Raw genomic sequence first — 113189 nt, 5'->3', positions numbered from 1 at the left:
AGGCGGACATTGAGGCGCTGGATGCCTTGCTGGCAGGTCACGCCGCATTCGACTGGATCATCGCCGACCACTACGGCCTTGATCATCACTGGCAAACCGCTGCCCGTCGTTGGGCGCCACGGATTGCGGCGGTGGACGATCTCGCCACCCGCCGTTACAGCGTTGATCTGCTGCTCAATCAGAACCTGTCCGGCCTCAGCGCAAACTATGCGCCGCTGCTGCCCGAAGACTGCCGCACCTTGCTCGGTCCGCGCTACGCCATGCTGCGCGAGGAGTTCGTCTGCCCGGCCATTGCGATCAAGCCCAAGGCGCGCCGGGTGCTGGTGAATTTCGGTGGTTTCGATGCGGCGATGCAGACCCATCACGCGATGTGGGCGCTGCAGGACTTCGCAGAGCTGGAAGTGGATTTCGTCGCCGGTGCAGACAATCCTGCGTGGGCGCAAATGCAGGCACTGGCCGCAACACGGCCGCATTGGCGTCTGCACAGTTTCGTCAGCGATTTCCAACAACGCATGACCGAAGCCGATCTGTTTATCGGCGCCGGCGGCGGCACCAGTTGGGAGCGTGCAGCCCTCGGCCTGCCGACCCTCTGCATCGCGGTATCGAACAATCAGCAGGCCAACGGCGAAGTGATGGCGGCGGCGGGGGCGCATGTGTTCATGGGCGCCCGCGAGCAGGTCAGCGTCGAACAAATGCGCAACGCCATCGGTTTTGTCGTCGACAATGTCTATCTGCGCCAGAGTCTGGCCGAGCGTTCACGGCAACTGGTCGATGGGCGCGGTGCGTTGCGCGTGGCGGCGGCGCTGGCCGGTGCGGTGCTCAAGCTGCGCCCGGCGACCCTCGATGATGCGCAATTACTGTTCGACGGGCGCAATGCCGAGGCTGTGCGGCGCTGGTCACTGGACACGGCTGCAATCGAATGGCCGCAGCACCTGAACTGGCTGAATGCGAGCCTGCGCAATCCGCAGCGTCTGCTGTTGATTGCGCAGGCCGATGACGGCGCGGTCGGCGTCTTGCGTTATGACCTGCGCGGCTTTGAAGCCGAAGTGTCGCTGTATCTGCTGGAAGGACGGCTCGGTCTCGGCTGGGGCAGGGCGCTGCTGGCGCGAGGCGAGGCGTTCGTCCGCGAGCACTGGCCGCAGATGACCGTTATCACCGCTCAGGTGCTGCCGGGCAATCGTTCGTCTTTGAATGTGTTTCGTGACGCCGGATTCACCCAGAATGCCTGCGCGTTCACCAAGGTTTTGAAGGATCACCGCGATGAGTAGTTTCAAGATTGGCGAGCGTCTGATCGGTGCCGATGCGCCGCCGTTCATCATTGCCGAGATGAGCGGCAACCATAACCAGTCGCTGGAGGTGGCCCTGCAGATTGTCGAAGCCGCCGCCAAGGCTGGCGCGCACGCCTTGAAGTTGCAGACTTACACCGCGCAGACCATGACTCTGGATCTGGCCGAGGGCGAGTTTTTCATCAAGGACCCGAACAGCCTGTGGGCCGGCACTTCGCTGTTCGACCTGTATGAGAAAGCTCATACCCCATGGGAGTGGCACGCGCCGATTTTTGCCCGGGCCAAAGCGTTGGGCATGCTCGCGTTCTCGACGCCGTTCGATGACACGGCGGTGGACTTTCTCGAAAGCCTCGATGTGCCGGCGTACAAGATCGCCAGTTTCGAAAACACCGACCTGCCGTTGATCCGCCGTGTGGCCGCGACCGGCAAACCGCTGATCATCTCCACCGGCATGGCCAGCATCGCCGAGCTCGACGAAACCGTGCGCGCCGCCCGCGAGGCAGGGTGCAAGGATCTGGTGCTGCTCAAATGTACCAGCACTTACCCGGCAACGCCGCTCAACAGCAATGTGCGCACGATCCCGCATCTGCGTGAACTGTTCGGTTGCGAGGTAGGTCTTTCCGATCACTCCATGGGCGTTGGCGTGTCCGTGGCCGCTGTGGCGCTCGGGGCGACGGTAGTGGAGAAACACTTCACTCTCGACCGTTCGGCGGGCGGGGTCGACGCCAGTTTTTCGCTGGAACCTGCGGAGCTGGCCAGTCTGGTGGTGGAAACCGAACGCGCCTGGCAGGCCATGGGCCAAGTGCATTACGGCGTCACCGAGGCCGAGCGCAAGTCGCTGGTCTATCGCCGTTCGCTGTACGTCACTGCCGACATGGCGGCCGGTGAAGCCTTTTCCGGGGACAATCTGCGCGCCATTCGCCCAGGTCTCGGTCTGCCGCCCAAGCACACCGATGCCGTCCTCGGTCGCCGCGCTCGTCAGGCGATCAAACGTGGCACGCCGCTGGACTGGTCGTTGGTCGAATAACCCGATCTGCAACCGATTCGGCAAAATAGCGTGACCTGCGAGTCATAACGCGCATCTTCACTGTATTGTATTGACCGGGGAGATGGCGCCTGGCCGTGTAATCGGTTCCAGTGATAGCCCTTTGCGCTCCCCGTGGCTGCCCTTTGTGGCGGCCGTTTTCTGTTTGTCGGCGCCCCTCGAATCCTTGCGAGCGGTGGTTTTGGGCTGTTTTTTATTGGGAAGCCGTAATGATTGGCATAAAAAGCATTGCGAGCTACGTTCCTGTAGCCGGCGTGGACAATTACGCACAAGGTGCAAAATTCGAGAAGGATGAAGAATTCATCCTCGGCAAAATCGGTTCGGCCTTCCTGCCGCGCAAAGACGCTGAACAGGAAACCTCCGATCTGTGCGTGGAAGCGGCCAATGCGCTGTTTGCCAGCAACCCTGAACTGAAGCGTGAATCGATCGACGCGCTGATCGTCGTCACCCAGAACGGTGACGAAGAAGGTCTGCCGCACACCGCTGCCATCGTCCAGGACAAACTCGGTCTGCCGACTAATGTCGCGGCGTTCGATATTTCCCTGGGCTGCTCCGGTTACGTCTACGGCATCTACGCGATCAAGGGCTTCATGGAAGCCGCCGGCCTGAAGAACGGCCTGCTGATCACCGCTGACCCGTATTCGAAAATCGTCGACCCGGAAGACCGCAACACCACCATGCTCTTCGGCGATGCCGCCACCGCGACCTGGATGGGCGAAGATCCTTCATGGGCGCTGGGCAAGGCCAAGTTCGGCACCGACGGTTCCGGCGCACCGCACCTGAAAGTCACCGATGGCGTGTTCTTCATGAACGGCCGTCAGGTGTTCAACTTCGCGCTGCTCAAAGTCCCGGCGCACTTGCACGAATTGCTCGACGACTCCGGCCTGAAGGCTGACGACATCGACGCCTTCTGCATTCACCAGGGCAGTGCGGCGATTGTCGATGCGGTGGCCCGCCGTTTCGAAGGCGAGCCGGAGAAGTTCATCAAGGATATGGTCGAGACCGGCAATACCGTCTCGTCGAGCATTCCGTTGCTGCTGGAAAAACACGTACTCGATTCCGACTGGCAGCGCATTGCCCTGAGCGGTTTCGGTGTCGGTCTGTCGTGGGGCTCGGCGATCATCTATCGTCCTTGAGTCGGTCAAAAACGGCGGATACAAAAATAGCGTTCAAGGTTACCCTTGAGCGCTATTTTTTTTGCCTGAATGGAGCGCTAGGCGGCATGAGCGAGTTTTTCCAACCCAACGCCCAGGTCATCCAGCAACGCTGGCCGGCGTTGTTCGAGCGGTTGCTGGCTGAAGACACCTCAGTCGTTCAAGCCGAACTAGTGCAGGGCTTGGGCTCGACGCTCAGCGTCAATGGCATTCAACTGACCAGTCGCCACGACCGCCTCCATGAAGCCCGCATCCAGGCGGCCAGCCTGGCGGAAAAATCGCAGTTGCATGTCTACGGCACTGGCCTCGGCGATTTGCCAACGGTGCTGCTGGAGCGCGCTGGCCTTGAGCGGTTGTACGTGCATATCCTCAATGGCGCGGTGTTCGCGCTGGTGCTGCAACTGCTCGATCAGCGCCCGTGGCTGGAAGATCCGCGTGTGCAGCTGTTCTATGCCGGTGATCTGTCAGACATCTGCACACCGTTCTTCGCCCTGCCGGCCGAGATGCTGCTGGCTGATGATTTCAACGCGAAGATCCGCGATCGGCTGGTCAGCGAAGTGCACCTGAGCTTCAACAATCGCGAGTTCGATCCAAACTTGCCGTTCATTCAACAGCGTTTGCAGGACTGCCTGCCGGTGTTGCTCGGCGATGATGATGTGGCGCAGTTGTTCGGCAGCGCCAATGGCCGGGAAATCTATGTGATCGGCACCGGGCCGACGCTGGAAGGGCATTTCCAGCGTCTGGCGGCGGTGCATGCGCAGGCTGAACGTCCATTGTTGATGTGCGTCGATACCGCTTACCGGCCACTGCGCGAACACGGCATCGTCCCGGATCTGGTGGTCACCATCGATCAGCGCATCAGCTTCCGGCATTTGCCGTTCGAGGACTCCGCTGGCATCCCGCTGGTGTATCTGCCTATGAGCGATCCTGCGGTGCTGACCGCCTGGAAGGGCAAGCGTTACGGCGGTTACTCGGCCAGCCCGGTGTATGCCGCGTTGCGTGAGCAATACCCGCGCGGACAACTGCATGTCGGTGGCAGCGTGATTCATCCGGCGGTGGATCTGGCGGTGAAGATGGGCGCGTCGCGCATTACCCTGTTTGGCGCCGACTTCGCCTTCCCGATGAACAAGACCCATGCTGGCTGGAATGACGGTGATCTGGGGCCAGGGGTCGATCAGGCGCGGCATTGGGTGCAGGACGGCCATGGCCAGCGGGTCAGCACCCAACTGAACTTTCGCGGCTATCTGTGTGTGCTGGAGCGCTATATCGCCGCGCATCCGCAGGTGCAGTTTTTCAACAGCAGTCGCGCGGGCGCACTGATCGCCGGGACGCAGTTCAATCAGGAGTTTGTGCAATGACAACGATTGAGCAGTGCGTCGACGAGTGCCGCCACTGCGCCGGGCTGTTTCGTCTAGGGCGTGATGTCGAGGCGGCGCTGGATATGGTCGATGTGTTCGAGGGCGCGCAGCAGTTGCTGATAACTGCGCCTGCGCCGATTCAGCAGGACTGGTCCTTTGTACTCACGCACATGCTCGATTGTCAGGAGCGTCAGGACTGGTTGGGGCTGGCTGACTGGATGGAGTACGAGCTGATCGAAGTGTTGCAAAAAGCACGATCGGCAAAATGAGCGACCGCACTGGCCCGCGGCTTTGCGCGCGGGTCGGTTTTATGGCGTCATTTTTTCGCAGGTGGGAGGGCGCTAAGCCCTTGTTTTCTCGGGGGTGGCAGGGTGATGGCAAATTTTTTTCAAAAAGCCCTCAAGCAACTTGCCAACCCGACGATAACTATTACGAAGGTTCTCTAGGCCATTCCAGGCGGTTGCCAGGGCCGGAAGCCGCAGTACCCAACCAACGAGGAATTCGTCATGGCTTTAACAGTAAACACCAACACCACGTCGCTGAACGTTCAAAAGAACCTGAACCGCGCTTCCGACGCTCTGTCGACTTCGATGCAGCGCCTGTCTTCCGGCCTGAAAATCAACAGCGCAAAAGACGACGCTGCTGGCCTGCAGATCTCGAACCGTATGTCTTCGCAGATCCGTGGTAACACCCAAGCCATCCAGAACGCCAACGACGGTATCTCCGTTGCTCAGACCGCTGAAGGCGCTCTGCAAGCTTCGACCGACATCCTGCAGCGTATGCGTGAACTGGCTGTTAAAGCACGTAACGGCACCAACGGCACTGCTGACCAGACCGCAACCAACGCTGAATTCGCTCAGATGTCTGACGAAATCACCCGTATCTCGGCTGCTACCAACCTGAACGGCAAAAACCTGCTGGACGGTTCGGCTGGTACTGTAACCCTGCAAGTTGGCGCAAACACCGGTTCGGCTAACCACATCGACCTGGTACTGAGCTCCAAGTTCGACGCCGTCAGCCTGTCCGTAGGTAGCGGTACTGTAGTTCTGACTGGTACCACCGGTACTGGCGCTGGTTCTGCTTCGCAGAACATCGACAACGCGATCACTGCAATCGACGCCGCTATCGCTGCAATCGGTGCAACTCGTGCCAGCCTGGGTGCTTCGCAAAACCGTCTGACCAGCACCATCCAGAACTTGCAGAACATCACCGAGAACACCACTGCTGCACAAGGTCGCGTACAAGATACCGACTTCGCCGCAGAGACTGCTAACCTGACCAAGCAGCAAACCCTGCAACAGGCTTCGACCTCTGTTCTGGCTCAAGCCAACCAACTGCCTTCCGCTGTACTGAAGCTGCTTCAGTAATTTCGGAATGAGTTTGGGCGGGAGGGTGCGCTGGTCGCGCTCTCTCGCTTTTTTACGTTAGGAGGTGATGAGCATGGACATGAGCGTAAAGCTTAACGTGTCTTATCCGGCTCCCAAGCCAGCGACGCCTGTTGCTGATAAGCCGTCGGAGACGCCAAAAGTTGCACCGGTCGACGCTCCGGTCGCTGACAGGAAAAGTCAGCAAACGGATGACGCCAAGTTGAAACTGGCGGTGCAAGAGATCGAGAAGTTCGTTCAATCGATCAAGCGTAACCTGGAGTTCTCGATCGACGAGCACTCTGGCAAGGTCATCGTCAAGGTGATCGCAAGCGAGACGGGCGAGGTGGTACGCCAGATCCCCTCCGCAGAAGCACTCAAGCTCGCAGACAGCCTCGCCAACGCAAGCCATGTGTTGTTCGACGCCAAAGTCTGATAGCTGGCATGAATAGTGTTTGTCTTTCTTGAATGACGCCTGGATGGGTCAAAAGTCTGGCAACAATCTGAAGGGAGATGCACATGGCAAGTCCAATTCTACCGGGTTCCGGACTGGGTTCCGGCCTGGACATCGGCGCGATCGTGACCGCGCTGGTCAACGCCGACAAGTCGCCGAAGCAGACGCAGATCGATTCCGCGACCAAGACCAATACCCTGAAGATTTCCGGTGTCGGCACGTTGAAGAGTGCGCTGACCGCGTACCAGACGGCGATGACCAACCTGGGCAGCAAGACCAACCCGGCGTTTGCCGGTTTCACGGCGACCTCGAGCAACACAGCGATTCTCGGCGCCACCTCCGATAACACCGCGGTGTCGGGGACTTACAACGTTGTTGTCAACCAATTGGCCACTGGCTCGAAAGTTGCCAGCGCTTCTTTCGCCGGCGGTGCTGCCAGTGCCATTCCGAGTGGTACCCTGAAAATCAGTCAGAATGGCACTGATTACAATGTCACGATCCCGGCCAATGCAACCTTGCAGAGCACCCGTGACGCAATCAACACGGCTCAGGGCTCAAATGGTATTTCTGCCAACATCGTGACCGACAGCAGCGGTGCTTCACGCCTGGTGATCAGCTCGAACAAGACGGGCGCCGGTACCGACCTCTCTGTCAGCGGGATTGCCGGTCTGGAGATCGACGGTACTCAGCCGATGGGTACCAATCCGGCGGCAGGCGCCTCTGGCAACGTCAATGGCCCTGCACAAGATGCCAAGGTGACCATCGACGGCCTGCAGGTTTCCAGCAAGAGCAATACGGTCAGTGGTGCAATCAGCGGCCTGACCCTGAATCTGACCACTGTCAGTCCTCTCGTTGGTGGCGTTGTCACGCCGACCGTTGTCAGCGTCGATACCAACACCAAGGGGCTGCAGGCCTCGGTTCAGGCTTTTGTTGACGCCTACAACACCCTGAAGACCACCATCGACACGCTTTCCAAGGCTACGCCTGATGAAGACGGCAAACTGACAGTGCAGGCGGCGTTTACCGGTGACTCGTTGCCGCGTTCGCTGATCGCCGACATCCGTGGCCAGTTGACTGCTCCTGGTGCTGGTGCAAAGGGTTCTTTGTCCTATCTGTCGGAGATCGGTGTGATGACCGACCGCAACACCGGCAACCTGACATTTGATACTGCTGCGTTCACCAAAACCATGGCTCAGCCCGGCAAGGCTGGCCAGGTGCAGCAGATGTTCACCGGGACCGACGACACCAACGGTCTGCTGGCGCGCATGAACAAGGCAGTGGATCCGTATCTGAAGGCGCCTGCCGGTAGCGCCCCTACTGCCGTAGGCCTGCTTGATCAGCGCATGTCCATCCTGAACAACAACACCAAGAGCCTGACCAGCCAGCAATTGGCGCTGGATCTGCGTGTTGCCAACCTGACCAAGACGTTGACTGCAAAGTACAACGCCATGGACTTGCTGGTAGGGCAGATGAAGGCGACGGCGAGCAATATCACGTCGTTCTTCAGCTCGCTGAACGCTCAGCAATCCGCGAAGTAACAGGCAATAACGACAAAAACCCGGCTACGCTTTATCGGCGTGCGCCGGGTTTTTGTCTTTTGATCTAAAGTTCTGTGATTCGTTGGCGATACACTGGGTATACGAGTCATTGTGGCAATGAGGTAGAACATGAACCCAATGTTAGCCCTTCGGCAATATCAGAAAGTCGGCGCGCACGCCCAGACCTCCGAGGCGAGTCCGCACCGTCTGGTGCAAATGCTGATGGAAGGCGGGCTGGCCCGCATCGCTCAGGCCAAGGGTGCCATCGAGCGCAAGGACATTCCTGGCAAATGCACCTCGATCAGCAAGGCCATTGGCATTGTCAGCGGGCTGCGCGAAGGTCTGGATCTGGAAAAGTGTGCCGATGAACTGGCCGATCTGGACGGGCTGTACATCTACATGATGAAGCGACTCGCCGAGGCCAACATCAACAGCGATCCGCGCATTCTCGATGAGGTCGCCGGCTTGCTGAGCACGGTCAAAGAAGGCTGGGATGCCATCGCCCCCGAGCCTGCTCCGCAGTTTTAAAGGAGAGCACCATGAGTCTTGTATTGCAGCGAATCGCCGACACCCGTGAAGCGCTGGTCAGTGCGCTGGCCGAACGCAACTGGGAAGCCATTGGCGAGCTGGATCTGGCTTGCCGTTCCTGCATGGAAGACGTCATGGCCGAGGCCTCGCTGGATGAGGAGGCCTTGCGCAGTAACCTTGAGGAATTGCTCCATGTCTACAAGGAGCTTCTGGAGGCGGCGATGGGTGAGCGGCAGGCGATAGCCAATGAGATGTCGCAGATCACCCAAGCGCAAAAGGCGGCAAAGGTTTACCATCTGTTTGGTTAATTAACCCCCAGTTAATCCAGACATGTGCGCCATAAATTTGACTGTGCACGGTTTTTTGACTTAACTAGTGGCTGTTTTCAGATTTCAGGCGTCTACAGGCACAAGGTGTCCTGCAAGCGTCTCGCTTGCCCCATTTTTCGGGCATTGAGTTGACTAGGGAAGTTGCTATTGCATGTGGCGTGAAACCAAAATTCTGCTGATCGATGACGATAGCGTCCGCCGCCGCGACCTGGCGGTGATTTTAAATTTTCTCGGCGAAGAAAATTTACCCTGCGGCAGCCATGACTGGCAGCAGGCTGTCGGCTCTTTGTCATCGAGTCGTGAAGTCATCTGTGTACTGATCGGGACGGTAAATGCTCCGGGTGCACTTTTGGGCTTGTTAAAGACACTCTCGACGTGGGATGAGTTCCTTCCGGTTTTGCTGATGGGCGATAATTCTTCCGTCGACCTGCCGGAAGACCAGCGCCGCCGGGTGCTTTCGACCCTGGAAATGCCGCCCAGCTACAGCAAACTGCTCGACTCCCTGCACCGTGCCCAGGTCTATCGCGAGATGTACGACCAGGCCCGCGAGCGCGGTCGTCATCGCGAGCCCAACCTGTTCCGCAGCCTTGTCGGCACCAGCCGGGCGATTCAGCACGTCCGGCAGATGATGCAGCAAGTGGCTGATACCGACGCCAGCGTGCTGATCCTCGGCGAGTCCGGCACCGGCAAGGAAGTGGTTGCGCGCAACCTGCATTACCACTCCAAGCGTCGCGACGCGCCTTTCGTGCCGGTCAACTGCGGGGCGATCCCGGCAGAGCTGCTGGAAAGCGAACTGTTTGGCCACGAGAAGGGCGCCTTCACCGGTGCGATCACCAGCCGTGCCGGGCGTTTCGAACTGGCCAACGGCGGTACGCTGTTCCTCGACGAAATCGGCGATATGCCGCTGCCGATGCAGGTCAAGCTGCTGCGCGTGCTGCAGGAACGCACTTTCGAACGCGTGGGCAGCAACAAGACCCAGAGCGTCGACGTGCGCATCATTGCCGCGACCCACAAGAATCTCGAAAGCATGATCGAGATCGGCACCTTCCGCGAAGACCTCTACTATCGCCTGAACGTGTTCCCGATCGAGATGGCGCCGCTGCGTGAGCGCGTCGAAGACATCCCGCTGCTGATGAACGAACTGATCTCGCGCATGGAACACGAAAAGCGCGGTTCGATCCGTTTCAACTCGGCCGCGATCATGTCGCTGTGCCGTCACGGCTGGCCGGGCAACGTCCGCGAGCTGGCCAACCTGGTGGAACGCATGGCGATCATGCATCCGTACGGGGTGATCGGCGTGGTCGAGTTGCCGAAGAAATTCCGCTACGTCGACGACGAAGACGAGCAGATGGTCGACAGCCTGCGCAGCGATCTCGAAGAGCGCGTGGCGATCAACGGTCATACGCCGGACTTTACCGCCAACGCGATGCTGCCGCCGGAAGGCCTGGACCTCAAGGACTACCTCGGTGGTCTGGAACAGGGCCTGATCCAGCAGGCGCTGGACGACGCCAATGGCATCGTGGCGCGTGCCGCCGAACGCCTGCGTATTCGTCGCACCACGTTGGTGGAGAAGATGCGCAAGTACGGCATGAGCCGGCGCGAAGGAGACGAACAGGCGGATGATTGACGCCTGTTTTTCAACGCCTTCATTTATAAGCAGTTTTTTTTAGGCACGGGTATTGCTACAGCCCTCGCAACGTTCCGTTTAACTGACGGTCAGCCAAGCGAGAGAACACAATGCCCCACGCCCAGATGTCATCTGCCTCCCATGCCGAGGGGCAACCGTCGTCCGTAGAGCAGGCGAGCCGTCAGGGTCTTGAGCACGCGTTCGCGCTGTTCAATCAGATGTCCAGTCAACTGACCGATTCCTACAGCATGCTTGAAGCCCGGGTTACCGAGCTCAAGGGCGAGCTGGCGGTGGTCAGTGCCCAGCGCATGCAGGAGCTGGCCGAAAAAGAACGCTTGGCCAACCGTCTGCAAAACCTCCTCGATCTGTTGCCCGGTGGCGTCATCGTGATCGACGGCCACGGCATGGTGCGCGAAGCCAACCCGGCGGCGATCGATTTGTTGGGGCTGCCGCTGGAAGGCGAGTTGTGGCGCCACGTCATCGCCCGTTGCTTCGCCCCGCGTGAAGACGACGGTCATGAAATTTCTCTGAAAAACGGTCGACGCCTGTCGATTGCCACCCGCTCGCTGGATGCCGAGCCGGGCCAGTTGGTGTTGCTCAACGACCTGACAGAAACCCGCCACCTTCAAGATCAACTGGCACGCCATGAGCGTCTGTCGTCGCTGGGACGCATGGTCGCCTCGCTGGCCCATCAGATCCGCACGCCGTTATCCGCCGCGTTGCTCTACGCCAGTCATTTGACTGAGCAGGAATTGCCTGTCGCCACCCAGCAGCGTTTCGCCGGCCGTCTCAAAGAGCGCCTGCATGAGCTGGAGCATCAGGTGCGCGACATGCTGGTGTTCGCTCGTGGCGAGTTGCCGCTGACCGACCGCATCACCCCGAATGCCTTGATGCAGTCGCTGCAAGCGGCGGCGCTGACCCATGTGCAGGATCTGCCAATCCGCTGGCAGTGCGACAGCCATGCCGGCGAACTGCTGTGCAATCGCGACACCCTGGTCGGGGCGATTCTCAATCTGATCGAAAACGCGATTCAGGCCAGCGATGGCAACGTGCGCTTGAAAGTGCATTGCTACACCCGCGACAACAGCCTGCGCCTGTGCGTCAGCGACAGCGGCAGCGGCATCGAGCCGCTGGTGCTTGAGCGCCTCGGCGAACCGTTTTTCACCACCAAAGTCACCGGCACCGGGCTGGGCCTGACCGTGGTCAAGGCAGTGGCCCGGGCGCATCAGGGAGAATTGCAGTTGCGCTCGCGGGTCGGGCGCGGCACGTGCGCGCAGGTGATCCTGCCGCTGTTTTCCGCTGTACACGGAGCTGAGTAAACGTCATGGGCATCAAGGTTTTGCTGGTCGAGGATGACCGCTCGTTGCGCGAAGCGCTGGCCGACACACTGTTGCTGGCGGGCCACGACTACCATGCAGTCGGCAGCGCCGAAGAGGCGTTGCAGGCGGTCGAGCGCGAAGCGTTCAGTCTGGTGGTCAGCGACGTCAACATGCCCGGCATGGATGGCCATCAACTGCTCGGTTTGCTGCGTGCGCGGCAGCCGCAATTGCCGGTGTTGCTGATGACTGCGCATGGCGCGGTCGAGCGCGCAGTGGATGCGATGCGTCAGGGCGCAGCGGATTATCTGGTCAAGCCGTTCGAGCCAAAGGCTCTACTGGACCTGGTGTCGCGACATGCCTTGGGCAGCATCAGCACCACAGATTGCGAAGGTCCGGTGGCGGTCGAGCCGGCCAGCGCGCAGTTGCTCGAACTGGCGGCGCGGGTGGCGCGCAGTGATTCCACAGTGCTGATCTCCGGCGAGTCCGGCACCGGCAAGGAAGTGTTGGCGCGTTATATCCACCAGCATTCCCATCGTGCCAATCAGCCGTTCATCGCGATCAACTGCGCGGCGATTCCCGACAACATGCTCGAGGCCACGCTGTTCGGCCACGAGAAAGGCTCGTTCACAGGCGCCATCGCGGCGCAGGCCGGCAAATTCGAGCAGGCCGATGGCGGCACCATTCTGCTCGACGAGATTTCCGAGATGCCCTTGGGCCTGCAAGCCAAGTTGTTGCGGGTGCTGCAGGAGCGTGAAGTCGAGCGCGTCGGTGCGCGCAAGCCGATCACCCTGGACATTCGCGTGGTCGCCACCACTAACCGTGATCTGGCCGGCGAAGTGGCGGCGGGGCGTTTCCGTGAAGACCTTTTTTACCGTCTGTCGGTTTTCCCCCTGGCCTGGCGTCCACTTCGCGAGCGCACTGCCGATATCTTGCCGCTGGCCGAGCGGTTGCTGAACAAACACGTCAATAAAATGAAGCATGCGGCGGCGAAACTTTCGCCAGAAGCCCAGGCTTGCCTGACCCACTACCCGTGGCCGGGCAACGTGCGTGAGCTGGATAACGCGATTCAACGCGCGCTGATTCTGCAGCAGGGCGGTTTGATCCAGCCGCAGGATTTCTGCCTGACCGGCGCAGTGACCTACACCGCGGCGCCGGTGCAACCGCTGGTGCGCGAAATCGAAGTCGAGGCTGAATCCGCCGGGGCGCTGGGCGATGACCTGCGGCGCCGGGAGTTCCAGATGATCATCGATACCCTGCGCACCGAGCGTGGCCGGCGCAAGGAGGCTGCGGAAAAGCTCGGTATCAGCCCGCGTACCCTGCGCTACAAACTGGCGCAAATGCGTGATGCCGGGATGGACGTCGAAGGGTATCTGTTCGCTACCTGAAAGTTGACGCGAATAACGGTGGGAGGGGGCTTGCTCCCGAAGAGGTCAGGTCTGTCACATCATTGTTGAATGACACGCCGCCTTCGGGAGCAAGCCCCCTCCCACAGTTGTTTTGCGGTGATCCCGACATAGCGCACAGACCACAGCGGCATTTATGAAACAAGACCAGCCGAGCTGGCACCCTTGTTGCTAACACCTGTGTACCCGCCGAGTGAGTGTCAAAAAATTGCGGGCCGCCCAAGAGAGTAGACCATGAGCCAAGGTATTGAATTCAATCGGTTGATGATGGACATGAAGGCCATGAAAATGGACGCCATGGCCACGCCGAAAACGACTGCCGCCGTCCCTGAACTGGCAGGCAGCAGCTTTTCCGACATGCTCGGTCAGGCCATCAACAAAGTCAGCGATACCCAACAGGCGTCGACTCAGTTGGCCAACGCATTTGAAATCGGCAAGAGCGGCGTCGATCTGACGGACGTGATGATCGCCTCGCAGAAAGCCAGCGTGTCGTTCCAGGCTCTGACCCAGGTGCGCAACAAGCTGGTTCAGGCTTATCAAGACATCATGCAGATGCCGGTTTAAGGACGAGATTGAGTCATGGCAGAAGCAGTCGCCGATAACGTTCCGGCCAAGGCCACCCCGATAGACGGCAAACCGCCGCTGTTCGGCCTGTCCTTCCTGGAAAACCTCTCCGAGATGACCATGCTGCGTCAGGTGGGCCTGTTGGTCGGCCTGGCTGCGAGCGTGGCGATTGGCTTTGCCGTGGTGCTGTGGTCGCAGCAGCCGGATTACCGTCCGTTGTACGGCAGCCTTGCCGGCATGGACGCCAAGCAGGTCATGGACACCCTGGCCTCCGCCGACATCCCTTACACCGTCGAGCCGAACTCCGGCGCCTTGCTGGTCAAGGCTGACGACCTGTCCCGTGCGCGGATGAAACTCGCGGCCGCTGGTGTCACTCCCAGCGACGGCAACATCGGTTTCGAAATCCTCGACAAGGAACAGGGTCTGGGCACCAGCCAGTTCATGGAAGCGACCCGTTACCGTCGCGGTCTCGAAGGCGAACTGGCGCGCACCATCTCCAGCCTGAACAACGTCAAGGGCGCTCGCGTGCACCTGGCGATTCCGAAAAGTTCGGTGTTCGTGCGTGATGAGCGCAAGCCAAGCGCTTCGGTACTGGTCGAGCTGTACTCCGGGCGTTCGCTGGAGCCGGGTCAGGTGGTCGCGATCATCAACCTGGTGGCGACCTCCGTGCCTGAGCTGAGCAAATCGCAGATCACCGTCGTCGATCAGAAGGGCAACCTGCTCTCCGATCAGGCGGAGAACTCCGAAATGACCATGGCTGGCAAGCAGTTCGATTACAGCCGCCGCATGGAAAGCATGCTGACTCAGCGCGTGCACAACATTCTGCAGCCGGTACTGGGCAACGATCGCTACAAGGCTGAAGTGTCGGCCGACATCGATTTCAGTGCCGTCGAATCAACTGCCGAGCAGTTCAACCCGGACCAGCCGGCATTGCGCAGCGAGCAGTCGGTCAACGAACAACGCACCGCCAGCAATGGCCCGCAAGGTGTGCCGGGTGCCCTGAGCAACCAGCCGCCGGCGCCGGCTTCGGCACCGCAAACCACCGGTGGCGCGCAAGGCTCTACCGGCATGATTCAGCCAGGTCAGCCACTGGTCGATGCCAACGGTCAGCAGATCATGGACCCGGCCACCGGCCAGCCGATGCTCGCGCCGTACCCGGCGGACAAGCGTCAACAATCCACCAAGAACTTCGAGCTCGACCGTTCCATCAGCCACACCAAACAGCAGCAGGGTCGCCTGAATCGTCTGTCGGTGTCGGTGGTGGTCGACGATCAGGTCAAGGTCAATGCGGCCAACGGCGAAACCACCCGCGCGCCGTGGAGCGCCGATGAGCTGGCGCGCTTCACCCGTCTGGTGCAGGACGCGGTCGGTTTCGACGCCAGCCGTGGCGACAGCGTCAGCGTGATCAACATGCCGTTCTCCGCCGAACGCGGTGAAGTGGTTGCCGATATTCCGTTCTACTCCCAGCCATGGTTCTGGGACATCGTCAAACAAGTGCTGGGTGTGTTGTTTATCCTGGTGCTGGTGTTTGGTGTGCTGCGTCCGGTGTTGAACAACATCACCGGCGGCGGCAAAGGCAAGGAGCTGGCCGGTTTGGGCAGCGACGTGGAACTCGGTGGCATGGGCGGCCTGGACGGCGACCTGGCCAACGACCGCGTGAGCCTCGGTGGTCCGCAGAGCATTCTGTTGCCGAGCCCGAGTGAGGGTTACGACGCACAACTGAATGCAATCAAGAGCTTGGTGGCCGAGGATCCGGGTCGCGTGGCTCAGGTCGTGAAAGAGTGGATTAACGCAGATGAGTGATAACCGAGCCGCAACCGTCAAACTGAACAAGGTCGACAAAGCCGCGATTCTGCTGCTGTCCCTGGGTTCGACCGATGCAGCCCAAGTGCTGCGCCACATGGGCCCGAAAGAGGTTCAGCGTGTGGGTGTGGCCATGGCCCAGATGGGCAACGTCCATCGCGAGCAGGTCGAGCAGGTCATGAGCGAGTTCGTCGACATCGTCGGCGACCAGACCAGCCTCGGCGTCGGCTCCGACGACTACGTGCGCAAAATGCTCACCCAGGCCCTGGGCGAAGACAAGGCCAACGGCCTGATCGACCGCATCCTGCTCGGTGGCAACACCAGCGGCCTCGACAGCCTGAAATGGATGGAGCCACGCGCGGTTGCCGACGTGATCCGTTACGAACACCCGCAGATCCAGGCGATCGTGGTGGCGTACCTCGACCCGGATCAGGCCGGTGAAGTACTGGGCAACTTCGACCACAAGGTGCGTCTGGACATCATCCTGCGCGTGTCGTCGTTGAACACCGTACAACCGGCTGCGCTGAAAGAGCTGAACCAGATTCTCGAGAAGCAGTTCTCCGGCAACTCGAATGCCTCGCGCACCACCCTGGGTGGCATCAAGCGTGCGGCGGACATCATGAACTTCCTCGACAGCTCGATCGAAGGCCAGCTCATGGACTCGATCCGCGAAGTCGACGAAGACCTGTCCGGTCAGATCGAAGACCTCATGTTCGTGTTCAACAACCTCGCCGACGTCGACGACCGCGGCATCCAGGCGCTGTTGCGCGAAGTGTCCTCCGACGTGCTGGTGCTGGCCCTCAAGGGTTCGGACGAAGGCGTCAAGGAGAAGATCTTCAAGAACATGTCCAAACGTGCGGCCGAACTGTTGCGCGACGACCTCGAGGCCAAAGGCCCAGTGCGCGTCAGCGACGTGGAAACCGCGCAGAAAGAAATCCTCACCATTGCCCGTCGCATGGCCGAAGCCGGCGAAATCGTGCTCGGTGGCAAGGGCGGCGAGGAAATGATCTAAGCCCATGGACAAGCATGAAGAGTCAGTAACGGATCTGATCCGCGCCCGCGATGTCCGTGGTTTCGAATCCTGGGCACTGCCCAGCTTCGATCCGCCGAAACCGGAACCCGAGCCGGAACCGGAGCCCGAACCGCCGGAAATGGAAGAAGTGCCGCTGGAAGAAGTCCAGCCACTGACCCTGGAAGAACTCGAAAGCATCCGTCAGGAGGCTTACAACGAGGGCTTTGGCATCGGCGAGAAGGAAGGTTTTCACAGCGCCACGCTCAAGGTGCGTCAGGAAGCCGAAGTGGCGCTGGCGGCGAAACTGGCCAGCCTCGAGCAACTGATGACCCATCTGTTCGAGCCGATTGCCGAGCAAGACACGCAGATCGAAAAGTCGCTGGTCGACCTCGTGCAACACATCACCAGACAGGTGATCAAGCGCGAACTGGCCATCGATTCCAGCCAGATCGAACACGTCATGCGTGATGCGCTCAAGCTGCTGCCGTTGGGCGTGGAAAACGTGCGTCTGTACGTCAATCCGCAGGACTTCGAGCAGGCCAAGGCCTTGCGCGAGCGTCATGAGGAATCCTGGCGCATCGTCGAAGACGACTCGCTGCTGCCGGGCGGTTGCCGGGTTGAAACCGAGCACAGCCGCATCGACGCCAGCATCGAGACCCGCGTGACCCAGGTCATGGCCAAACTGTTCGACCAGTTGCACGAACAGGCTCTGCACCCGGCGGCGCCGGACCTGAGCCTGGACATTCCTGAAGAAAGCCAACTGGCGGCTGCGCCGCAAGAGCCGCTCGCGGACACCCCCGATGCGCCTTGAACGCACCAGTTTCGCCAAGCGCCTCAGCACCTATGCCGACGCCACTGAAATCGCCGGCGCGCCGATTCTCGAAGGCCGCCTGCTGCGTATGGTCGGCCTCACCCTCGAAGCCGAAGGCCTGCGCGCCGCCATGGGCACGCGCTGCCTGGTCATCAATGACGACAGCTATCACCCGTCCCAGGTGGAAGCGGAAGTCATGGGCTTCTCGGGCAGCAAAGTCTTTCTGATGCCGGTCGGCAGCGTCGCCGGTATCGCCCCGGGTGCCCGTGTGGTGCCGCTGGCCGAAACCGGGCGCCTGCCGATGGGCATGAGCATGCTCGGTCGCGTACTCGATGGCGCCGGACGCGCGCTGGACGGCAAGGGCGGGATGAAGGCTGAAGACTGGGTGCCGATGGACGGCCCGACGATCAACCCGCTCAACCGCGACCCGATTCACGAACCGCTGGACGTCGGCATCCGTTGCATCAACGGTCTGCTGACGGTCGGGCGCGGTCAGCGTCTGGGCCTGTTCGCCGGTACCGGTGTCGGTAAATCGGTGCTGCTGGGCATGATGACCCGCTTCACCGAGGCCGACATTATCGTCGTCGGTCTGATCGGTGAGCGGGGTCGAGAAGTTAAAGAGTTCATCGAGCACATTCTCGGTGAAGAAGGCCTCAAGCGTTCGGTGGTCGTCGCCTCGCCGGCGGACGATGCGCCGCTGATGCGTCTGCGCGCGGCGATGTATTGCACGCGGATCGCCGAGTATTTCCGCGACAAGGGCAAGAACGTTCTGTTGCTGATGGATTCGCTGACCCGTTTCGCCCAGGCCCAGCGGGAAATCGCCCTGGCCATCGGTGAGCCGCCAGCGACCAAGGGCTATCCGCCCTCGGTGTTCGCCAAACTGCCGAAACTGGTGGAGCGCGCCGGTAACGCGGAGAAGGGCGGCGGTTCGATCACTGCGTTCTACACCGTATTGTCCGAAGGCGATGACCAGCAGGATCCGATTGCCGACTCGGCGCGGGGCGTGCTCGACGGCCACATCGTGTTGTCCCGGCGTCTGGCCGAAGAAGGGCACTACCCGGCCATCGACATCGAAGCGTCGATCAGCCGGGTGATGCCGGCCGTGGTCTCGGCGGAGCACATGCAGCGCGCGCAGTACTTCAAGCAGCTGTGGTCGCGCTATCAGCAGAGTCGCGACCTGATCAGCGTCGGCGCTTACGTTGCCGGTGGCGACCGCGAAACCGATCTGGCGATCTCGCTGCAACCGCAACTGACCCGCTACCAGCGACAGGGCCTGAACGACAAGATCAACATGGGCGAGAGCCAGGCTTACCTCGAAACCCTGTTCGCGCCTGCGGCGGGCGGGTAACCGGCCATGGCCGTGAGCCGAGCTGCGCGTCTGGCACCGGTGGTGGAAATGGCCGAACAGGCCGAGAAAACCGCCGTGCAACGCCTGGGTTACTTTCAGGGTCAGGTCAAAGTCGCTGAAAGCAAACTCGCCGACCTCGACGCCTTTCGTCTGGATTATCAGGAACAGTGGATCGTGCGCGGCAGCGACGGAGTTTCCGGGCAATGGCTGCTGGGTTATCACGGCTTCCTCGCGCAACTGGACACCGCGATCGACCAGCAGCGCCAGAGTCTGGTCTGGCACCAGAACAACCTGATCAAGGCGCGCGATGCCTGGCAGCAGGCGTTCGCCAAGGTCGAAGGCTTGCGCAAACTGGTGCAGCGCTACCGCGAAGAGGCGCAACGCCTCGAAGACAAGCGCGAGCAGAAGCTGCTGGACGAGTTGTCGCAACGCTTGCCGCGGCACGATCCGTATTAACGTGCCGCAGCAGTGGTGCTAGAGGATGGTCTGAGTCATTGGGCTAATATTTCGAACCTGAGCATTGCGGAGAAACCCACTAATGTAGAGTCACGGGTTACGACGAAGAACGCATGTACTTGTTTGCCCTCAAGTTCCGAAAACCTGGTGCGGTCGACGTCCGTGCCCCATAGCTCCTGCTCACGATAGATCTCAATAACATCCAGGCTGGGGTAGGGGGTGTCGGCTATAAGGTAAAGCGTAAGTGTTTCGCCTATTTTATTAGGGTAGCGCGCCACCACGGTGCATTTACGATTTCTACCCAGGAATTCATCGTAGGTCATGATGTGTGGTGACTGGGTGTTATGCAGGAACGGTGCTTCGAAAAATCCAACTTTAGGCGAGTTCATGATGCAGTCCTTTGACCTGAGCGCAGCGAAATTGCTGCCGCTTGATTAAGGTCTATGCCTCTTTCCTCGGTCTACTGTCAGATCTGACAGTGGCGACAAGCGGCAGTCGCGGAGTGGCTGCAGCTCACTGTTTCTCCTTCGCAAACGGGTGCAGCGCTACGGCGAAGAGGCGCAACGCCTCGAAGACAAGCGCGAGCAGAAGTTGCTGGACGAGTTGTCGCAGCGCCTACCGCGACACAACCCTTTTCAAATTGCCCAAAAACTCCCTGTGGGAGCGGGCTTGCTCGCGAAGGCGGTGTGTCAGAGACACCAATGTTGACTGACACACCGCTTTCGCGAGCAAGCCCGCTCCCACATTTGCTTCTGCGCTGAGCCTTGCCCCAACCCTGTCCAGGTGCTAAACCTTGTACACGTTCGTCAATGACAAGGAAGCCAGTCAATGTCAGTCGTTACAGAAGTCTCTCCGGATGGTCAAAAACTGACGATTTCGGTCAAGGGGCGGTTCGATTTTGGGCGCCATCAGGAGTTTCGCGAGTCCTATGAGCGACTTAACCAGAAACCCGACTCCATCGTGGTTGATCTGAAAGATGCCACCTACCTCGACAGCTCCGCGCTGGGCATGCTGCTCCTGCTGCGTGATCACGCCGGCGGCGACGAGTCGGACGTGCGCGTGATCAACAGCAACTCCGACGTGCGCAAGATTCTCGCCATCTCCAACTTCGACAAACTGTTCGACATCAGTTGACGGCCATGCAGGCGCAAGAGCCGCTGACGATCCTGATCGCCGAAGACAGCGCCGCCGACCGGTTACTGTTGTCGACCATCGTCCGCCGCCAGGGGCACGAAGTGCTGACCGCCGCCAATGGCGCCGAAGCGCTCGAGGTGTTCAAGCGTCAGCCACCGCATCTGGTGCTGATGGACGCGATGATGCCGGTGATGGACGGCTTCGAAGCGGCGCGGCAGATCAAGGCGCTGGCGGGGGAAACCCTGGTGCCGATCATCTTTCTGACTTCGCTGACCGAAAGTGAAGCGCTAGCCCGTTGTCTGGAGGCGGGTGGCGACGACTTTCTGGCGAAGCCTTACAACCAGGTGATCCTCGCCGCCAAAATCAAGGCGATGGATCGCTTGCGCCGCTTGCAGGCCACGGTGCTGCAACAGCGTGACCTGATCGCCAGACATCACGATTACCTGCTCAACGAACAGCGTGTGGCCAAAGCCGTTTTCGACAAGGTCGCGCATTCCGGTTGCCTGAGTGCACCGAATATTCGTTATCTGCAATCGCCCTATGCGTTGTTCAACGGCGACCTGCTGCTGGCGGCCTACACCCCGGCCGGCGACATGCATGTGCTGCTCGGTGATTTCACCGGTCACGGATTGCCGGCGGCGGTGGGGGCGATGCCGCTGGCCGAAGTGTTTTACGGTATGACCGCCAAGGGTTACGGCCTGGCCGAGACCCTGCGCGAGATGAACGCCAAGCTCAAGCGCATCCTGCCGGTGGACATGTTCTGCTGCGCGACCATGCTTTGTCTGAGTTTTCAGCGGCGTTCGGTAGAGGTGTGGAACGGCGGCATGCCTGACGGTTATCTGCACCGGATCGCCACCGGCGAACGGGTGCCGCTGGCGGCGCGCCATTTGCCGCTGGGGGTGCTCAGTCCGCAAGCGTTTGATGATCGCACCGAAGTACAGGCCATGGCCGTGGGTGACCGAGTGTTCCTGCTTTCGGACGGGGTGATCGATACCACTGACGCGGACGATCGCTTGTTCGGTGTCGAGCGTTTGCAGCAGCTGTTCGCCGCCAATCGTGAGCCGGACAACCTGTTCGCCGAGATCGAGCAGGCCTTGCACGCCTTTCGCGGCGAGCCCCGCGACGATGTGAGCATGGTCGAGATCAGCTTGCTTGAAGCGGCGCATGTCGTGCCGTCGGCGCCGGTGTATTCCGACAGCGGCCAGTCGAGCCCGCTGGACTGGTCGGTAAGCTTCGAGTTTCGCGGGGCTACGCTCAAGCGCTTCAATCCTTTGCCGTATCTGCTGCAGTTGTTGCAGGAAGTGCACGGTTTGCGCACCCAGGGCGGGGCGATCTACAGCGTGCTCGCCGAGCTGTACTCCAACGCGCTGGAGCACGGTGTTCTTGGTCTGGATTCCAGCCTGAAGCGTGATGCCAGTGGCTTCGCTCGTTACTATGAACAGCGCAACGAGCGGCTCGAAGCCCTGCAGGACGGTTACGTGCGCGTGCATCTGCAGGTCAAGCCGCAAGGTGCCGGGGGCCGTCTGGTGATCCGCGTCGAGGACAGCGGCAAGGGTTTTGACGTGGCGCGGGTGATGGAGCGGCCGCTGGACGGTGTCCGTCTGTCGGGGCGCGGGGTCAGCCTGATCCGGCAGTTGGGGCATAACGCCAGTTGGTCGGACGAAGGTCGCAGTGCTTGCGTGGAGTTTTTCTGGGAGGGTTGAGGCATAATTCGCCGATTCTTGATCAAGGAGTGAACAAGTGACTGACACACATATTGATCGCGAGGCGCTGAGCGTACTGCGCGAAGTCATGGAGGAGGGTTATCCGGAGCTTCTGGATACCTTTCTGGCCGATTCCGAAAGTCGCTTGGCTGAGCTGCAGAACACGGCGGATGCCAAGGCTTTGTCTGAAGTTGCCCACAGCTTCAAGGGCAGCGCCAGCAACATGGGAGCTGTCCGGTTGGCGGCGCTCTGCCAGGAGCTGGAATCGGAAGCCAAAAATAAAATCCCCTCGGACATTGCCAGGCTGGTGGCTGACATCAGTCGCGAGTTCGCCGATGTTCGCCCGATCTACGAAGACGAACGCCAGCACGCCCTGACCCATTGAACCCTGCCGTCCGGCGCTTTTCGCAAGCGCCGGACAAATCTGGCCCGACACTTGCAATAATCCCCGTCAACTGTACCTACGATCCCAGTGCAGCGGAGACCGTGTCATGCCTGCGACCCCCAATGTTCTTCTTCAATCTGCCGCCCAGGCCAAGGCGCAAGCCGCCGCCGCGAAAACGCCGGTCATGGCCGCAGACACCGGGGACAAGGCCTCAAGCTTCGCTCAGGTGTTCGCCGATCAAGGCCCGAAAAAGACTCTTGCGAACTCTGACAGTTCGTTGAAACCGGCGCGCGACAAGGTGGCCGACAACAGCGACAAGAAAGATTTCGCCAAGGATAAGTCTGCCGCCACACAACAGACCGTTGCCGATAGCGGCAATGCCTTGCCTGCCGACAAGACCGCGTCGACCACCTCCGATGATCAGGCCGCCGCTGACAAGGCCGCCGCCGATGCGGCCGCCGACAGCGCGCAGACGCCAGTGGCCGACACCACCCCGGTGGATCCGGCGCTGGATCCGGCACTTGCGCAAACCGTGCAGCCGCTGGTGACCGCGCCGGTGGTGGCAGCGCCAGTCGCTGCAACACCGGAACCGGCCAAAACCGAAACGCCGGTCGTGGCCGCCACCTTGGCGCCAGCCGTGGTCAAAGATCCGGCGGCATCAACCGATAGCGCGTTCGACCCGGCGGCCGATCCACTCGACTCGTTGCCGGCGCTGCGTATGGCGATGGAGCAGGGCGGGCACATTTCCGCCAGTAGCCAGGCCCAACCCAAAGCGACACCGGCCCAGGCTCAGGCCGACGGTGAATTGACTGCGGCGCAGAACTTCGCTGCCGGCATGGCGAGCATGCTCGACGTGCAGGCCGACAAGGACAGCACCAGTCAGAATGGTGAAAAGGCCTTCAGCGGACTGATCGACGATGGCCTGAAAGATCTGAAGGCTGCTACCAGCGACACCCGTGTCGATGATTTCGCCAACCGTCTGGCGGCGCTGACTCAGGCGGCCACTCCGAAAACCGCGAACGCGGTGCCGGTGAATCAACCGATCGCCATGCATCAGAGCGGCTGGACCGAAGAAATCGTCAACCGCGTCATGTACCTGTCCAGCGCCAACCTGAAGGCGGCGGATATTCAATTGCAGCCGGCGGAACTGGGGCGTCTGGATATCCGGGTCAACATGGTGCCGGATCAGCAGACGCAGGTGACCTTCATGAGCGCGCACCCAAGCGTGCGCGAAGCGCTCGACGGTCAGATGCATCGCTTGCGTGACATGTTCACCCAGCAGGGCATGGGCCAGGTCGACGTCAATGTCTCCGACCAGAGCCGTGGCTGGCAGGGGCAGGGTCAGGAACAGGCGCAGCAAGGCCAGAGCGGACGCACCAGCGCTGCAGGTGGTCGACTGGATTCGGCGGAAGAAGAATTGGCGCCTGTGAGCGTGGCTGAAGCCGCTGCACAAACCACCAGCGTGATCGGCAGCAGCGCCGTCGACTACTACGCCTGATACAACGCTGTATCCCCCTGTGGGAGCGGGCTTGCTCGCGAAAGCAGTATGACAGCCAGCATAACTGTTGAATGTTAAACCGCTTTCGCGAGCAAGCCCGCTCCCACATTTGTTTTGTGGTGCTCTCCAGATCAATCCTCCGACACTTCTGGCATAACACTTGCTCTTGCCTTGCCGTGCGACTGTGAAAACCCGATTAGTGACGGATTATTGGCATGGCGAAGAGCGAAGCAGCAGCTGTAAAAGACCCCGCGACCAAAGGCAAACTCAAGATGATCATTCTGATCGTGGTGGCTTTGCTGCTGGCGATCGGTGTGTCCGTGGGCGCGACCTGGTACTTCATGCACAGCGCTCAGAGCAAGCCTGCCGCAGCGGCCGAGGCTGCGCCGGTCGGCAAGCAACCGGCGATCTTCGAGCCGATGGCGCCGGCGTTTGTCGCCAACTACAACCAGAACGGCCGTCAGCGCTACATGCAGGTGAGCATCACCATGCTGGCGCGTAACCAGGCCGATCTGGAAGCGCTCAAAGTGCACATGCCGGTGATCCGCAACAACCTGGTGATGCTCTTCTCCGGTCAGGATTTCGCCACGCTGGCGACCCCGGTCGGCCAGGAGATGTTGCGCCAGAAGGCTACCGCCAGCGTCCAGGAAGTGGCGCAGAAAGAGCTGGGCAAAGTGGTGATCGAACAGTTGCTTTTCACTAATTTCGTACTGCAGTAGGAACACGACATGGCCGTGCAGGATCTGCTGTCCCAGGATGAAATCGACGCGCTGTTGCATGGCGTCGACGATGGTCTGGTACAGACCGATAACGCTGCCGAACCCGGCAGTGTCAAAAGCTACGACCTGACCAGCCAGGATCGCATCGTCCGTGGACGCATGCCGACTCTGGAGATGATCAACGAGCGTTTTGCCCGTTACACCCGCATCAGCATGTTCAACATGCTGCGCCGCTCGGCGGACGTTGCCGTCGGTGGCGTCCAGGTGATGAAGTTCGGCGAATACGTGCACTCGCTGTACGTGCCGACCAGCCTCAACCTGGTCAAGATCAAACCGCTGCGCGGCACCGCGCTGTTCATCCTTGACGCCAAACTGGTGTTCAAACTGGTGGACAACTTCTTCGGCGGCGACGGCCGTCACGCCAAGATCGAGGGGCGTGAATTCACCCCGACCGAACTGCGTGTGGTGCGCATGGTGCTGGAGCAGGCCTTCGTCGATCTGAAGGAAGCCTGGCAGGCGATCATGGAAGTCAATTTCGAGTACATCAACTCGGAAGTGAACCCGGCCATGGCCAACATCGTCGGCCCGAGCGAAGCAATCGTGGTCTCCACCTTCCACATCGAACTCGATGGTGGTGGCGGTGACCTGCACGTAACCATGCCGTACTCGATGATCGAGCCGGTGCGTGAAATGCTCGATGCCGGTTTCCAGTCGGACCTCGACGATCAGGACGAGCGCTGGGTCAACGCCCTGCGTCAGGACGTGCTCGATGTCGATGTACCGATCGGCGCCACTGTGGCCCGCCGCCAGTTGAAGCTGCGCGACATCCTGCACATGCAGCCGGGGGATGTGATCCCGGTGGAGATGCCGGAAGACATGATCATGCGCGCCAACGGCGTACCGGCCTTTAAGGTCAAGATGGGCTCGCACAAAGGCAACCTCGCGTTGCAGGTGATCGAGCCGATCGAGCGTCGCTGAAGCGGCGCTTTTCCCCCACGCATTTAACTGAATTGTTGCCCGCCGAGGACAAATGATGAACGACGAAATGAACGCCCAGGACGATCAGGCACTGGCCGACGAATGGGCTGCGGCCCTGGAAGAGACCGGTGATGGTAGCCAGGCTGACATCGACGCGCTGCTGGCCGCCGACGCTGGCGCCGCAAGCTCCAACCGTCTGCCGATGGAAGAGTTCGGCAGCGTGCCGAAGAATAACGATCCGGTGACCCTGGACGGTCCGAACCTGGACGTGATCCTCGACATCCCGGTGTCGATCTCGATGGAAGTGGGCAGCACCGACATCAACATCCGCAACCTGCTGCAACTGAACCAGGGTTCGGTGATCGAGCTCGATCGTCTGGCCGGCGAGCCGCTGGACGTGCTGGTCAACGGCACCCTGATCGCGCACGGCGAAGTGGTGGTGGTCAACGAGAAGTTCGGCATCCGCCTGACCGACGTGATCAGCCCAAGCGAACGCATCAAGAAGCTGCGCTGAGTGAAACGGTTTCTCTGGGCTTTGCTGGCACTGCCATTGAGCGTGCTGGCCGCCGAGCCGTCGACGGCGACGACCGTGCCTGCTGCCACCGCGCCGATGGTCAGCAGCGGCGTGGCCGGGCAACTGACGCAACTGGTGTTCGGTCTGTTGCTGGTGCTGGGGTTGATCTTCTTCCTCGCCTGGCTGCTGCGCCGGGTGCAGCAGGCAGGGCCGGCGGGCAAGGGCCAGGTGATCGAGCTGATCGGCTCCCGCGCACTCGGTCCGCGTGACCGGTTGATGCTGGTGCAGGTCGGCAACGAGCAGATTCTGCTCGGCCTCAGCCCCGGCACCATCACCGCGCTGCACGTGCTCAAGGAGCCGGTGCAAGTGCCGAGCAGCAGCGAAAAAGCGACCCCGGAATTTGCCCAGCATCTGCTGAAGATTCTCGGCAAGGATCAGAAGGATAAGAAGTAATGGGTGCGCTACGCATCGTCTTGACGCTGGCCTTGATGCTGGCCGCGCCGCTGGCGTTCGCCGCCGATCCGTTGTCGATTCCGGCGATCACGCTGGGCACCAACGCCGACGGCGCGCAGGAGTATTCGGTCAGCCTGCAGATCCTGCTGATCATGACCGCCCTCAGCTTCATTCCGGCGGCCGTGATCCTGATGACCAGTTTCACCCGGATCATCATCGTCTTCTCGATCCTGCGTCAGGCCCTCGGCCTGCAGCAGACGCCGTCGAACCAGATCCTCACCGGCATGGCCCTGTTCCTCACCATGTTCATCATGGCCCCGGTGTTCGATCGGGTGAACAACGATGCGCTGCAGCCGTATCTGGCGGAAAAACTCACCGCGCAGCAGGCGGTGGAAAAGGCTCAGGTACCGATCAAGGACTTCATGCTCGCCCAGACCCGCACCAGCGATCTGGAGCTGTTCATGCGTCTGTCCAAGCGCACCGACATCGCCACCCCGGATCAGGCGCCACTGACGATTCTGGTGCCGGCGTTCGTCACCTCTGAGCTTAAAACCGCGTTCCAGATCGGCTTCATGATCTTCATTCCGTTCCTGATCATCGACCTGGTCGTGGCCAGTGTGCTGATGGCGATGGGTATGATGATGCTCTCGCCGCTGATCATTTCGCTGCCGTTCAAGATCATGCTGTTCGTGCTGGTGGATGGCTGGGCGCTGATTATCGGCACCCTGGCCAGCAGTTTCGGAGGTGTCTCGCCATGACGCCGGAAGTTGCGGTCGATATCTTTCGTGAAGCCCTTTGGCTGACCACATTGATGGTCGCGATTCTGGTGGTGCCGAGCCTGTTGGTCGGTTTGTTGGTGGCGATGTTTCAGGCGGCGACGCAGATCAACGAACAGACCCTGAGCTTCCTGCCGCGTCTGCTGGTGATGCTGGTGACCCTGATCGTCGCCGGCCCGTGGATCGTGCAGACGTTCATGGAATACATCATTCAGTTGTACAAAAACATTCCGATGGTCATCGGCTAAGCCATGCAATCGCTGCTTCAGTTGACCGACACCCAGATCAGTACCTGGGTGGCGTCGTTCATGTTGCCACTGTTTCGCGTCGCCTCGATGCTGATGGTCATGCCGGTGTTCGGCACCACGCTGGTGTCGCGGCGGATACGCCTGTATTTCGCCGTGGCCATTACCGTGTGCATTGCGCCGAGCCTGCCGCCGATGCCAGCGGTCAGCCCGCTGGATCTCAGTGGCCTGCTGCTGATTGCCGAGCAGATTCTGGTCGGTGCGGTGCTGGGGTTTTCCCTGCAACTGTTTTTTCAGGCGTTTGCCGTGGCCGGGCAGATTGTCGCGATCCAGATGGGTATGGGCTTCGCCTCGATGGTTGACCCGGCCAACGGCGTCTCGGTGGCGGTGATCGGGCAGTTCTTCACCATGCTGGTGACCTTGCTGTTCCTGTCGATGAACGGCCACCTGGTGGTCTTCGAAGTGCTCACCGAAAGCTTCACCACGCTGCCGGTCGGCGGCGGCTTGATGACCGCGCAATACTGGGAGCTGGCCGGCAAGCTTGGCTGGGTTCTCGGGGCGGCGTTGTTGCTGGTGCTGCCGGCGGTCACCGCGCTGCTGGTGGTCAACATCGCCTTCGGCGTGATGACCCGCGCCGCGCCGCAACTGAACATTTTCTCCATCGGTTTTCCGCTGACTCTGGTGCTGGGCCTGTTCATCGTCTGGGTCGGTCTGGCGGACATCCTCAATCAGTATCAACCGCTGGCCTCCGAGGCCTTGCAGTTGTTACGCGAACTGGCACGGGCGCGCTGAGCCATGGCAGAGAGCGAAAGCGGTCAGGACAAAACAGAAGACCCCACGGACAAACGCAAAAAAGACTCCCGTGAGAAGGGTGAGATTGCCCGTTCTAAAGAGCTCAACACCCTCGCCGTGATGATGGCCGGTGCCGGTGCGCTGCTGGTGTTCGGCGGCATGCTGGCCGAAGACCTGATGGAGCTGATGCGCCTGAACTTCACCCTCTCGCGCGAAGTGATCATGGACCAGGGGGCCATGGGCAGGTTCCTGTTGCAGTCGGGTCAGATGGCACTGTTGGCGATCCAGCCGATCATGATCACCCTGTTGCTGGCGGCGCTGATCGGGCCGATCTCCCTCGGTGGCTGGCTGTTTGCGGCCGGCTCCATGGCACCCAAATTCAGCCGGATGAACCCGGCCGCGGGCCTGAAGCGGATGTTCTCGTTCAAGGCGGTGGTCGAACTGCTCAAGGCGCTGGCCAAATTTCTGATCACCCTCGGGGTGGCGTTGGCGGTGTTGTCGGCGGATGTCGATGATTTCTTGCGGATCGCCCACGAGCCGCTCGAAATGGCGATCATTCACAGTGTCACGCTGGTCGGCTGGAGTACGTTGTGGCTGGCCTGCGGCCTGATCATCATTGCCGCCGTCGACGTGCCGGTGCAGCTCTGGGAAGCCCACAAGAAACTGCTGATGACCAAGCAGGAAGTGCGCGACGAGCACAAGGATCAGGAAGGCCGGCCAGAGGTCAAGCAGCGCATCCGCCAGACCCAGCGCGAGATGTCGCAGCGGCGGATGATGGCGGCGATTCCCGACGCCGACGTGGTCATCACCAACCCGACCCACTACGCCGTCGCGCTCAAGTACGACTCGGAGAAGGGCGGCGCGCCAGTGCTGCTGGCCAAGGGCAGCGACTTCCTCGCGCTGAAGATCCGCGAAATCGCCGTCGCCAACAACGTCATGCTCCTCGAATCGCCGGGGCTGGCGCGTTCGATCTATTACTCCACCGAGCTGGAGCAGGAAATCCCCGGCGGCCTGTACCTGGCGGTCGCTCAGGTACTGGCCTACGTCTACCAGATCCGCCAGTACCGCGCCGGCAAGGGCAAACGCCCGGATCCACTGAAAGACGATCTGCCGATCCCGCCGGATCTGCGGCGCGATTCCTGACTTGACAGTGACGCAATAAAAACCGCCATCCCGATTGAACGGGGCGGCGGTTTTTTTATGCCTGAAGACATGTGTCGGCTGTGAGGCCGCCTTCGCGAGCAAGCCCACTCCCACAGGTTCGGCGTGCAGGCACAGGTTTGTGATCGACCCCAATCCCTGTGGGAGCGGGCTTGCTCGCGAAGACGTCAGCAGCCACAACGCTTCATTCAAGGCTTGTCACCGATTCCTGCTACTGCGGCAACCCCAGATTATCCAGCGCCCGATTCACCGCCAACTCGCCGAGCATGATCAGTTGCGCGATGCCCAACAGTGTCCTGCGCTGCGACGCCGGTATCAGATGGGCGAAGTCATTGGCGATGGTTCTGGCTGAAGCGAGTGTTTCGCAAGCATCGGCCAGCAGTTCTTCGTTTTTGAAGTCTGCGGTCACGGCGTACATCGAGCGGGTTTCAAGCGCCCCAATTGAGGCGCTTACAGAAATCAGTTGAACATAAAGTTATCGAAAATTACTTGTTCTTCGCCTCCGTTATAAAATTCAATGTAATTGATGTTCGCCGCTGAAAAAATTAACTGTGAAATACCTGCGCTGCTGATTAGTGGTCTTTCGTCTATATATCCATCTGGGCCGTAGAATAAGATTTTGCCTTGGGTGGCTTGAACGTCAGCGTAGTGGAAGCTTAATCTTTGCACGGGGGCTTTGAGCTCTATCCTGAATTTGGTTACAGCGCTCTCGTTAATTAACACGTTTCCTTCTATCGCCCCTGAAGCGCTATCCCTATTAAATGTGACGATTTTCAGTGATCCTGTTGAGCTTTGATTAATGATGCTTATCGCACCAGTATCCAAAGTTTCCAATGGCCCTATAAGTTGAGGCGGGACATTATCAAAGTTTTCATCTCTCTGGGTGCCTCTAAGGCTATAGATTCGAGGTGGGCAGGCTGTCGCGGTCAACTCACTGGCTATTCCGTCAAGATTTACTTTCACGCTGATCGTCAGCTCAGTTCCGTCCTTCAGTTCTTTTAACCACTCAATCGGAGCCGCCAGGGACAATCCATCCGGCGAATCATTGGGCTCTCCCGACCTGACGTCGTTGGTTATCGGCTCGCCGTTCTTGTCAAAGCCTCTACAGGTTGCCCAGATCGGTTGTCCTGGTTCGAACAACGGCCATCTTTCCGCGAGAATCCGTGCGTCTGTTGTGAGGTCTTGAACGCTCAACTCTTTACTGGTGTTGCCGTCGATATTAGGTGTTGGAAGACGCGGGTCTTCATCGATAATTTTCAGCAGTCTCACCTTGATCGCGTCTGATTGGCCAGCGTGGCCACCGTTGCGATACAAGTTCCCGCGCAGCTCGATCACCTTGCCATGTCGCGCCGCCAAAAACGCGGGGCTCAATACTGTATCCACCCGCTTGTTGTCGAACTCCACCAAAGGAAACGGTGGCGTGCCTGCTGGGGGATCGACCTCCACCAGGCATGCCTGGTCGCCGCTCAATGCTTCTGGGTATTCGATGCGCACCGTCACCCCGTTCGGGTAGGCCAGGACATCAATCGGATCGGTGGCCGGTGCTACAAGGAACGGTGGCGGTAGCTCCCCCAGCGCCGTCCCGATGCGCAACGTCAACTCATGAGAATGCCCCAGCGTCTCGCCCGCCCGCTGAATGCTGTAATCGGCGACCACCGTACCGTTCAGGTTGGTGGTCACGTATTTTTTCTCAACGGTAATCCGCACAGGCCTGCCGGCGGTGGCGGGGATGAGGTCGACATGGTCGCTGACGCTACCGCCGCTGGCAGAGCCGCGCCAACGGTAGTTCACACGATCCTTGTCGCGGGTGCCGAGGTACGGCACCACCAGCGTGGCACCGGTGGGTGGCACGTCGTCCGGATCGAGCACGTCGTTGGCATCTGCGCCCTCGACTTCCGGCCGGTCGAACGTCGGCAGTGCCACGCCGACTTGCATCATGAACGGCAGCGACTCGCGAACGCTCAACAGCCCCGTTTCGCTGTTGGTGACGACGTAATAGACCTTGACGTTCAGGCCGTTGAAACGCTGGATTTCGGCATTGCTCACGCTGCGCAGGACGGGCTGATTGTCCGCTACGTTGCCGACCGGGCGGGGATCTTCGTAATAAACGGTGTCGTTACCGGGCGCCTGGGCCCACCAGATCAGGTTGAGCAGGTCGCTGCTGTTGCGACCGGGATACCAAGGGATCTGCACAGTCGCCCAAGGCGTTTCGGGTGGCAACGTTCCGCCCGGTGCCTCGTCGACGGTGGGGGCGACTAACTGGCTGATGTCGCCAATCACGGTGACGCTGGCATTTTTTGAGCGGCGGTCGCTTTCATCGCTGCGACGGCGCACATAGCCGACCGAGGCTGCGCCTTTGGCAATGGCTTTGACGGCGGCGTTGGGGATGGGGAAATCGAGTTGTAAGGGCACGTACGACACCTCTTTCTCCAGCGGCCCGACGATGATCTGCGAGCCTTGCGCCGGGGTGCCGATCCAGGTCAGGAGCACCTTGTCGCCCACCGCAAAATCGTCCTTGGTGATGTAAACGCGGGCGATCACATCGTCATCCCCGAGCTGGTCGAGGTCGATGCTGTCGGTTGGAATGCCGTTGACCAGCACCTGCGGTTCGTCCAGCCGATTGCCCCCCAGGTCCACCAGCAATTCACGCGTCGCTGACCACGGCGCACGTTCGTCCGGGTAATTACCGCAGCGGTCAATGACCTGATAAGCCACCGCGACACGATCACCGTCCCCGGCGGCGTCGATAACGGCGCGGCTGAAGACAACCTCGATCGAGTTTCTGATCGGGTCCTGGGCCTGTTCCGGCGTAACGATATGCACCACTTGCTGGCTGCCCCAGCGGGCGAGAATGCGGTCGTATCGGGTGAGGTTGCGGTAGGGCACGATGTGCATCGTCACCCCGCTGGGCGGCAGGTTTTCATCGACCTCTTTATGGGAGAGGGAGAACTTGAGATCGGAGTGGCCGTCATCGCCGGGAATGTCATCGTACCCCCCGGGACGCGTGAGTTTGACCAGCAGGGTCATGACCGGTTTCGAGTCCTCCGGGGCGCCCTGGTTCTTGCGCGTGATCCGGTAGAACACTGGCGTGGCATCCCCCTCAAGTACCTGGCCCTTGGCAATGGTGAAAACCAGGTCCTGGTTGAGCTCGGCATCGTTCTCGAGGGTCTTGCTCCAGGCCGCTGCCTGGTCATTGCCCCAGAACACCTCGGCCAGATCGCCAACGGACATGGTCAGCCAGGCGGGGATGATGCCTTGCAGATCGCCTTCCACGGCTCTGATGGGTATGCCGCCGTCATAGTGTTCGGCAGGGCTGAGGTTGACCAGTGCCGGAAGATACGGAGGTCTGAGGGCTTGAGGGGTTTGCTTGCTGGACATCTGGCGAACTCCGGTCGGGGGGCTGGGTGACGGAGTTATTGAGCGCGCGTTGGAGGAATTAGGCACCTGTCAGATCTGACAGGTGCTGGCGGGTTTCCGACAAGTGGTCATGTGGGCTGAAGAAAAGAGCCGACAAACCGCAGCCCGGTTAAATGAGGTGGCGGTTTTTTATGCCTGGAGACATGTTTCGGCTGTGAGGCCGCTTTCGCGAGCAAGCCCGCTCCCACCGGTTCGGCGTGCAGGCACAGGTTTGTGATCGACACCAATCCCTGTGGGAGCGGGCTTGCCCGCGAAGACGTCAGCAGCCACAACGCCTCACTCAGGGCTTGTCACAGATCCCTGCTACTGCGGCAACTGCAGATTATCCAGCGCCCGATTCACCGCCAGCTCGCCGAGCATGATCAGTTGCGCGATGCCCAGCAGCGTCCTGCGCTGCGACGCCGGTATCAGATGGGCGAAGTCATTGGCGATGGTTCTGGCCGAGGCGAGTGTTTCGCAGGCATCGGCCAGCAGTTCTTCGTTTTTGAAGTCTGCGGTCACGGCGTACATCGAACGGGTTTTACGTTGAATGGGCGTGGCGCCGGGCGAGCAGAGGTAGTGGTCGAGGGCGCGGTCGGCGGCTTCGTGGAGCTTTTTTGAATCGAGGGATTCGTAGGGGGAGGTGGCGTCGGTTTCGGGTGGGTTGGGTGTTGGTTTGATCATGCTGAGGCTCCTAGAGTCGACGGAGCTGCCACATTTCGCTGCGATACGAAAGGGAGGTGGCAGCTATACGCGGGTCGCAGACCGGGACTCTAGAACCGGCAGACCCAAAGGTCTCCCACGTACAGCCGCCATAAAACGAGGACGGAAGTTGTGCGTCTAGAAATCAGCGGGCTGCGAGACCCGATCGCTGATTCGTCAGCGACCGACCCACAATAGAACCCGCCCCCAAGGCGCACAAGCCGGCGGATTCTGGCGTAGCTGTAGGCAATGGCGCAAGGATGTGTAGCCCGCAAGGCGTGTCTGGAGGTGTCTATCAAACGCCAGCGTTTAAAAGTGCTGCTCATGACTCTGTGGTGTCGCGGATGGCCTCTTCGCGAGCAAGCCGCTCCCACAGGGGATCTGTGTGATACCGCCAATCTGTGTTCATTGCGGCGCGATTCCTGATAAATCAAAAGACCGCGGCCTTCCGTTTATCTGAAAAAGACCTCTACCTGTTAGTTCTGACAGTGGACACAATGGGCATTCAGCTATTCCATGTTCCTTGGCAGGTTTCACGGGCAAGTCGCCTTCTGACCTGTCTTTAACATTCGCCAAGGAGAAGGTCATGCCAGATAACTACAGAAAGCTTGAAGGAATGAGGTTTGAGTTCGTTTCCGGGTCGGTGGTGAAAGAGTCTGATCATATCGCTTGCACGTTCTCTTTTATGGCGATGTTGGACTTCACGCATTTCGTGCACATGAGCGATGCGTATGTGCCGGGCTATCTCGATTCGTATATCAATGCGATCACGCCAAGGTTGGACGGGGTAGCCCACCATGGTCTCTACAACAGATTCAATAGTGCCGCTGGCAACATTGGCACCGTTAAAGAGTTGGTCAGCGTTTTCTCTTCGCCCAACAACTACTACGATATATGGAGCAGCATTGGCGGTGGCCTACTGATGCGTTATCACAAACCACAATTTCACATGGTCGGTGATCAGTTACAGGTCACGGGAGGACAGGACTTTCGATGGGAGATCGAGCCGCGGATCAAGAGGAAGATCGAGCCGCAGGATGTGCCGGACATTTACTTTGTCTGGGCACTGAGTGTGTTGAAGGCAGATCCCGACAATCCTTTTCATGAGCCTGAGAAAATCGTGACTTTGGGCGATTCTGAGGAGGCGCTTGTCGACGTGGGAGGGAAGCAGATCCGTAAGGGTACGCGCTACCTGGTGGGCCGCAATTTGCGTCTTGGTGAGATTAATCCAGAGCAAATTTTGACTGCCGGGTATCCGTGAGTACGCGGGTTTTCTGATTTTTTTCACCTGGGCTAAGGGTGATAGCCGTCTGCGTCTGTTTTGCGGTCGGCTCCATGGCGCCCAGCTTCTGGCAAGACAATTCCCCTGAAGCAAACCTCAATTTCAATCCCCGGCAAAAGTTGGAAGGCTTCTTGCAGTAGCCGCCGTGCGCCTGCTTTGGGCGTCAAAAGTTTGCTTTAAAGGAACGGGGAAAACCGGTGGATCGCTCTCAGTTATTCAACACTGCTCGCTCGAATGTTGCCGACCTCAGTCGAGGCAATCTGGGCGTGCCGTTGTTGCTGCTGGTCATGCTGGCGATGATGATGTTGCCGGTGCCGCCGTTCCTGCTGGACGTGTTTTTCACCTTCAACATCGCCCTGTCGATCGTCGTCCTGCTGGTCTGCGTGTATGCGCTGCGGCCGCTGGATTTCGCGGTGTTCCCGACCATTCTGCTGGTGGCGACGCTGCTGCGGCTGGCGTTGAACGTGGCCTCGACGCGGGTGGTGATGCTCCACGGTCAGGACGGCCACGCCGCTGCCGGTAAGGTGATTCAGGCCTTCGGTGAGGTGGTGATCGGCGGTAACTACGTGGTCGGTATCGTGGTGTTCGCGATCCTGATGATCATCAACTTCGTCGTGGTGACCAAGGGTGCCGGGCGGATTTCCGAGGTGAGCGCGCGCTTCACCCTCGATGCGATGCCCGGCAAGCAAATGGCGATCGACGCCGACCTCAACGCCGGTCTGATCGACCAGAACCAGGCCAAGGCCCGCCGTCAGGAAGTGGCCCAAGAGGCCGAGTTCTACGGTTCGATGGACGGTGCCAGCAAGTTCGTTCGCGGTGACGCCATCGCCGGCCTGCTGATTCTGTTCATCAACCTCATCGGCGGTATGGCCGTCGGTATCTTCCAGCACAACATGACCTTCGCCGACGCGGGCAAGGTTTACGCCTTGCTGACCATCGGTGACGGTTTGGTGGCGCAATTGCCATCACTGTTGTTATCGACAGCGGCAGCGATCATGGTGACCCGTGCTTCCGGTTCGGAAGACATGGGCAAACAGATCAACCGGCAGATGTTCGCCTCGCCAAAAGCGCTGGCGGTGGCCGCTGGTTTGATGGCGGTCATGGGTCTGGTCCCGGGCATGCCGCACTTCTCGTTCCTGAGCATGGCTGCGCTGGCTGCCGGTGGCGCGTACCTGTTCTGGAAAAAGCAGAACGTCGCCAAGGTCCAGGCGCTGCAAGAAGTTCAGCGTCAGCAGGAACTGTTGCCGTCGCCGGCCCGCGCCATGGAAACCAAGGAGCTGGGCTGGGATGACGTGACGCCGATCGACATGATCGGTCTGGAAGTCGGTTACCGCCTGATTCCGCTGGTGGATCGCAATCAGGGCGGTCAGTTGCTGGCGCGGATCAAGGGTGTGCGCAAGAAGCTCTCGCAGGATCTGGGCTTCCTGATGCCGACCGTGCACATTCGCGACAACCTCGATCTGGCGCCGAGCGCCTATCGCCTGACCCTGATGGGGGTGATTCTGGCCGAAGCCGAGATCTACCCGGATCGCGAACTGGCGATCAACCCGGGGCAGGTCTACGGCACGCTCAACGGCATTACCGCCAAAGATCCGGCTTTCGGCCTGGAGGCGGTGTGGATCGAAGTCAGCCAGCGCGCCCAGGCGCAATCGCTCGGTTACACCGTGGTCGACGCCAGTACCGTGGTCGCGACCCACTTGAACCAGATTCTGTACAAGCACTCCAGCGAGCTGATCGGCCACGAGGAAGTGCAGCAACTCATGCAATTGCTGGCCAAAAGCTCGCCGAAACTGGCTGAAGAGCTGGTGCCGGGTGTGGTTTCGCTGTCGCAGTTGCTCAAAGTGCTGCAGGCGTTGCTCGCCGAACACGTGCCGGTGCGCGATATCCGCAGCATTGCCGAGGCTATCGCCAACAACGCCGCCAAGAGTCAAGATACCGCCGCCTTGGTCGCCGCAGTGCGCGTCGGCGTATCCCGCGCCATCGTCCAAAGCATTGTAGGCACTGACTCCGAGCTGCCTGTGATCACCCTGGAACCAAGGTTGGAACAAATATTGCTCAATAGTCTGCAGAAGGCAGGACAAGGCTCTGAAGAGGGCGTTCTGCTGGAGCCAAGCATGGCCGAGAAGCTGCAGCGTTCGCTCATCGAAGCGGCGCAGCGCCAGGAAATGCAAGGTCAACCGGTGATCCTGTTGGTAGCAGGCCCGATCCGCGCGATGCTCTCGCGTTTCGGCCGCCTCGCAGTTCCAGGGCTGCACGTGCTGGCCTACCAGGAAATTCCGGACAACAAGCAAGTGACCATCGTTGCGACAGTAGGGCCCAACGGCTGAGGTAGTGGTTTATGCAAGTTAAGCGTTTTTTCGCCGCCGATATGCGTCAGGCCATGAAGCTGGTTCGTGATGAGCTGGGCGCTGATGCCGCCATCATTGGCAACCGCCGCATTGCCGGCGGCGTCGAGCTGACGGCGGCACTGGATTACAAATTGTCGGCGCTGGCGCCACGGGTTCCGAACATGGAACTCGAGGACGAGCTGCGCAAGACCCAGTCGCGCATCGTTACTGCTCAGGCCGAGCTGAGCCTGCGTGGCGAAGCCGACGGCAACACCAATCGCCAGTTGTTCGCCGGGCTGCCGTTGACGGCCGGCCTGCCGCTGACTGCTGCCGAACCGTTGAGCGAACCGACTTACGCCGCCCCGGCGCGTCCGGCTCCGGCACCTGCACCGGCGGCCGCTGGGGTCGATCCGCGTGCGCTGGATTCGATGCGTTTCGAATTGAACAGCCTGCGTGAGCTGATGGAAGTGCAGCTCGGCACGCTGGCCTGGAATCAGCTGCAAGGCAGCCGTCCGGCACAAGCCAATCTGTATCGTCGTCTGCAACGTATCGGTCTGTCCGGGCCGTTGTCGCGCGATCTGCTGGCGATGATCACCGATATTGAAGAACCACGTCAGGCTTGGCGCATGCTGCTCGCGCACCTGGCGCGGATGATTGCCGTACCGGAAGTCGAGCCGCTGGAAGAGGGCGGGGTGATTGCCATGGTCGGCCCGGCCGGCATGGGCAAGACCACCACCCTGGCCAAACTCGCTGCGCGCTACGTGCTCAAGTACGGCGCGCAGAATGTCGCGCTGGTCAGCATGGACAGTTTCCGCATCGGTGCGCAGGAACAACTGAAGACGCTGGGGCGGATTCTCAACGTGCCGGTGACCCACGTCGATCCGGGCCAGTCGCTGGTGCAGGCGCTCGACCCGCTGCTGCGCAAGCGCGTGGTGCTGATCGATACCGCCGGCTTGCAGGCCAGCGATCCGGCTTTGCGCATGCAGCTGGAAAGTCTGGCCGGGCGTGGCATCCGTTCAAAAAATTATCTGGTGCTGGCAACCACCAGCCAGAAACAGGTTCTAACCGCCGCGTACCACAGTTACAAGCGTTGCGGGCTAGCCGGCTGCATCCTGACTAAACTGGATGAGACGGCCAGCCTTGGCGAAGTGTTGAGCCTGGCGATCAGTCATGAACTGCCGGTCGCGTACCTGACCGATGGCCCACGGATTCCGGATGATCTGCATCTGCCGCGCCGTCATCAACTGGTCAGCCGCGCCGTCAGCGTGCAAATGCAGGAAGAACCCAGCGAAGAAGCCATGGCTGACATGTTCGCTGATATCTACCACAGCCCGACCAAGCAGGTTGGCTGAGGTAATGAACCGTTTTTGTACCTACATCGATGGTCTGCCATGCATTGTTCCGGTTGAGAACGCGCAGCCAGTAATGTGGCCTCCGTCTATGCAAGACAAGGTAAAGAAATAACATGGGCAGCATGCATCCCGTACAGGTGATCGCGGTGACCGGCGGCAAAGGTGGCGTCGGCAAGACTAACGTGTCAGTGAACTTGTCTCTGGCGCTGGCAGAGCTTGGCCGTCGGGTCATGCTGCTGGACGCCGATCTGGGGCTGGCGAACGTCGACGTTCTGCTGGGACTGACCCCCAAACGTACTCTGGCCGATGTGATCGAAGGCCGCTGTGAGCTGCGCGACGTGCTGTTGCAGGGCCCCGGCGGGATCCGCATCGTGCCGGCCGCTTCCGGCACCCAAAGCATGGTGCACCTGAGCCCGGCGCAACATGCCGGTCTGATTCAGGCCTTCAGCGACATCGGCGACAATCTCGATGTGCTGGTGATCGACACCGCTGCGGGTATTGGTGACTCGGTAGTCAGTTTTGTCCGCGCCGCGCAGGAAGTGTTGCTGGTGGTCTGCGACGAGCCGACCTCGATCACCGACGCCTACGCGCTGATCAAACTGCTCAACCGCGACTACGGCATGAACCGCTTCCGCGTGCTGGCCAACATGGCGCAGAGCCCGCAGGAAGGGCGCAACCTGTTCGCCAAGTTGACCAAGGTCACGGATCGCTTCCTCGACGTCGCCTTACAATACGTCGGCGCCGTGCCGTACGACGAAAGCGTACGCAAGGCAGTGCAGAAGCAGCGAGCGGTCTATGAAGCCTTTCCGCGTTCCAAGTGCGCGCTGGCGTTCAAGGCGATCGCGCAGAAGGTCGATACCTGGCCGCTGCCTGCCAACCCGCGCGGCCACCTTGAGTTTTTCGTCGAGCGCCTCGTGCAGCAAACAGCAGGGCCTGTGTTATGACCGCGAGCGGTATGAACTACTACAAGAAGTCGGCACGTGACGCGCAGTACGAGTTGATCGAGCGTTACGCGCCACTGGTCAAGCGCATTGCCTATCACTTGCTGGCGCGCTTGCCGGCGAGTGTGCAGGTTGAAGACCTGATTCAGGCCGGGATGATCGGCCTGCTCGAAGTCTCGACCAAATATGACGCCAGCAAAGGCGCCAGTTTCGAAACGTACGCGGGCATCCGGATCCGCGGCGCGATGCTCGATGAAGTGCGCAAAGGGGATTGGGCACCGCGCTCGGTTCACCGCAATACCCGTATGGTCAGCGATGCCATTCGCTCAATTGAAGCTAAAACCGGCCGTGACGCTAAAGATCACGAGGTTGCGGCCGAACTCCAATTGAGTCTCGACGATTACTACGGGATTTTGAATGACACCCTGGGCAGCCGGCTGTTCAGTTTCGACGACCTGTTGCAGGACGGCGAACACGAAGGGCTGCACGAGGATGGCGCCAGTGCTCATCTTGAGCCGTCACGCGATCTGGAAGATGAACGCTTCCAGGCGGCGCTGGCGGACGCGATTGCCAATTTGCCGGAGCGTGAGCGACTGGTGTTGGCGCTGTACTACGACGAAGAGCTGAACCTCAAGGAGATCGGTGAAGTCCTTGGCGTCAGTGAATCGCGGGTCAGCCAGTTACACAGCCAGTGCGCGGCCCGTTTGCGGGGGCGTTTGGGGGAGTGGCGAGCGCGCTGAAGGCAGTGTGGGGACACTGCGAACGAGGCTGGTGCGGTGAGAACGGCACCGGTCTTGCTCTGTTGTGCTCCAGACAGCCTTCGAGTGCTGCGCCGATTGATTGAAGTGGCGCGTCCAGGTGCTGGGCGCGTTTAAGACTGCTTGGAGGTCGAATTGAACAAAGACATGAAAATCCTCATCGTTGATGACTTCTCAACGATGCGGCGGATCATCAAGAACCTGCTGCGCGATCTCGGGTTCACCAACACCGTCGAGGCCGACGATGGCACTACCGCCATTCCGGTACTCAACAGCGGCAGCATCGACTTTCTGGTAACGGACTGGAACATGCCGGGCATGACCGGTATCGACTTGCTGCGCCACGTGCGTGCCGATGAAAAACTCAAGCATCTGCCGGTGCTGATGGTGACCGCTGAAGCCAAGCGCGAGCAAATCATCGAAGCCGCTCAGGCCGGTGTGAACGGCTACGTGGTCAAACCTTTCACGGCTCAGGCGTTGAAAGACAAAATCGAGAAGATTTTCGAACGCATCGGCTGATGACGCGCGGGGGAGCTATGGAGCATAACGAATCTTCACAGGGCGATTTCGAGTCGACCCTGAAAAAACACGCGGTCGAACTGGTCGAGAGCCTTGAAAAAGGCAGGTTCGGCGACGCTGTGCAACTGATCCATGAGCTCAATCAGACCCGTGACCGCGGCCTGTATCAGGAAGTGGGCAAGCTCACACGCGAACTGCACAGTGCGATCGTCAATTTCCAGATCGATCCGCACATGCCGCAGGCCGAGGAAGTGTCGCAAATCACCGACGCCACCGAACGCCTGGGCTATGTGGTCAAGCTGACCGAAGCCGCGGCCAACCGCACCATGGATCTGGTGGAAAGCGCCACCCCGGTGGTCAATGGCCTGGCTGAAGAAGCCCAGGCGCTGAGCACCGATTGGGGCCGCTTCATGCGTCGTGAAGTCGGAGCTGAAGAGTTCCGCGAACTGGCGCGCCGGGTCGACGGTTTTCTGTCACGCAGCAGCACGGACAACCGTGCGGTGTCGAGCAACCTCAACGACATCCTGCTGGCTCAGGATTACCAGGACCTCACAGGTCAGGTGATCAAGCGTGTGACCCAACTGGTCACCGAAGTCGAAAGCAATTTGCTCAAACTCGTCCTCATGGCCAGTCAGGTTGACCGCTTTGCGGGCATCGAACACGACCGTGCCGCGATGCTTGCAGAAAAAGATCCACAAAAACATCTCTCGCAGGGTGAAGGTCCGCAGATTCATGCCGATAAACGAGAAGACGTTGTGTCCGGTCAGGACGATGTGGACGATTTGTTATCCAGCCTCGGATTCTAGAGTTTTGGAATTTTAGGTTTTTTGGGTTTTTAGACCTGTAGGAGCACCCCATTAATGAGCTTCGGCGCCGATGAAGAGATCCTTCAGGATTTCCTGGTTGAGGCCGGCGAGATTCTTGAGCAACTGTCCGAGCAACTGGTCGAGCTGGAAAGCCGCCCGGATGACGCAGATCTGCTCAACGCAATTTTTCGCGGTTTCCACACTGTAAAAGGGGGCGCCGGCTTCCTTCAGCTCAACGAGCTGGTGGAGTGCTGTCACATCGCCGAAAACGTGTTCGACATCCTGCGCAAGGGTGAGCGGCGCGTTGATGCAGAACTGATGGACGTGGTGCTTGAAGCGCTGGACGCGGTGAACAGCATGTTCAGCGAAGTCCGTGAACGTGCACCGATCACGGCGGCCACCCCGGAACTGCTGGCCGCGCTGGCGCGTCTGGCCGAGCCGCAAACGGCCGACGAAGCCCCGGCTTCGCCAGTGGCCGAGATGATCGAAGAACTGGTCGTCGAAGGCGATTCGAGCGATTCGGGCGACATCACCGATAACGAATTTGAACAGCTGCTGGATTCGCTGAACGCCGTCAAGGCCGAAGCCGAAGCCCCGGCTGCTGCTGCACCTGCGCCGGCTGCCGATGCGGCCGCCAGCGATGAAATCACCGACGCCGAATTCGAGTCGTTGCTCGATCAACTGCACGGCAAAGGCCAGTTCGCGCCAGACGCCGTGGCACCGACCGAGGCCGCTCCAGCGGCACCTGCGGCGGGCGACAGCTCGGACATCACCGACGACGAATTCGAAGCACTGCTCGATCAGTTGCATGGCAAGGGCAACTTTGCCGTGGAAGCGCTGGAGTCGGCGATCGCCTCGGCACCGGTTGCGCCTGCCGCACCGGCGGCCGCCGCTGCCGGCAGCGATCTGATCAGCGATCACGAATTCGAATCGCTGCTCGACGAGTTGCATGGCAAAGGCAAGTTCACCGATGTTGGCGCCGCTGCTGCGGGCACCGCGTCGACTGTGGTCGCGCCTGCCGCCAAGGCCGTCGCCGCTCCGGCTGCTGCGCCGAAGGCTGCGCCCAAGCCTGAGCCGAAAGCCGAAGCGCCAAAACCGGCCGCCGCTGCTGCACCGGCCCCGGCCCGTGCTGCCGCTGCTCCGCCGCCGGAAAAACCGGCGAGCGAAGCCGAGACCACCGTGCGGGTCGATACCGCGCGTCTCGACGAAATCATGAACATGGTCGGCGAACTGGTGCTGGTGCGTAACCGCCTGGTGCGCCTGGGTCTCAACAGCGGCGACGAAGCCATGTCCAAGGCCGTGTCGAACCTCGACGTGGTCACGGCTGACTTGCAGACCGCGGTGATGAAGACCCGGATGCAGCCGATCAAGAAGGTCTTCGGGCGCTTCCCGCGTCTGGTTCGTGACCTTGCGCGTCAGCTCAAGAAAGAGATCAACCTGGAACTGGTGGGTGAAGAAACCGACCTCGACAAAAACCTTGTCGAGGCCTTGGCCGACCCATTGGTCCACTTGGTGCGCAACGCGGTCGACCACGGCATCGAATCGCCGGAAGAGCGCGAAGCTTCGGGCAAGGCCCGTGGCGGTCGCGTGGTACTGGCCGCCGAGCAGGAAGGTGACCACATCCTGTTGTCGATCTCCGACGACGGCAAGGGCATGGACCCGAACGTGCTGCGTTCGATCGCGGTAAAACGCGGTGTGATGGACAAGGACGCGGCCGATCGCCTGAGCGATACCGAGTGCTACAACCTGATCTTCGCCCCGGGTTTCTCGACCAAGACCGAGATCTCCGACGTGTCCGGCCGCGGTGTCGGCATGGACGTGGTGAAGACCAAGATTTCCCAGCTCAACGGTTCGATCAACATCTACTCGACCAAGGGCCAGGGCTCGAAGATCGTCATCAAGGTGCCGCTGACGCTTGCGATCATGCCGACCCTGATGGTGATGCTCGGCAATCAGGCGTTTGCGTTCCCGTTGGTCAACGTCAACGAAATCTTCCACCTCGACCTGTCGACCACCAACGTGGTGGATGGCCAGGAAGTGGTGATCGTGCGGGACAAGGCGCTGCCATTGTTCTACCTCAAGCGCTGGCTGGTCAGCTCCGCCGCTCACGAAGAGCAGCGCGAAGGCCATGTGGTGATCCTTTCGGTGGGCACCCAGCGGATCGGCTTCGTCGTCGATCAACTGGTCGGCCAGGAAGAAGTGGTTATCAAGCCATTGGGCAAAATGCTGCAGGGCACTCCGGGCATGTCCGGCGCCACCATCACCGGTGACGGCCGCATCGCGCTGATCCTTGATGTTCCAAGCATGCTCAAGCGTTACGCGACGAAGCGTATTTGAATCCGGGGCGGCGGGGCGACGACGTCCCGCTGCACCTAATGGAGTGTTTATGGCAGTCAAAGTCCTGGTGGTGGACGATTCGGGTTTTTTCCGCCGCCGCGTCTCGGAAATTCTTTCAGCGGATCCGAGCATCCAGGTGGTCGGCACGGCCACCAACGGTAAAGAGGCGATCGATCAGGCCCTGGCCCTCAAGCCGGACGTGATCACCATGGACTACGAGATGCCGATGATGGATGGCATCACGGCGGTGCGGCACATCATGCAGCGCTGCCCGACCCCGGTGTTGATGTTCTCCTCGCTGACTCACGAAGGCGCCCGGGTCACCCTGGATGCGCTGGACGCCGGCGCGGTGGATTTCCTGCCGAAGAATTTCGAAGACATCTCGCGCAATCCCGAGAAGGTCAAGCAACTGCTGTGCGAGAAGGTCCACAGCATCTCGCGCAGTAATCGTCGTTTCAGTGCCTACAGTGCGCCGGCTCCGGCCGCGGCACCGACGCCTGCGCCAGCCCCGGCGGCTTCGAGCTTCAGCGGGCACAGCGCTGCTGCTCCAACGCGTCCGGCGCCGGCTCCGGCACCTGCTCGTGCGCCAGCCGCCAGCGCGTCGTCGCCGGCACCAAAGCGCAAAGCCTACAAACTGGTTGCCATCGGTACCTCGACCGGCGGCCCGGTTGCCCTGCAACGGGTGCTGACTCAATTGCCGGCGAACTTCCCGGCGCCGATCGTGCTGATCCAGCACATGCCCGCGGCGTTCACCAAGGCGTTTGCCGAGCGTCTGGACAAGCTGTGCCGCATCAGCGTCAAGGAAGCCGAGGATGGCGACATCCTGCGTCCGGGCCTGGCGCTGCTGGCTCCGGGTGGCAAGCAGATGATGATCGACGGCCGTGGCGCGGTGAAAATCCTGCCGGGCGACGAGCGTCTGAATTACAAGCCGTGCGTGGACATCACTTTCGGTTCCGCAGCCAAGTCCTACGGTGACAAAGTTCTGGCGGTGGTCCTCACCGGCATGGGCGCCGACGGCCGCGAAGGCGCGCGTCTGCTCAAGCAGGGCGGCAGCTCGGTATGGGCCCAGGACGAAGCAAGCTGCGTGATCTACGGCATGCCGATGGCCATCGTCAAAGCCGATCTGGCTGACGCGGTCTACGGCCTGGACGACATCGGCAAGCACATCGTCGAGGCGTGTATCTGATGGATGTTCTAAGCCTTATCGGGATTATTCTGGCGTTCGTCGCCATCATCGGCGGCAACTTCCTTGAAGGCGGCCACCTCGGCGCGCTGGCCAACGGCCCTGCGGCGCTGATCGTCCTCGGTGGCACCATCGGTGCCGCGCTGCTGCAATCGCCGATGAGCGCCTTCAAGCGCGCCATGCAGATTCTCGCCTGGATCCTGTTTCCGCCACGGGTGGATCTGGCCGGTGGCATCGACCGGGTGGTCAACTGGAGCCTTACCGCACGCAAGGAAGGCTTGCTCGGGCTGGAAGGCGTGGCCGATGCCGAACCGGACAACTACTCGCGCAAGGGCCTGCAACTGCTGGTCGATGGCGCCGAGCCGGAAGCGATCCGCAGCATCCTCGAAGTGGATTTCTACACTCAGGAAGCCCGCGACATCGAAGCGGCCAAAGTCTTCGAAAGCATGGGCGGCTACGCGCCGACCATCGGCATCATCGGTGCGGTAATGGGCCTGATTCATGTGATGGGCAACCTCGCTGATCCGACGCAGTTGGGCAGCGGCATTGCCGTGGCATTCGTTGCGACCATCTACGGCGTGGCCAGTGCCAACCTGGTGTTGCTGCCGGTGGCGGCCAAGCTCAAGTCAATCGCGTTGCGGCAGTCGCGTTATCGCGAAATGTTGTTGGAAGGTATTTTGTCGATCGCCGAAGGTGAAAACCCTCGCTCTATCGAGCTGAAGCTTCAGGGCTTCATGGATTGATGGGGGTAATGGACTATGGCTCGCCGCAGGCATCAGGAAGAACACGTTAATCACGAGCGCTGGCTCGTGTCCTACGCGGATTTCATCACGCTGCTGTTCGCGTTCTTCGTGGTGATGTATTCCATCTCGTCGATCAACGAAGGCAAGTACAAGGTCATTTCCGAGGCGCTGATCGGGGTTTTCACTGACTCCGATCGCTCGCTCAAGCCGATCCCGATCGGCGAGGAACGGCCGAAGACCGTGACCCCGGCCAAGCCGCTGGTCAAGGACAGCGAGCAGGTTGACGCCGGTATCGCCGGGGCCAGCGATCCGCTGAAAAGCATTGCCGATGACATCAGTGCCGCGTTCGGCGACTTGATCGCTTCCAACCAGATGACCGTGCGCGGCAACGAGTTGTGGGTCGAGATCGAACTCAATTCCAGCCTGTTGTTCGGCAGTGGCGACGCAATGCCGAGTGATATCGCGTTCAACATCATCGACAAGGTCGCGGCGATCCTCAAACCGTTCGACAACCCGATCCACGTCGAAGGCTTCACCGACGATCAGCCGATCCGCACCGCGCAGTACCCGACCAACTGGGAACTGTCCTCGGCGCGTTCGGCGAGTATCGTTCGGATGCTGGCGATGCAGGGCGTCAACCCCGGGCGTCTGGCCTCGGTGGGCTACGGTGAGTTTCAGCCGGTGGCCAACAACGCCACCGCCGAAGGCCGGGCGAAAAACCGTCGTGTGGTGCTGGTGGTGTCGCGCAACCTCGATGTGCGCCGCAGTCTGACCGGTACCGGTACTGCCAATGCGCAACCGGACGCGGCATTGAAGCGCGCTGGCACACAAACTGCACCGTCCCCGGTCAAGACGCCGGGACGCGAGAGTGCCGTCAATTCTCCGTCGCCCGCATTAATACGCTGAGCTATGTCTCGGTCGAGCATCTCGGCCGGGAGGAACGAACCGAATGAGAGTCTGGGCAGTCGCCAATCAAAAGGGTGGTGTCGGTAAAACCACATCTTCCATCGCTTTAGCCGGATTGCTGGCGGAGGCGGGCAAGCGCGTGGTTGTGGTCGATCTCGACCCGCACGGCTCGATGACCAGCTATTTCGGCTACGACCCCGACAGCCTGGAACACAGCAACTACGACCTGTTTCTGCACAAGGGCAGCGTGCCGCAAGGCTTGCCCGGGCAGCTGCTGCTGTCGACCAGCGACGAACGCATCTCCCTGTTGCCGTCGAGTACCGCACTCGCGACCCTTGAGCGCCAGTCGCCGGGGCAGAGTGGCCTGGGCCTGGTGATCGCCAAGAGTCTGGCGCAGCTGTGGCAGGACTTCGATTACGCGATCATCGACAGCCCGCCGTTGCTCGGCGTGTTGATGGTCAACGCCCTGGCCGCGAGCCAGCAACTGGTGATCCCGGTGCAGACCGAGCACCTGGCCGTCAAAGGTCTGGAGCGCATGGTCAACACCCTGGCGATGATCAACCGCTCGCGCAAACAGGCGCTGCCGTTCAGCATCGTGCCGACCCTGTTCGACCGCCGCACCCAGGCATCGCTGGGCACCTTGCGCGTGCTGCGTGACAAATTCCCCGAAGAGATCTGGCAGGGTTACATCCCGGTCGACACGCGTCTGCGCGACGCCAGCCGGGCCGGGGTCACGCCTTCGCAGTTCGATGGCAAGAGTCGTGGCGTGCTGGCTTACCGCGCGCTGCTCAAGCATCTGCTGGCGCAACAACTTGTTCCGCAGGTGGCCTGAGATGACCGTGTTCCGATCACCCATGCCTGAATTGCACAAATCCTGTGGGAGCGAGCCTGCTCGCGAAGCTGGCGACGCGGTTTCCCTGTCTGGCGCTGTTGACCGATGAACCGCCCAATCCAGCTGACATCGCGTCCGCAACTGGCGTTGCAGTCCTATCTGGACAGCCTGCTGCAGGAAATCCCTGACGAGTTGCCGCCAGTGGAAGTGCAGGTCGAGGCGCCGGTCGAGGTGGTCGAAAGCGCTGCGGCGCTGGATGAATTCCAGGCGGCGGTGCTTGAAGAGCAGGCGCGTGATGCGCAGAAAGCCGCCAAGCCTGCTGCCCCGGTTGCCGCGCCTGCCGCCGCACCGATCGCCAAGGCGCCAGTGGCGTTGATCGAAGAAGCCGAGCCGCCACGCGCGCCGGTATCGACACTCGCACCGCTGCTGCAAACCCAATTGCTGAAAACCGCGCCGGAACCGGTTGTGGCCGAACCGGCGCCGGTCGCACCGGCACCCGTCGAACAGACGCTGGTGCCGCCAGTGGTGGAAGTGCACCTGCCACCGAGCAACACGCCGCCACCGGTGGAAACCGATGGCCGTCCGGCCTGGGCTTCGGAAGCCTTCGAATGCCTGTTGTTCGATGTTGCCGGACTGACACTGGCGGTGCCGCTGGTGTGCCTCGGTTCGATCTATTCGCTGGCCGGCCACGAGTTGACGCCGCTGTTCGGGCAGCCGGAATGGTTCCTCGGGATTCTGCCGAGCCAGGCCGGCAATCTGAAAGTCTTGGACACGGCGCGTTGGGTCATGCCGGATCGCTATCGCGATGACTTCCGTCAGGGCCTGCAGTACGTGATTTCGGTACAAGGCTACGAGTGGGGCCTGGCGGTGCATCAGGTCAGCCGTTCGTTGCGTCTGGATCCGAATGAAATCAAATGGAGAAGTCACCGGGGTCAGCGGCCATGGCTTGCCGGCACGGTGATCGAGCACATGTGTGCATTACTTGATGTAGCCGCGCTGGCCGAGTTGATCGCCAGCGGCGGGGCAAAGCACTTGGGCGGCCACAAGCCGCTACATAAATCGACATAGCAGCCGACATAACAGTCAGGCGAAGGCATTTTTCAATGCCTCCACACAGAACACACACCGCCCAGTGCGGTTTTTTCGAGGGGTCAGGGTATGAGTAGTCAGGCGACGAATGCAAAAGGTTCTGAAGATCCGATCCTGCAATGGGTGACCTTCAAGCTGGACAACGAAACCTACGGCATCAACGTGATGCGCGTTCAGGAAGTCCTGCGTTACACCGAAATCGCGCCGGTACCGGGTGCACCAAGCTACGTGCTGGGCATCATTAACCTGCGCGGTAACGTGGTCACCGTGATCGACACCCGTCAGCGCTTCGGCCTGAACAGCGGCGAGATCAGCGACAACACCCGTATCGTCATCATCGAAGCCGACAAGCAAGTGGTCGGGATCATGGTCGACAGCGTGGCCGAAGTGGTTTACCTGCGTCAGTCGGAAATCGAGACTGCGCCGAACGTCGGCAACGAAGAGTCGGCCAAGTTCATCCAGGGCGTGTGCAACAAGAACAACGAGTTGCTGATCCTGGTCGAACTGGACAAGATGATGAGCGAAGAAGAATGGTCGGAACTGGAGAGCATCTGATTGATTCTCGAGGTTGCGGTCATTGTCCTGTTCCTCTTCTGGGCAGGCACGCTGGCAATGTTTCTGGCGTACATCAAGGCGCAGCGGGTGATCGCTGCGCAACAGGCTCAGGGCGATGCGCTGCGTGATCAGCGCATCAAGGACCTGGCCAAGCGTGTCGACGACTATCAGAACGGCAACGTGCGCATGGGCGAAGCCCTGCACGAGCTGCGCTCGGTAGTCGGTCCGTTGCCGGACAAGATAGTCGCGCTGGAACAACGCGACCCGTCGAGCCTGTCGTTCGCCCAGGCGGCGAAACTGGTGGGCATGGGCGCGAGCGTCGATGAGCTGACCCAGTCCTGCGGCTTGACCCAGGCTGAGGCGGAGTTGATGCGCAAGCTGCACAGAAGTTGATATGCGTTGAGGCATGTCATTTGAATAAGAATCGCCGGTCATGCCGGCGATTTTTTTTGCGCTCGATTTGTTGCCTGATTCGCCCATGGCCGTCTGTCTGAACTGTTATTTCTGACAGTAGAGAATTTCGCTCATCGCTCCTCACACTGCTCGTGACTCGCGATAGTCCCGTCGGCTTTTCAGGCAGACGCGTCTGATCGCCAATTCACCGATCCAGCCAATCGTGGAGTGGGTATGCATTTGCCAGCCAGAATCGAGCGCGCAAGAAAAGTGCAGTCTCTCGGTGTTGCCGCCCTGTGGCTGGCAGTCGTGCTGCTCCTGACGGCTTGTCAGGCTCAGGTCAGCAGGCTTGCTCCAGAAGCCGATATTGCCGACCGGCAAAATTGTCACGGTGTCCACCTGGTCAATGTCGTTGCGCATATGGACGACGATCTGCTGTTTATTGATCCGCGGATTTCGCAAGTTCTGGCTGCCGGCGGCTGTGTGACCAGTATCTTCATGAACGGTGGCAGTTCTGGCGCCGGCTTCGACTATGTGTTGAAGCGCGAAAGCGCGTCGACAAAAGCCTATGAAAAAATGCTGGGTTTTGCGATCGGGTGGACGCCTTATCTGATATTCACTGATTCAGCCATTGTGATGAGCGTCAAGGCCAATGAGCGACCTGGATTGAAGCTCATATTTTTGCGTGTGCCGGGAGGGGACGTTCGTGGTGGAGATGTGCCGCTGGCCGATTTGCTCGACCTCGATAAAACTGTTCGGAGTTGGCCCTATCTGGACTCGGCTTCAGGTCCGGTAAACCTCTACAGTCGAACATCTTTTGTGCAGCTCTTGACTGAGCTGATCGTCAATGAAGGAGCCACCCGGGTGTATGCACTCAATCCGGACACCGTCCCGTACACGGAGCATCCTGACCATATTTATTCGGCACGTTTGACGCGCCTGGCCTTGCGCGGGATCAGTGCAGATATCCCGGTGGTTTATCACGAGACCTATCCCTCGGCGGCCGTCGCTCCTAACGTGGACCCGGCAGCGGTGCAGGCGAAACGGCATGTTGTCGCCAGTTACTTTCATTTTGAAGGGGCTGAGCCAGTCAGCAGTGCGTACAGTGAAGCCACCTGGAATGGCAATTGGGTGGCGCGACTCAATTTCACGCTCAGCCATGCTCACGCTGCCGGGCCACTGGTCAATATCCCTTTCAGACCGCTAGTCAATTTCCAGACGCAACAGTGCCTGGTTGCCAATGGATTGGGGCAGCAGGTGACACTGGATGGATGTGAGCCAGACGCTGACCAGCGCTGGGCGTTTGTGCCCTCCGACATTGCAGTCGGCGCGAGCAGGGGAGTTGCACTGCTGAAAACAGCCTCTGGCCATTGCATAGCGCGTCAGAATGGCCAATTGATCGAACGCGCATGTGAAAGCAATGAGCCCTCTCAACACTGGACTCCGTGGGATTTCGGGAAAATCTATGTTCCCGGAGCGCAGGGGCAATGCCTGGACGGAGTACAGCCGAGCTTGATAGCGGATTGCAGGGAGTTTGCGGGTTCTACGTTGTGGGTGCGCAGCATCGATAACATCGACAGCAATGATTCGATGGAAGTGGCGCTGACGGGGGATGTCATCGGTGACGGGACGAACCGGACGGTACAAGTGCAGCGCCGGCAGGATGGTCCAGGTGTCGATATTTGGGTCACGTCGCTGGACGCAGACGCGATTGCATCCGAGAAATGGTATGAGGACAGACTTCTATTTGATCCAGACTCTTTTGATTCCGGGTGTGCTACAGCCCTTTGCTACGACACTACGCGCTATCTGCTGGCGGATTTCACAGGTGACGGCAAGGCTGATCTGATGGCGATATCGCCCGGAAACGCTGACGAAACCATTTTCAGGCTATTGAAGAATGAAGGCGGGCATTTTGCTGATCCGGTTATCTGGCGTTCGGTTCCGCAAGGGCATGCCTACCGGCAAGCTCAGCAATATCTGGCTGGCGACTTCAGAGGCGTCGGCAAGCAAGATGTGTTGATTGTGCAAACCCTGAATAACACAGTGTCCGATTTTTGGCTGATGGAGAATAAAGGGGCGAGTCTGGGCGTTCCTGCTCACTGGGGAGATGCTCGAAAAAACCCATTGCCGGTCCATTTCTACAGCGCCAGACTGGACAACGATGGCAAGGATGATGTGCTCGCTGTTGATTCAAGTGAGCAGTTCTTGAAGCTGCTCACCTACAGGAGCAGTGGCCGTTCTCTGGATTTTGAAAAAGTCTTGGAATTGCCGGGCTTCTATTCTGCGCGTTCAAAGACCGCAGTGCTGGATTCGCCGATTACCAAACTGACCGATGTATGGGTGCTGCACGCTCGATCAGACGGTAGTGATATCAATTTCTGGAAAGTCGCAAATCCTGGCGGCGGAGAGTTCGAAGAGCCTTCGTCTCCGGCTTTCGAGACGAGCGTGCTTAATTGGGCCGACGTGCGGCCTTACGGGCTGGGGACGGGCAGGCAGATCCTGCTTCCCTATCGCGTCAACGATCCTGTGCATGAGTATTACTGGCGAATCGGGAAAGTCGGCTTCAAGGCACTGAATCTGTCCGAGCAAGGTAGGCCCGTCGGGATCAGGGATTATGGACGTTCACAGCGGTTTGAATGGGCGAACCTGCAGTGGCGAGCTCGCTTGAATTGAATGTCGAGCGGGAACGCGTGCACTTGAGCCTGTATCCGGCGCGGACTAGTAATCAGCCCCGCGTTCGGTAACGTCCTTCTCGACCATCGGCGCATCCGGATCCTGCCCCTCGGGGAATTTCCCCTTCAGATTCCACGCGAACGCGATGATCTCGGCGATCGTGCGGTACAGCTCCTCAGGGATGCTGTCGCCCAGTTCCATCCGCGCCAACAGCCGCACCAGCTCGGCGTTTTCATAGATCGGCACTTCACAGTCGCGGGCGATGCGCAGGATTTCTTCGGCCAGTTCCTCGTCGCCCTTGGCGGTGAGGGTCGGGGCGTGGTTGCCGTCGTATTTGAGGGCGATGGCCTGGCGTGGAGCAGTGGAATCGTTCATGCGGTTTCATCGACCCAGCGATGTTCGAGGCGGGTTTGGTTGCCTTGCGGCGGGGTACCGAGGTGGCAATCGAGATCGCCGACATTCAGCCCGCGATCGAGTAGGCGCTGGCGCAGGGCGAACAGATTGGTTTCGATCAGGTCGGCGGTGTATGGGCGCTCGGCCCAGAGCTGACTCGACAGGCTGCCGGCAATCAACTGCGCCTGAATCTGCATCGGCCCCAACGGCTCCATGTCGAACGCCAGGTCGACGCGCCACAGCTGCTGTTTGGGCTCGCGTTCGTCACGGCGTTCGTTGGGTTGCGGTTCTCTTTCCGGCGCTTCTTCGCGCTGAAACTTGACCTGCAACGGCACGATGTCCTGCAGGTTGCGCATGGGGATTTCCAGCTGCCAGGTGCTGAGCAGACGGCCGTCATCGGTGACACCGGTCTGTTCCAGGCTCGACAACTGATGGCTTTGCAGGCGCGACACGGCGGCTGCAGCGAGGCGCAGCAGATGCTCAAGATCGCCTTCGCCGTCGAGGCTTTGCAGCAGGCGGTCGGGCAGCGGGAAACTGCTGGGCAGCGGTTTGGCGCTGACCTGACCGAGGGTGCCGAGGGCGTTGCGCACGAAGCTCGGCAGTGCTTGCGCCAGCGTGTTGGCAGCGATGATCGCGTTGAAACTGGCATTGCCCGGCGCACCCGGCGACAGCTGCGCGATAAGTTTGAGCAGATCGGCTTTCATGTCCGGGGCCAGCGCCGGATTCTGTCCGGTCAGCAATTTGGCTTCGAGGAAAGCGCCGCTGTTGGCCAGGGCCAGCGCCACGCCTTTGGCGGTGCTCATTTGCTGCACATCGGGCAGGTTGGCGAGCAGGCGCGTGACGGCAGCGCGCAGATCCTGCGAGGTCTGATCGTCGTCGCTCGGCAGGTTTTGCAGAGCATTGAGCAAACCGTCCAGCGAACCTTGGCGAGTCTGCTGGCCGAGCAGTTGCTGGCTCACCGCCAATTGCTCCTGACGGCTGCTCAGTGGCACGAACTTGAGGGTTTGCGAGTCTTCGACCAGTGCCGAGAGCAGGGTGCCGATGCGCAGTGGCGTCGGGCTGTCGATGTCCAGTGTGGCGCCACTTTGCGCGGTGTTGAGCAGGCTCACCAGCGAGCGGTACACCGTCGGCTGTCCCGGCACTTGCGGCAGTGTCTGCGAGGTCAGCACCTTGCCTTGCAGCAGCGTGCCGACCGGCAACTGCGCGGTGTCGATGCGGGTGAGGGCGGCGACGCTGCTGGCAATCGCCTGTTGCACGGTGATCGCCAGATTGCCCGCCGACGGCTGAGTGACGGCCAGGTTGGTGCCGGTCGGCAACGGCAGGTTGCTGCTGGCTTGCACGGTGGTCTGCCGGCCGCCGTCGACGGTGACCTTGAGCAGCAGTTGAAAGGTCTGATCCGCCTGCTTGAGTGACAACACCTCGGCCTGGGCGCTTTGCCCGGCGCCGATCAGGCCTTCGACCGGGGTCAGCAGCTTGAGCAACTCACCGCTCATCACCAGCGGACGCGCGTTCGCCGGGGTGGTGGGCGGGAGCGGGAGGATGTTCATTTCGCCTGTCATACGCGGACACAACCTGAGGAAATTGCGCTCTTGGGAGTAAGGCACGGCATGTATAATGCCGCGCGTCTTGCGCTTCGTTCAGAAAACATAGCAATTGTTTGATCCAGCTCTCTGGTTCGCACCGTCATTGCATTTATCCTGCATCTCTTTAACGGCCGCGCCAGAGCCGACTTGAACCGTATAAGGCCCGTGATCCCTTGACCAGTCCTGTCCTGCAAACCGTTGCCCTTGCCTGTGAGCGAGACCTGCGACTGCTCTTCGAAAATCTCGAATTGCGACTGGCCAGTGGCGATATGGTGCAGATCAGCGGCCCCAACGGCAGCGGCAAGACCAGCCTGCTGCGTCTGTTGTCCGGGTTGATGCAGCCGACCAGCGGTCAAGTGCTGCTCAACGGCCAGCCCTTGACTGCACAACCGAGCGAACTGGCGCGCAACCTGCTGTGGATCGGCCACGCTGCCGGGATCAAGGACCTGCTGACCCCGGAAGAGAACCTGTCCTGGCTCTGCGCCCTGCATCGGCCGGCCGAGCGCGAGGCGATCTGGCAGGCACTGGCAGCCGTAGGATTGCGCGGATTCGAAGATGTTCCCTGCCACACCCTGTCCGCCGGTCAGCAACGCCGCGTGGCGCTGGCGCGGCTGTATCTGGACAGCCCGCCGCTGTGGATTCTCGACGAGCCGTTCACCGCGCTCGACAAACAGGGCGTGGCGCAGCTTGAAGAACACCTGGCCGGGCACTGCGAGCGCGGCGGTCTGGTGGTGCTGACCACGCACCACACACTGAGCCGGATGCCGGCCGGTTATCGCGATATCGATCTGGGGAACTGGGCAGTATGAGTGTGTTCGGCCTGCTGGTTGCCCGTGAGTCCCGTTTGCTGTTTCGTCGCCCGGCGGAACTGGCCAATCCGCTGATTTTCTTCGCCATCGTCATCGCCTTGTTCCCGCTGGCCGTCGGCCCGGAAACTCAAGTCTTGCAAAACCTGTCCCCGGGGTTAGTCTGGGTGGCCGCGTTGTTGTCGGTCCTGCTTTCGCTGGACGGACTGTTTCGCAGTGATTTCGAAGATGGCTCCCTGGAACAGTGGGTCCTTTCGCCGCACCCGCTGCCCCTACTGGTGCTGGCCAAGGTGCTGGCACACTGGCTGTTCTCGGGACTGGCACTGGTTCTGCTCTCGCCGTTGCTGGCGTTGATGCTCGGTTTGCCGGTCGCCTGCCTGCCGGTGTTGCTGTTGTCGTTACTGCTGGGTACCCCGGTGCTGAGCCTGCTCGGTGCGGTGGGCGCGGCGCTGACGGTTGGTTTGAAACGCGGCGGCCTGTTGCTGGCGCTGCTGATTCTGCCGTTGTACATCCCGGTGTTGATCCTTGGCAGTGGCGCTTTACAGGCCGCCCTGCAAGGCATGCCGGCGACCGGGTATCTGCTGTGGCTGGGTAGCCTGACCGCCCTGGCGATCACCCTGACACCTTTTGCAATAGCGGCTGGCCTGAAGATCAGCGTCGGCGAATAATGAGGTCTGGTTAAAATTTAACCAGCAAAGACCCTGAGACTGCTCACACCGATGAGCGGCACCCGTGATGGAAACAGTATGAACTGGACCTGGTTTCACAAGCTCGGCTCGCCCAAGTGGTTCTACGGCATCAGCAGCAGGTTTCTGCCGTGGCTGAGCATTGCCGCGTTGCTGCTGATCAGCATTGGCGTCGTCTGGGGCCTGGCCTTCGCGCCGCCGGATTATCAGCAGGGCAACAGCTTCCGCATCATCTATATTCACGTGCCGGCGGCAATGCTGGCGCAGTCGATCTACGTGATGCTGGCGGTGTGCGGCGTGGTCGGGCTGGTGTGGAAAATGAAACTGGCCGACGTCGCCCTGCAATGTGCGGCGCCGATCGGCGCGTGGATGACCGCTGTGGCGCTGGTCACCGGGGCGATCTGGGGCAAGCCGACCTGGGGCTCGTGGTGGGTCTGGGATGCGCGGCTGACGTCGATGCTGATTCTGCTGTTCCTGTATTTCGGCGTGATCGCGCTGGGCAATGCCATCAGCAACCGCGACAGCGCCGCCAAGGCCTGCGCCGTGCTGGCGATCGTCGGGGTGATCAACATTCCGATCATCAAATACTCGGTGGAGTGGTGGAACACCCTGCACCAGGGCGCGACCTTCACCCTCACGGAAAAACCGGCAATGCCCGCTGAAATGTGGCTGCCGCTGTTGCTGACGGTGCTGGGTTTCTACTGTTTCTTCGGCGCCGTGCTGTTGTTGCGCATGCGCCTTGAAGTGCTCAAGCGCGAAGCCCGCGCCAGTTGGGTGAAAGAAGAAGTGCAGAACAGCCTGGAGGCCGCGCGATGAGTTTTGCTTCATTCGGCGACTTCCTCGCCATGGGCCACCATGGTCTGTATGTCTGGACGGCCTACGGCATCTGTCTGGCGGTGCTGATCCTCAACGTGGTCGCACCGATCGCGGCCCGCAAGCGCTATCTGCAACAAGAGGCGCGTCGTCTGCGCCGGGAGAACGGCAAGTGAATCCGCTGCGCAAAAAACGTCTGACCATCATTCTGGCGATCCTGGTCGGGGTCGGCGCTGCCGTCGGCCTGGCCCTCAGCGCCCTGCAGGAAAACATCAACCTGTTTTACACGCCGACCCAGATCGCCAACGGTGAAGCGCCGCACGACACGCGCATCCGCGCCGGCGGCATGGTCGAGAAGGGCTCGCTGCAGCGTTCGCCGGACTCGCTGGACGTCAAATTCGTTGTCACCGACTTCAACAAAGCCGTGACCATCACCTACCGCGGGATCCTCCCGGATCTGTTCCGCGAAGGGCAGGGCATCGTCGCATTGGGCAAACTCAACGCCGACGGCGTGGTGGTGGCCGATGAAGTGCTGGCCAAGCACGACGAGAAGTACATGCCGCCGGAAGTGACCAAAGCGCTGAAAGACAGTGGTCAATCGGCACCGACCCAAGCGAAGGAGGGTTGATCAATGACTTCTGCACTGTTTATTCCCGAACTCGGCCATCTGGCGATGATTCTGGCGCTGTGTTTTGCGCTGGTGCAGGCCGTGGTGCCGCTGTTCGGTGCGTGGCGCGGCGATCGTATGTGGATGGGCCTGGCCCAGCCGGCGGCGTGGGGTCAGTTTGCGTTCCTGCTGTTTGCCTTCGGTTGCCTGACCTACGCGTTCATGACCGACGATTTCTCGGTCGGTTATGTCGCGATGAACTCCAACAGCGCCTTGCCGTGGTACTACAAGTTCAGCGCGGTGTGGGGTGCCCACGAAGGTTCGCTGCTGCTGTGGGCGTTGATCCTCGGTGGCTGGACGTTCGCCGTGTCGGTGTTCTCCCGGCAGTTGCCGCAAGTCATGCTCGCCCGTGTGCTGGCGGTGATGGGCATGATCAGCACCGGTTTCCTGTTGTTCCTGATCCTCACCTCCAACCCGTTCTCGCGGATCCTGCCGCAGATTCCGGCCGACGGGCGTGACCTCAATCCGCTGCTGCAAGACATCGGCCTGATCGTCCATCCGCCGATGCTCTATATGGGTTATGTCGGGTTCTCGGTGGCCTTCGCCTTCGCCATCGCCGCTTTGCTCGGTGGTCGTCTCGACGCCGCGTGGGCACGCTGGTCGCGCCCTTGGACGATTGTCGCCTGGGCCTTCCTCGGCATCGGCATCACCCTCGGTTCGTGGTGGGCTTACTACGAACTCGGCTGGGGCGGCTGGTGGTTCTGGGACCCGGTGGAAAACGCCTCGTTCATGCCGTGGCTGGTCGGTACCGCGTTGATTCACTCGCTGGCGGTCACGGAAAAACGTGGCGTGTTCAAGAGCTGGACGGTGTTGCTGGCGATTGCCGCATTTTCGTTGAGCCTGCTCGGTACGTTCCTCGTGCGCTCCGGCGTGCTGACTTCGGTACATGCGTTTGCCTCGGACCCTGAGCGCGGCGTGTTCATTCTGATCTTCCTGCTGTTCGTGGTCGGCGGTTCGCTGACGCTGTTTGCGTTGCGCGCGCCAGTGGTCAAGAGCCAGGTCGGCTTCAACCTGTGGTCTCGGGAAACCCTGCTGCTGGGCAACAACCTGGTGCTGGTGGTGGCGGCGTCGATGATTCTGCTCGGCACGTTGTATCCGCTGATTCTTGATGCGATCAGCGGCGCCAAGCTGTCGGTAGGCCCGCCGTATTTCAACGCGCTGTTCATCCCGTTGATGGCGTTGCTGATGGTGGTGATGGCGGTCGGCGTGATCGTCCGCTGGAAAGACACCCCGGTGAAGTGGCTGGCGAACATGCTGACCCCGGTGCTGCTCGGCAGCGTCGCATTGGCCGTGGTGGCCGGTGTCGCTTACGGCGATTTCAACTGGGCGGTGATCGCGACGTTCCTGCTTGCTGCATGGGTGTTGCTCGCCGGTGTGCGCGACATCTTCGACAAGACTCGCCACAAGGGCCTGATCAAAGGCCTGCCAACCCTGACCCGCAGCTACTGGGGCATGCAGATCGCTCACTTGGGCATCGCCGTGTGCGCCCTCGGCGTGGTGCTGTCGAGTCAGAACAGTGCCGAGCGCGACCTGCGTCTGGCGCCGGGCGAGTCGATGTCCCTGGCCGGCTATCAGTTTGTTTTCGAAGGTGCCAAGCACTTCGAAGGGCCGAACTTCACCTCCGACAAAGGCACCGTTCGGGTGATCCGCGACGGCAAGGAAATCAGCGTACTGCACCCGGAAAAACGCCTGTACACCGTGCAGAGTTCGATGATGACCGAGGCCGGGATCGACGCCGGTTTCACCCGCGATCTCTATGTTGCACTGGGCGAGCCGCTGGAAAACGGCGCGTGGGCGGTGCGGGTTCACGTCAAACCGTTCGTGCGCTGGATCTGGTTCGGCGGTCTGCTGACCGGTCTGGGCGGATTGCTGGCGGCGCTGGATCGGCGTTATCGAGTCAAGGTCAAAGCCCGGGTGCGTGAAGCCCTCGGCCTGCAAGGAGCGGCTGCATGAGACGTTGGTTGATGCTGGTACCCCTGGCGATGTTCCTGCTGATGGCGGTGTTTCTGTATCGCGGTCTGTACCTCGATCCGGCGGAGCTGCCGTCGGCGATGATCAACAAGCCATTCCCGGAGTTCAGCCTGCCGAACGTGCAGGGCGACAAGAACCTGACCAAGGCTGACATTCTCGGCAAACCGGCACTGGTCAACGTCTGGGGCACCTGGTGCATTTCCTGCCGGGTCGAGCACCCGGTGCTGAACAAGCTGGCCGAGCGCGGTGTGGTGATCTACGGCATCAACTACAAGGACACCAACGCCGATGCGTTGAAGTGGCTGGCCGAATTCCACAACCCGTACCTGCTGGATATCCGTGACGACGAAGGTTCGCTGGGCCTGAACCTCGGCGTGTACGGCGCGCCGGAAACCTTCTTCATCGACGCCAAGGGCATCATCCGTGACAAGTACGTGGGTGTGATCGACGAGCAGGTCTGGCGCGAAAAACTTGCAGCCAAATATCAGGCGCTGGTCGATGAGGCCAAGCCATGAAGCGCTTTATCGCTGCCGTGGTCTTGGGCCTGAGTCTGGCCGGTGTGGCGCATGCCGCGATCGACACCTACGAGTTCGCCAAGGAAGGTGATCGCGAGCGCTTTCGTGAACTGACCAAGGAACTGCGCTGCCCCAAGTGCCAGAACCAGGACATCGCCGACTCCAACGCTCCGATTGCGGCCGACCTGCGCAAAGAGATTTTCCGCATGCTCGGCGAGGGCAAGGACAATCAGCAGATCATCGATTTCATGGTCGATCGCTACGGTGAATTCGTCCGCTACAAACCGGCGCTCAATGCCAAGACTGCACTGCTGTGGTTCGGCCCGGCCGGCCTGTTGTTCGGCGGTCTGGTGGTGATCGCAGTGATCGTTCGCCGACGCCGCGCACAACGCACCGAGACCCCGCCATCGCTGTCCACCGAAGAGCGTCAGCGCCTCGACCAACTGTTGGATAAAAACCAAGAATGATTGATTTCTGGCTTGCCGCAGGGCTGTTGCTTCTGGTCGCCCTGAGTTTTCTGCTGATCCCGGTTTTGCGTGGCCGTCGCGCCCAGCGTGAAGAGGATCGAACTGCCCTGAACGTGGCGCTGTATCAGGAGCGTGTCGCCGAGCTGCAAGCGCAGCAGGCCGAAGGCGTACTCGATGCCGCGCAAATGGACAGCGGTCGCGCGGAAGCTGCGCGTGAGCTGCTCGCCGATACAGAAGGCGTTGCCGCACCGCGTGTGTCGAAACTGGGCAAGCCGTTGCCGCTGCTGGCGGCGGTGCTGGTGCCGGTGTTGGGCCTGGGTCTGTACCTGCATTTCGGTGCTGCCGATAAAGTCGAACTGACCCGCGAATTCGCCCAGGCGCCGCAGTCGATGGAAGAGATGACCCGGCGTCTGGAGCGTGCCGTCGCCGCGCAACCGGATTCGGCGGAAGGCCTGTACTTCCTCGGGCGCACCTACATGGCCCAGGATCGTCCGGCAGATGCGGCCAAGATGTTCGAACGCGCCGCCAACCTTGCGGGTCGCCAGCCGGAGCTGCTCGGCCAGTGGGCGCAGGCGCAATACTTTGCCGATGGCAAAAAGTGGTCGGAGAAGATCCAGGCCCTGACCGATGAAGCGCTGAAAGCCGATCCGAAAGAAGTCACCAGCCTCGGCCTGCTCGGCATCGCCGCGTTCGAGGGTGAGCGTTATCAGCAGGCAATCGACTATTGGAACCGGCTGCTGGCGCAGTTGCCAGAGGGCGACAACTCCCGCGCCGCCTTGCAGGGCGGGATCGAGCGAGCCACCGAGCGCCTGCAAGCCAGCGGTGGCAAGGTCGCCGCCACGCCAGCCGCCAAGGTCGCCGCTCTGCTCAAGGTGCGCGTGGATCTGGCCAGCGAACTCAAAGGCAAGGTGCAACCGGGCGACAGCGTGTTCATCTTCGCCCGCGCCGTTTCCGGCCCACCGGCACCGCTGGCGGCCAAGCGTCTGACCGTGGCCGATCTGCCGGTGACCGTCGAACTGGGCGATGCTGACGCGATGATGCCGCAGTTGAAACTGTCGAACTTTCCTGAAGTCCAACTGGTTGCACGCATCTCTCGCGCCGGTCAGCCAACCGCCGGGGAGTGGGTAGGTCGCAGCGGCCCGCTGGCCAGCAGCACCACCGCGCCGCAAACACTGACCATCGACAGCCCGGACCAATAACCCCGGAACCCACAGGAAAGCACCGCCATGCACAGCCTCGCCCGCATCTCCGTCATCACATTGGCCTTGAGCATGAGCGCATGTGCGGTGCACCGGCCGGAACCGACCACCAACCTACCGCCGATCCCGCCGTCACAACCGAGCCCGACCCCGTCGACCTCGCCGACACCGGGCAAAAGCATCCCGTCCAAACCGTCCAAGCCAGTCCCACGCACCTCAGCCAGCTTCGCCCCACCACCGGGCGGCAACAGCCACTGGGACCAGAAGCTCGGCGTCTACGTCCTCGACGACCAGCCCAACACCTTCTACCGCCAGCGCACCTACTTCCGCTGGAACAACGGCTGGACTCGCTCCGTCAGCCCCAACGGCCCGTGGGAAGACACCAACATCCACGGCGTGCCGCCGGGGTTGGGCAAACAGTTCGGGCAGTAATGAAAAACGGCGATCTCTGGATCGCCGTTTTTTTGTGTGTTGCCGGGCATTGATGATGTCCCTGTAGGAGCTGGCGAAGCCTGCGATCTTTTGATCTGCTGTTTTCAAAGTTCGCTGGTCAACAACCCTTGCACATAATCCACAAACACCCGCGCCTTCGCACTGACCATCCGCCCCGTGGGAAACACCGCCCACAAGTCCTGATCCGGCAATACCCATTCGTTCATCACCGCCCTGACCGCGCCGCTTGCCAGCTCCGGGGCGAACATCCATTGCGAGGCGATGGTCAGGCCCTGATCGGCCAGCACGGCTGCACGCAAACCCTCGGCGGCGCTGACCCGCAGGCGGCCGGTGAGGGTTTGCGTCTGTTGTTCGCTGCCCTGAGTGAAGGTCCAGGTGGCGCCGCCGCTGAGGTTGTAGACGATGCCTTGGTGCTTATCCAAATCGGCAGGGCAGCTCGGCTCGCCGTGGCAGGCGAAGTAGGCCGGGCTGCCGAGCACTACGCGGCGACAGTCGGCGATCTTGCGCGCGGTGAGACCAGAGTCGCTGAGCGGGCCCATGCGCAGGGCGACGTCGATACCTTCTTCGACCAGATTGATATTGCGGTCATCGAGCATCAGGTCGATGTTCAGCTGTGGATGCTGCTCGAGAAACGGCCCCAGCTGCGGCACGACGTGCAGGCGGCCGAAAGTCACCGCAGCGCTGATCCGCAGGTTGCCGCTTAAACCGCTGGCGCTGCCACGGGCGGCGTTATCGGCTTCGTTGGCTTCGTCGATGGCGCGTCTGGCCCGTTCGAAAAACGCGAGTCCGGCTTCGGTCGGGGTCAGGCCGCGAGTCGAGCGCAGCAACAGGCTGACCGCCAGGCGTTTTTCCAACTGAGCGATGGTTTTCGACACGGCGGGCTGGCCGATATTCAGCCGTCGGGCGGCGGCGGAAAAGGAGCCGGTTTCGACCACGTAGACGAAGGTTTCCATGGCGGCGAGGCGGTCCATCATTCTTCCTGCAAATCTGAAAGTTGTCGTAGTCCCCTTGTGGGAGCGGGCTTGCTCGCGAAAGCGGTCTGACATTCAGCACATGTATTGGCTGATCCAACGCCTTCGCGAGCAAGCCCGCTCCCACAGGGAATAGGGTGCTGAGTGTAATCCGCGTCCATTCAATCACATGCGGTAAAACAACCAAACGTCGTCCTGCAGATTTATGTGCTTGAGTAAAGATAACTCTAGAGTTACTTTTATTCGGCCGGAGCAAGGAGGCGCCAGGTGCAAAGCAGGCTATTGATCAAGGAGCTGGAGGAGGCAGGCTGGACGCTGGATCGAGTCACCGGCAGTCATCACATCTTCACGCATCGTTACAACCCGTACACCATTCCCGTTCCTCACCCTAAAAAGGATTTGCCGCTGGGGACGGTCAAAAGCATCAGGAGGCGTGCCGGGTTGTACCACCCGCCAGCCAGCTACAAGGGAGATCCATAATGCAATATCCGATCTGCATCGAATGGGGTGACGACAACACCGCCATCGGTATTCAGATACCTGACATTCCCGGCGCCGTCACGGCCGGGGACACTTTCGAGGACGCCTATAACGCAGCCGTTGAAGTCGCCCATCTCATGTTGCAGGAGATGGCGGCGGACGGGGAATCGATTCCGATGCCGACGTCGGCAGCGGCGCATCGCAATAATCCGGAGTTTGCCGACATGGGCTGGGGGATGCTCGAGCTGGATATCTCGCCGTACATGGGCAAGACCGAGAAGGTCAACGTGACGTTGCCAGGCTATGTGATCCAGCGCATCGATCGCTATGTGCGTGAACACAATGTCAAAAGCCGCTCTTCGTTTCTGGCAGATGCGGCGATGGAGAAGCTGGTTCGGTATTAAGCGTCATCGCTCTCACAGGCCCAGTGAGCAACCTGTGGGAGCGAGCTTGCTCGACATCTTAGGCCGTTGCCAAAGCACCACGCTGCGACGCACTCAGGAACCGCAACAACGCCAGCAGCGGGAACGCGCTACCGACAATCACGATCCACAACCAGCCGCCATGCTCATACACCGCACTGGCGACCGACGAGCCGAAAGCGCCGCCGATGAAGATGCTGGTCATGTACAGCGCGTTGAGGCGACCACGGCTTTTGGCGTCCAGCGAGTAGACCGCGCGCTGGCCGAGAACCATGTTCATCTGCACGCAGAAGTCCAGTACCACGCCGGTCACCGCGAGGCCGATGACGCTGTAGGCCGGGTGAATGAAGGCCGGCAGGAAGCTCAGGCTGGCGAACAGCATGGCCAGCAGCGAAGCGATGCGGGTGTGGCCGGCGTCAGCCAGGCGTCCGCTGATCGGCGCGGCGATGGCACCGATGGCACCGACCAGCGCGAAGATCGCAATCTCGCTTTGCGACAGGCCATGGTTGCGCGCCAGTTCCAGCGGCACCGCTGTCCAGAACAGGCTGAAGGTGGCGAACATGCAGCCCTGATAAAACGCCCGCTGACGCAGCACCGGTTGCTGGCGCAGCAGCGTCCACAGCGAGCCGAGCAACTGGCCGTAGGAAGCGCTGTGATCCGGTTGACGCTTGGGCACGGTCAACGCCAGCACCACGCTGATCGCGGCCATCAACGCCGCGGCAATCATGAACATCGCGCGCCAGCCGAAATGGTCAGCCACTACGCTCGACACCGGCCGCGCCAGCAGGATGCCCAGCAGCAGGCCGCCCATGATCCCGCCGACCACCCGGCCACGGGATTCTTCCGGCGCCAGATGCGCGGCCAGCGGAATCAGGATCTGCACCGACACCGAACTGAAACCCACCAGCAACGAGATCAGCAAAAACACATTCGGCTGGCTGGTGAACGCTGCACCGAGCAGGCTGGCAATCGCCACTACAGTGGTGATGATCATCAGCCGGCGGTTTTCCAGCAGGTCGCCCAGCGGCACCAGGAAGAACAGGCCCAGCGCATAACCGATCTGCGTCAGCGAGACGATGAAGCTGGCCATGGTGTCGGAGAGACCGATGTCCGGCGCGATCAGCCCGATGATCGGTTGCGCGTAGTAGATGTTGGCGACGATTGCGCCGCAGCAGAAGGCGAACAGCAGCACCATGCCTCGGGTCATTGCGTGAGTTGTGGCGTTCATAAGGTTTCTCGATCCAGCGAAAGGGAATGCGGTGAGGCTAAGGGACGCACCGAAGCGGCGGTAGAAGCCTTGTATCGATATCAGTTATTCCGTTGCGGAATGATTGGCTTCAACGGCGGTGTCGTCCATCGGCGAACCTTGCGTCCGGCCGGGGAGGGCTGATGATACATTCACTTACATCTTCTTCGATAGCGTGCTTATGTTTACCGCTGCGCTTTTACTGTTCATCACCGGAGGATTGCCATGTTGCGCCAGCTGCTGCGTCACACCACCACGATTGCCTTGATCGGCCTACTCAGTGCCAATGCGGTGCAGGCCGCTGATGCTCCCGGTATGCGTCTCGGCGTGCGCGGTGAGATCACCGGGGTCAGCGCCGATTCGCTGAAAGTCCACGTCAACAGCGGCGAGAACGTGGTGATCCGGTTGAATGCGGACACCAAGGTGCGTGCCGTCACGCTGGCGAATATCGAAGACATCAAACCCGGCAGCTACATTGGCTCGGCCGCCATGCCGCAGGAGGATGGCACGCTCAAGGCGCTGGAAGTGCACGTATTCCCGCCGGAACTGGCCGGCAGCGGTGACGGTCATCGGCCGTTTGATCTGGCCAAGGGCAGCAGCATGACCAATGGCAGCGTCGGTGATCTGGTGGTCAGCAATGGCCGGGTGCTGACCGTCAACTACAAGGGCGGGCAGCAGAAGATTCTGGTACCGGAGGACGTGCCGATCGTTAACCTGACGCCGGGGGATCGCAGCTTGCTCAAGGTCGGGGTGAAGATTGTCAGCTTCGTGACCCAGGACGCAGACGGCACGTTGACGGCGCAATCGATTTCCGCCGGCAAGGATGGCGTGACCCCACCGATGTAACTGGCTGACAAACAATCCCCTGTGGGAGCGGGCTTGCTCGCTCCCACAGGGGGAAGTGTGGTGATTTCCAATGCCCACAAAAAAGGCGACCTGTTGAGGTCGCCTTTTTCGTTACGGCCTAAGCCTTACTGGCCGGTATAAATCTGATCAAAGATCCCGCCATCATTGAAGTGGGTCTTCTGCACTGAACGCCAGTCACCGAAGGTCTTTTCAACCGACAGGAAGTCGACTTTCGGGAAACGGTCGGTGTACTTCGCCAGCACTGCCGGGTCCCGTGGACGCAAGTAGTTGGCAGCGGCGATTTCTTGACCTTCCGGCGACCACAGGTATTTCAGGTATTCGTCGGCAGCGGCGCGGGTGCCTTTCTTGTCGACCACTTTGTCGACCACCGATACCGGTGGTTCGGCCTCGGCGGAGACGCTTGGGTAGATCACTTCGAACTGATCGCGACCGAACTCGCGAGCGATCATCTCGGCTTCGTTTTCGAAGGTCACCAGTACGTCGCCGATCTGGTTGGTCATGAACGTGGTAGTCGCGGCGCGGCCACCGGTATCGAGCACCGGCGCTTGCTTGAACAGTTTGCCGACGAAGTCCTTGGCCTTGTTCTCGTCACCGCCATTTTTCAGCACGTAGCCCCAGGCCGAGAGGTAGGTGTAGCGGCCGTTGCCCGAAGTTTTCGGGTTCGGCACGATCACTTGCACGCCGTCCTTGAGCAGGTCCGGCCAGTCTTTCAGGGCTTTCGGGTTGCCTTTGCGGACGATGAACACGGTGGCCGAGGTGAACGGTGCGCTGTTGTTCGGCAGGCGGCTGACCCAGTTTTCCGGCACCAGTTTGCCGTTGTCGGCGAGGGCGTTGATGTCGGTCGCCATGTTCATGGTGATGACGTCAGCCGGCAGGCCGTCGATCACCGAACGCGCCTGCTTGCTCGAACCGCCGAAGGACATTTGCACGGTGATGTTTTCGTTGTGCTCGGCCTGCCAGTGTTTCTGGAACGCAGTGTTGTAATCCTTGTAGAAATCGCGCATGACGTCATAGGAGACGTTAAGCAGGGTCGGTGCGGCTTGAGCCACGCTGCCAAAGGCAAGACCGGCGGCGAGAAGTGAGGCGCCAAAGAGTTTTTTCACTGCGCATTCCTTGTTGTGTCGGTGATAACGGTCGGGGGTGATACCGTTTTGCCAGCGACTATAGCCGGGCTGGCATAGTCGTTTAAAGATTAAAAAGCTCTGTGCTTATTCCACTTTCTTAAACAGCTGACTGCCGCACCGCGAGCAAAACGCTGCGTTCTGTTCATGGCTGTTTTTCTTGCACACCGGGCAGTCATGTTGCAGCTGTTCGCCGCGCATGGCGTTGGCCAGTTCCGCCGTGAAAATCCCGGTGGGCACGGCGATGATCGAGTAACCGGTGATCATCACCAGCGAAGAAATTACCTGACCCAGCGGGGTCTTGGGCACGATGTCGCCGAAGCCGACGGTGGTCAGGGTCACGATAGCCCAATAGATGCCTTTGGGGATGCTGGTGAAGCCATGTTCCGGGCCTTCGATCACGTACATCAGGGTGCCGAACACCGTCACCAGGGTGCAGACGCTGACCAGAAACACCACGATTTTCTGCTTGCTGCCGCGCAGCGCCGACATCAGGTAGTTGGCTTGCTTGAGGTACGGGCTGAGCTTGAGCACCCGGAAGATCCGCAGCATCCGAATGATGCGGATGATCAGCAGGTACTGCGCATCGCTGTAATACAGCGCCAGGATCCCCGGCACGATCGCCAGCAGATCCACCAGTCCGTAGAAACTGAAGGCGTAGCGCAATGGTTTCGGTGAGCAATACAACCGCAGGATGTACTCACCGAGAAAAATGATGGTGAAGCCCCACTCGATGTAGGCCAGCACATCGGCGTAGTTCTGGTGAATGCTGTCGATGCTGTCGAGCATCACCACCACCAGGCTGGCAAGGATGATCAACAGCAAGGTGCCGTCGAAGCGCCGCCCGGCGAGGGTGTCGCTCTGGAAAATCATCACGTAAAGCCGTTCGCGCCAACTGTTGCTGCTGTCCATGGATAACGCCTGAATTGAAGATCAGCGCAGCCTAGGTTGATTGTCCCCCTGTGCGCAAGGCGTGGCGTCGACGACCGCTTTGCCAAGCATCTGGATCCCGGCGCGGATCAGCCAGCAAGCGAGGATGAACGGCGCGGTCAGCGTCGCCAGACCGAGAGCGACGAACAGCGGGGTGACCAGCAGCGCAAGGACGATGCCCAGCAGCGACAGCCACGGTTGCTGGCGCTGCGCACTGAAGGCGAGGGCGGCGAGTACCGCGTTGTAACTGCCCAGTCCCAGCAATGCCGCGCCGGTTTCGTGGTGCAGCAGACTGGACGCAAGGCCGATGGCTGACGCGAATAATGCCCAGCAAAAGGCGCGGCGATCAGCGATCAACAAGCCAATGGCGATCAATGCGCCGGCCAGTGGATGATCAAGGAACATCACCTGACCCAGTCCACGCAACTCAGCGGCGAGCAAATTCAGCGTGTTCATCTCGATGTGCGCTGTCGGCGCGGATGGCTCGGCGAACAGCAGCAAGATCCAGCCGATGGCCACGAACGGCGAGGTGTAAGCCGGTATCGATCGATTGCGGTACACGTGTTTGAGCCATTGCTGAGTGACCATCGCACTGAGGCCGCCAGCCGCCAGAATCAGCGGCGGCAGCAGCGGTGACCAAGGGAAATACAGGCTCAGCAACAAGCCGAGCAGCACGCCGTTATAGCTGAACAAACCGGCCTGACGATCAGCCTTGGCATAGTTACGTCGCTGTGCAGTGAGCAATCCAGCGACCGCCCCGAGCAGCGCGCCGGCAAACAGCACCGGCGCAGTGAGCAGGATCGCCAGCAGGCACAACAGGCCGCATAGCGGGTGGCGCTGGAGGAATATCTGACTGAAACCGTTGAGCAAAGCCTCGGCCCAGTCGGGGCAGTGGGTGTTGAAATGATTGGCAGGCATGGGCAGTTCTGAAAGTCAGTGAAACCGAGTTGCCTTCTTCGCCAGCAGGCTGGCTCCCACATTGAATCTTTGTTCAGTCATTGAGTTTGTGATGCACACAAATCAACTGTGGGAGCGAGCCTGCTCGCGAAGAGGCCGGTACAGGCGCTAAATCAATGTTTCAATCCGTAGCGAGTTAGTCGAACCAGGCTGCCCGAACGGCACCCCCGCAGTGATCAGCAGCGTATCGCCACGCTCGGCCATGCCTTGCGCCTGAGCGATTTCTAGCGCGGTCGAACACACTTCATCGACCTGACGCAGGCGATCGTTGACCACCGAATGAATACCCCACGCCACACTCAAACGTCGTGCCGTTTGCAGGTTCGGCGTCAGGTTGAGGATCGGCGCTTTCGGCCGCTCCCGCGCTGCACGCAACGTCGAAGCGCCCGATTCACTGTAGTTGACCAGCACTGCCACCGGCAGCACATTGCTGATGCGGCGGATCGCGCAACTGATGGCATCGGACACCGTCGCTTCGGCTTTCGGTCGGCTGACATCGAGTTGGGTCTGATAATCCGGGCCGTTTTCCACTTGGCGAATGATCTTGCTCATCATCTGCACCGCTTCCAGCGGGTATTCACCGGATGCGGTTTCCGCCGAAAGCATCACTGCGTCCGCGCCTTCAGCCACAGCGTTGGCCACGTCAGTGACTTCAGCACGGGTCGGTGCCGGGGAGAAGCGCATCGATTCGAGCATCTGCGTCGCCACCACCACCGGTTTGCCGAGTTCGCGGCAGGTGCTGATGATGTTCTTCTGGATCTGCGGCACGCTTTCCGCCGGCACTTCGACACCGAGATCGCCGCGAGCGACCATGATCGCGTCGCTCAGTTCGGCGATTTCGCGCAGTTGTTCAACCGCTGACGGCTTCTCGATTTTCGCCATCAGAAAGGCCTTGTCGCCGATCAGTTCGCGGGCTTCGAGAATGTCCTGCGGACGCTGTACGAACGACAGAGCCACCCAGTCCACGCCCAGCTCCAGACCGAAGCTCAGGTCGCGGCGATCCTTGGCGGTCAGCGGGCTCAAATCGAGCACCGCCTGCGGCACGTTCACGCCTTTGCGGTCCGACAGTTCGCCACCGTTGAGCACGGTGGTGTCGATCGCGTCGGAGTATTTGCTGACCACGCGCAGGCGCAGTTTGCCGTCATCCAGCAGCAGATCCATGCCCGCTTCGAGCGCGGCGATGATCTCCGGATGCGGCAGGTTCACCCGGCGTTCATCGCCGGGTGTGGCGTCCAGATCGAGGCGGAACGCCTGACCGCGATGCAGTTGCACCTTACCGTCGGCGAACTTGCCGACGCGCAGTTTCGGCCCCTGCAAATCCATCAGGATCCCCAGTGGATAGTTGAGCTGGCGCTCGACTTCGCGGATCCACTGATAGCGCTTGGCGTGGTCGGCGTGATCGCCGTGGCTGAAGTTCAGGCGGAAGATGTTGACCCCGGCCTCGACCAGTTCACGGATGTCTTCGATGCCATCGACGGCAGGCCCGAGGGTGGCGAGGATTTTGACCTTTTTATCAGGCGTCATGATTTGCAGTTCTCAAGGATCAGGATGGCGCGGAAGTCGTTGACGTTGGTGCGGGTCGGCTCGGTGACGATCAGCGCATCGAGCGCCTCGAAGTAGCCGTAACCGTTGTTGTTATCCAGCTCGTCGCTGGCGCTCAAACCGAGGGCGGTGGCGCGGGCGTAGCTGTCCGGGGTCATGATCGCGCCGGCATTGTCTTCCGAGCCGTCGATGCCGTCGGTGTCGCCGGCCAGCGCATAAACGCCTGGCTGGCCCTTGAGGCTGTCGGTGAGGCTGAGGAGGAATTCGGCGTTGCGTCCGCCGCGGCCATTGCCGCGCACGGTGACCGTGGTTTCGCCGCCGGAAAGAATCACGCACGGCGCCGCCAACGGCTGACCATGGTTGATGATCTGCCGAGCGATGCCGGCGTGGACCTTCGCCACTTCACGTGACTCACCTTCCAGGTCGCCAAGGATCAATGTGCTGAAACCGGCCTGACGGCATTTCACCGCCGCTGCATCCAGCGATTGCTGCGGGCGGGCGATCAACTGGAAATGGCTGCGAGCGAGGCTCGGATCACCGGGTTTGACCGTTTCCGATTCCGGGCTTTGCAGCCAGTTGCGCACCGACGCCGGGACTTCAATGTTGTAGCGCTTGAGGATCGCCAGCGCTTCGGCCGAAGTGCTCGGGTCGGCCACGGTCGGGCCGGAGGCGATGACCGTGGCGAGGTCGCCCGGCACATCGGAAATTGCGTAGGTGTAGACGGTGGCAGGCCAGCAAGCCTTGCCGAGGCGGCCGCCCTTGATCGCCGAGAGGTGCTTGCGCACGCAGTTCATCTCGCCGATGGTCGCGCCGGATTTAAGCAGGGCTTTGTTGATCGACTGCTTGTCGGCCAGGGTGATGCCTTCGGCTGGCAGCGCGAGCAGGGCAGAACCGCCGCCGGACAGCAGGAAGATCACGCGGTCGTCTTCAGTCAGATTGCTGACCAGTTCCAGCACGCGATTGGCCACGGCCAGGCCGGCAGCGTCCGGTACCGGATGCGCGGCTTCGACCACTTCGATTTTTTCGCACGGAGCGCCGTGACCGTAACGGGTCACCACCAGACCGGATACTTCACCCTGCCAGCAGCGCTCGACCACCTGGGCCATGGCGGCTGCGGCCTTGCCGGCGCCGATGACGATCACCCGACCCGTGCGATCGGCAGGCAGATGGGCTTCGAGGACTTGGTTCGGATGGGCCGCGTCGATGGCTGTGGCAAACAGCTCGCGCAGCAGTTGTTGCGGATCGACCGACATGGCGGGCTCCCGGAATTCTTGTTATTCGAAAGGGCAACTCGGACCCCTTGTGGGAGCGAGCCTGCTCGCGAAGGCGGTGTGTCAGCCAACATCGATGTTGAATGTGCAACCGTTTTCGCGAGCAGGCTCGCTCCCACAGGGTTTTGTGCAGGCTTTATTTTTTGTCGCGAATCGAGAAGTTGGCCATGTGTTCCAGACCCTTGATCAGCGCCGAGTGGTCCCAGTTGCTGCCACCGATCGCCGCGCAGGTGCTGAACACTTGCTGGGCGTTGGCGGTGTTCGGCAGGTTGATGTTCAGCTCCTTTGCGCCTTGCAGGGCCAGGTTCAGGTCCTTCTGGTGCAGGCTGATACGGAAGCCCGGATCGAAGGTGCCTTTGATCATGCGCTCGCCGTGCACTTCGAGGATCTTCGACGAAGCGAAACCGCCCATCAGCGCTTCACGCACCTTGGCCGGATCAGCACCGTTTTTCGAAGCGAACAGCAGGGCTTCAGCCACGGCCTGAATGTTCAGCGCGACGATGATCTGGTTCGCCACTTTGGCGGTCTGACCGTCGCCGTTGCCACCGACCAGAGTGATGTTCTTGCCCATGGCCTGGAACAGCGGCAGGGCGCGTTCGAAGGCATCGGCATCGCCACCGACCATGATGCTCAGGGTCGCAGCCTTGGCGCCGACTTCCCCACCGGACACTGGCGCGTCGAGGTATTGCGCGCCTTTCTCGTTGATCTTCTTGGCGAAGGCTTTGGTGGCGGTCGGCGAGATCGAGCTCATGTCGATCACGACTTTGCCTTTGCCGATGCCGGCAGCGACGCCGTCGGCGCGGAACAGCACGTCATCGACCTGCGGGGTGTCCGGCACCATGACAATGATGAATTCAGCTTCCTGCGCCACTTCGCGCGGGTTGGCCAGGGCGACGGCGCCAGCGGCGACCAGATCGGCCGGAGCGGCGTCGTGGTGCGCCGACAGGAACAGGCTGTGACCGGCTTTCTGCAGGTTCGAAGCCATTGGGTGGCCCATGATGCCGGTGCCGATAAATCCGATTTTAGCCATGAGAAAATCCTCTTGTTTTTGTCTTGCTCAAGCGAAATAGGGGGTGTTGCTTTGGGTGGGAGCGGGCTTGCTCGCGAATGCGGTGGAACATTCAATATCCATGTTGACTGAACCACCGCATTCGCGAGCAAGCCCGCTCCCACAGGTTTTTTTGCAGTGTTCTTAAATGGCGTTGTGGGTTTTCAACCAGCCAAGACCCGCTTCAGTGGTGGTCAGCGGCTTGTATTCGCAACCCACCCAACCCTGATAACCAATGCGATCCAGGTGTTCGAACAGGAACCGGTAGTTGATTTCACCGGTGCCCGGTTCGTTGCGCCCCGGGTTGTCCGCGAGCTGCACGTGGTTGATCTCGGCCAGGTGCGATTGCAGGGTGCGAGCCAGATCGCCTTCCATGATTTGCATGTGGTAGATGTCGTATTGCAGGAACAGGTTGGCGCTGCCGACCTGCTCGCGAATCGACAGGGCTTGCGCCGTGTTGTTCAGGTAGAAGCCCGGGATGTCGCGGGTGTTGATCGCTTCCATCACCAGTTTGATACCCGCCGCTTGCAGCTTGTCGGCTGCATATTTGAGGTTGGCGACGAAGGTTTTTTCCACGGTGGCATCGTCCACGCCTTGCGGACGAATACCGGCCAAGCAGTTGACCTGGGTGTTGCCCAGCACTTGCGCGTAGGCAATCGCCAGATCGACCCCGGCGCGGAACTCTTCAACGCGATCCGGCAGACACGCGATTCCGCGCTCGCCCTTGGCCCAGTCACCGGCCGGCAGGTTGAACAGCACTTGGGTCAGACCGTTGGCATCGAGCCTGGCCTTGATTTCGGCAGAGCTGAAGTCGTACGGGAACAGGTATTCCACACCACTGAAACCGGCCTTGGCGGCGGCGTCGAAACGGGCAAGGAAATCCTGTTCGGTGAACAGCATGGACAGGTTGGCAGCGAAACGCGGCATGGTGGTCTCCTAAAACGGTTTTGACGCGGGTGGTCAGACTAAACCAATCAGTCCCCTCTCCAGGGGGAGAGGGTTAGGGTGAGGGGGGAATCAGGGTTGGCCCCAAATTCCCCGAACGACACAAAATCGCTCCCTCACCCCAGCCCTCTCCCGGAGGAAGAGGGAGCCAGTTACGTTCAGTCGAGCAACGAAATCGCCGTTGGCGCGTCGTTGCCGACCAGTGCCAGGTCTTCGAATTCGTTGACGGCGTTGATCTCGGTCCCCATGGAGATGTTGGTCACACGCTCCAGGATGATCTCGACAATCACCGGTACCTTGAACTCTTCGATCATTTGTTCGGCCTTGCGCAGGGCAGGGGCGATTTCCGATGGTTCGAACACCCGCAGGGCTTTACAGCCAAGGCCTTCGGCGACTGCGATGTGGTCGACACCGTAACCGTTGAGTTCCGGCGCGTTCAGGTTATCGAAGGACAGCTGCACGCAGTAGTCCATTTCGAACCCGCGCTGGGCCTGACGGATCAGCCCCAGGTACGAGTTGTTCACCACGACGTGGATGTAAGGCAGTTTGAACTGAGCGCCGACCGCCAGCTCCTCGATCATGAACTGGAAGTCATAGTCCCCCGACAGGGCCACGACTTTCCGGCTCGGATCGGCCTTGACCACGCCCAGCGCTGCCGGAATGGTCCAGCCCAACGGCCCGGCCTGACCGCAGTTGATCCAGTGACGCGGCTTGTAGACGTGCAGGAACTGCGCGCCAGCAATCTGCGACAGACCAATGGTGCTGACGTAGCAAGTGTCTTTGCCGAACACCTGGTTCATCTCTTCGTAAACACGCTGCGGCTTGACCGGCACGTTGTCGAAGTGGGTCTTGCGGTGCAGGCTGGCCTTGCGCTGCTGGCAATCCTGCAGCCAGGCGCTACGGTTTTTCAGTTTGCCGGCGGCTTGCCATTCACGGGCGACTTCGATGAACACGGTCAGCGCGGCAGCAGCGTCGGAGACGATACCCAGATCCGGGGTGAACACGCGGCCGATCTGCGTGCCTTCGATATCGACGTGAATGAACTTGCGACCTTCAGTGTAGACATCCACCGAACCGGTGTGACGGTTGGCCCAACGGTTACCGATGCCCAGTACCACGTCGGATTTGAGCATGGTGGCGTTGCCGTAACGGTGCGACGTCTGCAGACCGACCATGCCGACCATCAGCGGGTGATCATCGGGAATGGTGCCCCAGCCCATCAGGGTCGGGATCACCGGAATACCGGTCAGCTCGGCGAACTCCACCAGCAGATCGCTGGCGTCGGCGTTGATGATGCCGCCACCGGCCACCAGCAATGGACGCTCGGCCTGATCAAGCAGGGCCAGAGCCTTCTCGACCTGAATGCGGGTCGCGGTTGGCTTGGCCAGCGGCAATGGCTGGTAGGCGTCGATGTCGAATTCGATTTCAGCCATCTGCACGTCGAACGGCAGGTCGATCAGCACCGGGCCTGGACGGCCGGAGCGCATTTCGTAGAAGGCTTTCTGGAACGCGTAGGGCACCTGGCCCGGCTCCAGAACCGTGGTCGCCCACTTGGTGACGGGCTTGACGATGCTGGTGATGTCGACTGCCTGGAAGTCTTCCTTGTGCATACGGGCGCGGGGTGCCTGGCCGGTGATGCAGAGGATCGGGATCGAGTCGGCCGAGGCGCTGTAGAGCCCGGTGACCATGTCGGTACCGGCAGGGCCGGACGTACCGATGCACACGCCGATGTTGCCGGCCTTGGTGCGGGTGTAACCCTCGGCCATGTGTGACGCGCCTTCGACGTGGCGAGCGAGGACGTGATCGATGCCACCGACTTTCTGCAGGGCGGAGTACAGCGGGTTGATCGCAGCACCCGGAATGCCAAAAGCGGTATCAACCCCTTCACGGCGCATCACCAGAACGGCGGCTTCGATTGCTCTCATTTTGCTCATGGTTTTGTGCCTCTTTACGTTTTGTAATTGTATACAAGTGGCTTTGCGCAGAGTGTATTCACGGCGGACGGCGCAGGTCAATCCATTTTCTCAAGCGCCTGTTTCATTCGTCGAAAGCCCGGTTCTGCTGTGGCTTTTCGTCGCATGTGGCGCTTTTCGAGAATTATTGTATACAAAAAAATAATTCATTGTGTTCTATTTGTGGCATCGGGCTGCGGCACTTAAGCGCAGCCCCACGACTTTCCCAATAACAAAATGAGGACGGCACCATGAGCGCTTTAACCTTGAAAGTCGCAGTCAACCTGGTCAACGAAGCCATCAGCACCGGGCGCGGGATCAACGCCGCGCCGCTGACCATCGCGGTACTCGATACCGGCGGCCACCTGATCACCCTGCAACGCGAAGATGGCGCCAGCCTGCTGCGCCCGAACATCGCCATCGGCAAAGCCTGGGGCGCCATCGCCCTGGGCAAGGGCTCACGCCTGCTGGCGCTGGACGCCCAACAACGCCCGGCCTTCATTGCCGCACTCAACAGCATGGGCCAGGGCAGCGTCGTCCCGGCTCCGGGCGGGGTGTTGATTCGTGATCAGGCGGGGAATGTGCTGGGGGCGATCGGGATTAGCGGCGATCTGTCGGATATTGATGAGCAGGTGGCGATCAAGGCTGTGGAGGCACTGGATTTGAGGGCGGATGCGGGGGTGGCTGCTTGATTTTGTAGCGGATGATTAACCGCCTTCGCGAGCAGGCTCACTCCTACAAGGGATCTTGGTTGGACACAAAATGTCTGAACACCACAAACCCCTGTAGGAGTGAGCCTGCTCGCGATAGCTCTCTCCCAGAAACATCCAGCCAAGAGTCTGTCCCATCAACTTGAGCACGCAGAACTAGTCTTCTCATGAGCTGATCATGGGAGGCAAAGGAATGCCTGATCTACCCGCTGCACACCGATTGCGAGCCGGTCGCTATGCCGAGCCCAATCGAATCTACCTACTGACGACCAACACTCTTGATCGCAAACCGATCTTTGCCGATTTTGCTTTGGGCCGATTGGTGGTTCATCAATTTCGCCGTGCACAAGATCTCGGCTTGGCGAACTCACTGGCGTGGGTGGTGATGCCGGATCATTTTCATTGGTTAATCGAATTGCAGAGCGGGTCTTTGAGCGAACTGATGCAAAAGACCAAATCGCTGAGTACCAAAGCGGTGAACCAGGCTACCGGTAGAAATGTTGGCCTCTGGCAAAGAGGGTTTCATGACCGGGCACTGCGGCGGGAGGAGGATTTGGTGAAGATGGCAAGGTATGTCGTCGCCAACCCTTTGCGGGTTGGTCTGGTGGAGAAGCTTGGGGATTATCCGCTGTGGGATGCGATTTGGGTTTGAGCCGAAACCGTGTTGCCTCGATCGCGAGCAGGCTCACTCCTACAGGGGAACGCATTCCAAATGTAGGAGTGAGCCTGCTCGCGATGGCGCCATCACGGTCTCACTGATCCGGCTCACACCCTTTCAACACCAGCCGAATAATCGTCTGTGCCGCAGCCTCGTAATCCGCCTCGTCCAGCTTGTCCTTGCCGGTGACCGCAGAAATCTGCCAGTCGAAGTCGGCGTAGGTCTGGGTTGCGGCCCAGATGCTGAACATCAGGTGGTTGGGGTCGATCGGGGCGATCTGACCGCGGTCGATCCAGCTCTGGATGCAGTCGATGTTGTGCTTGGCCTGGCTGTTGAGCTGCTCGACCAGGTCGGCGCTCAGGTGCGGAGCGCCGTGCATGATTTCGCTGGCGAACACCTTGGAGGCGAAGGGCAGGTCGCGGGAGATGCGGATCTTCGAGCGGATGTAGCCGCTGAGCACTTCGCTCGGTACGCCGTCCGGGTTGAACGGGGTCGAAGCCTGCAGGATCGGCACGATGATGCTTTCCAGGACCTCGCGGTAGAGGTTTTCCTTGGATTTGAAGTAGTAGTAAACGTTGGGCTTGGGCAATCCTGCCTTGGCGGCGATGTCGCTGGTTTTGGTCGCAGCGAAGCCCTTGTCGGCAAATTCCTCACTGGCGGCACGCAGGATCAGTTCTTTGTTGCGCTCGCGGATTGTGCTCATAAACCCGGTGGTTCCTTGCCTGTTCTGGCGGTTGCGCATGGTAGCACCGGCCTCGCGCATGGCTCAAGAATGCCCCGTGTGGCCCGCAGTCGCGGTATGCTGCGCGGCATTATTCACATAAGGAAACAAGATTCATGGCAGGAAGCAGTTTGCTGGTGCTGATCGACGATATTGCCACCGTTCTGGATGATGTGGCGTTGATGAGCAAAATGGCCGCGAAGAAGACCGCCGGCGTACTCGGCGATGACTTGGCGCTCAATGCCCAGCAAGTCTCCGGGGTGCGCGCCGAGCGGGAAATTCCGGTGGTCTGGGCGGTCGCCAAGGGCTCGTTCCTCAACAAGCTGATCCTGGTGCCCTCCGCCCTGGCGATCAGTGCGTTTGTGCCATGGCTGGTGACGCCGCTGTTGATGGTCGGCGGCGCGTACCTGTGTTTCGAAGGTTTCGAGAAGCTCGCGCACAAGTTCCTGCACAGCAAGGCTGAAGATGACGCCGACCACGCGCAATTGAGCGCGGCGGTGGCTGAGCCGACCACCGATCTGGTGGCTTACGAGAAGGACAAGATCAAAGGCGCGATCCGCACTGACTTCATCCTCTCGGCGGAAATCATCGCCATCACACTTGGCACCGTGGCCGACGCTTCGCTGACCCAGCAAGTGATCGTCATGTCGGGCATCGCCATCGTCATGACCGTGGGGGTTTATGGCCTGGTGGCCGGCATCGTCAAACTCGACGATCTAGGCCTGTGGCTGACACAGAAATCGGGTGCGGCAGCAAAAAACATCGGCAATGCAATCCTGCGCGCCGCCCCGTACATGATGAAAGGCCTGTCGGTGATCGGCACGGCGGCAATGTTCCTCGTCGGTGGCGGCATCCTCACCCACGGCATTCCCGTGGTGCATCACTGGATTGAAAGTGTCGGTGTGGCGGCCGGTAGCGCCGGGTTCGCAGTCCCTGTGCTGCTCAATGGCGTGGCGGGGATCATCGCGGGCGCGGCAGTGCTGGCGGTGGTTTCGGTGGTCGGCAAAATCTGGCGCACGATCAAAGGATAAACACATCACCCCTGTGGGAGCGGGCTTGCTCGCGAATGCGGTGGGTCAGTCGAAGAATGTGCTGGCTGATTCACCGCATTCGCGAGCAAGCCCGCTTCCACCGTTTGATCCAGGTTGTGCCATGAAAAAGGGCCATTCGACTCGCATCGAATGGCCCTTTTTTGTTGTCGCCGAGGTTACTCGGCAATCTGCAGCTTGCGCGACTCGGTGTAGACGTAACGCACTTTCTCGTACTCGAACGGCGAGTTCATCTGACCGTAGCGGAAGTTGGTCTGGTAGCGCTTGTCGACCGCACGCAGGGCCCAGATTTCCGGGTGGTTGGAGCTGACTTCCGACACGTTCAGGTAGTTGATCGCCGATTCGGCGGTGTAGTCCACGGCGAGGCCGGCGGTGTCGCGAATGTTCGACGGGCCGAGGATCGGCAACACGAAGTAGGCACCGCCCGGTACGCCGTAGAAGCCCAGGGTCTGACCGAAGTCTTCGCTCTGGCGCGGCAGGCCCATGGCGGTGGCCGGATCCCACAGACCGGCAATGCCGATAGTGGTGTTGAGCAACAGGCGCGCGGTGGTTTCCATCGAGCGCTTGCCCTTGAACTGCAGCAGGCTGTTGACCAGGTTCGGCACGTCGCCAAGGTTGTTGAAGAAGTTGCTCACCCCGGTGCGCAGGAAGCTTGGCGTCACGTAGCGATAACCGTCGACCACCGGCAGGAACACCCATTGGTCGAAGCGGTAGTTGAAGTGGTAGACGCGGCGGTTCCACGACTCCAGCGGGTCGTAGACGTTGAGTGCGTTGAGCGTCGAGCGCTCGAACTCACGCTGGTCCAGCCCCGGGTTGAACTTGAGTTTGGACAGCGGCTCCTTGAAGCCGTCGCTATCGACCACCACCGGCGCGTTGGCTTTGCTGTTGTCGGCCTGGGCCACGCCTGCACTGAGGAGCGCTGCAATCAGCAGGAGATATTTAGCCACGGAAAAACTCCAGCATGGCGTCGCTGTTGACGCGGTAGTTAAGGTTGCCGCAATGGCCGCCCAGTGGGTAAACGGTCAGGCGATCGCCAAAGGTCTTGCGCAGGAAGCCGAGGTCGCCAGGGCCGAGGATCACGTCATCAGCATTGTGCATGACGGCGATTTTCGGGCTGTCGTGCAGGTAATCCTTGAGTGCGTACAGGCTGACCTGATCGATCAGTTGCAGCAGGCTGCCGCCGTCAGTGCGCGCGCGCCACATCGGAATCACTTGTTCGGTCAGGTAGCAGTCGAAGTCGCATTGCAGCGCACGCTTGAGGAACGGCGTGAGGCTGGTGCCTTCGGTGATGGGGAATTTCGGCGGGGTGATCAGGCCACGACGGTTGATCAGGTCGGAGGTGAAGGCAATGTCGGCCGCCGAGAAACGGAACGAAGTGCCGATCAGCATCGCCATCTGTTCGTTGGTCAGGTGCTGCTTCGACTGCTGGAAGTCGTAGAGCAGGGCGTCATTGAGGTCGATGTAGCCTTTCTGCTGGAAGTAGCGGGTCAGCTTGTTCAGCACCAGTTCATAGAAGGTGGTGCTGTTGTTGATGCCCTTCACCTCGGTCTGTACCAGCTTGTCGAGGTTGCTGATCGAGGTGTAGAGGTTGACCGGCGGGTTGAGCAGCAGGACTTTCTTGAAGTTGAAGCTGCGTCGGGTCTCGTCCAGATGCGCGACGAACGCGGCATCCAGCGCGCCGAGGCTGTAGCCGCTGAGGTAGTACTCGGTGACCGGCAGTTTCGGATGCTGCGCACGCACGGCCTGCATCACCCGGTACATGTCTTCGGCGTCTTCCTTGGTGATGCCCGGGGTGGCGAAGCGTGAAGCGGCGCTGATGAAGTCGAAGCTGGTGGGCGACGACAGCTGCACGACGTGGTAGCCGGCCTTGTAGTAGAGCTTCTTCAGGTACTCGTTGAGCGTGCTGTCATAGCGCGCGCCGGTACCGGCGATCAGGAAGATCAGCGGCGCCGGTTTGTCCTGCTCGGCGATGCGGTAGGTGAGTTTTTTCACCGCCCAGAAATTGTCCGGGAGGATGAAGGCCCGTTCCGGGCGCAGGGTGATGCTGTGGTCGGACTGATTGATCTCGTCGTTCGACGGCAATTCCGGGCGCAGGTCCGGTGGCGTGGTGGCGATGGTCGCCTCGAACGGGTTGGTCAGGGGATAGCCATAACTGGCGGCATCGATATCCACCGCCAGTGCGGACGCACTCAGAATAAGGCCGCTGAACAGCGCGGCGAAGCGCAAGGAACGGAGCATGACTGGATCCCTTAAAGGAAGGTGCCGAATGAAGTTCGCAGGCTATGACCACCGGGCTTGCGCCAAAGTGCCATGCCTCGGCACCAAACAGGCAGAATTCGGAGTAATAGTAGCTGGACGATACACTTTGCAAGGCGCGGATGACCAGTTAACAGTTGTTAGTGCTTGCCAACGCGTGCGGGCAGATTAAGCTGGCCGCCGATTTCGTTGATTGGAGAGTTTCATGTCCCGCCGCTTGCCCGTGATTCTGTTGCTCGTGCTGTTGCCGCTGTGGCTGGCCGCCAGTTATGGCGCGCGTTATGGCTTCATGGAGGACGGACGGTGGGTTGGCATCTGCGTCGATGAAGCGAGCCGTTGGGAATGCTCGGTGCGTTCGAACCTGGGGCTGATGATCCACTTCAAGGTGTTGGGCTGGACGGCGTTGGGCGCGGCGCTGCTCGGTTTTGTGCTGCCGGGGCGGGCAGGGTGGTGGCTGGCGGTGCTGGCGTTGGTGTTCGGGCTGCCGGCGCTGGCGTTGTACAACACGACATTGGCGGTGTTTGCGCTGGTGATTGGCGGATTGCGGTTGGTCAGAGCGTCTCGTAGCGCCTGACAGTCAGTCATCGCGGGCAAGCCCGCTCCCACAGGGGATTTGTGAACGCCACAGATCCAATGTGGGAGCGGGCTTGCTCGCGAAGGGGCCAGACTGGCCTCTGGAGATCAGCCTTTGCGAACCCGCAGGCAGCGCCACAACGCCGCCACCATTAACCCGCTGACCAGCGCCCAGCCCCACGCCTGCTGATTCAACAAGCCTTCTTCATACAGCTGCGGCGCAATGCCGGCGCCGATGATAACGGTCAGCAGGGCGATTTCCCGGCGCGGTACGCTGACCGGACGGCATACGTACACCAGCGCCGGCAGAATGAACGCCATGCTGGCGAAACTGCGATAACGCGCGTCGAACACCATCTCCAGCATCATCACCGCCGCCGCAAATCCTGCTGCCGCAACCAGCCAGCCAGCGCGGCGTTCCAGCAGATGGAACGCCCGTTCACGCCAACCCTGACGGTTGCTCAAGGTCAGCGCGGCATGCGCCAGCACCAACAGATTCAACGCTGTCAGCAAGCCGACCCACAGCCATTCGCTGGCAAACCGCGTGGTCACTCGCGCCAGATCGCCCCAGGCGCCGATCGAGCAGGCTGCAACTGCCGCAAGCAGGGGCAGAACCAACGCCGATTGCGTGGTGCGAACCCGGCCGCCGAGTAGCAGCGTGCCGAGGAAAATCAGCCCACCGACGCCCAGCCATTCCTTCCAGTACGGCACATTGGTCACTGGCCCGGCGAGCACGCCCTTGTCCTGGCGATCGGCGTCGAACAGGCCCCAGTAACCGCCGACCGCACCTTCGCTGCCCCGTTTCCATGGCTGGTCGAACGCTTCGATCAGGTTGTAATGCCAGCCTTCCTTCTCGGCCATCGCGACAAAACCGCGAATGAACTTGGCCTCGTTGACCCGGCTCGGCAGGGCGGTCTCACGCTGGCGGCCTTCACTGGGCCAGCCGGTCTCGCCGATCATCACGTCCTTGGGCGCGAATTTGTTGCCGAACACCTGACGCACATCCGCCACGTGTTGCAGAGCGACGTCGATGTTTGACGGGTCATCTTCCCAGTACGGCAGCAAGTGAATGGTCAGGAAATCCACCGCCGGCGCGACTTCCGGGTGCTTGAGCCAGAACTCCCAGACATCGGCATAAGTGACCGGTTGCTTGACCTGGCTTTTGACCTTGTTGATCAGCTTCGCCAGTTGCGCGCCGGTGACTTCCTTGCGCAGCAACGCTTCGTTGCCGACGATCACCGCGCTGACCACATCCGGGTTGGCGTTGGCCGAAGCAATCAGCAGGTCGACTTCTTTCTCGGTGTCCGCCGGGTTGCTGTTGACCCAGGCGCCGATCATCAACTTCAAACCGTGCTTGCGCGCCAGTTGCGGCAGGGCTTCGAGGCCGGTCATCGAGTAGGTGCGGATGCATTCGAAGCGCGTCGCCAGCAGGGCGAGGTCGGCGTCCATGCGCTCCGGGCGCAGCTTGAACGGCACGTCAAACGGCGATTGATCCTTGTCGAACGGCGTGTAAGAGGCGCATTGCAACTTGTGCGTCGGGGTCGCGGCATCCGGCAGGATCACCGGTTTGCCGAGGCCGTACCAGAAACCGCCAAGGGCAAACAGGCCGAGCAGGCAGGCGAAGAGATAAGGAACAAACGGGATGCGGGAAGTCGCGGACATGGTCAGGCCGAGTGGCTGCAAAGCGACGCATGTTACCTGCATTTATCCGCGGGTTGGTGGCCTGCATGATTTGCACATGCAAAGTTCGGGCGGATTGTCTGGCGCCAATTATTCAGAGGCGATTAATGGCCTTCTGATGTCGTTTCTCGGTGTATTGAGGTCGCTGACAGAGCAGGTCGCTGCGGGCGTCAGGCCGATGATCGAAAGCGTCAGTACTCCACTGGCATTCGAGCGAGTTTGCGGTCAGGCGTGATGGGGGCGCTGTGCACCATAACAATACGTTGACGATGCCCGGCATCCGTCGGGCGCAGCATTTCGGGGAAGTAAACGATGAAGATGCGACGACTTTTAGGCGCAGGTGCCGCTCTGGTGCTTGCGATGAGTTCCACATTCGCCAGCGCTGAAAAACAGACCCTGAACATCGGTTACGTTGACGGCTGGTCCGACAGCGTCGCGACCACCCACGTGGCGGCCGAGGTGATCAAGCAGAAACTCGGCTACGACGTGAAGCTGCAAGCCGTCGCCACCGGGATCATGTGGCAGGGCGTGGCCACCGGCAAACTCGACGCGATGCTCTCGGCATGGCTGCCGGTGACCCACGGCGATTACTGGACGAAGAACAAGGATCTGGTCGTCGATTACGGCCCGAACTTCAAGGACGCGAAAATCGGCCTGATCGTGCCGGAGTACGTCAAGGCGAAATCGATCGAAGACCTCAAGACCGACGACACCTTCAAGAACCGCATCGTCGGCATCGACGCCGGTTCAGGCGTGATGCTCAAAACCGATCAGGCGATCAAGGATTACGGCCTCGACAAATATACGCTCAAGGCCAGTTCCGGCGCCGGCATGATTGCCGAGCTGACCCGTGCCGAGAAGAAGAACGAATCGATTGCCGTCACCGGTTGGGTGCCGCACTGGATGTTCGCCAAGTGGAAACTGCGCTTCCTCGACGACCCGAAAGGCGTGTATGGCGCGGCTGAAACCGTGAACAGCATCGGCAGCAAAGAACTCGCTACCAAGGCTCCGGAAGTCGCCAAGTTCCTGAAAAACTTCCAGTGGGCGTCGAAAGACGAGATCGGCGAAGTCATGCTGGCCATCCAGGACGGCGCCAAGCCTGAGGCGGCGGCCAAGGATTGGGTCGCCAAGCACCCGGATCGCGTGGCTGACTGGACCAAATAAAAGCAACACCGCCGTACCCCACTGTGGGAGCGAGCCTGCTCGCGAATGCAATCTGTCAGTTGATACATATTTCGACTGATCCGACGCTTTCGCGAGCAGGCTCGCTCCCACGGTTTTTTTTTGTGTGCTGAAAATTGGCGAAAACGTCATGTCGTTCTAATACTAAGGTCGTCTGGAACCCGTTCCGCAGCCGCATACAGTGGATACGTTCCAACAATAATCTGTGCTGCGAGGATAAAAACAATGAACGACAGCATTTACCTCTCGATTCAAAACAGCCCGCGCTTCAAGGAGCTGGTGCGAAAAAGAGAAAAATTCGCCTGGATACTCTCGGCGATCATGCTCGGGCTGTACTCCGGATTCATCCTGCTGATCGCATACGGGCCGCAAGTGCTCGGGGCGAAACTCAGTCCCGGGTCGTCGATTACCTGGGGTATTCCGATTGGTGTCGGTCTGATTGTCTCGGCCTTCATCCTGACCGCGATCTACGTACGGCGCGCCAACGGCGAGTTTGACGACCTGAACAATGCGATTCTCAAGGAGGCTCAGCAATGATCCGGCGTCTACTGGCTCTTTTGAGCATCGCAGCGTTCGCTCCAGCCGTCTGGGCCGCTGACGCCTTGACCGGCGAAGTCCACAAACAACCGCTCAACGTTTCCGCGATCGCCATGTTCGTGGTGTTCGTCGGCGCCACCCTGTGCATCACCTACTGGGCGTCCAAGCGCAACAAGTCGGCCGCCGACTACTATGCGGCGGGCGGCAAGATCACCGGGTTCCAGAACGGTCTGGCGATTGCCGGTGACTACATGTCGGCGGCGTCCTTCCTGGGGATTTCCGCGCTGGTGTTCACCTCCGGCTACGATGGCCTGATCTATTCGATCGGCTTCCTGGTGGGCTGGCCGATCATTCTGTTCCTGATCGCCGAGCGCCTGCGTAACCTGGGTAAATACACCTTTGCCGACGTGGCGTCCTACCGCCTCGGGCAAACCCAGATCCGCACCCTGTCTGCCTGCGGTTCGCTGGTAGTGGTGGCGTTCTACCTGATCGCGCAAATGGTTGGTGCCGGCAAGCTGATCCAGCTGCTGTTCGGTCTCGACTACTACGTGGCGGTGATTCTGGTCGGTATCCTGATGTGCATGTACGTGCTGTTCGGCGGCATGCTGGCGACCACCTGGGTGCAGATCATCAAGGCGGTGCTGTTGCTGTCCGGTGCCTCGTTCATGGCGCTGATGGTGATGAAGCACGTTAACTTCGACTTCAACATGCTGTTCTCCGAGGCGATCAAGGTTCACCCGAAAGGTGAAGCGATCATGAGCCCGGGCGGTTTGGTGAAAGATCCGATTTCGGCGTTCTCCCTCGGCCTGGCCCTGATGTTCGGTACTGCCGGCCTGCCACACATCCTGATGCGCTTCTTTACCGTGAGTGATGCGAAAGAAGCGCGCAAGAGCGTGCTGTACGCCACCGGCTTCATTGGTTACTTCTACATCCTGACCTTCATCATCGGCTTCGGCGCGATCCTGCTGGTCAGCACCAACCCGGCCTTCAAGGATGCGGCGGGTGCTCTGCTCGGCGGCAACAACATGGCGGCGGTGCACCTGGCTGACGCGGTGGGTGGCAGCATATTCCTCGGCTTCATCTCGGCGGTGGCGTTCGCGACCATTCTGGCGGTGGTGGCCGGTCTGACCCTGGCCGGTGCTTCGGCGGTGTCGCACGACCTGTATGCCAGCGTGATCAAGAAGGGCAAGGCCAACGACAAGGATGAAATTCGCGTGTCGAAGATCACCACCATCGCCCTGGGCGTGCTGGCGATCGGTCTGGGCATCCTGTTCGAGAGCCAGAACATTGCGTTCATGGTCGGCCTGGCGTTCTCCATCGCGGCGAGCTGCAACTTCCCGGTGCTGTTGCTTTCGATGTACTGGAAGAAGCTGACCACCCGCGGCGCGATGGTCGGTGGCTGGTTGGGGCTGGTGAGTGCGGTGGGGCTGATGATCCTTGGTCCGACCATCTGGGTGCAGATTCTGCATCATGAGAAGGCGATCTTCCCTTACGAGTACCCGGCGTTGTTTTCGATGATCATTGCGTTCATCGGGATCTGGTTCTTCTCGATTACCGACAAGTCCGCAGCAGCCGAGAACGAGCGGGCGCTGTTCTTCCCGCAGTTTGTGCGTTCACAGACTGGCCTTGGGGCGAGCGGGGCGGTTTCGCACTAAGTTCTGGTTACGTGGTTTGAGTGAAATGCCCTGGTTGAGAGATCGGGGCATTTTTTTGTGGGCGGTTATCGGACTGGAATTGTGTGCATATCCGTTGCTGCGGTCACGGCCTCCTATGGTTCCGCCCTTACGGCGGGTCACTTTTGGCAAACGCCCCAAAAGTAACCAAAAGGTCTATGCCCTGACGTTCGGCCCTCGCCCAGGCTCGGGTTCCTTCGCTCCGGGATTCATCCGGGCGGCAGCGCCTACGGTTTGCTTCGCTGCACCTCCTCTCGCTGTGTTTGGCTTCGCCAAACGGTCGCTGCGCTCCCACCCCCGGATCAATCCCTCCACTCAGCCTTCCGACGGGCCCTCAGATCAAAAGCGGTACTCGAGCTAACGCTCATTGTGTTGAGTGGGGCGGCTTCGCCGCAGGGGCAGCATGCAATCTGAACTGTACCTGCTGGCGATGGCGGCCTACGAGCCGACCGATCTCTAAGTGAATGCACTTAATCCAAATGTGGGAGCGGGCTTGCTCGCGAAAGCGGCCTGCCAGTCGACAAATTTCTTACTGAATGTACCCAGTTCCATGTAGGAACTGCCGAAGGCTGTGATCTTTTGATCTGCTTGGGCTTTGGCTCTTGATGTGGCTTTTGATCTTCTGCCCCTTCGGCAGGCCGAGCGTAGGTGTCCATCAGGGGGTTAGGCGCGCAGCGCCATGCGGCGGAGCCGCATACATCGAGAGGAGGTGCAGCGAAGCAAACCGGAGGCGATGCCCCCGGATGGACACCGTAGCGAGGGAACACTGAGCCTCAGCGAAGTGCCGTACGCCGGGGCAAAGCCTTTTGGGTTACCTTTTCGGCGTTTGGAAAAGGTGACTCGCTGTAAGAGCGAAACCGCCAGCGGCAGCACCCGAAGCAACGGATATGCCCACAAACGCCCAAAAGCCAGTCGGCCCACAGGCCGCTGCGACCAGACAAACAAAAACGGCCTCTATATAAGAGGCCGTTCCCGATACAACTCAAAGACGTTATCGCAACACAAGCCTTATTTGCGGTCTTCCAGCTTGGTGATATCACGCGACTCGTAGCCAGTGTACAACTGGCGCGGACGGCCAATCTTGTACGGGCTGGAGAGCATTTCTTTCCAGTGCGAAATCCAGCCCACAGTACGGGCCAGAGCGAAGATCACGGTGAACATGCTGGTCGGAATGCCGATCGCCTTGAGGATGATCCCCGAGTAGAAGTCGACGTTCGGATACAGCGAGCGCTCGATGAAGTACGGGTCGGTCAGCGCGATCTCTTCCAGGCGCATGGCCAGTTCGAGTTGCGGATCGTTGTTAATGCCCAGTTCTTTCAGCACTTCGTCGCAGGTCTGCTTCATGACAGTCGCGCGAGGGTCGCGGTTCTTGTAAACGCGGTGACCGAAGCCCATCAGTTTGAACGGATCGTTCTTGTCCTTGGCCTTGGCGATGAACTTGTCGATGTTGGACACATCGCCAATCTCGTCAAGCATGGTCAGAACGGCTTCGTTCGCACCGCCGTGGGCAGGGCCCCACAGTGCGGCGATACCGGCGGCGATACAGGCGAACGGGTTGGCACCCGAGGAACCTGCCAGGCGCACGGTGGACGTCGATGCGTTCTGCTCGTGGTCGGCGTGGAGGATGAAGATCCGGTCCATGGCCTTGGCGAGTACCGGGCTGATCGGTTTGATCTCGCACGGGGTGTTGAACATCATGTGCAGGAAGTTTTCCGCGTACGTCAGGTCGTTGCGCGGGTACATCATGGGTTGGCCCATGGAGTACTTGTAAACCATCGCTGCCAGGGTAGGCATCTTGGCAACCAGACGGATCGCGGAGATTTCGCGATGCTGCGGGTTATTGATGTCCAGGGAGTCGTGGTAGAAGGCCGAGAGGGCGCCGACTACGCCGCACATGACGGCCATCGGGTGGGCGTCGCGACGGAAGCCGTTGAAGAAGGTTTTCAGCTGCTCGTGAACCATGGTGTGGTTTTTCACGGTGCTGACGAACTGGGCCTTCTGTTCTGCAGTCGGCAATTCGCCGTTGAGCAGCAGGTAGCAGGTTTCCAGGTAGTCCGACTTTTCAGCCAGCTGTTCGATCGGGTAGCCGCGGTGCAACAGAATGCCGTTGTCGCCGTCGATATAGGTGATCTTCGATTCGCACGAGGCGGTCGACATGAAACCCGGGTCGAAAGTGAAGCGGCCCGTGGCCGTCAGGCCCCGAACATCGATTACATCGGGACCAACGGTGCCGGTTAAAATGGGCAGCTCGACGGGGGCTGCGCCCTCGATGATCAACTGCGCTTTTTTGTCAGCCATGTGGCCTCCTATTTATGCTTGAACCATCAGACAGACCCCCCACGCAGGGCCCGCACCACTATAGTGAGATAAATTCGAATGTCAATTTGCCTAAAGTCTTGCTCCAGAAGGCTTTAAGCGCACTTTTTCCTCGAAATTGACTGCCATTTACGCCTTTTATGCGACTTGTGCAATCAGCTATTGGGGGTAGGTGATTGCGTTGTCATTAGTAGCCTAACTGTCTATACTCGGCCACCGACCGCCAAGGGCTTTTGGGCTTGCTTTCATTGGGGGTCGCATCCCTGGGTGGTGGTTACCTGACCAGTGCACTCCCCAACAACTTTGCCCTGATTGTTAGGGGCTCTTCAGTGTGAAAAAAAAGCCGTGAAAAGCCAACGACCTGTAAACCTAGACCTAAGGACCATCAAACTCCCAGTCACTGCTTACACGTCCATTCTTCACCGTATCTCCGGTGTCATCCTCTTCGTGTGCCTTGCCATCATGCTTTACGCATTGGACAAGTCGCTGAGCTCCGAGGAAGGCTTCGGTCAGGTGAAAGCGTGTCTGACCAGTCCGCTAGCCAAGCTAGTGATTTGGGGCATCCTGTCCGCTCTGCTGTATCACCTGGTTGCCGGTGTGCGCCATTTGATCATGGACATGGGCATCGGTGAGACGCTGGAAGGCGGCAAGCTGGGCTCGAAAATCGTTATCGCCGTTTCCGTGGTGGTAATCGTTCTGGCAGGAGTCTGGATATGGTAACTAACGTCACGAACCTCTCGCGTTCGGGCCTCTATGACTGGATGGCGCAACGTGTGTCGGCGGTCGTTCTCGCGGCTTACTTCATTTTTCTGATCGGATACGTCGTGGCCCACCCAGGCCTCGAGTACGCCCAGTGGCATGAACTGTTCGCCCACAACGGGATGCGTATTTTCAGCCTCCTGGCCCTTGTTGCTCTCGGCGCTCACGCCTGGGTCGGCATGTGGACCATCGCGACTGACTACCTGACGCCAATGGCGTTCGGCAAGTCCGCGACGGCTATACGTTTCCTTTTCCAGGCAGTATGCGGCGTTGCGATGTTCGCTTACTTCGTCTGGGGTGTGCAGATTCTCTGGGGTATCTGAGTCATGGCTAACATTCCAACGATTTCTTTCGACGCCATCATTATTGGTGGTGGCGGTGCCGGCATGCGCGCTGCGCTGCAGCTGGCGCAGGGCGGTCACAAGACTGCGGTGATCACCAAGGTTTTCCCGACCCGTTCGCACACTGTATCCGCCCAGGGCGGCATCACCTGCGCGATCGCGTCCGCTGACCCGAACGATGACTGGCGCTGGCACATGTACGATACCGTCAAGGGTTCCGACTACATCGGTGACCAGGACGCTATCGAATACATGTGTCAGGAAGGCCCGGCGGCCGTTTTCGAGCTGGACCACATGGGGCTGCCGTTCTCGCGTACCGAGCAAGGCCGTATCTACCAGCGTCCGTTCGGTGGTCAGTCCAAGGACTACGGTAAAGGTGGTCAGGCTGCCCGTACCTGCGCAGCGTCCGACCGTACCGGTCACGCACTGCTGCACACCCTTTATCAGGGCAACCTGAAAGCCGGCACCACGTTCCTGAACGAGTACTACGCTGTCGACCTGGTGAAAAACCAGGAAGGCGAGTTTGTCGGTGTGATCGCGATCTGCATCGAAACCGGCGAAACTTCGTACATTCGCGCCAAGGCCACCGTACTGGCTACTGGCGGTGCTGGCCGTATCTACGCCTCCACCACCAACGCCCTGATCAACACCGGTGACGGCGTTGGCATGGCGCTGCGTGCTGGCGTGCCGGTACAAGACATCGAAATGTGGCAGTTCCACCCGACCGGCATCGCCGGCGCCGGTGTACTGGTGACCGAAGGTTGCCGTGGTGAAGGTGGTTACCTGATCAACAAGCACGGCGAGCGTTTCATGGAGCGTTATGCTCCGAACGCGAAAGACCTCGCGGGTCGTGACGTGGTTGCCCGCTCGATGGTTAAAGAAATCATCGCCGGCAACGGTTGCGGTCCGAATGGCGACCACGTAATGCTCAAACTCGACCACTTGGGCGAGGAAGTGCTGCACAGCCGTCTGCCAGGTATCTGCGAACTGTCGAAGACTTTCGCACACGTTGACCCGGTGGTTGCTCCGGTTCCGGTTGTACCGACCTGCCACTACATGATGGGCGGCGTTGCCACCAACATTCATGGTCAGGCGATCACCCAGAACGCCGAAGGCGTGGATCAGATCATTCCTGGTCTGTTCGCCGTAGGTGAAGTGGCTTGCGTATCGGTACACGGTGCCAACCGTCTGGGCGGCAACTCGCTGCTCGACCTGGTGGTATTCGGCCGCGCTGCCGGCCTGCACCTGGAAAAGGCGCTGACCGACGGCATCGAATACGACGACGCTACCGAAGCCGACATCGAAGCTGCCCTGTCGCGTCTGAACGCGCTGAACGGCCGTACCGATGGCGAAGACGTGGCTACCCTGCGTCGCGAGCTGCAAAGCTGCATGCAGAACTACTTCGGTGTATTCCGCACTGGCGAATACATGCAGAAGGGTATCGCTCAGCTGGCCGATCTGCGCAAGCGCATCGCCAACGTGAAGATCAACGATAAGTCGCAAGCGTTCAACACTGCGCGTATCGAAGCTCTGGAACTGCAAAACCTGCTGGAAGTGGCTGAAGCTACCGCCATCGCGGCCGAAGTACGTAAAGAGTCCCGCGGCGCTCACGCCCGTGAAGACTTCGAAGACCGTGACGACGAAAACTGGCTGTGCCACACCCTGTACTTCCCGGGTGAGAAACGCGTCGCCAAGCGTGCCGTAAACTTCTCGCCGAAGACTGTTCCGACTTTCGAACCTAAAGTCCGGACTTATTAAGGGTGATCGCCATGTTGCAAGTCAGTGTTTATCGCTACAACCCTGATCAGGACGCTGCGCCGTTCATGCAGGAATTCCAGGTCGATACCGGTGGTAAAGACCTGATGGTGCTGGACGTGCTGGCCCTGATCAAAGAGCAGGACGAGGGTTTCTCCTATCGTCGCTCTTGCCGTGAAGGCGTCTGCGGCTCCGACGGCATGAACATCAACGGCAAGAACGGCCTGGCGTGCATCACGCCGCTGTCCGCTGTCGTAAAAGGCAACAAGTTGATCGTTCGTCCGCTGCCAGGTTTGCCGGTTATCCGTGACCTGGTTGTCGATATGAGCATCTTCTACAAGCAATACGAGAAGGTTAAGCCTTACCTGCAGAACGACACGCCGGCTCCGGCCATCGAGCGTCTGCAGTCCCCTGAAGAGCGTGAAAAGCTCGACGGTCTGTACGAGTGCATCCTGTGCGCCTGCTGCTCGACCTCGTGCCCGTCCTTCTGGTGGAACCCGGACAAGTTCCTGGGCCCGGCTGCCCTGCTGCAAGCGTACCGCTTCCTGGCAGACAGTCGTGACACCAAGACGTCCGAGCGTCTGGCTTCGCTCGATGACCCGTTCAGCGTCTTCCGCTGCCGGGGCATCATGAACTGCGTCAACGTATGTCCGAAAGGCCTGAACCCGACTAAGGCCATCGGTCACATCCGTAACATGTTGCTTTCGAGCGGCGTGTGATTCAGCTGCTGTAACCGTAGAACCGCTGTAACGAAGAGGCTGTGGCGCGGGCTTCAACCCGCGTCATGGCTATAACCAGAGCAGTAGCCACAAGCTGCAGCTCTTATTTTGAAGAAATGAGACAAGCAGGGGCATCCGGGCTGGTACCCGGACTATCAGCGTGATCCTAAGTGGCTTGTTTTGGTCGCTGCATTCGGACTTCTGCAAGTTTGCTCGGTATTGACGCCGATGGTGTTCCCCTAACCGAGGGTGACCAAGCATGCAAGAAAGCGTGATGCAGCGCATGTGGAACAGCGCCTACCTTTCAGGTGGAAACGCTGCCTATGTGGAAGAGCTTTATGAGCTCTACCTGCACGACCCTAACGCTGTGCCAGAAGAGTGGCGCACCTACTTTCAGAAGCTGCCTGCCGACGGCAGCTCTGCCACTGATGTTTCGCACTCCACAATTCGCGATCATTTCGTGCTGCTGGCAAAGAACCAGCGCCGCGCCCAACCGGTTTCCGCCGGGAGCGTGAGCAGTGAGCACGAGAAGAAGCAAGTTGAAGTGCTGCGATTGATCCAGGCCTACCGTATGCGTGGCCACCAGGCAGCCCAGCTTGACCCGCTGGGGCTGTGGCAGCGTCCTGCACCTGCAGACCTGTCGATCAATCATTACGGCTTGACCAATGCCGATCTTGATACGACCTTCCGTGCCGGCGACCTGTTCATCGGCAAAGAGGAAGCGAGCCTACGCGAAATTCACGAAGCGTTGCAGCAGACATATTGCCGCACCATCGGCGCTGAATTTACGCACATCACCGATTCCGAGCAGCGCCAGTGGTTCCAGCAGCGTCTGGAAAGCGTGCGCGGTCGTCCGACGTACTCCGCCGACATCAAGAGCCACCTGCTTGAGCGCGTGACTGCCGGTGAAGGCCTGGAAAAATACCTGGGCACCAAATACCCGGGCACCAAGCGTTTCGGTCTGGAAGGCGGCGAAAGCCTGATTCCTATGCTCGACGAACTGATCCAGCGTTCCGGTTCCTACGGCACCAAGGAAGTCGTCATCGGCATGGCCCACCGTGGCCGTCTGAACGTGCTGGTCAACACCTTCGGCAAGAACCCGCGCGAGCTGTTCGACGAGTTCGAAGGCAAGAAGAAGGTCGAGCTGGGTTCCGGTGACGTCAAATACCACCAGGGCTTCTCGTCCAACGTGATGACCACTGGCGGTGAAGTTCACCTGGCCATGGCGTTCAACCCGTCCCACCTGGAAATCGTTTCCCCGGTGGTAGAAGGTTCGGTTCGCGCCCGTCAGGATCGTCGTAACGACCCGACCGGTGAGAAGGTGCTGCCGATCTCCATCCACGGTGACGCTGCATTCGCAGGTCAGGGCGTGGTCATGGAAACCTTCCAGATGTCGCAGACCCGCGGTTTCAAGACCGGCGGTACCGTGCACATCGTGATCAACAACCAGGTCGGTTTCACCATCAGCAACCCGCTGGACTCGCGTTCCACCGAGTACGCCACCGACGTTGCGAAGATGATCCAGGCGCCGATCCTCCATGTGAATGGTGATGATCCGGAAGCCGTGCTGTTCGTGACCCAGCTGGCCATCGACTACCGCATGCAGTTCAAGCGTGACGTGGTGATCGACCTGGTCTGCTACCGTCGTCGCGGCCACAACGAGGCCGACGAGCCAAGCGGCACCCAGCCGCTGATGTACCAGCAGATCACCAAGCAGCGCACCACCCGTGAGCTGTACGCTGATCGCCTGACTCAGGCCGGTGTGCTGGACGCTGAGCGTGTTCAGGCCAAGGTCGACGAGTACCGCAACGCGCTGGACAACGGTCTGCACGTAGTGAAGTCGCTGGTCAAAGAGCCGAACAAAGAGCTGTTCGTGGATTGGCGTCCGTATCTGGGCCACGCCTGGACTGCGCGTCACGACACGCGTTTCGACCTGAAGACCCTGCAGGAACTGTCCGCCAAGCTGCTGGAAATTCCGGAAGGCTTCGTGGTTCAGCGTCAGGTCGCGAAGATCTACGAAGACCGTCAGAAGATGCAAGCCGGCGGCCTGCCGATCAACTGGGGTTACGCCGAAACCATGGCGTACGCGACCCTGGCGTTCGAAGGTCACCCGATCCGCATGACCGGTCAGGACATCGGCCGCGGTACGTTCTCGCACCGTCACGCTGTGCTGCACAACCAGAAAGACGCGGGCACCTACATTCCGCTGCAGAACCTGTACGACGGTCAGCCACGCTTTGACCTGTACGACTCGTTCCTCTCGGAAGAAGCGGTATTGGCCTTCGAATATGGTTACTCGACCACCACGCCAAACGCGCTGGTGATCTGGGAAGCCCAGTTCGGCGACTTCGCCAACGGTGCACAGGTTGTTATCGACCAGTTCATCACCAGCGGCGAACACAAGTGGGGCCGTCTCTGCGGTCTGACCATGCTGTTGCCACACGGCTACGAAGGTCAGGGCCCTGAGCACAGCTCGGCTCGTCTTGAGCGTTACCTGCAGCTGTGCGCCGAGCACAACATTCAGGTGTGCATGCCGACCACCCCGGCCCAGATCTACCACTTGCTGCGTCGTCAGGTGATTCGCCCGCTGCGCAAACCTCTGGTAGTGCTGACGCCGAAGTCGCTGCTGCGCCACAAGCTGGCCGTCTCGACCCTGGAAGATCTGGCTGAAGGTTCGTTCCAGACCGTGATCCCGGAAATCGATGCCCTGGACCCGAAAAAGGTCGAGCGCGTTGTTCTGTGTAGCGGCAAGGTCTACTACGACCTGCTGGAAAAACGTCGTGCCGAAGGCCGTGACGATATCGCCATCGTGCGTATCGAGCAGCTGTATCCATTCCCTGAGGACGACTTGAAAGAAGTCCTGGCGCCTTACACCAACGTCAAGCATGCCGTCTGGTGTCAGGAAGAGCCGATGAACCAGGGCGCCTGGTACTGCAGCCAGCATCACCTGCGTCGCAGCATCGGTAACCTCGACAAGTCTCTCGTACTCGAGTACGCGGGCCGTGAGGCTTCTGCTGCCCCAGCATGTGGTTACGCATCGATGCACGCCGAGCAGCAGGAAAAACTGCTGCAAGACGCGTTTACCGTTTAACGCCTTCGCGCACCTGAAACCGAATTTAAGGAACCACAGATAATGGCTATCGAGATCAAAGCCCCCACTTTCCCGGAATCGGTTGCCGATGGCACCGTTGCCACCTGGCACAAAAAACCGGGCGACGCCGTCAAGCGTGACGACCTGATCGTCGACATCGAAACCGACAAAGTCGTACTGGAAGTGCTGGCTACCGCCGACGGCGTGCTGGGCGCAATCGTCAAAAACGAAGGCGACACCGTTCTGTCCGACGAAGTCCTGGGCTCCATCGAAGCGGGCGGCGCTGCTGCCGCTGCTCCAGCCGCCGCTGCTGCTCCGGCCGCTGCTGCCGCTGCCCCGGCGGCTGCCGAAGGCGAAGACGATCCTGTTGCTGCTCCGGCTGCGCGCAAGCTGGCTGAAGAAAACGGCATCAACATCGCTTCCGTTGCCGGTACCGGCAAAGGCGGTCGTGTGACCAAGGAAGACGTGGTGGCTGCTGTAGCCGCGAAGAAAGCCGCTCCGGCTGCTGCTCCTGCAAAAGCCGCTGCTCCAGCCGCTGCTGCTCCGGTATTCGCTGCCGGTGACCGCGTTGAGAAGCGCGTACCGATGACCCGTCTGCGTGCCAAGGTTGCCGAGCGTCTGGTTGAAGCCCAGTCGAACATGGCAATGCTGACCACTTTCAACGAAGTCGACATGACCGAAGTCATGGCTCTGCGTTCGAAGTACAAGGACCTGTTCGAGAAGTCCCACAACGGCGTACGCCTGGGCTTCATGTCGTTCTTCGTCAAGGCTGCCACCGAAGCGCTGAAACGCTTCCCGGCGGTCAACGCTTCGATCGACGGTGCAGACATCGTTTACCACGGCTACGCCGACATCGGTGTTGCCGTTTCCAGCGACCGTGGTCTGGTCGTTCCGGTTCTGCGTAACGCCGAGCTGATGAGCCTGGCTGAAATCGAAGGCGGCATCGCCACGTTCGGCAAGAAAGCCCGTGACGGCAAACTGTCGATGGAAGAGATGACCGGCGGTACCTTCACCATCACCAACGGTGGTACCTTCGGTTCGATGATGTCGACCCCGATCGTCAACCCGCCGCAGGCAGCGATTCTGGGCATGCACAACATCATCCAGCGTCCTATGGCCATCAACGGTCAGGTCGTGATCCGTCCGATGATGTACCTGGCACTGTCCTACGATCACCGTCTGATCGATGGCAAAGAAGCTGTAACCTTCCTGGTGACCATCAAGAACCTGCTGGAAGATCCGGCTCGTCTGTTGCTGGATATCTGATAGAAGCAGCCATGCGCTGCGGGTGGCGTACCGTCGGCAACGGCGGTACGGCCCGCAGCGCGCGGCTTGAAGCTTTTCGCTAAAGAGGATTTTTTGAATGTCGCAGAAATTTGACGTAGTAGTGATCGGTGCCGGCCCTGGCGGCTATGTAGCTGCCATCAAGGCCGCGCAGCTGGGTCTCACCACTGCCTGCATCGAGAAGTACACCGACGCTGAAGGCAAACAGGCCCTCGGCGGTACTTGCCTGAACGTCGGCTGCATTCCGTCCAAGGCGCTGCTGGACAGCTCCTGGAAGTACAAGGAAGCCAAAGAGAGCTTCAACGTTCACGGTATCTCGACCGGCGAAGTCAAAATGGACGTCGCTGCGATGGTTGGCCGCAAGGCTGGCATCGTCAAGAACCTGACCGGCGGCGTTGCCACTCTGTTCAAGGCCAACGGCGTTACTTCGATCCAGGGCCACGGCAAGCTGCTGGCTGGCAAGAAAGTCGAAGTCACCAAGCCGGACGGTTCGGTTGAAGTCATCGAAGCCGAAAACGTCATCCTGGCTCCAGGTTCGCGTCCGATCGACATTCCACCGGCTCCGGTCGATCAGAAAGTCATCGTCGATTCGACTGGCGCTCTGGAATTCCAGTCCGTACCTAAACGTCTGGGCGTGATCGGCGCTGGCGTGATCGGTCTGGAACTGGGTTCGGTGTGGTCGCGTCTGGGTTCCGAAGTGGTTGTCCTCGAAGCATTGGATACCTTCCTGATGGCAGCGGACACCGCTGTTTCCAAGGAAGCGCTGAAAACCCTAACCAAGCAAGGTCTGGACATCAAGCTGGGTGCTCGCGTAACCGGTTCGAAAGTGAATGGCGACGAAGTCGTGGTTAACTACACCGATGCCAACGGCGAACAGTCCATCACTTTCGACAAGCTGATCGTAGCCGTTGGTCGCCGTCCGGTGACCACTGATCTGCTGGCTGCCGACAGCGGCGTGACCCTGGACGAGCGCGGTTTCGTGCACGTTGACGATCACTGCGCCACCACCGTACCGGGCGTTTACGCCATCGGTGACGTGGTTCGCGGCATGATGCTGGCGCACAAGGCCTCGGAAGAGGGCATCATGGTTGTCGAGCGCATCAAGGGCCACAAAGCCCAGATGAACTATGACCTGATCCCTTCGGTTATTTATACTCACCCGGAAATCGCGTGGGTTGGCAAAACCGAGCAGGCCTTGAAAGCCGAAGGCGTTGAAGTTAACGTCGGCACCTTCCCGTTCGCCGCTTCCGGCCGTGCCATGGCCGCCAACGATACCGGTGGTTTCGTCAAGGTCATCGCTGATGCCAAGACTGACCGCGTATTGGGCGTGCATGTGATTGGCCCGAGCGCTGCAGAACTGGTTCAGCAGGGCGCGATCGGTATGGAATTCGGCACCAGCGCTGAAGACCTGGGCATGATGGTTTTCTCCCATCCGACCCTGTCTGAAGCCTTGCACGAAGCTGCTCTGGCTGTGAATGGCGGCGCCATCCACATTGCCAACCGCAAGAAGCGTTAAGACACAATAAGAAACCACGGCGGTTGCGGCCCGTCGTGAGCCTTGCGAGCAAGTCTCACCGCGGAATGTCCGCTGGACGCAGTCTTGCGTAGCTGCACCGGGTATCCGGAAAGGCTACGCAAGCAGCAGTCACAGGTGGCGCGGCACTCATCAAGAGCGCAGCGCCGAATGCGCAGTACCTAACGAAGACGGTAAAAAGCATGAATCTTCACGAGTATCAGGGTAAGCAGCTGTTCGCTGAATACGGCCTGCCAGTTTCCACTGGTTACGCAGTAGACACCCCGGAAGCAGCAGCAGAAGCTTGCGACAAAATCGGCGGCAGCGAGTGGGTTGTCAAAGCCCAGGTCCACGCCGGTGGTCGCGGTAAAGCGGGCGGCGTCAAGCTGGTTCGCAACAAAGAAGACGCCAAGGCCTTCGCACAGCAGTGGCTGGGCAAGCGTCTGGTGACTTACCAGACTGACGCCAATGGTCAGCCAGTCACCAAGATCCTGGTTGAATCGTGCACTGATATCGCTAAAGAGCTGTACCTGGGCGCTGTCGTTGACCGTTCGAGCCGTCGCATCGTGTTCATGGCTTCCACCGAAGGTGGCGTGGACATCGAGAAAATCGCTCACGACACTCCAGAAAAAATTCTCAAAGCCACTATCGATCCACTGGTTGGCGCTCAGCCATTCCAGGGTCGCGAGCTGGCGTTCCAACTGGGTCTGGAAGGCAAGCAAGTTGCCCAGTTCGCCAAGATCTTCGTTGGTCTGGCCAAACTGTTCCAGGATCACGATCTGGCCCTGCTGGAAGTGAACCCGCTGGTGATCAAGGCTGACGGCGATCTGCACTGCCTGGACGCCAAGATCAACATCGACGCCAACGCCATGTACCGTCAGCCTAAGCTGAAGACTTTCCACGATCCGTCGCAAGACGATCCGCGCGAAGCGCACGCTGCCAAGTTCGAACTGAACTACGTAGCCCTGGAAGGCAACATCGGCTGCATGGTCAACGGTGCCGGCCTGGCCATGGGTACCATGGACATCGTCAACCTGCACGGCGGCAAGCCAGCCAACTTCCTCGACGTAGGTGGTGGTGCTACCAAAGAGCGCGTGACCGAAGCATTCAAAATCATTCTGTCCGACACCAACGTCGCTGCAGTACTGGTTAACATCTTCGGCGGCATCGTTCGTTGCGACATGATTGCCGAAGGCATCATCGGTGCAGTGAAAGAAGTCGGCGTGAAAATCCCGGTTGTTGTTCGCCTTGAAGGCAACAACGCTGAGCTGGGCGCTAAAGTACTGGCAGAAAGCGGTTTGAACATCATCGCTGCTACCAGCCTGACCGACGCTGCTCAACAAGTTGTCAAAGCTGCGGAGGGCAAATAATGAGCGTCCTGATCAATAAAGACACCAAAGTTATCTGCCAGGGTATTACCGGTTCGCAAGGTAGTTTCCACACCCAGCAAGCCATCGAATACGGCACCAAGATGGTTGGTGGCGTAACTCCGGGCAAAGGCGGCACCGAGCACCTGGGTCTGCCAGTGTTCAACACCGTTAAAGACGCAGTAGCTGCCACTGGCGCTACCGCCAGCGTGATCTACGTTCCGGCTCCTTTCTGCAAGGACTCGATCCTGGAAGCTGCTTTCGGCGGCATCAAGCTGATCGTCTGCATCACCGAAGGCATTCCTACCCTGGACATGCTGGACGCCAAAGTTAAGTGCGACGAGCTGGGTGTTACCCTGATCGGCCCTAACTGCCCAGGCGTGATCACCCCAGGCGAATGCAAGATCGGCATCATGCCAGGTCACATTCACTTGCCAGGCAAGGTCGGTATCGTTTCGCGTTCCGGCACCCTGACCTACGAAGCTGTGAAGCAGACCACTGACGCCGGTTTCGGTCAGTCGACTTGCGTCGGCATCGGTGGTGACCCGATCCCGGGTTCGAACTTCATCGACATCCTGAAGCTGTTCCAGGAAGACCCGAAGACCGAAGCGATCGTGATGATCGGCGAGATCGGCGGTTCGGCTGAAGAAGAAGCGGCTGCCTACATCAAGGCACACGTGACCAAGCCGGTTGTTTCCTACATCGCTGGTGTGACTGCTCCTCCGGGCAAGCGCATGGGCCATGCTGGCGCAATCATCTCTGGCGGCAAAGGCACTGCAGACGAGAAATTCGCTGCGCTGCAAGACGCAGGCGTAAAAACCGTGCGTTCGCTGGCAGACATCGGCAAGGCCCTGGCCGAGCTGACCGGTTGGGCTGTCAAGTAAGCCTCGTGCTTGACTGACGCTTCACCAGACAAAGGCCACCTTCGGGTGGCCTTTGTTGTTTCTGGCATCTGCGTTTTAGCGGGCATTTGTGGTGAGGGGATTTAGCGAAACGTCGCACCGCCCCGATGGGCTGCGAAGCGGCCCCTAAGCCGGTGAGTGCGCTCAGTCTGAAAAAACCATACGGTCTAAATCGGGGCCGCTGCGCGCGCCATCGGGGATAAATCCCCTCGCTACATATCCTGGGTCTTCCTGCAGAGTGCTCCGCAGGAAAAATAGATGCGTAAACGCGACACAGACACGTCGTGTATCGGATAGTTCGCCCTCAAACAGTGCGTTTGTCAGACAAATTCGTTAGGCTAGCAGCCATTTTTGCGTCTGCCGCCCACAAGGCATGCAACGCGCTAAACGGGTCAGTCTTATACGGACTGACAGCATTTCCCTAACCCCACAGGGAAATCCCCCTCTAAATTCCGATTCAGTAGTGTGGTATTTCCTTAATGAAAGTTTTGAAAGGTCAGGACATCCTGGCACTGGGCTTTATGACATTTGCCCTGTTCGTCGGGGCCGGCAACATCATTTTCCCGCCTATCGTCGGCCTGCAGTCCGGACCTAATGTCTGGATGGCGGCGCTGGGCTTCCTGATCACGGCCGTCGGTCTGCCGGTGGTCACCGTCGTCGCCCTGGCCAAGGTCGGTGGTGCGATGGATGCGCTGAGCAGCCCGATCGGCAAGATCGCCGGTGGTGTGCTCGCCGCGGCATGCTACCTGGCGGTCGGCCCGCTGTTCGCCACCCCGCGGACCGCGACCGTGTCGTTCGAAGTGGGTCTCGCGCCGCTGACCGGCGAAAGCCCGCTGGCGCTGTTCCTCTACAGCTCGGTGTACTTCCTGCTGGTGTTCTTCATCTCGCTGTATCCGGGCCGTCTGCTCGATACCGTGGGGCGTTTCCTTGCGCCGCTGAAAATCATCGCCCTGGCGGTACTCGGCATCGCCGCGTTCGCCCTGCCGGCCGGAGATATCGGTCAGGCCACGCCGGAATATGTCGCGGCACCGTTCTCCCAGGGCTTCATCAATGGTTACCTGACCATGGATACCCTCGGCGCGCTGGTGTTCGGTATCGTCATCGTCAACGCGATCCGCTCCCGTGGCGTCGAGTCGCCTGCGCTGATCACCCGTTACGCGATCATTGCCGGCCTCATCGCCGGTGTCGGTCTGGCGCTGGTGTACATCAGCTTGTTCCGCCTCGGTTCCGGCAGCCATGAAGTCGCGGTTGGTGCCACCAACGGTGCGGCGGTGCTGCATGCTTACGTGCAACACACCTTCGGTTCGCTGGGCAGCGGTTTCCTCGCGGTGCTGATCTCGCTGGCGTGCCTGGTGACGGCGGTCGGTCTGACCTGCGCCTGCGCTGAATACTTCAGCCGCGTGCTGCCACTGTCCTACAAGACCCTGGTGATCATCCTGGCCGCGTTCTCGCTGCTGGTGTCCAACCTGGGCCTGACCAAGCTGATCGCGTTCTCGATCCCGGTGCTGACCGCGATCTACCCGCCGTGCATCGTTCTGGTGGCTCTGAGCTTCTGCAAGGACTTCTGGCATGAACACGGGCGGATCCTCGGCCCGGTCATGCTGGTATCTTTCCTGTTCGGCACCATCGACGCGCTCAAGGGCGCCGGTCTGGCTGACTGGATGCCGTCGCAGCTGTCGCACCTGCCGCTGAGCGAGCAGGGTCTGGCGTGGCTGGTGCCATGCGTGATGACCCTGGTTGTCGCCGTGGTCTGCGATCGCCTGCTGGGCAAGCGCAGCGAAGCCGTTGCCTGACGTTGTCTGACCCGCCACAAACGGGTCTTCAGCGCTTAAACAGAAATGCCCCGTATCAATCGATACGGGGCATTTTTTATGGGCGTCTGGCAGTGTCTTTTTCCGCGAGCTAACGTCGAAGCACTGCCGAAGTCTTAATGTGGGAGCGAGCCTGCTCGCGAAAGCGTTGTGTCAGCCGTCATCAACGTTGTGTGATACGCCGCTTTCGCGAGCAGGCTCGCTCCCACAGGTAGCATCCATACTCCACAGGGAATTGCATGTCGTTCATCCAAGCCAATCTGATCCACCTGCTGGCCGCGCTCTGGTTTGTCATTTGCTGGGGCGGCTACACCCGTTATGCGTCGTGGAAGGCCCGCGATACCGCGTGTCTGGCCAGTGTGCTGCACCTGTACCGCGAAGACTGGATGCGCCGCATGCTCCTGCGTGACAACCGTATCGCCGACGCCAGCGTGATCGGCAATCTTGAGCGCAACGCCTCGTTCTTCGCCTCCAGCACCCTGATCATACTCGCCGGCATTCTCACCGTGCTCGGTGCATCCGAGCGCGCCGTGTCGTTGCTGGCGGATATCCCGATGGTGCAGCAGGCATCGCAGGGCATGTCGGAGATCAAGTTGCTCTGTCTGGCGCTGGTGTTCGTCTATGCGTTCTTCACGTTCAGCTGGTGCATGCGTCAGTACAACTTTGCTGCGGTGCTGGTCGGTTCCGCGCCGATGATCGGTGAGCGTCAGGTCTCGGAGCAGGAGCGCAAGGCGTTCGCACTGCGGGCGGCGCGAGTGATTTCGATGGCGGCGAACCAGTTCAACTTCGGTCTGCGTTCTTATTACTTCGGCATGAGCATGCTGGCGTGGTTTGTCAGCCCGTGGCTGTTCATGTTGATGAGTGCCGGGGTGGTCATCGTGTTGTACCGCCGCGAGTTTCATTCCGACGTGCTCGATGTGATGGTCTATACCCCTACAGAGGCGCCATTGCCCGAAACCAATAAAGAGGCCGCTTGATGAGTATTCCGTTCTGGTGTGTGTTTATCAGTGCATTGTTGATCTACATCGCGCGCATGCCGGTGGGTAAAGCCATGAAAGAGCAGGGTGGTTACAACAACCATCTACCGCGCCAACAGCAGGCGCAACTCACTGGCTATGGCGCGCGGGCGCTGGCGGCACACCAGAACTGCATCGAAGCGTTCATCCTGTTCGCCGTGGGTGTGCTGATGGCGCACACCACGCAAACCCAAGGCTGGTTGATCGATGCGCTGGCGATCATCTTTGTGATCGTGCGAATTCTTTACGTGTGGTTATACCTGGCGGATAAACCATCCCTGCGCAGCCTGGTGTGGCTGGTCGGCCTGATCTGCAGTTTGTTGCTGATGATTAGTCCGACTTTTAGAACCGTATTGCTCTAAGAAAGCCTCTAAGCCAAGACTGACAAAAAATCACAGGCAAAAGAAAACCCGCACTTGGCGGGTTTTCTTTTTCTGCATCAAGTCGCAATTATTGCTTCTTGGCAGCTTCTTCCTGAGCAGCTTGATTCGATTCAGCCTGAGCTTTGGCAGCTTCGGCGTTTTCTTTTGCTGCGTCGTTCACTTTATCCTGAGCTTTGTTCATGTCTTGCTGAGCTTGCTCAGCATGTTGGTTGGCATCTTGAGCTTTGTCCTCGGATTTTTTATCGCAGGCAGCGAGACCGAGGGAAGCGGTCAACATCAAGGCAATAGCTAAAGTCTTACGCATGGGGTGTTTCTCCTTATGGAAAATAACTACTGGCCTTAAGAGCACTGGCCCAAAGGTTAAGTTCCTCATTTCGTTCAGATATATAAGTTTGTTTTTTAGTGGAACTTTTGCCGTATTTCTTACTACTGGCAAAAGGCTCTGACGAGAGTAATTATCAAATGGCTGAAAACCCCGTTTTTGAGCGCGCGACACGATTTCTTTCGGCCCTGCGCCATTGTCAGGTGCTCGGTTTGACGGTACACAACGCCAGCAGCGAAGGGCTGACGGTGAGGTTGCCGTACAACGCGCAAATCGTCGGCAATCCACAGACCGGGGTCATCCACGGCGGCGCCATTACCTCGCTGATGGACACCGCGTGCGGCATGTCCACGTTGTGCGTGCTGGCGGAGTTCGAAGTCTGCCCGACCCTGGACCTGCGTATCGACTACATGCATGCCGCTGAACCAAACAAGGATGTCTATGGCTTTGCCCAGTGTTACCGGGTCACCACCGATGTGATCTTCGCCCGCGGCTTTGCTTATCAGGATGACCCGAATCAGCCGATCGCCCATGTCGTCGGCACTTTCATGCGCATGGGCAAAAACCTGAAAGGCACCCAGGGATTTGGCGGCAAGGTCAAAGGAGAGAATCGATGAGCGATAACTGGAAGCAACAGCTGCTGCAGGCTCACGCTCAGGGCGATTACGCGCCGTTGCTGCGGATAATTCCTTACGCCGGGCTGATCGGCGTCGAATGTTCCCGGGTCGGCGATGAATTGCTGTTCAAGCTGCCGGCGAACAAGGACAACATTGGTAACCCTTTATTGCCGGCGATCCATGGCGGGGTGATTGCCGGGTTCATGGAGCTGGCAGCCGCGTTGCATTTGCTGATCTTCACCGGTTCGCCCGGGGTGCCGAAGATCATCGACTTTTCTCTGGATTACCTGCGCGCCGGGCAGTTTCGCGACACTTGGGCCAAATGTCAGGTCTGTCGCCAGGGGCGGCGCGTGGCCAACGTTGCCATCACGGCCTGGCAAAGCACCGAGAGCGAACCGATTGCCACCGCCCGTGCACATTTCAAAATTGATGAGCCCTTGAAATCCTGAACGCTGCCCCCAACTCAGTGAACAACCCGCCGCCGACCCTCAAGGTCGCGGCCACTGCCATCTGATTGGAGTTTGATGACCATGAGTGTGGAAACTCAAAAGGAAACCCTGGGCTTCCAGACCGAGGTAAAGCAGCTGCTGCACCTCATGATCCATTCGCTGTATTCCAACAAGGAAATCTTCCTTCGCGAATTGATCTCGAACGCCTCTGACGCTGTCGACAAGCTGCGCTTCGAAGCCCTGGCCAAGCCTGAGTTGCTCGAAGGTGGCGCTGAACTGAAAATCCGTGTGAGCTTCGACAAGGACGCCAAGACCGTCACCCTCGAAGACAACGGTATCGGCATGAACCGTGACGATGTGATCACCCACCTGGGGACCATCGCCAAGTCGGGCACCGCCGATTTCATGAAGAATCTCTCGGGCGATCAGAAGAAAGATTCGCACCTGATAGGCCAGTTCGGTGTCGGCTTCTATTCGGCGTTCATCGTTGCCGACCAGGTTGATGTGTATTCCCGTCGCGCCGGCACCCCTGCCAGCGAAGGCGTGCACTGGTCGTCGAAAGGCGAGGGCGAGTTTGAAGTCGCCACCATCGACAAACCAGAGCGCGGCACCCGCATCGTCCTGCACCTGAAATCCGCTGAAGACGAGTTCGCCGACGGCTGGCGTCTGCGCAACATCATCAAGAAATACTCCGACCACATCGCGCTGCCGATCGAGCTGCCGAAAGAAGTCACTGCTGCTGAAGGCGAAGAGAAGCCTGCCGTTGAATGGGAAACCGTCAACCGCGCCAGCGCCCTGTGGACCCGTCCGCGCACTGAAGTGAAGGACGAGGAATACCAGGAGTTCTACAAGCACATCGCTCACGACTTCGAAAACCCGCTGGCCTGGAGCCACAACAAGGTCGAAGGCAAGCTCGAATACAGCTCGCTGCTGTACGTGCCGGCCCGCGCGCCGTTCGACCTGTACCAGCGTGAAGCGCCGAAAGGCCTGAAGCTGTACGTGCAGCGCGTGTTCGTGATGGATCAGGCCGAGTCGTTCCTGCCGCTGTACCTGCGCTTCATCAAGGGTGTGGTCGATTCCAACGACCTGTCGCTGAACGTATCGCGGGAAATCCTGCAGAAAGACCCGATCATCGACTCGATGAAGTCGGCGCTGACCAAGCGCGTGCTGGACATGCTGGAAAAACTGGCGAAGAACGAGCCTGAGCAATACAAGGGCTTCTGGAAAAACTTCGGTCAGGTCATGAAAGAAGGCCCGGCAGAAGATTTCGCCAACAAAGAGAAAATTGCCGGTCTGCTGCGTTTCGCATCGACTCAAGGCGACGACGGCGAGCAAGTTGTCGGTCTGGCTGACTACCTGGCGCGCGCCAAGGAAGGTCAGGACAAGATCTACTACCTCACCGGCGAAACCTACGCGCAGGTCAAGAACAGCCCGCACCTGGAAGTCTTCCGCAAGAAAGGCATCGAAGTGCTGCTGCTGACCGACCGTATCGACGAGTGGCTGATGAGCTACCTCAGCGAATTCGACGGCAAGACCTTTGTCGACGTGGCACGCGGTGATCTTGATCTGGGTAACCTGGACTCGGAAGAGGACAAGAAAGCTGCAGAAGAAGTCGCCAAGTCCAAGGAAGGTCTGGTCGAGCGCCTGAAAGCCGCGCTGGGCGATTCCGTGGCGGAAGTTCGGGTTTCCCATCGTCTGACCGACTCGCCAGCCATTCTGGCGATCGGCGAACAGGACCTGGGCCTGCAAATGCGCCAGATCCTCGAAGCCAGCGGGCAGAAAGTGCCGGAGTCGAAGCCGATTTTCGAATTCAACCCGAGCCACCCGCTGATCGAGAAACTCGACGGCGAGCAGAACGAAGGGCGTTTTGGCGACCTGTCGCACATCCTCTTCGATCAGGCCGCTCTGGCGGCTGGCGAAAGCTTGAAAGACCCGGCCGCGTACGTGACCCGTCTGAACAAGCTGCTGGTTGAGCTGTCAGCCTAATCACGATGTAGAAAAACCCGCTTCGGCGGGTTTTTTCATTCTGGTCTTTAACTAATCAGGAGTCAGAAATGAGCCAAGTTACTGTACGTTCCGTGGTCTATCAGCTGGATGGCCAGCCCTATGAAGGTCGTCTGGCGTTCGACGCCGAGCACAAGGGCGCGCGCCCGGGCCTGCTGATGGCGCCGAACTGGATGGGCGTCAGCGCCGGGGCGGAAGAGATCGCCAAATCGGTCGCGGCCAAGGGCTACGTGGTGTTGATTGCTGACGTGTATGGCCAGGCAGTACGTCCGCAGAACGCTGACGAGGCCGGCGCGGCGATGATGCCGCTGAAGAACGACCGCGCACTGCTGCGCAAGCGCATGCAGGCAGCGTTCGAGCAGTTGCAGCAGCAGGGTGAGGCGGCAGTCGATACATCGAAGCTTGCGGTGTTCGGTTTCTGCTTTGGTGGTTGCTGTGCGCTGGATCTGGCCCGTACCGGTGCGCCAGTGAAGGCTGCGGTGTCGTTCCATGGCACGCTGGATTCGCCGAACCCGGCGGATGCCAAGAACATCAAGGGTTCAGTGTTGGTGTTGCACGGTGCTTCCGATCCATTGGTGCCGAAAGAGCAATTGCCGGCGTTCGAAGAAGAAATGAACGCGGCGAAGGTCGATTGGCAGTTGCTCAGCTATGGCGGTGCGGTGCATTCGTTCACCGATCCGCATGCCAATGTCCCGGGCAAGATGATGTACGACGCGAAGACTGCCAGGCGAGCGTTCAAGTCGATGCATGATTTGCTGGATGAAGTGTTCAAAGGCTGATTGTTCGGCGCCTTTACTGGCCTCTTCGCGAGCAAGCCCGCTCCCACAGGGGGGATTGTGATGTGTACTCAGAACTCATACACACCACAATTCCCCTTGTGGGAGCGGGCTTGCTCGCGAAGGCTTACCCTCTAGCGACACAACACTCAGGGCAGTTCGATCCGCTCGACTTCCCCCGGCACCGTCGGCCAATCCCCGGCCGCCCACTTACGCCGCGCCTCATCGATCGCCGCCGGATCGCTCGCGACAAAATTCCAGTTGATCCGCCGAGGCCCGTCCAGCGGCGCGCCGCCAAACACCACCGCGTGCACGTCACTCTCGGCAAACAGGCTCATCTCTTCCCCGGCCGGCAACACCGCCAGCGCATGGGGTTCGAGGGGCTCGCCATTCAACTGCGCATCGCCACTCAGCACATAAATCGCGCGTTCTTCGTGCTCGGTCGGGATCAGCAAAGTGGTCGCGGTCTGCATCTTTACTTCGGCGTACAGCGTAGGAGAAAGCACCGGCACCGGCGATTCCAGGCAAAAGCCTGACCCGGCAATCATCCGAATCTGCACGCCAAGGTTATCGCTGACCGGTAAGGTTGCCGCCGGGTGATGGCTGTAATGTCCCGGCCCTTGCTCGTGATCCTTGGGCGAGGCCAGCCAGATCTGCAAACCGTGCATCGTGAAGCTTTGCGCCCACAACGGCTCGGGCGTGCGCTCGACATGGGCAATCGCACTGCCGGCGGTCATCCAGCTGACATCGCCAGCACTGACCACCTGATCGGAGCCGAGGCTGTCCTTGTGCTGGATCTGTCCTTCGAACAGGTAGGTCAGAGTCGAGAGACCAATGTGCGGATGCTGTCGGATGTTCATGCCTTTGCCCGTCGGATAAACCGTTTCGAGCATGTGGTCGAAAAACACGAAAGGCCCGACGCTGCGGCATTTGGCTGACGGCAGCGGGCGCAGGATCGGCTGGCCTTCGACGTCTTCGGCGCGCGGGCGGATGATCAGTGGTTGCATATCCATGGGGCATTCCAGGCTGAGCGGGTGATGCCAGAAGCATAACCCGCCGCTGGCAAGAGGGTGATTACTGGCTGTCGAAGCCTTGTGGGGCGTGGGTTTCGATGCTGACGTCGGTGGTAGTCATCAGTTTGTGGATCGGGCAGCGATCAGCCACGCGCAGTAACTCTTCACGTTGGGCATCAGTGAGGACGCCCTTGAGGGTAAGCGTCACGTGCAGGGCGTATTTGCCTTTCTGCTCTTCGCTGTTGTCGCGTTTGACCTCGACACCCACGCCGGTCAGCGGGATGTCTTTCTTTTTCGCGTACATCTTCAGGGTCAGTGCCTTGCAGGCACCGAGCGCGGCGTCGAAGTAGTCGTGGGGCTCGGGGGCCGAGCCTTCGCCGCCGGCGGACTTCGGCACGTCGGCAAACAATTCGTGGTCATCGATCTGTACGGTGTGACGAAAACCTTCGGCGGAGACGGTATTGACGGTAACAGTCATGGCAACCTCACTGGCAGTAGGAAAAGTCGTGCGATCAAAAAAGACCTTGCAGTTATAGAGCATTCCTACGGAGGCGCGTTCCACTTTCCTGCAGGATGAACCCTTGTCATCGGCTCAGGGTCTAGGCTATGCCTACCTGCCGGAGATTACTTGTGTCCTTGTTTCGTTTGAGTCTTGCCTGCCTGCTGGCATTCGCCGGTAGCGCCAGCGCCCGCGATTACACCTACAGCGATGCGCACTTGCACTACGTGGATTTTTTCCAGGAAACCGCCGGCATGGCGAAATTGCTCACTGCGATGAAGGACAATTCCATCGATCACGTGATGATTTCCGGGATTCCCGTGGCGAAGAAATGGCATGAGGACGAACCCAAGCGTCCGCGTTATTACGCCGGCGATGATGCCGATGCCTACTGGTACAGCGCCACCGACGTGATCGTTGCCGATGCCGTGCAAAAGCTGACTCCGGAGCAGCGTCAGCACTTTCATCCGTTCCTGTCGGGCTTCAACCCCAATGACAAGAACTCCGCCGCGCACATCCAGCGCATGCTCGATCTGTATCCCGGGCTGTGGCAGGGCATTGGTTAAGTGTTCACCCGCCATGATGACTTGACGGCGTTGACCGCCGGCGACACGCCACGGGCCAATAACGAGGCGATGAAGCGGATTTATCACCTGGCTGCCGAAAACGATCTGCCAGTGATGCTGCATTCCAACATCACCTCCAAGCGTGAGAAAAATCCGCTGTACTTGAAGGAAATCGAAGAACCCCTGCGTAATCACCCGCACACCCGGTTCATCTGGGCGCACGCCGGCACCAGCGCGGAAATTCATCGGCACCAGACGCAACTGAAATTCCTCCTGCCGACGGTGAGTCGGATGCTTGAGGCTTATCCGAATCTGTTCATTGATCTGTCGTGGAGCATGCTCACGCCGTATCTGTTGGACGAGCAGGGCAAGCCGCGTGCGGAATGGCTGGCCTTGGTCGAGAAATACCCTGATCGGTTCATGATCGGCTCGGATGTTGTAGGCCGTTTCACCAAGCTCGGTCAGGAAATGCGCAGCTTCACGCCGTTCCTTGATGCCTTGCCTGAAGAAATTGCGCGTAAGGTCGCCCGGGATAACTTCCTGGCAATATTGCCACGAACAGCAGCAAAGTCCGGGAAAGCGCGCTGAATCGTTCATGCCGAGGGTTCGAAGTATCAAGGCCTTTTGATATCACCTTTTCGTCTTACGCAAATTGGCGCCGGGCCGATACCTTCTAAAGCAACCAGCTGCAGGGTTGATGCAGCGCTTTTGGAAGGAACCAGAGTCATGAGCATCCGTAGTCTCAATATCGCGCCGCGTGCCGGCCTGGGGTTTGGTGTATTGGCGCTGATGGTGTTTGCCTTGGGGGCGTTCGCCCTGCTGCAAATGGCGAACATGCGCGCGCAGTCTGATGAGGTCGACAACAACTGGCTGCCGAGCGTGATGGCGGTCGGCGAGATGAGTCAGGACATGTTGCGCCTGCGTGCGCTGACCATGCGCCTGCTGCTCAATCGTGACCCGCAGGCGCTGGCGCAGAATGTCGCCAAGCTCAATGACCTGCGCGGTGTGTTGAGCGAAGCCCAACAACGCTATGACGTGTTGATCGTGCTGCCCGAAGAGCGCAAGTTGTTCGACCGCTTCAAGGTCGCCGAGCACAAGTACCTGGAGTTTCAGGCGCAGGTGATGCAGTTGTCCGCACAGAATCGGGTGGAGGAGGCGGCGGCGATTCTCAACGGTGAAATGAGCCCGTTGGCCGACGACATGGCGGTCACCCTGAAGGAGCTGGTCGAGCTGAACAAGCACAACGCCAATCTTGCCACCGAAGCCGCGCGCCTGGTTTTCATCAATTCGCGGGTGTGGGTCGGGATGATGATCGGCATTACCGCATTGATCACCATCGGTCTGGCGTTGTTGCTGACCCGCAGCATCGTCCTGCCGCTGGCGCAATCACTCGGCGTGGCGGAAGTGGTGGCTGGTGGCGATCTGACGGGCGATATCAACATCTCCGGCAAGGACGAACCGGCGCGGCTGCTGCAGGCGCTGAAAAGCATGCAGCACAACCTGCGCGACACCATTCGGCAGATTTCCGAATCGTCCAGCCAGTTGGCGTCGGCCTCGGAGGAACTCAGTTGCGTCACCGAGGACGCCACGCGCGGGCTGCACCAGCAAAGCCTGGAGATCGAGCAGGCCGCCACGGCGGTCAATCAGATGACCGCTGCCGTGGAAGAGGTCGCGAGCAACGCCGTGGCGACTTCCGAGGCGTCGCGCGAGTCTGACCGGATTGCCCAGCATGGGCGCGAGCAGGTCAACCAGACGGTGACTTCGATCCAGTCCCTGGCTGACGACGTCACGTCCAATGCAACGCAGGTCGAGGATCTGGCGCAGAAGGTTCACGGCATCAGCAAAGTGCTCGACGTGATCCGCTCGATTGCCGAGCAGACCAATCTGCTGGCATTGAACGCAGCGATCGAGGCGGCGCGGGCCGGCGATGCCGGGCGTGGCTTCGCGGTGGTGGCCGATGAGGTGCGGGCGCTGGCCCATCGCACCCAGCAATCGACCCAGGAAATCGAGCAGATGATCGGTGGCATCCAGCAGGGCACCGATTCGGCGGTCAGTTCGATGCAACAGAGCAGCGTCCGCGCCAATTCGACTCTGGAACTGGCCAAGGCTGCGGGTTTGGCGCTGGAGGAAATTGCCTCGGCGTTCACCTTGATCAATGAACGCAACCTGGTGATCGCCAGCGCCTCGGAGGAGCAGGCAGCGGTGGCGCGGGAGGTGGACCGCAACCTGATGAACATCCGCGATCTGGCGATGCAGACGTCGGCGGGGGCAAATCAGACCAGTGCGGCAAGCCAGGAGCTGTCGCGGCTGGCGGTGGATTTGAACAATATGGTGGCCAGATTTTCGGTCTGAGCTGACCCTTGAAGATCGAGCTGAACCCTGTGGGAGCGAGCCTGCTCGCGAAAGCCGTGTATCAGCCATATACAAGTCGGCTGAACTGACGCCTTCGCGAGCAGGCTCGCTCCGACAGGGGATATGTGTCGTCGCGGAAATCGCATGTCTAGTCCTGAAATAGGTTTACACCTGTTTCAGTCTCAAAACGCCCGATGCACCGCATCGGGCGTTTTGTATTTCAGGGATAAGTGCGGCCGCTCCCGGTTGTAGATTTGCACCGATTCATCCACCATTTTCACTGCATCCGCCAGGTCTTTGGGGCGATGCAGCAAAAACTCAGTCTTCAAAATCCCATTTACCCTCTCCGCCATAGCGTTCTGATAGCAATCATAACCGTCAGTCATTGAGCACCTGATTCCATGCCGGGTATGCATCCGTTGGTATAAATCAGAGC

108 protein-coding genes and 3 pseudogenes (1 of these 111 running past the window's edge) are annotated in these 113189 nt (G+C 60.0%); 86 read left to right on the top strand and 25 right to left on the bottom strand.

Translation table 11 applies throughout. From position 1 onward, the window contains the following. The 19 genes from pseG to fliJ all read left to right on the top strand — a co-directional run. Positions 1–1268: the 3' portion of a UDP-2,4-diacetamido-2,4,6-trideoxy-beta-L-altropyranose hydrolase gene (gene pseG, locus CRO59_RS22805; RefSeq protein WP_097090147.1), read on the top strand. The gene continues 238 nt to the left of window position 1, outside the view; the window shows 1268 of its 1506 coding nt (coding positions 239–1506); its start codon lies off the left edge, out of view; its stop codon occupies positions 1266–1268. Further along, a complete protein-coding gene (gene pseI, locus CRO59_RS22800; RefSeq protein ID WP_097090146.1) occupies positions 1261–2313 on the top strand; it encodes a pseudaminic acid synthase in 1053 nt (350 codons plus the stop codon). Before pseG ends, pseI begins: the two co-directional genes overlap by 8 nt. 227 nt (positions 2314–2540) lie before the next feature. Continuing rightward, the gene (locus tag CRO59_RS22795) at positions 2541–3467 is read left to right on the top strand and encodes a ketoacyl-ACP synthase III (protein WP_096796272.1); all 927 of its coding nucleotides are present in this window, start codon (positions 2541–2543) and stop codon (positions 3465–3467) included. An 86-nt stretch (positions 3468–3553) separates the two neighbouring features. After that, entirely contained in the window at positions 3554–4843 is a 1290-nt protein-coding gene (locus CRO59_RS22790; RefSeq protein ID WP_097090145.1) for a motility associated factor glycosyltransferase family protein, read from the top strand. Further along, positions 4840–5112, top strand: a complete 273-nt coding sequence (locus tag CRO59_RS22785; protein WP_097090144.1) for a hypothetical protein — start codon at positions 4840–4842, stop codon at positions 5110–5112. The genes CRO59_RS22790 and CRO59_RS22785 overlap by 4 nt, the downstream gene beginning before the upstream one ends. A 237-nt stretch (positions 5113–5349) precedes the next feature. Beyond that, positions 5350–6210: a flagellin domain-containing protein gene (locus CRO59_RS22780; protein WP_007958307.1), complete on the top strand. Its 861-nt coding sequence runs from the start codon at positions 5350–5352 to the stop codon at positions 6208–6210. Between the two features lie 73 nt (positions 6211–6283). Continuing rightward, complete coding sequence (locus tag CRO59_RS22775) at positions 6284–6643, top strand: flagellar protein FlaG (RefSeq protein WP_097090143.1); 360 nt, start codon at positions 6284–6286, stop codon at positions 6641–6643. An 83-nt stretch (positions 6644–6726) separates the two neighbouring features. Next, positions 6727–8199 (top strand): flagellar filament capping protein FliD, encoded by a 1473-nt coding sequence (gene fliD / locus CRO59_RS22770; RefSeq protein ID WP_097090142.1) that lies wholly within the window; start codon positions 6727–6729, stop codon positions 8197–8199. A gap of 129 nt (positions 8200–8328) precedes the next feature. Then, entirely contained in the window at positions 8329–8727 is a 399-nt protein-coding gene (gene fliS / locus CRO59_RS22765) for a flagellar export chaperone FliS (protein ID WP_027614233.1), read from the top strand. Between the two features lie 11 nt (positions 8728–8738). After that, positions 8739–9035, top strand: a complete 297-nt coding sequence (gene fliT / locus CRO59_RS22760) for a flagellar protein FliT (protein WP_007966233.1) — start codon at positions 8739–8741, stop codon at positions 9033–9035. Positions 9036–9207: 172 nt separating this feature from the next. Continuing rightward, positions 9208–10683: a sigma-54 dependent transcriptional regulator gene (locus tag CRO59_RS22755; protein ID WP_003222863.1), complete on the top strand. Its 1476-nt coding sequence runs from the start codon at positions 9208–9210 to the stop codon at positions 10681–10683. Positions 10684–10808: 125 nt separating this feature from the next. Continuing rightward, entirely contained in the window at positions 10809–12002 is a 1194-nt protein-coding gene (locus tag CRO59_RS22750; protein WP_177409043.1) for a PAS domain-containing sensor histidine kinase, read from the top strand. 5 nt (positions 12003–12007) lie between these two features. Continuing rightward, positions 12008–13387, top strand: a complete 1380-nt coding sequence (locus CRO59_RS22745; protein ID WP_097090141.1) for a sigma-54 dependent transcriptional regulator — start codon at positions 12008–12010, stop codon at positions 13385–13387. A 252-nt stretch (positions 13388–13639) separates the two neighbouring features. Then, complete coding sequence (gene fliE, locus CRO59_RS22740) at positions 13640–13969, top strand: flagellar hook-basal body complex protein FliE (protein WP_096796266.1); 330 nt, start codon at positions 13640–13642, stop codon at positions 13967–13969. A 15-nt stretch (positions 13970–13984) separates the two neighbouring features. Continuing rightward, entirely contained in the window at positions 13985–15772 is a 1788-nt protein-coding gene (fliF, locus tag CRO59_RS22735; protein WP_027614236.1) for a flagellar basal-body MS-ring/collar protein FliF, read from the top strand. After that, positions 15765–16784, top strand: coding sequence for a flagellar motor switch protein FliG (gene fliG, locus CRO59_RS22730; protein ID WP_007920042.1), 1020 nt, complete (start codon positions 15765–15767; stop codon positions 16782–16784). The genes fliF and fliG overlap by 8 nt, the downstream gene beginning before the upstream one ends. Before the next feature lie 4 nt (positions 16785–16788). After that, the gene (gene fliH, locus CRO59_RS22725) at positions 16789–17595 is read left to right on the top strand and encodes a flagellar assembly protein FliH (RefSeq protein ID WP_097090140.1); all 807 of its coding nucleotides are present in this window, start codon (positions 16789–16791) and stop codon (positions 17593–17595) included. Beyond that, the gene (gene fliI / locus CRO59_RS22720) at positions 17585–18943 is read left to right on the top strand and encodes a flagellar protein export ATPase FliI (protein ID WP_007966241.1); all 1359 of its coding nucleotides are present in this window, start codon (positions 17585–17587) and stop codon (positions 18941–18943) included. Before fliH ends, fliI begins: the two co-directional genes overlap by 11 nt. 6 nt (positions 18944–18949) lie before the next feature. Beyond that, positions 18950–19399, top strand: a complete 450-nt coding sequence (fliJ, locus tag CRO59_RS22715) for a flagellar export protein FliJ (RefSeq protein ID WP_095139370.1) — start codon at positions 18950–18952, stop codon at positions 19397–19399. Positions 19400–19434: 35 nt separating this feature from the next. Here fliJ and CRO59_RS22710 read toward each other — a convergent pair whose 3' ends face one another. Then, entirely contained in the window at positions 19435–19788 is a 354-nt protein-coding gene (locus CRO59_RS22710; protein WP_027613907.1) for a hypothetical protein, read from the bottom strand. 136 nt (positions 19789–19924) lie between these two features. Here CRO59_RS22710 and CRO59_RS29030 point away from each other — a divergent pair. From CRO59_RS29030 to flhB, 13 genes and pseudogenes are all read left to right on the top strand, one after another. Then, positions 19925–20035: pseudogene (locus CRO59_RS29030) on the top strand (flagella biosynthesis chaperone FliJ); the annotation flags it as partial. Between the two features lie 192 nt (positions 20036–20227). Next, entirely contained in the window at positions 20228–20533 is a 306-nt protein-coding gene (locus tag CRO59_RS22700) for an STAS domain-containing protein (protein WP_096796263.1), read from the top strand. Positions 20534–20538: 5 nt separating this feature from the next. Beyond that, a complete protein-coding gene (locus tag CRO59_RS22695) occupies positions 20539–22236 on the top strand; it encodes a fused response regulator/phosphatase (RefSeq protein WP_097090139.1) in 1698 nt (565 codons plus the stop codon). A gap of 37 nt (positions 22237–22273) precedes the next feature. Then, positions 22274–22621 carry an Hpt domain-containing protein gene (locus CRO59_RS22690; RefSeq protein WP_097090138.1) on the top strand — a complete coding sequence of 116 codons (348 nt, stop codon included), beginning with the start codon at positions 22274–22276 and terminating at the stop codon, positions 22619–22621. Between the two features lie 106 nt (positions 22622–22727). Next, positions 22728–24119, top strand: a complete 1392-nt coding sequence (locus tag CRO59_RS22685) for a flagellar hook-length control protein FliK (protein WP_097090137.1) — start codon at positions 22728–22730, stop codon at positions 24117–24119. 215 nt (positions 24120–24334) lie between these two features. After that, a complete protein-coding gene (gene fliL, locus CRO59_RS22680) occupies positions 24335–24838 on the top strand; it encodes a flagellar basal body-associated protein FliL (RefSeq protein WP_047599975.1) in 504 nt (167 codons plus the stop codon). Between the two features lie 9 nt (positions 24839–24847). After that, positions 24848–25816: a flagellar motor switch protein FliM gene (gene fliM / locus CRO59_RS22675; protein ID WP_003222890.1), complete on the top strand. Its 969-nt coding sequence runs from the start codon at positions 24848–24850 to the stop codon at positions 25814–25816. Positions 25817–25871: 55 nt separating this feature from the next. Beyond that, positions 25872–26330, top strand: a complete 459-nt coding sequence (gene fliN, locus CRO59_RS22670; protein WP_003222891.1) for a flagellar motor switch protein FliN — start codon at positions 25872–25874, stop codon at positions 26328–26330. Then, positions 26331–26783: a flagellar biosynthetic protein FliO gene (fliO, locus tag CRO59_RS22665; protein WP_041072979.1), complete on the top strand. Its 453-nt coding sequence runs from the start codon at positions 26331–26333 to the stop codon at positions 26781–26783. It abuts the gene before it with no gap. Next, a complete protein-coding gene (gene fliP, locus CRO59_RS22660; RefSeq protein ID WP_003222895.1) occupies positions 26783–27541 on the top strand; it encodes a flagellar type III secretion system pore protein FliP in 759 nt (252 codons plus the stop codon). The genes fliO and fliP overlap by 1 nt, the downstream gene beginning before the upstream one ends. After that, positions 27538–27807, top strand: a complete 270-nt coding sequence (gene fliQ / locus CRO59_RS22655) for a flagellar biosynthesis protein FliQ (RefSeq protein WP_007920026.1) — start codon at positions 27538–27540, stop codon at positions 27805–27807. Before fliP ends, fliQ begins: the two co-directional genes overlap by 4 nt. 3 nt (positions 27808–27810) lie before the next feature. After that, positions 27811–28596 (top strand): flagellar biosynthetic protein FliR, encoded by a 786-nt coding sequence (gene fliR, locus CRO59_RS22650; protein WP_047599973.1) that lies wholly within the window; start codon positions 27811–27813, stop codon positions 28594–28596. A gap of 3 nt (positions 28597–28599) precedes the next feature. Continuing rightward, complete coding sequence (gene flhB, locus CRO59_RS22645; protein ID WP_097090136.1) at positions 28600–29739, top strand: flagellar biosynthesis protein FlhB; 1140 nt, start codon at positions 28600–28602, stop codon at positions 29737–29739. Between the two features lie 229 nt (positions 29740–29968). Here flhB and CRO59_RS22640 read toward each other — a convergent pair. From CRO59_RS22640 to CRO59_RS22630, 3 genes and pseudogenes are all read right to left on the bottom strand, one after another. Next, positions 29969–30187 (bottom strand): annotated as a pseudogene (locus CRO59_RS22640) (DUF6124 family protein); the annotation flags it as partial. 29 nt (positions 30188–30216) lie between these two features. After that, on the bottom strand, positions 30217–33135 hold the full coding sequence (locus tag CRO59_RS22635) for a hypothetical protein (protein WP_177409040.1): 2919 nt from the start codon (positions 33133–33135) through the stop codon (positions 30217–30219). A gap of 342 nt (positions 33136–33477) precedes the next feature. Next, the gene (locus CRO59_RS22630) at positions 33478–33837 is read right to left on the bottom strand and encodes a DUF6124 family protein (protein WP_097090135.1); all 360 of its coding nucleotides are present in this window, start codon (positions 33835–33837) and stop codon (positions 33478–33480) included. A gap of 604 nt (positions 33838–34441) precedes the next feature. Between CRO59_RS22630 and CRO59_RS22625 the strand changes: the two genes are divergently transcribed. The 16 genes from CRO59_RS22625 to CRO59_RS22550 all read left to right on the top strand — a co-directional run bounded on the left by CRO59_RS22625 (position 34442) and on the right by CRO59_RS22550 (position 52554). Further along, on the top strand, positions 34442–35116 hold the full coding sequence (locus CRO59_RS22625; RefSeq protein ID WP_027613917.1) for a hypothetical protein: 675 nt from the start codon (positions 34442–34444) through the stop codon (positions 35114–35116). A 218-nt stretch (positions 35117–35334) separates the two neighbouring features. Continuing rightward, positions 35335–37464, top strand: coding sequence for a flagellar biosynthesis protein FlhA (flhA, locus tag CRO59_RS22620; protein ID WP_027613918.1), 2130 nt, complete (start codon positions 35335–35337; stop codon positions 37462–37464). Positions 37465–37475: 11 nt separating this feature from the next. Further along, positions 37476–38816 (top strand): flagellar biosynthesis protein FlhF, encoded by a 1341-nt coding sequence (gene flhF, locus CRO59_RS22615; RefSeq protein ID WP_095139383.1) that lies wholly within the window; start codon positions 37476–37478, stop codon positions 38814–38816. Between the two features lie 113 nt (positions 38817–38929). Beyond that, positions 38930–39760 carry a flagellar synthesis regulator FleN gene (fleN, locus tag CRO59_RS22610; RefSeq protein WP_003222917.1) on the top strand — a complete coding sequence of 277 codons (831 nt, stop codon included), beginning with the start codon at positions 38930–38932 and terminating at the stop codon, positions 39758–39760. Then, entirely contained in the window at positions 39757–40497 is a 741-nt protein-coding gene (fliA, locus tag CRO59_RS22605) for an RNA polymerase sigma factor FliA (protein WP_007920004.1), read from the top strand. The genes fleN and fliA overlap by 4 nt, the downstream gene beginning before the upstream one ends. A 165-nt stretch (positions 40498–40662) precedes the next feature. After that, on the top strand, positions 40663–41034 hold the full coding sequence (locus tag CRO59_RS22600) for a chemotaxis response regulator CheY (RefSeq protein WP_024012118.1): 372 nt from the start codon (positions 40663–40665) through the stop codon (positions 41032–41034). 17 nt (positions 41035–41051) lie between these two features. After that, positions 41052–41840, top strand: coding sequence for a protein phosphatase CheZ (locus tag CRO59_RS22595; RefSeq protein ID WP_027613919.1), 789 nt, complete (start codon positions 41052–41054; stop codon positions 41838–41840). A 54-nt stretch (positions 41841–41894) separates the two neighbouring features. After that, positions 41895–44177 (top strand): chemotaxis protein CheA, encoded by a 2283-nt coding sequence (locus CRO59_RS22590; RefSeq protein ID WP_097090134.1) that lies wholly within the window; start codon positions 41895–41897, stop codon positions 44175–44177. A gap of 49 nt (positions 44178–44226) precedes the next feature. Continuing rightward, positions 44227–45363: a chemotaxis response regulator protein-glutamate methylesterase gene (locus tag CRO59_RS22585; RefSeq protein WP_097090133.1), complete on the top strand. Its 1137-nt coding sequence runs from the start codon at positions 44227–44229 to the stop codon at positions 45361–45363. Beyond that, positions 45363–46103: a flagellar motor protein gene (locus tag CRO59_RS22580; protein ID WP_007967839.1), complete on the top strand. Its 741-nt coding sequence runs from the start codon at positions 45363–45365 to the stop codon at positions 46101–46103. The genes CRO59_RS22585 and CRO59_RS22580 overlap by 1 nt, the downstream gene beginning before the upstream one ends. A 15-nt stretch (positions 46104–46118) precedes the next feature. Further along, positions 46119–47009 (top strand): flagellar motor protein MotD, encoded by an 891-nt coding sequence (motD, locus tag CRO59_RS22575; protein WP_027613922.1) that lies wholly within the window; start codon positions 46119–46121, stop codon positions 47007–47009. Positions 47010–47052: 43 nt separating this feature from the next. Next, a complete protein-coding gene (locus CRO59_RS22570; RefSeq protein ID WP_003222933.1) occupies positions 47053–47841 on the top strand; it encodes a ParA family protein in 789 nt (262 codons plus the stop codon). Between the two features lie 105 nt (positions 47842–47946). After that, positions 47947–48909 carry a CheW domain-containing protein gene (locus tag CRO59_RS22565; protein ID WP_097090132.1) on the top strand — a complete coding sequence of 321 codons (963 nt, stop codon included), beginning with the start codon at positions 47947–47949 and terminating at the stop codon, positions 48907–48909. Positions 48910–48999: 90 nt separating this feature from the next. Continuing rightward, the gene (locus tag CRO59_RS22560; protein WP_003222936.1) at positions 49000–49485 is read left to right on the top strand and encodes a chemotaxis protein CheW; all 486 of its coding nucleotides are present in this window, start codon (positions 49000–49002) and stop codon (positions 49483–49485) included. Continuing rightward, a complete protein-coding gene (locus tag CRO59_RS22555; RefSeq protein ID WP_007961680.1) occupies positions 49486–49878 on the top strand; it encodes a DUF2802 domain-containing protein in 393 nt (130 codons plus the stop codon). A gap of 234 nt (positions 49879–50112) precedes the next feature. After that, the gene (locus CRO59_RS22550; protein WP_097090131.1) at positions 50113–52554 is read left to right on the top strand and encodes a PIG-L family deacetylase; all 2442 of its coding nucleotides are present in this window, start codon (positions 50113–50115) and stop codon (positions 52552–52554) included. Between the two features lie 45 nt (positions 52555–52599). On the opposite strand, the gene CRO59_RS22545 is transcribed toward CRO59_RS22550, so the two are convergent. Both CRO59_RS22545 and CRO59_RS22540 read right to left on the bottom strand, forming a co-directional pair. Continuing rightward, positions 52600–52929: an EscU/YscU/HrcU family type III secretion system export apparatus switch protein gene (locus CRO59_RS22545; RefSeq protein WP_007961677.1), complete on the bottom strand. Its 330-nt coding sequence runs from the start codon at positions 52927–52929 to the stop codon at positions 52600–52602. Next, a complete protein-coding gene (locus tag CRO59_RS22540; protein ID WP_097090130.1) occupies positions 52926–54506 on the bottom strand; it encodes a flagellar hook-length control protein FliK in 1581 nt (526 codons plus the stop codon). Before CRO59_RS22540 ends, CRO59_RS22545 begins: the two co-directional genes overlap by 4 nt. 197 nt (positions 54507–54703) lie before the next feature. Between CRO59_RS22540 and ccmA the strand changes: the two genes are divergently transcribed. From ccmA to CRO59_RS22490, 10 genes are all read left to right on the top strand, one after another. After that, positions 54704–55339, top strand: coding sequence for a cytochrome c biogenesis heme-transporting ATPase CcmA (gene ccmA / locus CRO59_RS22535; RefSeq protein WP_045122041.1), 636 nt, complete (start codon positions 54704–54706; stop codon positions 55337–55339). After that, positions 55336–56004 carry a heme exporter protein CcmB gene (gene ccmB, locus CRO59_RS22530; RefSeq protein ID WP_003222942.1) on the top strand — a complete coding sequence of 223 codons (669 nt, stop codon included), beginning with the start codon at positions 55336–55338 and terminating at the stop codon, positions 56002–56004. Before ccmA ends, ccmB begins: the two co-directional genes overlap by 4 nt. Before the next feature lie 78 nt (positions 56005–56082). Then, positions 56083–56838, top strand: a complete 756-nt coding sequence (locus tag CRO59_RS22525; RefSeq protein WP_047599963.1) for a heme ABC transporter permease — start codon at positions 56083–56085, stop codon at positions 56836–56838. Continuing rightward, on the top strand, positions 56835–57011 hold the full coding sequence (ccmD, locus tag CRO59_RS22520; RefSeq protein ID WP_097090129.1) for a heme exporter protein CcmD: 177 nt from the start codon (positions 56835–56837) through the stop codon (positions 57009–57011). The genes CRO59_RS22525 and ccmD overlap by 4 nt, the downstream gene beginning before the upstream one ends. Continuing rightward, positions 57008–57463, top strand: a complete 456-nt coding sequence (gene ccmE / locus CRO59_RS22515; protein ID WP_096796249.1) for a cytochrome c maturation protein CcmE — start codon at positions 57008–57010, stop codon at positions 57461–57463. Before ccmD ends, ccmE begins: the two co-directional genes overlap by 4 nt. 3 nt (positions 57464–57466) lie before the next feature. Then, on the top strand, positions 57467–59455 hold the full coding sequence (locus CRO59_RS22510; RefSeq protein WP_097090128.1) for a heme lyase CcmF/NrfE family subunit: 1989 nt from the start codon (positions 57467–57469) through the stop codon (positions 59453–59455). After that, a complete protein-coding gene (locus CRO59_RS22505) occupies positions 59452–59988 on the top strand; it encodes a DsbE family thiol:disulfide interchange protein (protein ID WP_097090127.1) in 537 nt (178 codons plus the stop codon). The genes CRO59_RS22510 and CRO59_RS22505 overlap by 4 nt, the downstream gene beginning before the upstream one ends. Continuing rightward, positions 59985–60455 (top strand): cytochrome c-type biogenesis protein, encoded by a 471-nt coding sequence (locus CRO59_RS22500; RefSeq protein WP_097090126.1) that lies wholly within the window; start codon positions 59985–59987, stop codon positions 60453–60455. The genes CRO59_RS22505 and CRO59_RS22500 overlap by 4 nt, the downstream gene beginning before the upstream one ends. Next, positions 60452–61654 carry a c-type cytochrome biogenesis protein CcmI gene (gene ccmI, locus CRO59_RS22495; protein ID WP_097090125.1) on the top strand — a complete coding sequence of 401 codons (1203 nt, stop codon included), beginning with the start codon at positions 60452–60454 and terminating at the stop codon, positions 61652–61654. The genes CRO59_RS22500 and ccmI overlap by 4 nt, the downstream gene beginning before the upstream one ends. A 27-nt stretch (positions 61655–61681) precedes the next feature. Beyond that, a complete protein-coding gene (locus CRO59_RS22490; protein WP_097090124.1) occupies positions 61682–62086 on the top strand; it encodes a hypothetical protein in 405 nt (134 codons plus the stop codon). 104 nt (positions 62087–62190) lie between these two features. Here the strand turns inward: CRO59_RS22490 and CRO59_RS22485 are convergent, their stop codons facing one another. Next, positions 62191–63078, bottom strand: coding sequence for a LysR family transcriptional regulator (locus tag CRO59_RS22485; protein WP_097090123.1), 888 nt, complete (start codon positions 63076–63078; stop codon positions 62191–62193). A 267-nt stretch (positions 63079–63345) separates the two neighbouring features. Between CRO59_RS22485 and CRO59_RS22480 the strand changes: the two genes are divergently transcribed. Both CRO59_RS22480 and CRO59_RS22475 read left to right on the top strand, forming a co-directional pair. Beyond that, positions 63346–63558 (top strand): type II toxin-antitoxin system HicA family toxin, encoded by a 213-nt coding sequence (locus CRO59_RS22480; RefSeq protein ID WP_027613935.1) that lies wholly within the window; start codon positions 63346–63348, stop codon positions 63556–63558. Next, positions 63558–63962: a type II toxin-antitoxin system HicB family antitoxin gene (locus CRO59_RS22475; RefSeq protein WP_007961664.1), complete on the top strand. Its 405-nt coding sequence runs from the start codon at positions 63558–63560 to the stop codon at positions 63960–63962. The genes CRO59_RS22480 and CRO59_RS22475 overlap by 1 nt, the downstream gene beginning before the upstream one ends. A gap of 58 nt (positions 63963–64020) precedes the next feature. Here CRO59_RS22475 and CRO59_RS22470 read toward each other — a convergent pair whose 3' ends face one another. After that, positions 64021–65208 carry an MFS transporter gene (locus CRO59_RS22470; protein WP_096796242.1) on the bottom strand — a complete coding sequence of 396 codons (1188 nt, stop codon included), beginning with the start codon at positions 65206–65208 and terminating at the stop codon, positions 64021–64023. A 243-nt stretch (positions 65209–65451) separates the two neighbouring features. Here CRO59_RS22470 and CRO59_RS22465 point away from each other — a divergent pair, with 243 nt between their 5' ends. Further along, the gene (locus CRO59_RS22465) at positions 65452–66072 is read left to right on the top strand and encodes a DUF5666 domain-containing protein (protein ID WP_097090122.1); all 621 of its coding nucleotides are present in this window, start codon (positions 65452–65454) and stop codon (positions 66070–66072) included. A 125-nt stretch (positions 66073–66197) separates the two neighbouring features. On the opposite strand, the gene CRO59_RS22460 is transcribed toward CRO59_RS22465, so the two are convergent. The 8 genes from CRO59_RS22460 to gcl form a co-directional block, all read right to left on the bottom strand. Beyond that, positions 66198–67196 (bottom strand): sulfate ABC transporter substrate-binding protein, encoded by a 999-nt coding sequence (locus CRO59_RS22460; protein WP_027613937.1) that lies wholly within the window; start codon positions 67194–67196, stop codon positions 66198–66200. Between the two features lie 105 nt (positions 67197–67301). After that, a complete protein-coding gene (locus CRO59_RS22455) occupies positions 67302–68126 on the bottom strand; it encodes an ion transporter (RefSeq protein ID WP_027613938.1) in 825 nt (274 codons plus the stop codon). Between the two features lie 21 nt (positions 68127–68147). After that, positions 68148–69062: an urea transporter gene (locus CRO59_RS22450; RefSeq protein ID WP_097090121.1), complete on the bottom strand. Its 915-nt coding sequence runs from the start codon at positions 69060–69062 to the stop codon at positions 68148–68150. Between the two features lie 147 nt (positions 69063–69209). Next, positions 69210–70625, bottom strand: coding sequence for a pyruvate kinase (pyk, locus tag CRO59_RS22445; RefSeq protein ID WP_007961656.1), 1416 nt, complete (start codon positions 70623–70625; stop codon positions 69210–69212). Then, on the bottom strand, positions 70622–71896 hold the full coding sequence (locus CRO59_RS22440) for a glycerate kinase (protein ID WP_097090120.1): 1275 nt from the start codon (positions 71894–71896) through the stop codon (positions 70622–70624). The genes pyk and CRO59_RS22440 overlap by 4 nt, the downstream gene beginning before the upstream one ends. A gap of 154 nt (positions 71897–72050) precedes the next feature. Beyond that, a complete protein-coding gene (locus tag CRO59_RS22435; RefSeq protein WP_003222962.1) occupies positions 72051–72944 on the bottom strand; it encodes a 2-hydroxy-3-oxopropionate reductase in 894 nt (297 codons plus the stop codon). 162 nt (positions 72945–73106) lie between these two features. After that, complete coding sequence (hyi, locus tag CRO59_RS22430) at positions 73107–73889, bottom strand: hydroxypyruvate isomerase (RefSeq protein ID WP_096796235.1); 783 nt, start codon at positions 73887–73889, stop codon at positions 73107–73109. 176 nt (positions 73890–74065) lie between these two features. After that, the gene (gene gcl, locus CRO59_RS22425; protein WP_097090119.1) at positions 74066–75841 is read right to left on the bottom strand and encodes a glyoxylate carboligase; all 1776 of its coding nucleotides are present in this window, start codon (positions 75839–75841) and stop codon (positions 74066–74068) included. A 269-nt stretch (positions 75842–76110) separates the two neighbouring features. On the opposite strand from gcl, the gene CRO59_RS22420 reads away from it, so the two are divergent. Both CRO59_RS22420 and CRO59_RS22415 read left to right on the top strand, forming a co-directional pair. Next, positions 76111–76551, top strand: a complete 441-nt coding sequence (locus CRO59_RS22420) for a heme-binding protein (RefSeq protein WP_027613943.1) — start codon at positions 76111–76113, stop codon at positions 76549–76551. 211 nt (positions 76552–76762) lie between these two features. Beyond that, on the top strand, positions 76763–77221 hold the full coding sequence (locus CRO59_RS22415; RefSeq protein ID WP_097090186.1) for a transposase: 459 nt from the start codon (positions 76763–76765) through the stop codon (positions 77219–77221). Between the two features lie 100 nt (positions 77222–77321). On the opposite strand, the gene CRO59_RS22410 is transcribed toward CRO59_RS22415, so the two are convergent. After that, positions 77322–77930, bottom strand: a complete 609-nt coding sequence (locus CRO59_RS22410) for a TetR/AcrR family transcriptional regulator (protein WP_034151540.1) — start codon at positions 77928–77930, stop codon at positions 77322–77324. A 134-nt stretch (positions 77931–78064) separates the two neighbouring features. Here CRO59_RS22410 and CRO59_RS22405 point away from each other — a divergent pair, with 134 nt between their 5' ends. Further along, a complete protein-coding gene (locus CRO59_RS22405; RefSeq protein ID WP_097090118.1) occupies positions 78065–78979 on the top strand; it encodes a DUF808 domain-containing protein in 915 nt (304 codons plus the stop codon). Between the two features lie 176 nt (positions 78980–79155). On the opposite strand, the gene CRO59_RS22400 is transcribed toward CRO59_RS22405, so the two are convergent. Both CRO59_RS22400 and CRO59_RS22395 read right to left on the bottom strand, forming a co-directional pair. Then, entirely contained in the window at positions 79156–79944 is a 789-nt protein-coding gene (locus CRO59_RS22400) for a VacJ family lipoprotein (RefSeq protein ID WP_007969640.1), read from the bottom strand. Further along, positions 79937–81235, bottom strand: coding sequence for a serine/threonine protein kinase (locus CRO59_RS22395; RefSeq protein WP_027613946.1), 1299 nt, complete (start codon positions 81233–81235; stop codon positions 79937–79939). The genes CRO59_RS22400 and CRO59_RS22395 overlap by 8 nt, the downstream gene beginning before the upstream one ends. Before the next feature lie 223 nt (positions 81236–81458). Here CRO59_RS22395 and CRO59_RS22390 point away from each other — a divergent pair, with 223 nt between their 5' ends. Then, positions 81459–81827 carry a hypothetical protein gene (locus CRO59_RS22390; RefSeq protein ID WP_027613947.1) on the top strand — a complete coding sequence of 123 codons (369 nt, stop codon included), beginning with the start codon at positions 81459–81461 and terminating at the stop codon, positions 81825–81827. A gap of 107 nt (positions 81828–81934) precedes the next feature. Here the strand turns inward: CRO59_RS22390 and CRO59_RS22385 are convergent, their stop codons facing one another. Further along, complete coding sequence (locus tag CRO59_RS22385) at positions 81935–83530, bottom strand: beta (1-6) glucans synthase (RefSeq protein WP_097090117.1); 1596 nt, start codon at positions 83528–83530, stop codon at positions 81935–81937. A 288-nt stretch (positions 83531–83818) separates the two neighbouring features. On the opposite strand from CRO59_RS22385, the gene CRO59_RS22375 reads away from it, so the two are divergent. The 3 genes from CRO59_RS22375 (at position 83819) to CRO59_RS22365 (ending at position 86880) form a co-directional block, all read left to right on the top strand. Then, entirely contained in the window at positions 83819–84670 is an 852-nt protein-coding gene (locus CRO59_RS22375) for a glycine betaine ABC transporter substrate-binding protein (protein ID WP_027613949.1), read from the top strand. Positions 84671–84913: 243 nt separating this feature from the next. Beyond that, positions 84914–85225: a DUF485 domain-containing protein gene (locus tag CRO59_RS22370; RefSeq protein ID WP_027613950.1), complete on the top strand. Its 312-nt coding sequence runs from the start codon at positions 84914–84916 to the stop codon at positions 85223–85225. Further along, positions 85222–86880 carry a cation acetate symporter gene (locus tag CRO59_RS22365; RefSeq protein WP_097090116.1) on the top strand — a complete coding sequence of 553 codons (1659 nt, stop codon included), beginning with the start codon at positions 85222–85224 and terminating at the stop codon, positions 86878–86880. Before CRO59_RS22370 ends, CRO59_RS22365 begins: the two co-directional genes overlap by 4 nt. Before the next feature lie 1026 nt (positions 86881–87906). Here the strand turns inward: CRO59_RS22365 and gltA are convergent. After that, positions 87907–89196, bottom strand: a complete 1290-nt coding sequence (gene gltA, locus CRO59_RS22360; RefSeq protein ID WP_003222994.1) for a citrate synthase — start codon at positions 89194–89196, stop codon at positions 87907–87909. A gap of 363 nt (positions 89197–89559) precedes the next feature. Between gltA and sdhC the strand changes: the two genes are divergently transcribed. From sdhC to CRO59_RS22300, 12 genes are all read left to right on the top strand, one after another. Then, positions 89560–89934, top strand: a complete 375-nt coding sequence (gene sdhC, locus CRO59_RS22355) for a succinate dehydrogenase, cytochrome b556 subunit (RefSeq protein ID WP_016773673.1) — start codon at positions 89560–89562, stop codon at positions 89932–89934. Next, positions 89928–90296 carry a succinate dehydrogenase, hydrophobic membrane anchor protein gene (sdhD, locus tag CRO59_RS22350; RefSeq protein ID WP_003222999.1) on the top strand — a complete coding sequence of 123 codons (369 nt, stop codon included), beginning with the start codon at positions 89928–89930 and terminating at the stop codon, positions 90294–90296. The genes sdhC and sdhD overlap by 7 nt, the downstream gene beginning before the upstream one ends. Before the next feature lie 3 nt (positions 90297–90299). Next, positions 90300–92072 (top strand): succinate dehydrogenase flavoprotein subunit, encoded by a 1773-nt coding sequence (gene sdhA, locus CRO59_RS22345; RefSeq protein WP_007962857.1) that lies wholly within the window; start codon positions 90300–90302, stop codon positions 92070–92072. Positions 92073–92083: 11 nt separating this feature from the next. After that, the gene (locus CRO59_RS22340) at positions 92084–92788 is read left to right on the top strand and encodes a succinate dehydrogenase iron-sulfur subunit (protein ID WP_003223007.1); all 705 of its coding nucleotides are present in this window, start codon (positions 92084–92086) and stop codon (positions 92786–92788) included. Between the two features lie 259 nt (positions 92789–93047). Further along, on the top strand, positions 93048–95879 hold the full coding sequence (locus CRO59_RS22335) for a 2-oxoglutarate dehydrogenase E1 component (protein WP_027614036.1): 2832 nt from the start codon (positions 93048–93050) through the stop codon (positions 95877–95879). Between the two features lie 42 nt (positions 95880–95921). Next, positions 95922–97145, top strand: coding sequence for a 2-oxoglutarate dehydrogenase complex dihydrolipoyllysine-residue succinyltransferase (odhB, locus tag CRO59_RS22330; RefSeq protein ID WP_003223011.1), 1224 nt, complete (start codon positions 95922–95924; stop codon positions 97143–97145). A gap of 97 nt (positions 97146–97242) precedes the next feature. Further along, a complete protein-coding gene (gene lpdA / locus CRO59_RS22325) occupies positions 97243–98679 on the top strand; it encodes a dihydrolipoyl dehydrogenase (protein WP_007962860.1) in 1437 nt (478 codons plus the stop codon). Between the two features lie 200 nt (positions 98680–98879). Continuing rightward, positions 98880–100046, top strand: a complete 1167-nt coding sequence (gene sucC, locus CRO59_RS22320) for an ADP-forming succinate--CoA ligase subunit beta (RefSeq protein ID WP_003223015.1) — start codon at positions 98880–98882, stop codon at positions 100044–100046. Continuing rightward, on the top strand, positions 100046–100927 hold the full coding sequence (sucD, locus tag CRO59_RS22315) for a succinate--CoA ligase subunit alpha (protein ID WP_003223019.1): 882 nt from the start codon (positions 100046–100048) through the stop codon (positions 100925–100927). Before sucC ends, sucD begins: the two co-directional genes overlap by 1 nt. 497 nt (positions 100928–101424) lie before the next feature. Then, positions 101425–102738: a branched-chain amino acid transport system II carrier protein gene (brnQ, locus tag CRO59_RS22310; RefSeq protein WP_027614038.1), complete on the top strand. Its 1314-nt coding sequence runs from the start codon at positions 101425–101427 to the stop codon at positions 102736–102738. A gap of 257 nt (positions 102739–102995) precedes the next feature. Beyond that, positions 102996–103733, top strand: a complete 738-nt coding sequence (locus CRO59_RS22305) for a DUF599 domain-containing protein (protein ID WP_027614039.1) — start codon at positions 102996–102998, stop codon at positions 103731–103733. Continuing rightward, positions 103733–104134 (top strand): MAPEG family protein, encoded by a 402-nt coding sequence (locus CRO59_RS22300; protein WP_097090115.1) that lies wholly within the window; start codon positions 103733–103735, stop codon positions 104132–104134. The genes CRO59_RS22305 and CRO59_RS22300 overlap by 1 nt, the downstream gene beginning before the upstream one ends. Positions 104135–104222: 88 nt before the next feature. On the opposite strand, the gene CRO59_RS22295 is transcribed toward CRO59_RS22300, so the two are convergent. Beyond that, positions 104223–104459 (bottom strand): hypothetical protein, encoded by a 237-nt coding sequence (locus CRO59_RS22295; RefSeq protein WP_007962865.1) that lies wholly within the window; start codon positions 104457–104459, stop codon positions 104223–104225. A gap of 158 nt (positions 104460–104617) precedes the next feature. Between CRO59_RS22295 and CRO59_RS22290 the strand changes: the two genes are divergently transcribed. The 4 genes from CRO59_RS22290 to CRO59_RS22275 all read left to right on the top strand — a co-directional run bounded on the left by CRO59_RS22290 (position 104618) and on the right by CRO59_RS22275 (position 108326). Then, entirely contained in the window at positions 104618–105094 is a 477-nt protein-coding gene (locus CRO59_RS22290) for a PaaI family thioesterase (RefSeq protein WP_097090114.1), read from the top strand. After that, on the top strand, positions 105091–105543 hold the full coding sequence (locus tag CRO59_RS22285; protein ID WP_097090113.1) for a PaaI family thioesterase: 453 nt from the start codon (positions 105091–105093) through the stop codon (positions 105541–105543). Before CRO59_RS22290 ends, CRO59_RS22285 begins: the two co-directional genes overlap by 4 nt. An 81-nt stretch (positions 105544–105624) precedes the next feature. Further along, positions 105625–107529, top strand: coding sequence for a molecular chaperone HtpG (gene htpG, locus CRO59_RS22280; protein WP_177409038.1), 1905 nt, complete (start codon positions 105625–105627; stop codon positions 107527–107529). Between the two features lie 68 nt (positions 107530–107597). Then, positions 107598–108326, top strand: a complete 729-nt coding sequence (locus CRO59_RS22275; RefSeq protein WP_097090111.1) for a dienelactone hydrolase family protein — start codon at positions 107598–107600, stop codon at positions 108324–108326. Between the two features lie 146 nt (positions 108327–108472). Here the strand turns inward: CRO59_RS22275 and CRO59_RS22270 are convergent, their stop codons facing one another. Further along, positions 108473–109336, bottom strand: a complete 864-nt coding sequence (locus CRO59_RS22270) for a pirin family protein (RefSeq protein ID WP_097090110.1) — start codon at positions 109334–109336, stop codon at positions 108473–108475. A 61-nt stretch (positions 109337–109397) separates the two neighbouring features. Beyond that, the gene (locus tag CRO59_RS22265) at positions 109398–109814 is read right to left on the bottom strand and encodes an OsmC family protein (protein ID WP_027614046.1); all 417 of its coding nucleotides are present in this window, start codon (positions 109812–109814) and stop codon (positions 109398–109400) included. Positions 109815–109942: 128 nt separating this feature from the next. Between CRO59_RS22265 and CRO59_RS22260 the strand changes: the two are divergent. Both CRO59_RS22260 and CRO59_RS22255 read left to right on the top strand, forming a co-directional pair. Next, positions 109943–110989, top strand: a pseudogene (locus tag CRO59_RS22260) (amidohydrolase family protein). Positions 110990–111127: 138 nt separating this feature from the next. Further along, on the top strand, positions 111128–112753 hold the full coding sequence (locus CRO59_RS22255) for a methyl-accepting chemotaxis protein (protein ID WP_097090109.1): 1626 nt from the start codon (positions 111128–111130) through the stop codon (positions 112751–112753). Between the two features lie 182 nt (positions 112754–112935). On the opposite strand, the gene CRO59_RS22250 is transcribed toward CRO59_RS22255, so the two are convergent. Then, the coding region (locus CRO59_RS22250; protein WP_143503312.1) for an integrase core domain-containing protein at positions 112936–113189 on the bottom strand (254 nt) is incomplete at its 5' end.

Source organism: Pseudomonas sp. LAMO17WK12:I5, assembly GCF_900215165.1.
Taxonomy (GTDB): Bacteria; Pseudomonadota; Gammaproteobacteria; order Pseudomonadales; family Pseudomonadaceae; genus Aquipseudomonas; species Aquipseudomonas putida_A.
This window is presented reverse-complemented; position numbering and strand designations above follow the sequence as displayed.

Bases quoted from the DNA above. Each gene is read 5' to 3' on its own strand.
- CRO59_RS22365 (WP_097090116.1), top strand. From the start codon at position 85,222: ATGATCCGGCGTCTACTGGCTCTTTTGAGCATCGCAGCGTTCGCTCCA.
- CRO59_RS22755 (WP_003222863.1), top strand. From the start codon at position 9,208: ATGTGGCGTGAAACCAAAATTCTGCTGATCGATGACGATAGCGTCCGC.
- CRO59_RS22595 (WP_027613919.1), top strand. From the start codon at position 41,052: ATGGAGCATAACGAATCTTCACAGGGCGATTTCGAGTCGACCCTGAAA.
- CRO59_RS22265 (WP_027614046.1), bottom strand. From the start codon at position 109,814: ATGACTGTTACCGTCAATACCGTCTCCGCCGAAGGTTTTCGTCACACC.
- CRO59_RS22435 (WP_003222962.1), bottom strand. From the start codon at position 72,944: ATGGCTAAAATCGGATTTATCGGCACCGGCATCATGGGCCACCCAATG.
- fliJ (WP_095139370.1), top strand. From the start codon at position 18,950: ATGGCCGTGAGCCGAGCTGCGCGTCTGGCACCGGTGGTGGAAATGGCC.
- CRO59_RS22275 (WP_097090111.1), top strand. From the start codon at position 107,598: ATGAGCCAAGTTACTGTACGTTCCGTGGTCTATCAGCTGGATGGCCAG.
- CRO59_RS22420 (WP_027613943.1), top strand. From the start codon at position 76,111: ATGAGCGCTTTAACCTTGAAAGTCGCAGTCAACCTGGTCAACGAAGCC.
- odhB (WP_003223011.1), top strand. From the start codon at position 95,922: ATGGCTATCGAGATCAAAGCCCCCACTTTCCCGGAATCGGTTGCCGAT.
- CRO59_RS22630 (WP_097090135.1), bottom strand. From the start codon at position 33,837: ATGATCAAACCAACACCCAACCCACCCGAAACCGACGCCACCTCCCCC.
- gltA (WP_003222994.1), bottom strand. From the start codon at position 89,196: ATGGCTGACAAAAAAGCGCAGTTGATCATCGAGGGCGCAGCCCCCGTC.
- CRO59_RS22395 (WP_027613946.1), bottom strand. From the start codon at position 81,235: ATGCTCCGTTCCTTGCGCTTCGCCGCGCTGTTCAGCGGCCTTATTCTG.
- CRO59_RS22625 (WP_027613917.1), top strand. From the start codon at position 34,442: ATGCCAGATAACTACAGAAAGCTTGAAGGAATGAGGTTTGAGTTCGTT.
- CRO59_RS22790 (WP_097090145.1), top strand. From the start codon at position 3,554: ATGAGCGAGTTTTTCCAACCCAACGCCCAGGTCATCCAGCAACGCTGG.
- CRO59_RS22710 (WP_027613907.1), bottom strand. From the start codon at position 19,788: ATGAACTCGCCTAAAGTTGGATTTTTCGAAGCACCGTTCCTGCATAAC.
- hyi (WP_096796235.1), bottom strand. From the start codon at position 73,889: ATGCCGCGTTTCGCTGCCAACCTGTCCATGCTGTTCACCGAACAGGAT.
- fliF (WP_027614236.1), top strand. From the start codon at position 13,985: ATGGCAGAAGCAGTCGCCGATAACGTTCCGGCCAAGGCCACCCCGATA.
- CRO59_RS22775 (WP_097090143.1), top strand. From the start codon at position 6,284: ATGGACATGAGCGTAAAGCTTAACGTGTCTTATCCGGCTCCCAAGCCA.
- sdhD (WP_003222999.1), top strand. From the start codon at position 89,928: ATGGTAACTAACGTCACGAACCTCTCGCGTTCGGGCCTCTATGACTGG.
- CRO59_RS22500 (WP_097090126.1), top strand. From the start codon at position 59,985: ATGAAGCGCTTTATCGCTGCCGTGGTCTTGGGCCTGAGTCTGGCCGGT.
- CRO59_RS22585 (WP_097090133.1), top strand. From the start codon at position 44,227: ATGGCAGTCAAAGTCCTGGTGGTGGACGATTCGGGTTTTTTCCGCCGC.
- CRO59_RS22550 (WP_097090131.1), top strand. From the start codon at position 50,113: ATGCATTTGCCAGCCAGAATCGAGCGCGCAAGAAAAGTGCAGTCTCTC.
- fliD (WP_097090142.1), top strand. From the start codon at position 6,727: ATGGCAAGTCCAATTCTACCGGGTTCCGGACTGGGTTCCGGCCTGGAC.
- motD (WP_027613922.1), top strand. From the start codon at position 46,119: ATGGCTCGCCGCAGGCATCAGGAAGAACACGTTAATCACGAGCGCTGG.
- CRO59_RS22370 (WP_027613950.1), top strand. From the start codon at position 84,914: ATGAACGACAGCATTTACCTCTCGATTCAAAACAGCCCGCGCTTCAAG.
- fliS (WP_027614233.1), top strand. From the start codon at position 8,329: ATGAACCCAATGTTAGCCCTTCGGCAATATCAGAAAGTCGGCGCGCAC.
- CRO59_RS22565 (WP_097090132.1), top strand. From the start codon at position 47,947: ATGAACCGCCCAATCCAGCTGACATCGCGTCCGCAACTGGCGTTGCAG.
- CRO59_RS22580 (WP_007967839.1), top strand. From the start codon at position 45,363: ATGGATGTTCTAAGCCTTATCGGGATTATTCTGGCGTTCGTCGCCATC.
- flhF (WP_095139383.1), top strand. From the start codon at position 37,476: ATGCAAGTTAAGCGTTTTTTCGCCGCCGATATGCGTCAGGCCATGAAG.
- CRO59_RS22410 (WP_034151540.1), bottom strand. From the start codon at position 77,930: ATGAGCACAATCCGCGAGCGCAACAAAGAACTGATCCTGCGTGCCGCC.
- CRO59_RS22415 (WP_097090186.1), top strand. From the start codon at position 76,763: ATGCCTGATCTACCCGCTGCACACCGATTGCGAGCCGGTCGCTATGCC.
- lpdA (WP_007962860.1), top strand. From the start codon at position 97,243: ATGTCGCAGAAATTTGACGTAGTAGTGATCGGTGCCGGCCCTGGCGGC.
- sucC (WP_003223015.1), top strand. From the start codon at position 98,880: ATGAATCTTCACGAGTATCAGGGTAAGCAGCTGTTCGCTGAATACGGC.
- CRO59_RS22440 (WP_097090120.1), bottom strand. From the start codon at position 71,896: ATGTCGGTCGATCCGCAACAACTGCTGCGCGAGCTGTTTGCCACAGCC.
- CRO59_RS22450 (WP_097090121.1), bottom strand. From the start codon at position 69,062: ATGCCTGCCAATCATTTCAACACCCACTGCCCCGACTGGGCCGAGGCT.
- htpG (WP_177409038.1), top strand. From the start codon at position 105,625: ATGAGTGTGGAAACTCAAAAGGAAACCCTGGGCTTCCAGACCGAGGTA.
- CRO59_RS22525 (WP_047599963.1), top strand. From the start codon at position 56,083: ATGAACTGGACCTGGTTTCACAAGCTCGGCTCGCCCAAGTGGTTCTAC.
- CRO59_RS22375 (WP_027613949.1), top strand. From the start codon at position 83,819: ATGAAGATGCGACGACTTTTAGGCGCAGGTGCCGCTCTGGTGCTTGCG.
- CRO59_RS22545 (WP_007961677.1), bottom strand. From the start codon at position 52,929: ATGAACGATTCCACTGCTCCACGCCAGGCCATCGCCCTCAAATACGAC.
- CRO59_RS22490 (WP_097090124.1), top strand. From the start codon at position 61,682: ATGCACAGCCTCGCCCGCATCTCCGTCATCACATTGGCCTTGAGCATG.
- CRO59_RS22635 (WP_177409040.1), bottom strand. From the start codon at position 33,135: ATGTCCAGCAAGCAAACCCCTCAAGCCCTCAGACCTCCGTATCTTCCG.
- fliI (WP_007966241.1), top strand. From the start codon at position 17,585: ATGCGCCTTGAACGCACCAGTTTCGCCAAGCGCCTCAGCACCTATGCC.
- flhB (WP_097090136.1), top strand. From the start codon at position 28,600: ATGGCAGAGAGCGAAAGCGGTCAGGACAAAACAGAAGACCCCACGGAC.
- fliE (WP_096796266.1), top strand. From the start codon at position 13,640: ATGAGCCAAGGTATTGAATTCAATCGGTTGATGATGGACATGAAGGCC.
- CRO59_RS22785 (WP_097090144.1), top strand. From the start codon at position 4,840: ATGACAACGATTGAGCAGTGCGTCGACGAGTGCCGCCACTGCGCCGGG.
- CRO59_RS22465 (WP_097090122.1), top strand. From the start codon at position 65,452: ATGTTGCGCCAGCTGCTGCGTCACACCACCACGATTGCCTTGATCGGC.
- fliM (WP_003222890.1), top strand. From the start codon at position 24,848: ATGGCCGTGCAGGATCTGCTGTCCCAGGATGAAATCGACGCGCTGTTG.
- sucD (WP_003223019.1), top strand. From the start codon at position 100,046: ATGAGCGTCCTGATCAATAAAGACACCAAAGTTATCTGCCAGGGTATT.
- ccmI (WP_097090125.1), top strand. From the start codon at position 60,452: ATGATTGATTTCTGGCTTGCCGCAGGGCTGTTGCTTCTGGTCGCCCTG.
- CRO59_RS22750 (WP_177409043.1), top strand. From the start codon at position 10,809: ATGTCATCTGCCTCCCATGCCGAGGGGCAACCGTCGTCCGTAGAGCAG.
- CRO59_RS22560 (WP_003222936.1), top strand. From the start codon at position 49,000: ATGAGTAGTCAGGCGACGAATGCAAAAGGTTCTGAAGATCCGATCCTG.
- ccmB (WP_003222942.1), top strand. From the start codon at position 55,336: ATGAGTGTGTTCGGCCTGCTGGTTGCCCGTGAGTCCCGTTTGCTGTTT.
- sdhA (WP_007962857.1), top strand. From the start codon at position 90,300: ATGGCTAACATTCCAACGATTTCTTTCGACGCCATCATTATTGGTGGT.
- ccmD (WP_097090129.1), top strand. From the start codon at position 56,835: ATGAGTTTTGCTTCATTCGGCGACTTCCTCGCCATGGGCCACCATGGT.
- CRO59_RS22295 (WP_007962865.1), bottom strand. From the start codon at position 104,459: ATGCGTAAGACTTTAGCTATTGCCTTGATGTTGACCGCTTCCCTCGGT.
- gcl (WP_097090119.1), bottom strand. From the start codon at position 75,841: ATGAGCAAAATGAGAGCAATCGAAGCCGCCGTTCTGGTGATGCGCCGT.
- fliQ (WP_007920026.1), top strand. From the start codon at position 27,538: ATGACGCCGGAAGTTGCGGTCGATATCTTTCGTGAAGCCCTTTGGCTG.
- CRO59_RS22485 (WP_097090123.1), bottom strand. From the start codon at position 63,078: ATGGACCGCCTCGCCGCCATGGAAACCTTCGTCTACGTGGTCGAAACC.
- pyk (WP_007961656.1), bottom strand. From the start codon at position 70,625: ATGACGCCTGATAAAAAGGTCAAAATCCTCGCCACCCTCGGGCCTGCC.
- CRO59_RS22385 (WP_097090117.1), bottom strand. From the start codon at position 83,530: ATGCAGGTAACATGCGTCGCTTTGCAGCCACTCGGCCTGACCATGTCC.
- CRO59_RS22335 (WP_027614036.1), top strand. From the start codon at position 93,048: ATGCAAGAAAGCGTGATGCAGCGCATGTGGAACAGCGCCTACCTTTCA.
- CRO59_RS22745 (WP_097090141.1), top strand. From the start codon at position 12,008: ATGGGCATCAAGGTTTTGCTGGTCGAGGATGACCGCTCGTTGCGCGAA.
- CRO59_RS22290 (WP_097090114.1), top strand. From the start codon at position 104,618: ATGGCTGAAAACCCCGTTTTTGAGCGCGCGACACGATTTCTTTCGGCC.
- CRO59_RS22470 (WP_096796242.1), bottom strand. From the start codon at position 65,208: ATGAACGCCACAACTCACGCAATGACCCGAGGCATGGTGCTGCTGTTC.
- CRO59_RS22600 (WP_024012118.1), top strand. From the start codon at position 40,663: ATGAAAATCCTCATCGTTGATGACTTCTCAACGATGCGGCGGATCATC.
- fliR (WP_047599973.1), top strand. From the start codon at position 27,811: ATGCAATCGCTGCTTCAGTTGACCGACACCCAGATCAGTACCTGGGTG.
- CRO59_RS22695 (WP_097090139.1), top strand. From the start codon at position 20,539: ATGCAGGCGCAAGAGCCGCTGACGATCCTGATCGCCGAAGACAGCGCC.
- fliP (WP_003222895.1), top strand. From the start codon at position 26,783: ATGGGTGCGCTACGCATCGTCTTGACGCTGGCCTTGATGCTGGCCGCG.
- fliH (WP_097090140.1), top strand. From the start codon at position 16,789: ATGGACAAGCATGAAGAGTCAGTAACGGATCTGATCCGCGCCCGCGAT.
- CRO59_RS22405 (WP_097090118.1), top strand. From the start codon at position 78,065: ATGGCAGGAAGCAGTTTGCTGGTGCTGATCGACGATATTGCCACCGTT.
- CRO59_RS22300 (WP_097090115.1), top strand. From the start codon at position 103,733: ATGAGTATTCCGTTCTGGTGTGTGTTTATCAGTGCATTGTTGATCTAC.
- CRO59_RS22455 (WP_027613938.1), bottom strand. From the start codon at position 68,126: ATGGACAGCAGCAACAGTTGGCGCGAACGGCTTTACGTGATGATTTTC.
- fliN (WP_003222891.1), top strand. From the start codon at position 25,872: ATGAACGACGAAATGAACGCCCAGGACGATCAGGCACTGGCCGACGAA.
- CRO59_RS22475 (WP_007961664.1), top strand. From the start codon at position 63,558: ATGCAATATCCGATCTGCATCGAATGGGGTGACGACAACACCGCCATC.
- CRO59_RS22685 (WP_097090137.1), top strand. From the start codon at position 22,728: ATGCCTGCGACCCCCAATGTTCTTCTTCAATCTGCCGCCCAGGCCAAG.
- fliT (WP_007966233.1), top strand. From the start codon at position 8,739: ATGAGTCTTGTATTGCAGCGAATCGCCGACACCCGTGAAGCGCTGGTC.
- CRO59_RS22795 (WP_096796272.1), top strand. From the start codon at position 2,541: ATGATTGGCATAAAAAGCATTGCGAGCTACGTTCCTGTAGCCGGCGTG.
- CRO59_RS22505 (WP_097090127.1), top strand. From the start codon at position 59,452: ATGAGACGTTGGTTGATGCTGGTACCCCTGGCGATGTTCCTGCTGATG.
- fliG (WP_007920042.1), top strand. From the start codon at position 15,765: ATGAGTGATAACCGAGCCGCAACCGTCAAACTGAACAAGGTCGACAAA.
- CRO59_RS22700 (WP_096796263.1), top strand. From the start codon at position 20,228: ATGTCAGTCGTTACAGAAGTCTCTCCGGATGGTCAAAAACTGACGATT.
- CRO59_RS22510 (WP_097090128.1), top strand. From the start codon at position 57,467: ATGACTTCTGCACTGTTTATTCCCGAACTCGGCCATCTGGCGATGATT.
- fliL (WP_047599975.1), top strand. From the start codon at position 24,335: ATGGCGAAGAGCGAAGCAGCAGCTGTAAAAGACCCCGCGACCAAAGGC.
- CRO59_RS22780 (WP_007958307.1), top strand. From the start codon at position 5,350: ATGGCTTTAACAGTAAACACCAACACCACGTCGCTGAACGTTCAAAAG.
- CRO59_RS22570 (WP_003222933.1), top strand. From the start codon at position 47,053: ATGAGAGTCTGGGCAGTCGCCAATCAAAAGGGTGGTGTCGGTAAAACC.
- CRO59_RS22270 (WP_097090110.1), bottom strand. From the start codon at position 109,336: ATGGATATGCAACCACTGATCATCCGCCCGCGCGCCGAAGACGTCGAA.
- brnQ (WP_027614038.1), top strand. From the start codon at position 101,425: ATGAAAGTTTTGAAAGGTCAGGACATCCTGGCACTGGGCTTTATGACA.
- fleN (WP_003222917.1), top strand. From the start codon at position 38,930: ATGGGCAGCATGCATCCCGTACAGGTGATCGCGGTGACCGGCGGCAAA.
- CRO59_RS22590 (WP_097090134.1), top strand. From the start codon at position 41,895: ATGAGCTTCGGCGCCGATGAAGAGATCCTTCAGGATTTCCTGGTTGAG.
- CRO59_RS22390 (WP_027613947.1), top strand. From the start codon at position 81,459: ATGTCCCGCCGCTTGCCCGTGATTCTGTTGCTCGTGCTGTTGCCGCTG.
- CRO59_RS22305 (WP_027614039.1), top strand. From the start codon at position 102,996: ATGTCGTTCATCCAAGCCAATCTGATCCACCTGCTGGCCGCGCTCTGG.
- CRO59_RS22285 (WP_097090113.1), top strand. From the start codon at position 105,091: ATGAGCGATAACTGGAAGCAACAGCTGCTGCAGGCTCACGCTCAGGGC.
- pseI (WP_097090146.1), top strand. From the start codon at position 1,261: ATGAGTAGTTTCAAGATTGGCGAGCGTCTGATCGGTGCCGATGCGCCG.
- fliA (WP_007920004.1), top strand. From the start codon at position 39,757: ATGACCGCGAGCGGTATGAACTACTACAAGAAGTCGGCACGTGACGCG.
- CRO59_RS22255 (WP_097090109.1), top strand. From the start codon at position 111,128: ATGAGCATCCGTAGTCTCAATATCGCGCCGCGTGCCGGCCTGGGGTTT.
- CRO59_RS22540 (WP_097090130.1), bottom strand. From the start codon at position 54,506: ATGACAGGCGAAATGAACATCCTCCCGCTCCCGCCCACCACCCCGGCG.
- CRO59_RS22340 (WP_003223007.1), top strand. From the start codon at position 92,084: ATGTTGCAAGTCAGTGTTTATCGCTACAACCCTGATCAGGACGCTGCG.